Below are 115,343 nucleotides of genomic sequence, written 5' to 3'. Positions count from 1 at the left end.
TTGACCCAGCAGCAAACCCTTATATGGCTTTAGCAGCTATTTTACAAGCTGGTTTAGACGGAATTAAAAACCAATTAGAAGCACCTGAACCAGTAAACCAAAACATATATGAAATGAACCGTGAAGAGCGTGAAGCTGTAGGTATTGAAGATTTACCTTCAACATTATACACAGCATTAAAAGCAATGCGTGAAAACGATACAATAAAAAAAGCATTAGGCGAACACATTTACAACCAGTTTATAAATTCAAAAACAATCGAATGGGATTACTACCGTACGCAAGTGAGCGAATGGGAAGTTGACCAATATATGAAGCAATATTAATTGCGGAACCCCTTGGAGCATTACGCTACAAGGGGTTTTGTATGAATTATATTTGCACTTAGTATTAAAATATTTAGCTATTTGGGACAAAAAGGAGTAAAAAGTAAAAATATGTATTTTTACTTTTATAGACAATTCGTTGTAGGTGTTAGCTTTGCTAGATAATAATACATTAATAGAATTCGTGAAAATAGTAATAATAGTTCATTAACAAATAAAAATAGCCCCAAAGTAGGGCTATCTATTATAATTCATGGGCTACTAGCACTTTAACACCGCAATAAAGGTTATAAATGACAAAGAATAAAGCACCCAAGAATATAACGGTAGTTAAAATAAAATATAACGTTGAGGCACCTTGACTTAAGCTAATTAATAAAGTACCTAGTACAAATAATACCCATGGGAGAATATGATACATAAGTGATCTTTTAGCATGTTTAGATACAGGTGGTTTGGCAACTATCCAAACGATAAGTGGAAGTAATATTGGTGCAAAAAACACGCTAAAATAACACAATGAAGCAAGTATTTTATCGGATGTATTTGACACAAATTTCACCTCCTTACTACGTATATTACCCTAAACATATGACTTAAGCATAAATTAGGATTTTAAGGAACAGGATAGAAAATCATTATTTGGGATTTATAGCGAATAAGCCTATGTATATTTGAAAGGGATTTAAGGAGAGAGAATGAAAGTATAAAACACATCTCAACACAGCGTTATATAGTGTGGATATTTATTAAGCATTATTTGAACATAAAATGTCGCAAGTATGTTATAATTAATTTATAATTTCAAATGAAATATCATAAGTGCAATTAGGAGGACTATCCACAGTGGATAGTCCTATTTTTTCAAGTTATTATTGGTGCTTCTTCAGTGATTTATTAGCAATATAGGTCGCTACACTAAACGCTAATTTAAATATAATGAAAAATATTAAGACTTTAAGCATAAATAGAGTTAGCACAATTAAGCCTTCGGAAAATGATTTTACATGCGTAAATGAATGCATTGGCGTTCGGATAGCTGCAAACATTAGTGCGCAAAATTGAATGAGCTTATGAAATAATTGAAAGTTTTACTAATTAAATGGTACAGATCTATGTGATTTTGTCATCCTAATGACAAATGTAAATTTCTTTAACACGTTGTTTTAGGTACGCATATAAGTATTAACAATAGTAACTTCTATGTTTATTATTAGCTGTGATATTGATAATAATAAATTCATTTTTTCTCATTATAATATTGTTGTGTTTTTCAATAAAATATCATTTAAGAATTAATTAACCTAAATTAATCTTTATTTAATGGTATTACAATGTAAATGAGTATAATATGAATATATGTTTTAAACATGAATTCATTTTAAAGCTATTAAACGTTTATTGAATGGCATAATAATTTTTAAAGGGTAAGTTTCGAAATGAATAGGGATAGTATATATTAAAAAATATGATATGAGGAGAAAATAATATGAACTCTAATATACTTAAAAAAGTGTCATGATTTTAACTCTTGCTACTGTAGCCCCTATGTCTTTACAAGCTTTTGATACACCAATTAAACAGAATGTTTTTGCTAGTGAACTTTCTAAAGAAGAACATCAAGAAAAATGGAATAAATATTATAAAAACAACTCATTACTTCTTCCTGAGGGATATTTTAGTAAAGTTCAAGATACTACACAATCACCTTATCAGTCTGTGGGTTCTATTTTTGTTAAAGGTAAAACGCTTGCAACTGCTTCAGTAGTTGGCAAAAATAAAATAATTACTAATTATCATATTGCTAGACAAGCTGAAAATGATCCATCTAAAATTATTTTCAGACCAGGACAAACAAAAGATGATCAAGGAAATGTAAAAAATCCATTTGGAGAATTTGAAGCAAAATCTATTGAGGAAGCTCCTTTTGGCCAAGGTACAGATTTAGCTATAGTTACATTAAAACCAAATAAAGAAGGTAAAGAAGTTGGTGATGTTGTAAAACCTCTTACCTTCGGGAATGGTGATGCAGTTGGTCAAAATCAAGTTCTTCATTTGGTAGGTTTTCCTTATAATACAGTGCAGCATACAATGTATAAACAAAGAATTGAAGTGCATTCCACACAGGGCGCTTTAAAATATTTTGGTTATACTGAAGTAGGTAATTCAGGATCACCTATTTTTGATGACAATAATGAAATAATTGGAATTCACATTGGAAAATCAATGATAGAAGGTAAAGGGAATATTTTAATAGGTAAGTTATTCGATAACGCATTCGCTGAAAAATTAAAAGAAAAATTAGCGCAGTAAAAGATACGTAAACAATAATATATTTACTAAAGGAGACCAACTAAATTTATTTTATTTGGTCTCTTTTTTTAGTGAAGAACAAGTTATATCCTTTCAAACTCTAATGTGCGTATAAACTGCTTATATTAATAGTTTTCTTCTGTGAGTATTCAATGCGATATGTCAAGTCTATGTACAATGGTAAAAATAGAAATTTTCTCATATTAAATTAAATAATACAATAGGATTAGAGTTGTAGTTTCATTCATAACTTCTGACTGATTAAAATTGATAAAATATATTATATGATTAAGTTTCATAGAAAGGAGAGATGAAGATGGGTAAATTGAAATTTATTATCGGCGGTTTTAGCGTTATTGCATTGATTGGAATTGTGTATTTAATAGGTTCAGCAACTAATTTAAATGCGGAGGAAGTTTATTACGGTAAAGTAGATGAAAAACGCAAATTAACAACTATATATTCAGAAGATGATCAACATGATTTTGGAAATACAGATAACAACAAGGAATTTAAAAGTGGAGATTTCGTTAAAGTGGTTTATACAGACAATAAAGGTGTTATTGTAGAGACGAAAAAGGTTCAAGAAAATGATATCCCTAAAGAAATCCGGAATAAAATAAACTAATAACGTATTAACTATAGAAATGAAACCATGCGGTCATACGGTTTATGATGTTTATACATTTTATATAAAATTAGCGGTGAAGAAAGTTTGAATCTTAAGCTTTTTTCACCGCTAATATGCGTAGATATTCTCTAAATCATTTATTTTTTTTGTTAGCGTCACGAGGATGGGACTGTTGTTTCCCTTTTATTAATTGGATAATGAAACCACCTAATACACCTAATAATACACCGATAAATGCACCGGCGATTAAAGGTAAATTAAAAAAGTGTTGCAAAAAGAATCCTAGCGCAATCGCAAAAATAATAATTATTATAGAAAGACTATTTTCACGCAACATATTCATATCATTTCACTCCTATATGAATTGATTATATCATTTTGCCTTATAAATTGAACATGTTTCGGTGTGAAAAATGATTTTTGGAATATTGACCGGAATCATTAAATTCTTTATGATGAATAAGACTATAAGAAAAGGGTGGACATATGAAAAAAGTGACTGCAGGATTGATGGTTGCGGTTGTCGCAATTATCGTCTTATCTATACAATTTATGACGGGAAGCGGTCCATTTAAATCCTCAGGTTTTGGCAATACTGATGCACAGACATACAAAGTCTTAAGAGTGATTGATGGAGATACCATTATCGTTGATAAACAAGGACAGAACATGAGAGTAAGGCTAATTGGGGTGGATACACCTGAAACTGTAAAGCCGAATACACCGGTGCAACCTTACGGGAAAGAAGCTTCCAATTTTACTAAACGCCATTTAACGAATCAAAAAGTTCGATTAGAGTATGATAGAGAAGAAAAGGATCGATATGGACGAACATTGGCCTATGTTTGGCTAGGCGATGAATTGTATAATGAAAAAATTGTTAAAGAAGGGCTTGCACGAGCAAAATTTTATCGTCCAAACGATAAATATCAAATTCGTATAGAACAAGCACAAAAAGAAGCTCAAAAACAACAAAAGAATATTTGGCAAAGATAGATAAAAGCACTAACCCATGTTGTTAAATGGGTTAGTGCTTTTGTGTAAATAAGACTACTAATTGATTCATTGTTGCCTCATCTAAAAGTGAATGAGATGTTCTTGAAAATTGCTTTATAAATGTTGTTAATTCATGTTCATTTTCAATGAAAGCAACATTTGTATGATTGAGTTGTTTGCTACGCTGTATTTCTGAACTCATATTAAAAATAGCAGACTCAATTGTAATTGGAGTTTTAAGCTGCATTTCAATTTGTTGTGAGAGACGTTGTTGCACTTTTTCAACAATCATTAAAGGATCGTATTTGTAAAATTGATAAGTCACCTTATCTGTTTCAATAACTTCGCTAAAAGTGTAAGGAACATTAGGGGATTCATGGAATTGTTGATGATAGTTTGCGCTGATTTGATGTGCAAAGCGTTCTGAGAATGACTTAGAATCCTCTAATTTTCCAGTGTAATGCACAAAAGTTTTAGTATCAAAATGAAGTGATTTAATTAAAATAAGTCCTATATTAGTGATAACTACAAAATCTATAGGTGCTAACATAGAGTAATATTTATTTTTTTTAGCGATTTGATTCACTGATAAAATTTTATAATTTGTGATAAATCGGGCATCTTTTAAACAATTAATCGTTTGGATTATTGACTGTTTGACACGTCGAGCTTCGTTATGAGGCGGGCGTATCGACTTAACAGTAGGGATTTCGTTCATTTTAGATTTTTGTTTTTCGTAGCGCAACTTCATTTCTAAACGTTTATTGGCATAACGTGTATAGTCTAGCTGTCTTCTTAATTGGACGTGATATAGTGCTATCGCGATTAAGGTAATGATGAGGATAGCACAAAGTATATAAATAAATTGCATAGACTGTATCGCCTCCTTTTAACTTTTGATAATAATGAGGTTTTAAGTTAACATGATATAGCTAATGTTATAAGTTATCATACCCTAGATTTAGATAATTTAAAAAATATTTATTAAAAATTAACAACAATTTTCAGTATTAAATGATAAGGTGGAGAGAGTATTTTTAATTTGTAGAATATAGGAGATAAAAAAAGAGCAAGACAATCATCACAAAACACTATTGGGATAGTCTTACTCTGGAGCTGATATTAAATTATAAATTACATTTTTAAGATTGAGTCGTATCTTTAATTAAAATTTCGAAGTTATCGAGCACTTCTGTCATTTTCTTTTCTTGAGCATCATTGATTGTGATGAATACTTTGCGTTCGTCCTCAGTAGAGCGTTCTTTACCAATGATACCGTTTTCAGTTAATGCTGTGAGTGATTTATGTATTTCCATAAGGCTAAAGTCAATTGATTGTTTGACTTTATGTAACGAAATACGACGGCTATCTGTAGATTTCAAGTGATGTAAGAACAAAATGTCGTTTAATTTTAAGTTATGTCGTTTTTTTAGTTCGCTTATTATTTTTTTTCGGTGTGATTCATAGAAAAAAATCTTATTAATATCTAAACCATATTGTTTATTCATTATTTCACTCCTTTTCTAATCTTTTTTGAGAACCTATACTATATTATATTAAAAATTTTATACTTTTCAATGGAATACTCTTGGAAAGAAGCAAAAAAATCGAAAAAAATTATAATATAGCTTAAAAGAATCAATCATCATTTTAACTGTACTAATTTATAATATTATTGACAAGGATAAGGTAAGATAAAAAAGGATGCAATTTGAATGAAATAGTGCTTCGAATTTTACTTTTGAATGTTTCCTTGAGTAATACTTTAAACGCTACATTTGTAATTTCCTAAATTTCTATTTTTTGAATATATTGATGACTAAATATATAGACGTATATAGAATTGAAAAGGCGCTTGAGTTCACCTTGTCGTTACGTATACGTTATAATATTTAAGTTAACTCTTGAGAATGACATATATAAACCCAGAGTTAGCGTTATTTCAAAATATAATTATTGGTGAAAATCCAAGTTAACAAATCATAATACATTGCTTATTATGCATATTTTTAATATAATGACCTATGTGATGTAAGCGGTTTCCAGAAAGGAGGGCATGAAGATGAGCAATACACCTCAACATACGACAAGAGCATTAATGGATATCTTGATGGCGCGCGTTCCGGAATATTTTAAATTTTACGGAGATGTAGCCACTGAATTGTTTTTGAATGATCAGCTTGAAATTTCTAAAAAAATTGCTAGAAGTGTAAAACGTCAACATTTACTAACTGTTCTTGATGCCATTCCTGAGACATACAAAATTGAAGGAATAGATGAAAATGGAAAGCGTATTCCTGAAAAAGACATTGAAATTAAGCAAATTTATTTTATAGCTGTTAAAAATAACGAGGATTGTGTCTTAAAAATTAGAATTTATGATGTTGACGAAGATCAGTGGATTTTTCGTTTAGATGATCAAATTCGTATTCCTGAAAAGCATATTTATTATCATTCCTTAAAATGGAAAGTGGATTTCATTAAGCCTGAAATCATCTTAATGTTTCATTTATACGAGGCAATCAATGAAAAACAAATTAGACATTTTAGACACCTTATCGATCGAATGAGTTATTTTCAGTTTGTAACGTTAAAAACGGTAGTCGGAGAAGAACGCCTGAGAAAAGTCATCCAAGAAAGAAGTTCAAAGTAAATAAAAAACTGTGATTTTCAACTCAAGTAGTATAGACATATGTTGATATATATATAAGCGTAGCGTTTCACTTTTAAAGTTAGTTTCGTAACTCAAAGTAAAAGGAGAACGTTGCGCTTTTTTATAAAAATCAAACGGCGATATGTTCAGGGGGGTTAATTGGCAGATGTAAAAAGAGCTTAAACAATAGGACATTGTTTAGGCTCTTTTTGTTGAACACTATAGCTTTTATAAAGTGTCGATTTATTTGTTGCTATCGATGACTTGCTCATTAATATCATCGTAACCAGACCATTTGTATCCGCTAAAGTCAGTAATAATCCAACCTACGCGACTCGGTTGTTGTTCTTTAATATATTTTGCAATATCAGGATTCATATAAGAAGCATAAGCATATGGACTATTGAATGCTGTGCCTCCTGAAGAAACACTTAAGAAGTTAATATAGATGGATTGTTCAGAAGTATCTTCTTTAGCTTTGTTTATCAAATTTATAACTGCTGTTTTCTTAGCATCATAGTAATCTTTATATTCATCTTGAACGTGGAGATTTAAATTACCTGGTTGGATGGTCGTATCAAAAGTTTTATTATCTGGCCACTGAATGCCACCAGCTTGTGTACCATAGCCTGCACTTGTAGATGTATTGCCCATTCTGTTAAATACAACAATTTTACCTTTTGTATCCGCTAGTGTAGGATTCGCTTTGTCTCCTTTGTAAAAATAATCACCGAATTGTGCACTGTCAAAATAATTTTCTCTAAATATTTGTTCGAATGGATTTGTAGCATCAGGTGCATTTCCATAATCTTTTTTAATCGACATAATGATGGTTTCATTTGGGTGTTCTTGTAAAAATTGATGCGCGTCATTTAAAAATTTACCCATTTGATGGTGTAAATAAATTAAATCGTGATGAATACCAATCGATTGGTTACTTGTGGCACGTCCGCGAATATCAAAGAAGCGAACGCCTTGATTCATTTGATTCGTATAATCTAAATGTTGTGTTTTGCCCCATACTGCCTTAACAGGGTCTTCTAAAGTAAAACTACCACTGTCGTGTGTACCGGGGATGTTAAGTTGCGATAGGTGTTTACTACTATCAACTTTACTCATCCATTCTTGTGGGTGCTCACTCAATTTCTCTTCAGCATGACTTGTGTGAAAAGGGAATGTAAAAGTGCAAAATGCAAGTATAGGTGTAATCAATAATTTTTTGTGTTTAGTCTTCATTGCTTTCTCCTTTTATCCTAAATTTAATTTATATTATAATGCCATCAAATGATTATTACAATAATGAAATTTAATAAAATATGTAATTTTTTTGACAAAACACTTCATAATTTTTTGTTTGAAAATAATGAGCTAGAAAATCTTTGAATTCAGTGTTGTTGTAGGATTTAAAACACGTATGAACGATATAGGTAAAGTTTGTTTGAATTTTCTGTCTATTAAACAGAATATATGCTATAATAAATTTGTAGTGAAATATAAAGTGTGGGAGGTATTATATATATTAAGACTTTTAAATTTACAACGACTTGAACTTAAAAAAGAAAATTTTGAATACTTGGAAGCAAGTTGTACATCATGTGGAGCATCATCATGTAATGGGCCAGATCCATCTAATTAAAAATACAATCTGATTAATGACAAAGAAGTGATAAAAGCGACGAAAACTTTTATCACTTTGTTTTATAGGTGATTAAAATGAAAATTAATTTACTAAATCCTAGTCTATATTTAATTTACATCTTTATGTTTTTGACTGCGTTGGATGGTCTGATAATACCTACCTTAGTCGCCGGTATTATTCATTCCGTTGAGATTAAAAGTTTTTCTTCTCTAATCAATTACTTTATCTTCGGTATTGTTGGTTATTGTATTATTCGAACAGCCTTATATTTATGGAATTTATATCAGCAGAAGTTTATTAAGGATTTTAACAATACATATAAAGGCCAAGTCATCCAAAAATACTTCACTGGTAATAATTCTACAATGCGTGCGGATTTACTAAGCTTTATCGTGAATGATTTCAAATTTCTTGAGACAAACTACATTAAATCTTTATTTTTATTTATTTATTGTGTAACTTTTTCTATTGTTTCCGCGACCTATGTTCTAGTTATAGATTATAAACTTGGCTTATTATTCATAGCATTTTCAATTATTCCTATAATTACACCTAAAATATATAAAAACAAAATAAAACTTACTACAGACCAATGGTCTCATACGTCCTCTCAATTTGTTAATCGCCTCAATGAATATTTTAGCGCGCTTACAACAATAAGAGTGTTCAGCAAACAGCCTTTTTTTCAATCAAGTTTGACTAATGGTTTAAATCGAGTAGAAGATAGTAACTATGAAATGCAGAAAACCCTTTTTCAATCCAATTGGTTAACAAATCTATTATCAGGCATAAGTGCATTTGTACCTTTATTTATTGGTGGTCTTTTTGTAATTGAAGGTAACCTTTCTTTAGCTGCATTGATGGCAGTATATTTAGCCAGTGATAGAATTGTAATACCTGCTGTTAATGCAATAGACCACTACAATAAACTAAGATCTTCCAACACTATCGTTCATAAATACAATAATTTTATTACATCTTTAACTAATGATCAGGATGGAATTAAAAATAGTTCGAATACGGTGAACCATATACTCCCAGTAAAATTTCTTCATGTTTCTCATCGATATGGAGATCGTGTTATCTTTAATGATGTTCATTTAACAATTAATAAGGGTGAACATATCGTATTAAAAGGTTCTTCAGGGAGTGGCAAATCTACTTTTTTCAAATTGCTATTGTTATTGGAAAAACCACATCAAGGCCAACTATTATTCGATAACGCCGATGCGCAACAAATTAGTTTCTTTGATATGATGCAACATATTCATTATTTTGAACAGACTCCTTTTATTTTTAATGACTCCTTATTGTTCAATATTACTTTAGGGGAAGCATTTGATGAAGACAAGCTCAATAAAGTTATCGAACAATGTAAGTTAAACGAACTGGTTCAGACTCAAGGATTGGATTATAACGTCGGTGTTAATGGAGAACATTTATCAGGAGGACAGAAGATGAGAGTAGCACTGGCTCGTATTATGATTAGAAATCCAGAATTCGTTTTGCTAGATGAATTTTCTGCAGGACTTGATATCGAAAATGCTACTTTTATAAGAGAAATGATTCACAAAAATATCGAAACAGTTATTGAAATTACACATGATGAAAACATAGATGATAAATTTTATGATAAAACATTTAGAATAACGGATGGAGAAATAGTAGAGGTGAAATAGAAGCACGTGCGTAAAAGGTTAAATTCTAGCACGACATTTTCGTATTTATTTTGATGTTTTTGGATAAGCATTTCATCAAAATTAAAATCGGACTAGTAGGTTCCAAAACGCCTTTACTAGTCCGATTTCGTATATAAACTTTTTTCTATCGATGCTTTGTCTTATGAATAACACTTTTCGTAACATGCTTTTACGGCTAGCTCGGCATCTTGATTTGAAATGCCGAACATCATCGAGATTTCAGATGAACCTTGGTTAATCATTTTAAGGTTAATATTGGCATCAGATAAAGCTGTCGTAATTTTGTTTGCTGTTCCGACTGTTGCACTCATCCCTTCACCAACAACCATTAAAATGGCAAGATCTTGTTCGATGTTGAGTTCATCAATATCACATTCACGACGAATGGCTTCTAAAATTTTTTGCTCTTTTCCACGAATTTGAGTTGTTCTCATAATGATACTAATGTTATCAATTCCTGATGGCATATGGTCAAAAGAGATATGATTATTAGCGAGGATATTTAAAATTTTAACGGTAAAACCAACTTGTCTGTTCATTAAATACTTTTTAATATTAATGCTCGTAAATCCTTTGTCACAGCTGATGCCTGAAACAACTTTTTTACGATTAAACTCACGATCGTGTACGATATATGTCCCTGGGTCTTCAGGGCGATTCGTATTTTTTATAACGACCGGTATGCGATAGCGATAAAGTGGTTGTAGTGCTTCATCATGGAAAACGCCAAAACCTGCATAAGAGAGTTCTCGCATTTCACGATATGTAATTTCACTTATGATTTCAGGTTGATGAATAACATTAGGATTTGCACGATAAATTCCTGAAACGTCTGTAAAATTTTCATAGAGTGTTGCTTTTATACCTCTTGCAATAATTGCTCCTGTAATATCAGAGCCACCACGAGGGAAAGTGACAATGTTGCCTTTTTTGGAATATCCAAAAAAACCAGGAATAATGATTTTGTGTTTGCGTTGATTGAGTTCATGAATTTTTTCATAGCTTTCTTCAAGTATTTGAGCATTTCCAGGCTCATCCGTAACGATAATGCCCGCATCTTTAGGTGATAAATATTCCGTTGGAACACCTTGTTCTGTATTATAAGCTGCAATAATTTGTGCATTGAAGTTTTCGCCAGATGATTTTAGTGCGTCTAATAAACGTTGAGGCTCATTTTTAAGCTCTTGTATAAGTTGTTCTAATGTTCTGTCAATTTCTTCTAAAATATTGGTTTTTAAATTAAGACCCTTTATAATGTCATTAAAGCGTTCTAAAATTTCTTCTTTTTTATGTGTATAGTCCAGTTGATTGATGACTTTCTCATATAATCTAATCAAAAGATCGGTCGTCTTGGTGTCTGTATCGTGTCGTTTTCCTGGAGCTGACACAATTACAATACGGCGTTCATTATCACTATTGACAATGTTTAATACTTTTTTGATTTGATCAGCAGTCGCTACAGAGCTGCCTCCGAATTTTGATACTTTCATTTCATATGACAACCTTTCTTTTATGATTAAATTACAATTTGTTTTAATGACCTAAAGGTTAACATTAAAACTGTATTTTCTAAATTTTTAGAACTTTACAAACATTGTTAATGCACTTATACTAAACCATATTTACGTATAATTCAACACTATAAATTACTTTTTGAGAGATTAATACGGAGGGATTTTTTATGAAACAACTCAATGTTGCATTGTTAGGATTAGGTACTGTAGGTTCAGGGGTTGTAAAAATCATCGAAGAGAACCATCAACAAATTAAAGACACCATTCAAAAGGATATTCAAATTAAACATATTTTAGTCCGAGACAAAAGTAAAAACCGCCCGATTAACATTCAAAAATATCATTTAACGGAAGATGTAAATGACATTTTGAATGATGATGAAGTAGATATCGTTATCGAAGTCATGGGTGGTATTGAACCAACAGTAGATTGGCTAAAAGCAGCATTGACTCAAAAAAAGCATGTTATTACAGCTAATAAAGATTTACTTGCGGTGCATCTACGCGTACTTGAAGATTTGGCACAAGAAAATGCTGTGGCATTGAAGTATGAAGCGAGTGTGGCAGGAGGAATACCAATAGTCAATGCGATTAATAACGGATTGAATGCGAATAACATTAGTAAATTCATGGGTATTTTTAATGGTACGTCTAACTTTATATTGACTAAAATGGCGACAGAAGGAGCTTCTTATGAAGCAGCACTTCAAGAAGCACAAGACTTAGGTTTTGCAGAAGCGGATCCTACAGATGATGTTGAAGGTATTGATGCTGCGCGTAAAGTTGTCATTACTTCCTATTTATCATTCAATCAAGTCATCACTTTAAACGATGTACAAACAGAAGGCATTTCAGGTGTTACAGTAGCAGATATTGAAGCGGCGGAAGCTTTAGGCTTCAAAATCAAACTGATAGGTAAAGGAAGCTATACAAATGGGCACGTAGAAGCCTCTGTAAAACCAACGTTGCTTCCGCTTACACATCAACTAGCATCTGTTGAAAATGAATATAATGCGATTTATGTTGTAGGGGATGCTGTAGGTGAAACAATGTTTTATGGTAAAGGCGCAGGAAGTCTCGCCACGGGTAGTGCTGTCGTGAGTGATTTACTGAATGTATCTTTACAGTTTGAGTCTGATCTACATACGTTGCCTCCGCATTTTGAGCTTAAAACTGAACAAACTAAAGAAATGATGCATGATGAACCGGTGGTTATTACAGAAAAAGAAAGTTACTACGCCGTTGTAAGCACGCCACCTGTTTCTAAAAAACAAGTAGAATCTGTAATTAAAGGACACTTACCATTCCATAAAACACTAAAAGTTGAAACGATAGATGACAACACGGTAGCAGTAGTTATAGGAGGGATAGATGCTACACCAGAGCGTTACATTGAAGCAGAAGAAGGTTATCAAGTTAAGAAAATTTATCCAGTAGAAGGAGTCTGATGTGTATGCAAATGTGGAAAGGTTTAGTTCAAGAATATCGTTCGTTTTTACCAGTAGATGACAATACGCCGCACGTTTCACTAAATGAAGGGCATACGCCATTAATTTATTGTGATACCATTTCAAAAATGTTGGACATTGAATTGTATGTCAAATATGAAGGTGCTAACCCGACAGGTTCATTTAAAGATCGTGGGATGGTAATGGCGGTGACAAAAGCAAAAGAGCAAGGACGAAAAATTGTGATTTGTGCGTCCACAGGTAACACGTCAGCTTCTGCTGCAGCTTATGCGGCACGTGCAGGTCTTAAATCCATCGTTGTTATTCCAGAAGGTAAAATCGCACTTGGCAAATTATCGCAAGCGGTCATGTATGGTGCAGAAATTGTATCGATTGAAGGGAACTTTGATGAAGCTTTAGAAATTGTTAAAGAAGTAGCGCAAGATGGGGATATTGAATTGGTCAATTCTGTGAATCCATATCGCATTGAAGGACAAAAAACAGGGGCGTTTGAAATTGTGGAACAGTTAGAAGGTCAAGCGCCAGATGTTTTAGCGATACCGGTGGGTAACGCGGGTAATATTACAGCGTATTGGAAAGGCTTTAAAGAATATCATGAACGCGAACAGACAGGACAACCGCGTATGTTTGGTTTCCAAGCTGAAGGGGCGTCTCCGATTGTTCAAAATAAAGTCGTTAAAAATCCGGAAACAGTTGCGACAGCGATTCGTATAGGTAAACCAGCAAGTTGGAGTAAAGCAGTAGAAGCGATTGATGCTTCTCAAGGTCTCATCGATGCAGTGACAGATGACGAAATATTAGAAGCATACCAACTCATGACGTCTAAAGAAGGTATCTTTAGTGAGCCTGCAAGTAATGCTTCTATTGCGGGATTGATTAAATTGCATCGTCAAGGAAAACTTGAAAAAGGTCAAAAGGTTGTAGCAATTTTAACTGGGAACGGACTTAAAGATCCAGATACGGCGATTAATCTATTAGAAAACCCGATTCAAGCTCTGCCTAATGATAAAGAGAGTATCGTTAAGTATATTAAGGATGCGTTACAATGATTAAACAAAAATTAACTTTAAAAATACCTGCGTCAACGGCTAATTTGGGTTGCGGTTTTGATTCTATCGGCATGGCATTGAATAAATTTTTGATTATTGAGGCGCAACCTATTCATAGCACAAGTTGGAAGTTTGTTCATGAGGGGCCATGTCTAGACAACTTACCTCAAGATGAGTCGCATTATATCTATAAAATTGCGCACCAAGTGGCAGAACGATACAATGTGAAATTGCCAGCTTTAGAAGTGAAAATGTATAGTGATATACCATTAGCACGTGGTTTAGGTTCCTCTGCTTCTGCATTAGTAGGTGCTCTTTACATCGCAAATTATTTTGGCGATATCGAGTTATCTAAATATGAGTTGTTACAACTTGCAACTGAAATAGAAGGTCATCCGGATAACGTGGCACCAACGATTTATGGCGGACTTGTAGTGGGATACCATGACTCGGAAACGTCGATTACTGATGTTGCACACATCGACGTGCCCCACGTGGATTTTATCGTAACAATACCATCTTATCCATTAGAAACGGAAACGGCACGCCGTGCACTTCCTCAAACAATCACACATAAAGAGGCTGTGAAGTATAGTGCAATCAGCAATACAATGATTAGTGCACTTATTCAACATAATTATGAATTGGCAGGTAAAATGATGGAACGAGATGGTTTGCATGAACCATACCGCCAACATTTACTTCCTGATTTTAATGCGGTCAAAGTCATTGCTAAACAGTTTGACGCCTATGCGACGGTGATTTCAGGCGCTGGTCCGACAATTTTGACAATGATAAAAAAAGAACAAAGTGGGCCTCTTGTTCGCGCTTTACGTGAGAAGCTTGAAACCTGTCATTCTGAATTGATAACAGTCAATACACAAGGTGTGAAATCTAAAGTGATTCATCGATATTAAATTGGAAAATAATCTTTAGAAATAATATTATAAGAAGAAATAAAATGAGCCGTTCTCTTTTAGGGGAAAGGCTTATTTTATTCGTCTAAATATAAAGCCTAAATGTTTTTTTACAGATAATTAAATATCCTTAAGCGTATATTTTGAATGGATTTTTGAAAGTAGATTGAAATCTGCTTTTTATGTTGTATAATTCAAACATTAGGTTAATGAATTAAAGGGTGAATACAGTATGTGTGATATAGAGAAAATAAAAGCGATACCTAAAGTTGAATTACATTGTCATTTAGATGGTTCTGTAAGTCGCGAATATATTCTACGTCAATCTCAAAAACAAGGCATTAATATTAATTTTGATAAAATCTCTGTTAATCATGAATGTGAAAGTTTAGTAGAATATTTAAAGTCTTTTGACGAAATATTAAAGGTAATGCAAACAGAAGACAGTTTAATAGAAGGCGTTCAAGATGTAGCGCATCAAGCAGAAAATGATGGGGTTAAATACATCGAGATTAGATTTGCGCCACAATTTCATGCACAAGGTAATATGGACATACCGATGGTACTAAACGCAGTTTCTAAAGGAGCTGAGCTTGCAGAGGCATCTTACGATATTACAGTCAGAATTATCGTTTGCGGTATGAAACATCATTCTAATGAAGTAAATATTGAAATATTTAAGCATCTAATAGAAGATGATTTACTTCAAAAATATATCGTTGGCGTTGATTTAGCTGGTGGTGAAGATGAGAATTCAATATACAATCATGAGAAAGCATTAGAATATGCTAGAAACAACAAACTTAACATTACGCTTCATGCTGGTGAATGTGGTTGCATCAAAAATGTTTTTGATTCGGTTAAAATGGGAGCGAAACGAATTGGTCATGGTGTAGCTCTATTTAATGATGATGAAAAATTACTGCTTTTTTCTGAGGAAAATGTTCTATTAGAAATTTGCCCAACAAGTAATATACAGACCAAAGCTATAAAACAGTTACACGAAATAAATTTAAATAAACTTAATGAATTGAATATTCCCTATATCATAAATACAGATAATAGAACAGTCACAAACACGAATTTGATTCAAGAATATAGAAGTTTATTAACACATAATATGATTACAATTGAAAAAATTATAGAAATTAACAAAGAAGCCTTATTTTTTTCCTTTTTAAAAGAGGATGAAAAAATTCGATTGGAAAAGCGCATTTTAAATCTCTTAGAACAACTTGAATTATAGCATTTGCATAAAATGTTAGCTGTTGCGCTTGATGTTTACGGCTTAGAATTACTTCTCTCGTATAATGATAAATAGTGAAGACAAATGATTAAATTAGAAGTATACTTACTAAGATAAATAGACGGGGTTTAACAAATATTTTTAAAGGGAGCCTAATTATGAAACCAGACTTAATTATCATGGATATGGATGATACACTCATGACTTCTGAAAATGTCGTTTCAGAAGCTACACAACAATATTTAATCGACATTCAAGAAGCGGGGTATCAGATCGCTTTGGCATCAGGAAGACCTATAGAAGGAATGGTTCCAGTTGCGCAATCGTTAAAAATGGATCAATTCAATAGTTACATTATGTCGTATAATGGTGCGAAAACGATTGATTTGAGCACGAATAAGGTCGTAGCAAGTGAGTTGATTCAAAAAGAAGCTTTTGATGAAATTATTGATTATTGTCGTCAACATGGCTTATTCGCTTTGACATATAAAGAAGGATATATTATTTACGAAGGTGAACATGAATATATGTCAATAGAATCCGAAATTACAGGTTTACAAATGAAAAAAGTAGACGATTTAAAAGCATATATACAAGAGCCAGTCCCTAAAGCGATGGGAGTAGATTATGAAGCGCATATTGCTAAACTTTCAAATGTACTTAACGGGCATTTTAATGAAGACATCGCATGTACAACGAGCAAACCGTTTTTCTTAGAATTTATGAGCAAAGGGGTCTCTAAAGGAAAAGCAATTCAAGATTTAGCAGATCGCTTAAATTTAGACGTAAATCGTATGATTGCTTTTGGAGATAGCGCAAATGACAAAGAAATGTTTGATGTTGTCGGGACACCTATCGCAATGGGCAATGCGATTGATTTATTAAAAAAACGTGCAACGATGATTACTAAAAGTCATGATGAAGATGGCATTCCTTTTGCGTTAAAACAGTATATTAAATAAACATTCTAAAAGAATGTAACAAAAGAGACTTTAAGATGCTATTCGTGCGTCTTAAAGTCTCTTTTTTAATGAATTCAATCTATTTGGCTGTATGTGTCCATTCGTTTTTACCGCGATGACGCTTAATATGCGCATAAACTTGATCTGCTGCATAATCCAGATTGGTATAAACAGTGATTGAAAAGGCAGTTTGCTGCGGTTCAAAAGTAGTCTCTAAATAGAGGTCTTTTAAGTGCGCGTATAGACTATCCATTTGGTCGTGTGTGAGGCTTGTGTACTCTCTTAATGTTCGTTTCGTTAATTGATTACGATTGTTCTCGAAAGCTTGAACAACAATTACAAAACGTTCGTCCTGTTTCAATACATCATCAAAAAGGTTTGTTTGTCCAACCATATACGTCCACCCTTTACCATTTGTTTACTTAATTATACATGATTTTTCAATTGCTGAAAATGAAATACAAATAAAAAGGTATCGTATAAAGTTGAAGTGTGTAAAAGCAGTACCAAATATTTAAACGAAATTTATTAAAATAAGAGGTGAGAACATTTTAATGTCTCCACCTCTTAATTAGTGTCGTATTTTAGAATTACATGATTTAAACGGATGATTTGTGTTTTTGATACATTTCATGTTCTGATAAATCGATTTGGTCTAACGGTATGATTTTTGTACGATGAATGAACTTATGTGTGAAATAAACCGCAATTAAAATCAGTACCGGTAAGAAACTTTGTGCCAACTTGGAAACGTTAAAAGTGATTATGGCGTCAAATGAGCTTCCTACTATTAAAAATACAATTGTTGCAAGTACGATGATTGGTCCAATAGGGAACAATGGCGACTTATAAGGTAATAATTGATCGATATCTTTATTTTGAGCTTTAATCGCTTTTCTCATGCGGATTTGTGAAATGATACTCGAAGCCCATACAAACGTGATTAGTGCACCGATAATATTCAGTAAAGCCATTACACTTTCAGGTTTGAAATTCGCAAAAATCGTCACAGCTGTAATTAAAATAAAGGTTGATAATAATGCGTTTAACGGTAATTTTGTAGAATGATTAATACGTCCTAAAATCTTAGGTGCCGAGCCTTGCTGACTAAGTGAAAACAACATTCTACTCGTAGTAAACAAACCAGAGTTAGAAGCTGATAATAATGATGTTAAAATAACCGCATTAATAACTGAGGCTGCAAATGCAATCCCTACTTTATCAAAGACAATCGTAAATGGACTTTGAGTAATAGAGCCGCTTTCATTTAAAAGTGTCGGATCTGTATAAGGGATAATGGCTGAAATGACAGCGATAGATAATACGTAAAACAACAATATACGCCAAAAAACTTGTTTAATCGCACGTGGCATAGATTTTTTAGGATTATCAGATTCTCCTGCAGTTACAGCTACTACTTCCGTACCTCCAACAGAGAAACCTGCAATTAATAACACACTCAAAAACCCAGATATACCACCAACAAATGGTGCTTCACCAACAGTAAAGTTTTGTAAGCCATACGTTCTATCGCCTAATATGCCCCAAATCACTAAGAGACCTAAAATAATGAACACAATAATTGTGACAACTTTAATAAGTGATAACCAAAATTCTGCTTCACCAAACGCTTTAACAGAAAAAACATTAAGTAGCAGTAAAATGCTTAAAAATATGACGCTCCAAACCATAGGTGAGAAGAAGCTAAATGTATCCCAATAACTTAAAACATTTGTTGCTATAATAATATCTACACTTGTTACAAGCGCCCAAATGAGCCAATACAACCAACCCATCGTAAATCCAAGTGATGAATCAACGAAGCGCGTCGCATAACTGCTAAACGATCCGGAAACTGGATAAAATGTTGCCATTTCACCTACAGAGGACATGAGAAAATAAAGCATTGTTCCGATAATCAAATAAGCTAGAATTGCGCCCCCTGGACCAGCTTGTGCGATAACGCCACCAGTAGCTACAAATAGACCTGTGCCAATTGCGCCTCCAATAGCAAACATTGTAATATGCCGCAATTGGAGACCTCTATTTAAATTCTTTTCTTCCATACACATCTTCTCCCTATACAATTGTTCTATATATTGTACTTGCAAATCTAAGGCGTTTCAATAGAATTTTATAACTTTAAAGCCCTAAATTAAAAAAAAACACTTTTAGAAAGCGTAAGAGTTCCCTTTTTTCAAATCTTTCAGTATAATTCAAATTAAGAGCTACATTAGAATTATTTTAAACAAGAAAGAGGGTTTTAAATTATGTATCGTAAACAACCATCAAAATTAACAGGCTTATTTGGCCACCCAATTGGAGATCGTGAGAACACTGCAACTGCTGGACCTCGTGGCCCTTTATTAATGCAAGATCCTTATTTCTTAGAGCAAATGTCACATTTCGACCGTGAAGTGATTCCGGAAAGACGTATGCATGCCAAAGGATCAGGGGCTTTTGGTACGTTTACAGTTACGAATGACATTACACAGTTCACTTCGGCGAAGATTTTTTCTGAAATTGGTAAAAAAACGGAAATGTTTGCACGTTTTTCAACGGTTGCCGGTGAGCGTGGCGCCGCTGACGCTGAGCGTGATATTCGTGGTTTTGCCTTGAAATTTTATACAGAAGAAGGGAACTGGGATTTAGTAGGGAATAACACACCAGTGTTTTTCTTTAGAGACCCAAAGCTATTTGTCAGTTTAAATCGAGCGGTTAAACGTGACCCACGTACAAACATGAGAAGTGCGCAAAACAACTGGGATTTCTGGACATCGTTACCAGAAGCACTTCATCAAGTAACAATTTTAATGACTGACCGTGGTATTCCAAAAGGTTTCCGTCATATGCATGGTTTTGGTTCGCATACTTATGGCATGATTAATGCCAATAATGAACGTGTTTGGGTAAAATTCCATTTCCGTACGCAACAAGGTATTGAGAACATTCAACCAGATGAAGCAGCAAAAATTGTAGGAGAAGACCGAGAGTCATCACAACGTGATTTATACAATGCGATTGAAAATGGAGACTTTCCGAAATGGAAAATGTACATTCAAGTGATGACGGAAGAGCAAGCTAAACATCATAAAGATAACCCATTTGATTTAACAAAAGTATGGTATAAAGATGAGTATCCTTTAATTGAAGTAGGAGAGTTTGAGCTTAACCGTAATCCAGACAACTACTTCCAAGATGTTGAGCAAGCTGCGTTTGCACCTACAAATATTATTCCTGGCTTGGATTTCTCTCCAGATAAAATGTTACAAGGGCGTCTATTTTCATATGGAGATGCACAACGTTACCGTTTAGGGGTTAACCATTGGCAAATTCCAGTGAACCAACCTAAAGGCGTAGGTGTTGAAAACCTTTGTCCTTTTAGTAGAGATGGACAAATGAGAATTTTAGACGGCAACCAAGGTAGTCAAACACATTATTATCCAAATAGTTATGGCGCACACGAAAGTCAACCAGAATACAAACGACCACCTTTAGAATTGCATGGTGATGCTTATGAGCATAATTTTAGAGAAGATGATGACAACTATTTCGAACAACCTGGTAAATTATTCCGCTTACAATCACCCGAACAACAACAGCGTTTATTTACTAACACTGCGAACGAAATGGAAGGTACAACAGACGAAGTGAAGCATCGTCACATTCGCCATTGTTATCAAGCTGACCCAGCTTATGGTAGAGGTGTTGCAGAAGCGCTAGGTATGTTAGATCAACTTGATCACATTTTAGAAGGTATTCAATAGTATTAAAATAGCTATTTTTAAAGGAGCGGGACAGAAACTTTAAGATTTCTGTTTCGCTCCCTTTAAATATAAAAACTACAACTCGAAATGTTCGAGTTGTAGTTTACGTCGTATTTTGATGAGTGGGTGTTTCGTAACTGCTTTAATCAATGATTATTTTGTTTCTCTGTGTAACGTATGTTTATTTAATCTTGGGCAATACTTCATCATTTCGATACGCTCAGGATTCGTACGTTTGTTTTTCGTAGTGATGTAGTTACGGTCACCACATTCAGTACATGCTAATGTAACATTAACGCGCATTGGGTCGACCTCCTTTTAAATTGAAACTATTACGATTTGTTATTTTACCACGTTTATAAATGTTTGCCAACTTTTATTTTCTATATTTTAGAAGAACTTAGAAAAACTGACTTGCTTCATTTTAGAAGGATGTGCTATTATTTAAATCGTAATTATTACGATTTTTAAAAAGGAGAGAAAAATATGGCTAAAAAATCAAAAATTGCCAAAGAGCAAAAGCGTGAAGCAATGGTTGCAAAATACGCGGAAATTAGACGTGAGTTGAAAGCAAAAGGAGATTATGAAGGATTAAAAAAATTACCTAGAGATGCTTCACCTACGCGTTTAACACGTAGATGTAAAGTGACAGGGCGTCCGAGAGGCGTAATGCGTAAATTTGAAATGTCTCGTATTGCTTTCAGAGAACATGCACATAAAGGACAAATTCCTGGCGTTAAGAAATCCAGTTGGTAATATCCCCTTTTATTTACAATATTGCAAATAGATAGTATATTATCTTTTGGAATACAATTATAAGGGGTTAAGAAAAATGAAAATTTTCGATTATGAAGACGTCCAACTTATACCAAATAAGAGTATTGTAAAAAGTCGATCAGAAATTGATACTTCCATTCAATTTGGACCAAGACGCTTTAAATTACCTGTCGTTCCTGCCAATATGCAAACGGTAATGAATGAGTCATTAGCAGAATGGTTTGCTGAAAATGATTACTTCTATATTATGCATCGTTTTGATGAAGCAGCACGTCTGCCTTTCGTCAAAAAAATGAAAGACAAAGGTTTATTTTCTTCTATTTCGGTTGGTGTGAAAGCCGGAGAGTTTGAATTTGTTAAATCGTTAAAAGAAGCGGGACTTTCACCAGAATATATTACAATTGATATTGCACACGGTCATTCAGATCAAGTCATTGAAATGATTCAACATATTAAAAAACATCTGCCAGACGTTTTCGTTATCGCTGGTAATGTAGGGACGCCTGAGGGTGTTCGTGAACTTGAAAATGCAGGTGCTGATGCTACTAAAGTAGGTATTGGGCCTGGTCGTGTATGCATTACTAAAATCAAAACGGGTTTTGGTACAGGAGGTTGGCAACTCGCTGCAGTTAATCATTGTAGCAAAGCAGCACGCAAACCGATTATTGCGGATGGTGGTATCCGTACACATGGTGATATAGCGAAATCCGTGAGATTTGGGGCTTCGATGGTTATGATTGGTTCATTGTTTGCAGCACATGATGAATCTCCAGGGGAAACAGTTGAATTAGATGGTAAAAAGTATAAAGAATATTTTGGAAGTGCTTCAGAATATCAAAAAGGTGAACGTAAAAATGTAGAAGGTAAAAAAATGTTTGTAGAACATAAAGGTTCGCTAAAAGATACGCTTGTAGAGATGCAAGAAGACTTACAAAGCTCAATTTCATATGCAGGTGGAAAAGACATTGGTGCACTTCGCAAAGTCGATTACGTTATTGTAAGAAATTCAATTTTTAATGGTGATAGAGACTAATAAAACCAGGAGTTGTTTTATATCAAGTCATTTTTATCTTTTCTAATTGTTGGTTTTGTATTAATTTTAGTCATTCCTATACAACCTACGGATTTTATGCATAAAATTACTCAACCTGTAACTGAAAAAGTGGATCAATTGGTTGAAGGAAAGTCTTTTGACACAGCACTTAAAACGCCTAAGCAACAACAGTTTGCGATTTACAATATTCAAATGAATATGTCACAAAAAGAAGTGGAAGCAGCACTTGGTCCACATTCTAACGTATTGGACAATGAATATGGTACTAAGTGGTACGTCTATCATAACGACTTTAATCATTTCGTTTTAGTGAGTTATATTGATGGAAAAGTACATGGGTTATTTAGTAACCAAAATACGATAACTTCAAAATCAGGGATTAAATATAATACACCTAAAGATGTGGTACGTCATCGTCTTGGCAAACCTTTAGAAGGCATTCAAAAAGGCAATACCCTTTATCGTCAAAACAATGAAGCGTACGATGTGTTTGAAAAAGATAATATTTATACGACTGCATTTTACGATATACATCGTAAAAATCACTTAACGGCCTTGTTACAAGTGAGCAAAACAATGGAAAACAGATTGAACGGACAATATGCAGCGCCATCAAAAAACTTAGCGAATAGTTATGAAAAATTGGACTATTATTTAGTGAATGCGACGCGTGTTCAAAATGGTTTGGAACCGTTAAATTATTCAGAGTCTCTTGCTAATACTGCACGTAAACACAGCAAAGATATGGCTATGCAACAGTATTTCGAACACACTAATTTGAAAGGTGAGTCACCATTTGATCGCATAAAAAAAGATGGCCACCATTATAGCACTGCGGCTGAAAATCTCGCATATGGTCAACAAAGCCCCATTTTTGCACATCAAGGTTTAATGAATTCAGCAGGACACCGTAAAAATATACTTCACCCTAACGTCACCACGTTGGGTGTAGGTGTAGATTTTAATGCTAAAAAGCAACCTTATTGGACGGAAAATTATACGGGATAACGTTTTATAGTTTATAAAAATGGGTATGAATCAATCGGATGAGGTTGATGCTATGAATAACTATAAGAGAAAAATAAAAGAAACACCCAATATTGAACATCGAACAGAAGATATTTTAGAACGGGTTAAAGAAATACTCAATAAAAAGTATTAATGCTATTTTGACACCTTTAAAGTTGGATTGAACATTCAATTTTAAAGGTGTTTTTATTTGTGATATTTAATTACCTAAGCGGTTAACTGATAGTTTTGATTTAAAGTGGAACATTTTGTCAGTATAAAAGGTTAAGATGCCATTATAAAAATGTTATTGATTTTACGTAAGTTAAAATATAGTATGTAAAATATGGATGATTTATATAATAGTTAGCCCCACATCAAATGAGAAGGTGACTTTAAAAAGCACAGTAGCTGTCTGGATTGAATTTTCGCTTAGCAGCTCATTTCAACCCTAGCCAGCCTTGTGGGGGTGGGACGACGAAATCAAATAGATTTCTGTCCCACATCAAATGAGAAGGTGACTTTAAAAAGCACAGTAGCTGTCTGGATTGAATTTTCGCTTAGCAGCTCCTTTCAACCCTAGCCAGCCTTGTGGGGGTGGGACGACGAAATCAAATAGATTTCTGTCCCACATCAAATGAGAAGGTGACTTTAAAAAGCACAGTAGCTGTCTGGATTGAATTTTCGCTTAGCAGCTCCTTTCAACCCTAGCCAGCCTTGTGGGGGTGGGACGACGAAATCAAATAGATTTCTGTCCCACATCTAAAGAGAAGGTAACTTTTAAAAAGCACAGTAGCTGTCTGGATTGAATTTTCGCTTAGAGCTCCTTTCAACCCTAGCCAGCCTTGTGGGGGTGGGACGACGAAATCAAATAGATTTCTGTCCCACTCCCATAACTATGAAGTAGTTCGTAGGTAATAATTCTAAATTAAAAGGGGCGTTTGCCGATGTGTAAAGTTGATGACTTGAATCATTTGATTGAAAAGAAAAAAGAGCAAGAGGAATCTTATTTGTTTGAGAAGAGAAAAGTTAATGATTTATTAAATGAGTATGATGGATTAAGAGAAACCACGAATCAATTTAATCATCATTTACTAGAACGTTATTGTGACAGTCGTATATTAAGCCACCTTGAACAAAATAGTGAGATGTTTCAGTTTGGACACCGTCGTACGATGCGTGCTTTATACGACAAACAAAATGGTATCAATAAAGACATTCGGTGCTTAAATAATGATATTATTGATATTGAAAGAAGAAGGGATAAAGTTTTAGAAGCAGAATATGAGAAAGGCGTGCATCATAAGCAGTGATAGATGGCAAGAGATCTGAAAGACAATCTTATGAACTCGTCGCTTTATTAGTAACATAGGTTGGTAAAGGTAATGTTTTATATAAGTATCATGTCTTTTTCATAGCCATAGCTATTATTAAGTAGGTTATAGGAAGATGCTGCGCGTGATAGAAAATAATAATAGTAAAAGCACGCACGTCTATAAGTAAATCTAAAAGATGAACATGTTAGGGGGATAGCAATGAATATTTCAGATATTGCAAAAATGGCAAAAGTTTCAAAAAGTACGGTATCTCGATATTTAAATGGGGGATCTGTAAGTCAGAAAACTAAAGATAAAATAGATAAAATCGTACAAGCTACCGGATACTCACCAAATCAATTTGCACAATCATTAAAAGCGAAGCGCACTTTCATGATAGGCGCAATTATCCCTAGACTCGACTCTTACGCAACACATCAGATTCTTGAAGGCGCAGAGCATTATTTCCAAGACAATAAATATCAAATTCTAATAGTGAATACGAATCAAAGTATAGAGCAAGAAATAGAAGCGTTATATACATTGAATAAAAATAAAGTAGATGGCATTTTATTAGTTGCTACACAAATTACGGAAAAACATATTGAAGCGATTCAAGATATAAAAGCACCTGTACTACTGATTGGTCAAGCAAATAAGCATGTCCCTTCCGTAATACAAAATGATTTTGAAGCAGGGCGTAGTGTTGGTGAAGTGATCGGTCAACAACATTTTAAGCGCATTGCGTATTTAGGTGTAGGCGAATACGATAAAGCAGTTGGCGTTGATAGGAAAAAAGGTGTGTTAACAGGCCTTAATCATTATCATCAAACTGCAGATGTGTATTATACAACTTTTGATTTGCAACAGGCTACATTAGCTGCGAGCGCTTTAGTCTCTCACTATGATGTCATCATTTGTGGGACAGATAACATTGCGTTAGGTACGTTGAAAGCAGCACATCAACAACATTTACAAGTTCCAAAGCAACTCTCTATAGTCGGTTTTGGTGGTTATGACACGACAACTATTGTTACACCATCTCTTGCGACAATGCGTTTTCCATATAAGCAAACGGGCGAACAGGCTGCGCAAAATTTAATTCGTATTATCAATGGCGAAACAGTAGAACGTCTAAAAGTAATGACTTTTGAATTTATAAAAAATGCGAGTATTGACTTCTCGCAAAGCGATGAGTAAAATGTTTATGAAAGCGTTTTACTTTATACTATTTTGGAACCGGTTCCAAAATGTGAGGTAGAATTCTTAAAGTGAAGCTTCAAGTAATGAAACAATATAGTTAGAGAGAGGATAATTATGAATAAATTATATGCAGTTGGAGAAGCATTGATTGATTTTATCCCTAGCGATCGAGATATTAATTTAAAAGATGTAACGCAATTTTCTCCACAAGTGGGTGGCGCACCTGCTAATGTGGCAAGTTGTGTTGCAAAACTTGGTGGTAACGCTGCAATGATTACACAAGTGGGTAATGATGCATTTGGAGAGAAAATTATAGATAAACTTGGTATTATTGGTGTTGACACGCAGTATTTAAAACAGACCTCTAAAGCTAATACTGCTTTGGCTTTTGTTAGTTTAACAGCAGAGGGTGAACGAGATTTTGCATTTTATCGTAAACCTTCAGCTGATATGTTGTTAGAAGCTTGCGAAATAAGGAATATCGTATTGGATACGACAGACATTTTACATTTTTGTTCAGTTGATTTAGTAGATTATCCCATAAAAGAGGTACATCGAGTGTTAATTGACAAAATGTTAAAAGTGAATGGCACAGTAGTTTTTGATCCGAACTTACGTTTTCCACTTTGGAAAGATTTAGATGCATTACATAATACGGTATTGGAATTTGTTCCCAAAGCGCATATTGTCAAAATTTCAGATGAAGAATTAGCATTTATAACACGTATTAAAAATAAAGAAGCGGCAATAGCATCATTATTTAAAGGAAATGTTGAAGCTGTCATCTATACGGAAGGCAAAGCTGGCGCTTCTTTGTATACTAAAGAGGGATTAATTGCACAAGCATCAGGTTTTGAAGTCGATGCTTTAGATGCAACAGGTGCAGGAGATGCTTTTATAGGAGCCATTAATTATCAATTGTTAAAGTATGGAAAAAACAAGCTTTTTGAAGATAGTTATCAATGCTTAAAATTTGCGAACGCAGTTGGTGCATTAACGACAATGGTTTACGGAGCAATTGACAGCTTGCCAACTGAACAACAAGTGCTAACGTTTATAAGAGGTGAAAATGAGTGAATGATAAAAAAATAGCAGAGTCAGTGATTCAAGCCGTAGGAGGAAAGGAAAACATACAGTCGTTGGCACATTGTGCCACACGATTGAGAATTATGGTCAAAGATAAAGAGAAAGTAGACCAAGCACAAGTCGAAGATATTGAAAAAGTTAAAGGTGCTTTTTACAACTCAGGCCAATTTCAAATTATTTTTGGAACAGGAACGGTAAACAAAATTTACAATGAGATAACGACATTAGGAATAGAAGGTAGTTCAAAATCAGAAGTCAAATCAGTAAGTGCTAAACAAGGAAATGCTTTTCAACGTGCCATTCGTGTGTTTGGCGATGTGTTCGTGCCAATTATTCCGGTATTAGTTGCGACAGGATTATTTATGGGGTTGCGCGGTGTGGTGATGAACGATCAAATTTTAAGTTGGATGGGAATGACGGCTAAAGATATTCCTCAAAACTTCATTTTGTTTACACAAATACTCACAGATACTGCTTTTGCTTTTTTACCAGCATTAGTTGCTTGGAGTGCTTTTAAAGTATTTGGTGGCAGTCCTGTTCTTGGTATCGTATTAGGTTTGATGTTAGTGAACCCAGCATTACCTAATGCGTATCAAGTAGGTGACGGTTCAGTAGAAGCTATCAAGTTCTTTAATTTTATTCCGATTGTAGGTTACCAAGGATCGGTCCTACCAGCATTCTTTGTGGGGCTTATTGGTGCTAAATTTGAACAAGCGCTAAGGAAACGTATTCCTGATGCGATAGATTTAATTGTGACACCTTTCTTAGTATTACTTGTCATGGTTACTTTAGGGTTATTTGTAATTGGACCTGTTTTCCATTCTATTGAGACAATTATTTTATCAGGCACTGAATGGGTACTTGCTTTACCATTTGGTATTGCTGGATTGTTGATTGGATTTTTCCAACAAATTATCGTTGTCACAGGGGTACATCACATTTTCAATTTTATGGAAATTCAATTGCTAGAGAAGTTCCATTATAATGCATTTAATCCGATTATCTCAGCAGCTATGACAGCCCAAGCCGCAGCGGCGGTTGCAGTGGGACTTAAAACAAAGAAAGCGAAATTAAAAGCGCTTGCTATACCTTCTGCTTTTTCAGCATTACTCGGTATTACGGAACCAGCCATTTTTGGTGTGAATTTACGTTACTTTAAACCTTTTATTTGTGGTCTGATCGGTGGTGCAGTAGGTGGCTTCTTTGCGGCTATTTTCCAATTGAAAGCTTCAGGTATGGCTATTACTGTTTTACCTGGTATTTTACTATTTTTGAAAGATATCGGACAGTTACCATTTTATATTTTAGTATTGGTTATTTCATTTGTAACGGCTTTTGTATTGACGTGGTTTTTTGGTTACAGTGATAAATTGGCAGAAGAAATTAAGGAAGCGTAGTTATTAACTTAAATATTATCAATCATAGCGGTGAAGAAATCTACTATCTTAGTATTTCTTTATCGCTTCTTTCTTGTTTTACAAAGGAACATATGGATTGAAATTTAATAAATAAAGCTCTGACAACTGTATGATACAAAATAAACCACCCGTTTGTATGTACGGATGGTCATGATTTTTATTAACAAAGGAGATGCACGCAATATTAAAATTCTCTAAATAAACCTACTACTTTACCTAATACAGTAACGTGCTCCAAATAAATAGGTTCTAAGCTACTATTTTCGGGTTGTAAGCGATAGCGATTTTTCTCTTTATAAAATCGCTTAACTGTAGCTTCATCATCTTCAGTCATCGCAACAATAATATCGCCATTTTCAGCAATAGATTGGCTTCGTACGATTACTTTGTCGCCATCTAAAATACCAGCTTCAATCATACTGTCGCCTACAACGTTCAAAATGAATATTTGACCATTGTGCGTTGAAGTGAAGTGTTCGGGTAACGGATAATACTCTTCAACATTTTCAACAGCAGTAATCGGTGTCCCAGCAGTTACTTTACCAATAACAGGAACGTAAATCGTTTCTTCCATATTGACCGGTTCGCCCATCAATTCACTTACGATTTCGATAGCTCTCGGCTTTGTAGGATCACGACGTATATATCCTTTCTCTTCTAAGCGTGACAAATGACCATGTACAGTCGAACTTGAAGCAAGACCTACCGCTTCTCCAATTTCACGAACGCTTGGTGGATAACCTTTCGTTTGAACAATTTGTTTTATGAATTCGAATATTTCCTCTTGTCTTTTTGTAAGTTCTCTCATCAAATGTGCACTCCTTTGCCTAATTTAAATACATTATAGCACAGATTTCAGAGAGGAACAAACATTTGTTCGTTTCTATATTGACACAGAACATTCGTTCTGATAAAATTCAGATACAAACAAATGTTCTAGAGGTGTTTACAATGATCAAAGCTAAATTAAATGAAATATATTTGTATGTATCTGTGTTTATCATTTCAATAATCATATTTTTTGTGTTTTTCATAATGGCAAGCCATGATGCGCATACAGAACAAACGTACGAAATGACTGACCATCAAATTAATACAAATCAAACAGAGCACATGCAAAAATACGAACAAAAAGCAAAGGAACAACAAAGTGTGCTTGCCTTTAGTGTTCGCTAATATATTCTGATGAAACATAATGTAACTACTATAACGTCATATTGAATTGAGGCGCTCGTAATGAATGAGAGAGTAAAAAGAGATAATTCAAAGCGAAGGACGATGTGAAAGAAAAGATTCTGATTTCACATCGTCTATTTTATGTTTTAAATTAGCCATCGTGGTTGGTTTTAAGCGGTTTTTCTGTTATATTTTGTAGAGAATATTGACGGAGGTTATCCATTATGCTTAGTCAAGATAAATTAAAACGCATAAATGAACTTGCAAAGAAAAAGAAAAATGAAGGTTTAACAAAAGAGGAAGCGAAAGAGCAATCACAATTGAGAAGTGAGTATCTTGCATCATTTCGCAACAGTTTTAAAGAACAAATCGAACATACAAAAGTCATTGACCCTGAAGGAAATGATGTTACACCTGACAAACTAAAAGATATACAAAAGAAGAATCGAACACGCGACTAGTACAATCCTTATGTAATTTTAGGTGTTATGAATCATAATAAGGTATAATGATTCTAGTAGCGAATAGAAAGGAAGTCATAATATGTTTGGACAAAAAGATACACACGCAGTAAATACTTTACGTGCGCTTAGCATCGATGCAATTGAAAAGGCGAATTCAGGGCATCCTGGGTTGCCAATGGGTGCAGCGCCAATGGCTTACACACTTTGGACACAACATTTAAATTTTAACCCTAATTCTGACACGTATTTTAACCGCGACCGATTTGTACTTTCGGCTGGACACGGTTCAGCACTGTTATACAGCTTACTTCATGTATCTGGTGGATTAGAATTGGAAGAGCTTAAGCAATTTAGACAGTGGGATTCAAAAACACCAGGTCACCCTGAATATCACCACACAAAAGGTGTAGAAATTACTACTGGGCCACTTGGACAAGGTTTTGCGATGTCTGTTGGTATGGCAATGGCGGAAAAACATCTTGCTGCAAAATTCAACCAAGATGACATCGCTCTTGTAGATCACTACACGTACGTGTTAGCTTCAGATGGAGACCTTATGGAAGGTATTTCGCATGAAGCGGCTTCATTAGCAGGACATTTAAAATTAGACAAATTAATTACTTTATATGATTCAAACGATATTTCTTTAGATGGAGAAACGAACAAATCATTTTCTGAAGATATTAAACAACGCTTTGAAGCGTACGGTTGGAACCATATTCTTGTTAAAGATGGCAACGATTTGGAAGCTATCCATAAAGCTATCGAAGAAGCAAAATCTCAAAAAGGACCAACAATTATTGAAGTTAAGACAATTATTGGTTACGGTTCGCCAAATAAATCTAACAGTCATAGCTCACATGGTGCACCTTTAGGTGAAGAAGAGCGTGAACTAACATTTAAAAATTATAAGTTAGATGCATCTAAATCATTCCAAGTGGATGATAGCGTGTATGAAATTTTTAATGAAACAATGATCCAACGTGCAGATGCACATGAGGCACAATGGAAAAAAGATTTAGAAGCTTATACGGAAAAATATCCTGAATTAGCTAAAGAATTCAAAACAGCGATTGCTGGAGAATTGCCAGAAGGTTATGAAAAAGATCTGCCGCGCTTTGAATTAGGGCATAAAGCAGCGTCACGCGCTGATTCTGGTGAAATTATTCAAGCGTTAGGAAAAGCAGTTCCTTCTTTCTTCGGAGGTTCAGCAGACTTAGCTTCATCAAATAAATCAAATGTAAAAGAAGCAGGAGATTTCTCTGCCGAAGATGGTGCGGGTAAAAACGTATGGTTTGGTGTTCGTGAATTTGCAATGGCTGCTGCAGTAAATGGTATGGCAGCGCACGGCGGATTACATCCATATGGCGCAACATTCTTCGTATTTAGTGACTACTTAAAACCAGCATTAAGACTTTCATCTATCATGGGCTTACGTTCGACGTTTATTTTTACGCATGATTCTATTGCGGTCGGGGAAGATGGGCCAACACATGAACCAATTGAGCAATTAGCAGGTTTACGTGCGATTCCTAACCTTAATGTTATTCGACCGGCTGATGGTAATGAAACGCGTGTAGCTTGGAAAGTTGCTTTAGAAGCAAATGGCACACCAACAGCACTTGTTTTAACACGTCAAGGTTTACCGGTATTAGATGTAGAAGAAACACAACTTGAAGAAGGTGTACGTAAAGGGGCTTACGTAGTATATGAAACGGAAGCAGCGCCTGAGTATGTATTACTAGCAACAGGATCTGAAGTGAGTTTAGTCATTGATGTAGCTAAAGACTTAGAACAAAGAGGCAAAGGGGTGCGTGTTGTATCAATGCCGAATTGGAATGCATTCGAACAACAACCAAAAGCATATCAAGACGAGGTGTTATTACCGAGCGTGACAAAACGTGTAGCAGTTGAGATGGGCGCTACGTTAGGTTGGCACAAATATGTAGGTATGAATGGACTTGTTATTGGTATTGATAGATATGGTGCAAGTGCACCAGGTGACTTAGTTGTTGAAAAGTACGGTTTTACAAAAGAAAATATTTTATCACAAATTGAATCACTATAACCCATAAATCGATAAGCGAGTTGACTAATTTGAAATAAGTATTGGCACTAGTCTTTCCTATAGGTTTAAGAATGAAAGTCTATGAACGACCTTGAAAACTTGTCTCAATTTTAGTAAAATGCAAAAGGATAGAGAAAGTGGGTGAAATGATGGCTACATGGTTAGCGATTGTATTAATTGTACTTGCACTTATCATTGGACTTGTAGGTGGCTTTTTCCTCGCACGTAAATACATGATGGATTATTTGAAGAAAAACCCACCAATTAACGAAGAAATGTTACGTATGATGATGATGCAAATGGGACAAAAACCATCACAGAAAAAAATCAATCAAATGATGACAATGATGAACAAAAACATGGATAAAAAAATCTAAAGCCTGAAAACGCAGGCATAGCAAGGGATTCGAGATTTTGAGAAAATTCTGAATTCCTTGCTTTTTTGTTTCAGGTAACATTCAGGTAACATTTTTTTATGGTGAAAGGGTATGAATCATTTTGCGCCTGTATACGATATTTAAAGTTACTAAAGGTTAAAGGCAACAATATTAAAACTAATAAAGTATAAGAAGATATAGACATTATAGAAAAAAGTTCTAACTTCATATTTGGAACACTTTTATTGCTAAACAAATGCTGTTGAAACAGAGGTGCTAAAACATGAAAGCTTCTAAACAAGAACAAGATAATGCAATGAAAAACATTAAGAATAAAAGAAATAAAGGGATTAGTATCCCGATAGAAAAACGTTGGCGTAAGGATGAAGAGATTTATGAGCAATTAAGAAATGAGCATCCAAAATTATTTGCTTTAAGAAACAACGTAGCAATAAAGGTTTCTGACGAACAAATCAAAGCAATTTTAAAACAATAATAAATAGGGTAAGAAAATATAATATTTATTAAATCAGTAATGGCAAGGATTCTGAGTTTTTAAAGCTCATTAATCTTTGTCATTTTCTATATTATAATGAGATATGATTGATTTAAAAAAGTAAATACGAAATAATAAAAACATGTAAACGGTTGCTTAAGAAAAATTATAATCAAACTGTTTAATTTAAAATCATTTTGTTTATAACGAACATCTATTCAACAACGCTAGGGTGGAAAAATTTGTGAGCTAAGGAACCTAAAAATACTTTTTCCTAATCGTTTTATGGAGGAGGTCATGATGAATAAACAAGAACATAACATGCCTAAATCCCAACAGTTATTACTAGCTGCTATCATTATCGTTTTTATTTTAGAAGTTGTACTAACTATTTTTTTCATTACATTCAGTTCTGCGATATTTAAAGGATTAACAATATTTAATAGTATATTGATAGGGATATTTTTAATGCGACAAATTAAAAGAAAGGGCATTTGAGGTATAAAGGCGAACAAAATCGTCTGAAAACATCAAAAATGAGCGGTTTTGACCTTTACGTTATCAAAATTTTAAACGTGGGCTATAGAGGATGGCTAAGGTTGAGAAGCCTATGGCGTGATGCTTCTAATCTTTGTAAATGGTATTTAAAAGTATCACGCGCTTAAGTGAAGGATGGAATGATGGGGCGATTGACGTCTACCTTTAGAAAATCTTTTTATGTATATTTCGAAAATATACAAATAATTAAAAATAATCAAACTATAAAAGCGTGAATGAGCGTTAATACGTATTACTTATGTGTGGGAGTGTGATATAATACGCATATTAATCGCATAGATTTTAAAGGAGACATATTCATGACGTATTTAGTTTTTTCGATTTTAATCGCATTTTTAATGGGTGCTGCTGTCATTTTCATACGTATGAAAGCACAAAACTATCCTGTTAATGCAAAAAAAATTATTTTACCACCCGTTTTTATGGCTACAGGTGCGTTAATGTATGTTGTACCTTATTTTAGATTAACAGGTATGGAGATTTTAGAATCTGTTATAATAGGTTTTATTTTTTCTTCTGTTTTAATTGTTACATCTCATTTTGAAGTGAAAGATAACCAAATTTATTTAAAAAAATCTAAGGCGTTTCCAGTCATTTTAATATCTTTACTTATACTGAGAACGATTTTGAAAGTATATATTGGTAATTCCGTACATCCAGGCGAATTGGCAGGTATGTTTTTCTTACTTGCGTTTAGCATGTTGTTACCTTGGCGTATCGCGATGTTTCTACGATATAACAAAATTAAACGTCGTTTAGCACAAACGTCATAGTTGAATGATTTTTATATTAATAGCGTAAGCCGAGCCTTTTATACATGATTCTTGTTGAATCTAATGTTAAGACGGGCTCGGTTTTTCCTTGCAGTTCAGGCGATGTTTCATTACAATAAAATAGAACAAATGTTCTGGGGTGAGAAGATGAAAATTATACATACTGCAGATTGGCATCTAGGAAAGGTGTTAAATGGACAATCTTTTTTAGAAGATCAAGCATTTATTTTAGAGCAATTGATAGAAACATTGAAGTCAGAAAATCCGGATGTTCTTGTGATTGCTGGCGATGTTTTTGATACGACCTTGCCGAATAAGGGCGCGGTAGCTTTAATGGAGAAAACGATTAGTTACTTAAATATCGAACTTGAAATACCGACAATCATTATCGATGGAAATCATGATGGTAAAGAGCGATTAGGTTATGGCGCAAAATGGTTTAAACACAATCAACTTTATATTCGGACACAACTTAGTGATTTCTTCACGCCGATTCATTTTGGAAACGTCGACTTCTATACATTGCCTTTCTTTACTTTAGCTGAAGCGAGACAATATTTAGAACAAGGTATTAGTAGTTACGAAGAGGCTGTCGAAAAATTGATTGAACGTGTTAAACCACAATTGGATGATAGTAAACAAAATATTTTAATAGGGCATTTTACGGTCTATGGTGCACCAAAAAGTGATTCAGAAAGAGATATTACTGTTGGAACAATAGAGAGCGTCTCGCCACATTGTTTGGATGCATTTGATATTGTGATGTTAGGGCATATTCATCATCCATTTGCGTTGAATCAAAAGCATATTTATTATAGCGGTTCATTGTTGCAATATTCATTTTCAGAAGTAAATCAACCGAAAGGCGTAAGATGTTTTCATCTGACGGATAAAAAGCACGAACAAACATTTTTGCCTCTTTCGCCTCGAAGACGGTTAGTATTTATTGAAACCTCTTTTGATAATGCAATTCATGGATACTTTTCCTACCAAAATTCAGAAGACTATTTTCATTTTAATTTATCAGGACTTGAGATGGTCAAAGATCCGATGCAACAGCTCAAACAGCAGTTTCCGAATACGCTTGCTTTAACACAACAAACAAGTGGATCGACAAGACAAGTTAAAGCAACACAAAATATTAAAAAGATGAAGCCGTTAGAGATTATTGAAACGTTTTATCAAGAATTAACAGAAGATGCATTAAATGAAGTGCAAACAAAACATATTCAAACATTTTTAAATGAATATGGAGAGGAGGAATAAGATGCGCCCTCTATTATTAAAATTAGAAAATTTTGGACCTTTTTTAAATGAAACGATTGATTTTGAACGTATAGAAGCGAATCAACTTTTTTTAATTAGTGGTAAAACTGGTTCTGGTAAAACAATGATTTTTGATGCGATTGTATACGCGTTGTACGGTAGGGCTTCTACGACTGCGAGAGAAGTTACGCAATTGCGGAGTCACTTTGCGCCACCAGAACAACCACTCAAAGTGATATATGAATTTGAAGTTCAACAACAACGATATAAAGTTGTTCGAACGGCTTCATTTACAAAGCCTAATAAAAAAACTGAAACGCCAGGGATTTTAGAAGTGTATAAAGCGCAAGGCAGCACGTATATTTTAGAGGAAAGCAAGATAAACAAAGGCAATCAATATTTAAAAGAATTAATGAAGCTTAAAGTCGAGCAGTTCCGTCAATTGTTTATTTTACCTCAAGGAGAATTTAAGTCTTTTTTAGTCTCTAAAAGCCAAGATAAACAACCGATTTTAAGAACGCTTTTTAATAGTGTGATGTATGAAGATTTAAAAAATGAATTAAAAAATAAAACCAAAAGTATTCAAGATGAAATGGACAAAACGTATGATAGGTTAGCTACGTATTGGCAAGATTTATATGCGATAGATGATGAAACACTTCAAGATTATTTGAAAATAGATATTAACCAACATGAGCGTCTGTATCATACATTGCCCGAATTTGAAAAGATAGGTCAACAGCAATTAAATGTGCTCACGCTTCAGAAAGCTGATATGGAAAAAAAGTGTAGCGATAATAAAGAAAAGATCGATCAAGAACAATCGAGACAACAGTACCAAAAAGAGTTGTTAGAGATTGAAAAAAATCTCGAGTCTCTTGTTGCTCAAAAAGATGAAATCGAACAATTGGAACAACAAATTGATAGGATAAAGCAAAGTCAGCTTGCGATCCATACATTTAATGACATAGAAGTATTAAAAAAAGAATTGGAAAATAGTGAGAAATTAATAGAGGTTTTAAATGCTAAGCGGGATAAGCTTAAAGATGAAATGCATCAAAGTAAACGAAAACGTGAGCGTTTAGAAAAACAAGAGCAAGACGTCGTTGAGAAAGAACAAACAATAAAAGCAACACATCATTACATGCAAAATAAAAGTGATATTTTAAAAGCTTTTGAAGACAAACAAACGTTGCGTGAACAAAATACAAAATTGACAAATGAATTAAAAGACAATCAAAGTCATTTACACGATGTTGAAGATGATTTGGAAATTCAAGCGCAAGACTTTTCATGCATTGATAGCTTGAAAGAGGAGCAATTTACGTTACGTCATCGTCTAGAAAAAATTGAACATATAGAAAAGCAGTATAAGCATAAAATTCAACTAAAACAACAATTCGGAGAGTTAACTCAAACGTTAAAAGACTTAGAAGCACAGAAAATGAAGCTTTCGGCACAGAAATATCATTTTTCGGAAGCAGATCAAACTGTATTGTCACATGAAGAGATGATACATACTTTACGTTCGAAATTGACTGAAGATGTGCCTTGTCCTGTCTGTGGTCAACAAGTTCATGATGTTCCTTCTGAACAAGGCTTAAAGCTATTGAAGGAGCAACAAAAAGAAAACGAAGCTTTAGACAAAGAAATGCGCATGATTGAAGAAAAACTCATTTCTCATAAAACGTCATTAGAACATACTCAAACTCAATTAGCAGAATTAAATGAAATTGAAAATCCAGAAATTCAAAAAAGAGAAGTGTTAGAACAAAAAAGAGAAAATAATACACAAATCACAAAGCTCATAGAAGCAAAACTTGAATTTGAAAAATTGCAATCTAAGCAACAACGTTATTTAGATAAAGTACAAACACTAGTACAGCAAATGGAGAAGAATCAATATCAACGTGAAATTGCTGAGCAAAAGGTATCGCAATTCCAACAAGCAACCCGTTTTGATCATTACGCCGAATTTGAAACATTTTTTAGAGCGTCTGAACAAGAAGTGAATGAATTTCGTAAAGCATATCAAAATATTAAAGAAACGATACAGAAAGAAAATGAAACGCTTTTGGTCGTGCAAAATGATTTGAAACATCAGAAAGTCCGTCAAGAAAGTGATCAAGCGCGTTTAAAGAAATTAGAAATTACATTAAAGCGCGAAATGGATAAACTTCATTTGCGTTCTCTCAACGCATTAAATGAACTTAAGTCTGAGATTAGCGCGCTACAAACTTACGAATCGCGTGTAGAAACGTTTCATCAAACACGTCAACAATTAACAACACAACAAAAAACGTTAGTACAAAAATTAGATGTGTTACCAGAGCACGATCTCAACGCATTACAAGTAAAATATGATTCCTTGAAAAAAGAACAAGATGATATTATTCAGCGTTTGAATGAAATACATTTTCAAGTTGAAGAAAATGAGAAAAAATCACAAAAAATTCGAGAAATTCTTGATTACATTCAACATGCTTTATCAGAACATAAAGCTATTTTCAACTTGTCAGAAGTGATTTATGGAAAAAATAATCAAAATCTCACGTTGGAAAATTATGTTTTGATTCATTATTTGGAAAATATATTAACCTCAGCGAATAAACGTTTGCTTAATATGACTGGACAACGTTATGAGTTAGTGCGTAAAGAAGAAAAAGGGCGTGGATTGAGTGGGTTAGAAATAGAAGTTTTTGATTACTATTCCAACCAATCACGTCATATTACATCGCTTTCAGGTGGAGAAACATTTCAAGCTTCACTTGCATTAGCGTTAGGGTTGAATGAAGTTGTCCAAAATGAACAAGGCGGTATTTCGCTAGATACGATGTTTATAGATGAAGGATTCGGAACACTTGACCAAGAAACATTAGAAACAGCTATGGATACGTTAATTCAGTTACAATCTAGTGGACGTCTTGTTGGCATCATTTCTCATGTCACAGAATTAAAAAGTAGAATTCCGTTAATTTTAGAAGTGAATTCGAGTAATTATCAAAGTTCAACTTCTTTAAAATATAATGACTAACAGTAAAAAGCAGAAGATACGACACCATCACTTAGATTTAATCAAAATCTTGAATCCGATGTCGAAACTTCTGCCTTTTATAAGAAAGGCTAGGACGTAACGCACGTGTAGCTTTGGGAAACCGATAGATGCTTTTGTCCTAACCTTTTTTGCATAATTATTAAATTTAAAAAGTGTAGCAATTATGACTGTTTATTTTGTTCGCGAAGTAAATCTCTAATCTCCGTTAAGAGTACCGTGTTTTCTTCGATTGTTGGTTCAACTTCTTTAGGTTTTACAATTGTATTTGCGATTTTAATGAAAATAAATAGTGCAAATGCAATGATAATGAAGTCGATGATAGATTGGATAAATACACCATATTTAATGCCGTAGAGTGTCCAATTTTTAGCAAAATCTACTTCTCCGAACAATAAACCGATAATAGGCATAATTACATTTTCAACGAGCGAGGTAACAATTTTATTAAAAGCAGCCCCCATTACAACGGCAACAGCAAGTTCAAGTACGTTACCTTTTAAAGCAAATTCCTTAAATTCTTTTAACATGATTGGTCCACTCCTAGAATGTGATTTTTAAATACTTTAGAAATTATACCCCAAACACATAGTATTGCAAGAGGTCATTTTCTTATAATTACATAATCAATGGGGGTGCGTTGATTATGTTAACGCCTTTTGTTATTGTATATATGACGATTGCATTTTTAATTTGTGGAATATTTATTGTGGAATTGTAATTAAAAGTGCTTTACAGTTTAAAAATTTAATATAGAGAAAGGGAGTAGGTATTGCTATGAATACTTCAAATCCACAGGGAAATGGTAAGAAGTTTTCACCAGTATTTATTTTTAGTTCAATCATCATTTTTGCCATTGTATTAATAGGGGTATTTATACCAAAACAATTTGGTGCATTTACAGCCGATATTACAGCTTGGATTACAAATACATTAGGTTGGTATTATCTCATTTTAACTACCATTATCGTTTTCTTCTGTGTCTTTTTAATCTTTAGTCCAATTGGTAAATTAAAATTAGGGAGACCCAATGATAAACCAGAATTTAACACAATTTCATGGTTTGCGATGCTTTTTAGTGCAGGTATGGGAATTGGTTTAGTATTCTATGGTGCAGCAGAACCGATTGCACATTTCGCATCACCACCTAACGCAGAACCGCAATCGACTCAAGCATTTACGGAGTCATTACGTTCGACTTTCTTCCATTGGGGTTTTCATGCATGGGCAGTTTATGGTGTCGTGGCATTAGCACTTGCTTATGCTCAATTTAGAAAAGGAGAACCAGGTTTACTTTCTAAAACATTAAGACCGATTTTAGGAGATCGTGTTGACGGCCCAATCGGTACATTGATTGATGTTTTAGCAGTTTTTGCAACAGTTGTTGGTGTAGCCGTATCTCTAGGTATGGGCGCACTTCAAATTGCTGGTGGTTTACATTACTTATTTGGCGTGCCAAACAACATTTTGACACAGTCCATTATTATTGTAGTTGTAACGATTCTATTTATTATGAGTGCTTGGTCTGGCTTGAGTAAAGGTATCCAATATTTAAGTAATTTAAATATTGGCTTAGGTACGGTATTGTTACTAGCTGCACTATTTATTGGTCCAACTATTTTAATTTTAGATATGCTTACAAGCTCAACAGGTAGTTTGTTAAATTCATTTTTATTTAACAGTTTCGATGCAGCCGCAACGAATCCTCAAAAGAAAGCATGGATGTCCAGTTGGACGCTTTATTATTGGGGCTGGTGGTTAAGTTGGAGCCCATTCGTAGGTGTATTTATTGCACGTGTTTCTAAAGGACGTTCTATCCGAGAATTTATTTCAGGTGTGCTATTAGTTCCAGTTATCGTAAGTTTTATTTGGTTTAGTGTTTTTGGTGTTTTAGGTATCGAAACAGCTAAGAAACATAAAGAAATTTATGATATGTCTGTTGAAACACAATTATTTGGTGTCTTCCACCATCTGCCTATTGGTATGGTGCTCTCGATTATTGCACTATTACTTATTGCGTCATTCTTTATTACATCTGCTGACTCTGCAACATTTGTGCTTGGTATGCAAACAACATTTGGTTCGCAAAATCCAAGTTCTTTTGTAAAAGTGACTTGGGGTGTCGCACAATCACTTATCGCTTTCGTGTTATTGTTATCAGGTGCTGGCGATGGTGGTTCAGGACTGCAAGCATTACAAAACGCAGCCATTATTAGTGCATTACCATTTTCATTCGTTGTCATATTAATGATGATCAGTTTTTACAAAGATGCAAATAAAGAGCGTAAATTCTTAGGATTAACTTTGACACCAAATAAACATCGTTTAAAAGAATACGTTGAAAATTCACGTAATGATTATGAAGATGAATTGATTTCAAAACGTAAGTCATTACGAGATGCTGAAAGATAAATAAAAAGATTAAACTGCTAACAAATCATTCAATTTGTTAGCAGTTTTTTGTATAATCCAATATCATAAATATTTCTATCACAATGGATTCGAGTGCGTTTATACAGAGTGGAATAACTTAGAAAAATAAAAGTCAAAGTGAGATTTGAGATATAACGTACAGTAAGTGGTCAAAATATATAAGTTTATGCCTTTGAGTATCGTAATTAAAGAAATCTTGATTAAATAAAATATACTTATTACACTAACTTTCTTTGATAAATTATTCTTATGACATCTGATTAGAAAGACGAAATATTGAATATAGAGGTTTTAGGGCGTAGAGTGTTGTTTTCGTAGTAGGATAATTATACAATTAATATGACGGCATATAAAAATATCAGGGGGGATATTCTATGGCTTCAAAATTAAAAGAACAAGCTAAAAAGTCGTTTCAAGTCAATGGTAAAACGTTAACGTATTACGACCTTAAATCATTAGAAGAACAAGGTTTAACAGAAATTAGTCGTTTACCATATTCTATTCGAGTACTTTTAGAGTCTGTATTACGACAAGAAGATGGTTTTGTGATTACAGATGAACATATTAAAGCTTTATCAACATTTGGTAAAGAAAATGAAAAAGGCGAAGTGCCTTTCAAACCATCTCGTGTTATTTTACAAGACTTTACAGGTGTACCAGCAGTTGTAGACTTAGCATCTTTACGTAAAGCAATGGATGACGTAGGTGGAGATTTATCTAAAATCAACCCAGAAGTCCCTGTAGATTTAGTTATCGACCACTCAGTTCAAGTTGATAGCTATGCTAGCCCAGAAGCACTTGAGCGCAATATGAAATTAGAATTTGAACGCAACTACGAACGTTATCAATTTTTAAACTGGGCAACAAAAGCATTCCAAAATTATAATGCGGTACCGCCTGCAACAGGTATCGTGCACCAAGTTAACCTTGAATATTTAGCGAATGTAGTACATGTACGTGAAAATGAAGGCGAGCAAGTGGCTTTCCCAGATACATTAGTAGGTACAGATTCGCATACAACGATGATTAATGGTCTTGGTGTATTAGGTTGGGGTGTTGGTGGTATCGAAGCTGAAGCAGGTATGCTTGGACAGCCTTCATACTTCCCAATTCCTGAAGTTATTGGTGTACGCTTATCGAACGAGCTGCCACAAGGTGCAACTGCGACTGACCTTGCTTTACGTGTAACAGAATTGTTACGTAAAAAAGGTGTGGTAGGTAAATTTGTTGAATTCTTTGGCCCGGGTGTAGAAAAGTTACCATTAGCTGACCGTGCAACGATTGCGAATATGGCACCTGAATACGGTGCAACATGTGGTTTCTTCCCAGTAGATGATGAAACACTTAAATATTTACGTTTAACAGGTCGTTCTGATGAACAAATCGAAACAGTAGATAAGTATTTAAAAGAAAATCATATGTTCTTCGATGCTTCAGCAGAACCAAGCTATACTGACGTTGTGGATTTAGATTTATCAACTGTCGAAGCGTCATTATCAGGTCCTAAACGTCCGCAAGATTTGATTTTCTTAAGCGATATGAAAAAAGCTTTCCAAAAATCTGTAACTGCACCTGCGGGTAACCAAGGTCATGGATTAGATCAAAATGAATTTGATAAAAAAGCGACAATCGAATTTAAAGATGGTCACACTACGGAAATGAAAACAGGTGATATCGCCATTGCTGCGATTACATCTTGTACAAACACATCGAACCCATACGTAATGTTAGGTGCGGGCTTACTAGCTAAAAAAGCGGTTGAAAAAGGCTTAAAAGTACCTGACTTTGTTAAAACATCATTAGCGCCAGGTTCGAAGGTAGTTACAGGCTATTTACGTGATGCAGGTTTACAAGAATATTTAGATCAATTAGGCTTTAACCTTGTTGGTTATGGATGTACAACTTGTATCGGTAACTCAGGTCCATTACTTGAAGAAATTGAGCGCGCAATTGCTCAAGAAGATTTACTCGTAACATCTGTTTTATCTGGTAACCGTAACTTTGAAGGACGTATTCATCCATTAGTTAAAGCCAACTACTTAGCATCACCACCGCTTGTTGTAGCATATGCATTAGCTGGAACAGTAGATATCGACCTTCAAAATGAAGCGCTTGGCCAAGATGAACAAGGTAATGATGTTTATCTTAAAGATATTTGGCCTTCTATTCAAGAAGTTTCAGATACAGTGGATAGCGTAGTAACGCCAGAATTGTTCAAAGAAGAATATAAAGATGTTTATGAAAACAATGAATTATGGAACAAAATTGACACAACAGATCAACCTTTATATGATTTTGAAGCATCATCGACTTACATTCAAAATCCAACATTCTTCCAAGGTTTATCTAAAGAGCCAGGTGAAATTGAACCATTAAATAACTTACGTGTAATGGGTAAATTTGGTGACTCTGTAACGACTGACCACATTTCACCAGCAGGCGCGATTGGTAAAGACACGCCAGCAGGCAAATATTTACTTGATAATGGTGTATCACCAAGAGACTTTAACTCATACGGTTCTCGTCGTGGTAACCACGAAGTAATGGTTCGAGGTACTTTTGCGAATATTCGTATTAAAAACCAACTTGCGCCAGGTACTGAAGGTGGTTATACAACATATTGGCCAACAAAAGAAGTGATGTCTATCTATGACGCTGCTATGAAATACAAAAAAGACGGTACAGGTCTTGTTGTATTAGCAGGAAATGATTATGGTATGGGCTCTTCACGTGACTGGGCTGCCAAAGGAACAAATCTTCTTGGTGTGAAAACGGTAATTGCGCAAAGCTATGAGCGTATTCACCGTTCAAACCTTGTAATGATGGGTGTTCTACCATTACAATTTAAAGAAGGTGACTCCGCAGATGCATTAGGTCTTGATGGCACTGAACATATTTCTGTGGACATTACTGAAGATGTACAGCCAGGACAAGAAGTTAAAGTAACAGCTAAAAAAGAAGATGGACAAGTTGTTGAATTTAATGCGATTGCACGATTCGATTCTAAAGTTGAAATTGAATATTATCGTCATGGTGGTATTTTACAGCTTGTATTGCGTAAAAAATTAGCATAATTATAAGTAGAAATAAATCCTAAAGGGGCGTGTGACATTCAAAGTGTCCACGCCTCTTATTTAATTAAGAATAGACTAGTAGCTTAGAGGTGACTAAATTGAATTGTATTGAAACAATGGCGAGGTCTCTTTTCTGGTTGGGTAGATAATTATGTTAAACTAAAAAGTAACGAACTAAAGAAAGAGGGACAGCGCATGCTTTATGCTTTAACCGAAATTGAATCTAGATATCAAGAAACAGATCAAATGGGTGTCATATATCATGGAAATTATGCAACTTGGTTTGAAGTAGCCCGTACGGACTATATTCGTAAATTAGGGTTAGACTACAGTGAAATGGAAAAGGCAGGTGTAGTGTCTCCTGTTACTGAGTTGAACATCAACTATAAAAAAAGTGTGACATATCCTGAAAAAGTAACGGTTAAAACGTGGGTTTCAAAATTTTCTCGATTACGTTCAAGATATCAATATGAAATATATAATCAACAAGGCGAGATTGTTACGATCGGTTACACAGACAATGTCATTATTACTAAAAACGATCGCAAACCATTGCGACTCGATAAAACTTTTCCAAATTGGTTTAAAGTATATCGTTCTGTAGACGAACAAAATCAAGCTGGGGTTGATCAAGAAGTCACGTTATAAAGACAACAAAGAGATAAACATGGGCAGATTTTGATGAGTGCACGCTTAAGTAACATTCAAGTTCATGGACGAAGATCAAAGCGTTTCCTACAAAATAAACATACAAAAAGAGCTGAGACACAAATACTGTCTTCAGCTCTAAATAGTATATACGTTTAAGTAGGAATAAGCGTTTCTATTTGAAAAAACGCTTGATTAAAGCAATTTATCTTAGATTCGCGTTCCTAAACTTTATTTTATGATTGCGCTTCATACGTAATTTCATCATTTTTAACGTCGATTTTGAGATGGTCATCTTCAAAATACCAAACATCTTTTTCTGCGACAATGACATTTAAACCATCCATTGTCTTTTCATATCCTATTTCGTCAATGTCTTTAATATTTTCAATATTAAAGGCAGGACTAAAGCCTTGTTTTAATTGGAATTCGCCGCCATAACGCACAAAAAAATGGAGCGCTTTCCCTTCTTGAGGTAATTCTAATTCTTTTTTTAACCATTGAATTGCATCGTTTGTTAATTCTAATTGCATTGTTATAACTCCTCTCGTATTTAAGGCTACTTACTTATGGTTATATTTTAAATGGAATATCTTTAAAAATAAATTGATATGGATTACATCCATTTAATTTTAGGTTCTGTTCCTTTTATAATACGTTTAATATTGCTCACATGTCTAAACACAAGAAGTGATGCCACGGCAAAACTAATAAACAACAATATATAGTCATTGATGATGAATGACCCTATCACACAACAAATACCAGCAATGATACTTGAAAGAGATACATATTTTGTTAAATAGAGAATTGTAAAAAATATTGCAATTAAAATTAAACAAAGTATCGGATTAACACCTAGTAAAACTCCTGCACTTGTAGCAACAGCTTTACCGCCACGGAATTTTAAATAAACAGGAAAAACATGACCTAAAATCGCAAAAATACCAATTAAAATTCCATGTATTTCCACATTAAATAGCGGTGGTAGAAATACGACAATAAATCCTTTAAAAATATCAAAAAAAGTAACAGCGAATCCAGCAGGTTTCCCTAATACTCTAAAACTGTTGGTTGCACCTGTGTTTCCGCTTCCGTATTGACGAATATCTTTTTTGAAGAAAATTTTACCAATTAAATAACCGCTTGGAATCGCTCCGATAAGATAACTCACAAGGATTACTAGGAAAATTGACATGCATACTCACATCCTTTTAGTACCTACTACCATTTTACCACATTTTTTAGGAACGTCATGTTTTTTTGTGTTACTAAAAAAGTAATATATCATTTTGAAGGGCTTAAATTGTAGTAGTATTCCAATTGTGACTTGCATTTTAATGCGATTTATATAAGAATAACTATTGTATAGTTCGGTGAACGAACGTATGTTTGTAGGAGGGGAATTGAGTGTCAGCAAAAACGAATCACAATTATTCTGATGATGCAATACAAGTACTCGAAGGTCTTGAAGCTGTACGTAAAAGACCAGGGATGTATATCGGTTCGACAGATAAGCGTGGACTACACCATTTAGTATATGAAGTTGTAGACAATTCTGTCGACGAAATTTTAAATGGTTATGGCGATGAAATTAATGTGACAATCAATCCAGATGAAAGCATTACAGTGTCAGATAATGGGCGCGGTATGCCGACAGGAATGCATCAATCAGGTAAACCTACTGTGGAAGTTATTTTTACTGTGCTTCATGCTGGAGGTAAATTTGGACAAGGTGGTTATAAGACATCTGGAGGATTGCATGGTGTAGGTGCCTCTGTAGTAAACGCTTTGAGTGAGTGGCTTACTGTTCAAATTCATCGTGATGGTAAAATCGTCGAGCAACAATTTAAGCACGGTGGCGTTCCACAAACAAAACTTCTTTCAAAAGGAAAAACGAAACGGACAGGAACGACAGTAACATTTAAACCTGATCCTGAAATATTCAAAAATGCAACATCATTTAACTTTGATACGTTAAGTGAGCGCTTACAAGAATCTGCTTTTCTCCTTCAAGGATTAAAAATAACGTTAGAAGATCGACGTTCGGATAAAGCGCGTAGTGAAGTATATCATTACGAAGAAGGTATTAAAGAGTTTGTAAAGTATGTCAACGAAGGCAAAGAAACGCTTCATGATGTTGCTTTATTCCAAGGACAAGCAAACGAAATCGAAGTAGACGTCTCTTTCCAATACAATGATCAATATTCAGAAAGTATTATGAGCTTTGTTAATAATGTACGTACAAAAGACGGTGGAACACATGAAGTAGGCTTTAAAACGGCTATGACACGCGTGTTTAATGATTATGCACGTCGCATAGGTGATTTAAAAGCTAAAGATAAAAACCTCGAAGGTAATGATATTCGTGAAGGTTTAACAGCGATTATTTCTGTGCGCATTCCTGAACATTTACTTCAATTTGAAGGCCAAACGAAATCTAAATTAGGGACACCTGAAGCTAGAAGTGCAGTTGATGCAGTCGTTTCAGAAAAACTACCGTACTATTTAGAAGAAAAAGGACAACTGTCGAAAACGTTAGTTAAAAAAGCAATAAAAGCGCAACAAGCGAGAGAAGCAGCACGAAAAGCACGTGAAGATGCGCGTTCAGGTAAAAAAAATAAGCGTAAAGACACACTTTTATCTGGTAAATTAACGCCAGCACAAAGTAAAAATACAGATAAAAATGAACTCTATCTGGTCGAAGGAGATTCTGCAGGTGGTTCTGCGAAACTCGGGCGTGATCGTAAATTCCAAGCGATTTTACCTTTACGAGGCAAAGTGATTAACACCGAAAAAGCCAAACTTGAAGATATTTTCAAAAATGAAGAAATTAATACCATTATTCATACGATTGGTGCAGGTGTCGGCAATGATTTTAATTTAGAAGATAGTAATTATAATCGTGTCATTATTATGACTGATGCAGATACAGATGGCGCACATATCCAAGTGCTCTTGTTAACATTCTTCTTTAAATATATGCGTCCATTAGTGGCAGCAGGCCGTGTTTTCATTGCGTTACCACCATTATATAAATTGGAAAAAGGTAAAAATAAAAACAAAAAAATTGCATATGCTTGGACAGACGAAGAACTTGAAAGCTTGCAAAAAGAATTCGGCAAAGGATTTATTTTGCAGCGTTACAAAGGTTTAGGTGAAATGAACCCTGATCAACTTTGGGAAACGACGATGAATCCTGAAACACGAACGTTAATTCGTGTTCAAATTGAAGATGAAGTACGATCATCTAAACGTGTTTCTACATTGATGGGAGATAAAGTTGCACCACGTCGAGAGTGGATTGAACGCCACGTTCAATTTGGTATGCAAGAAGACCAAAGTATATTAGAAAATGACGAAGTACAAATTTTAAATGACGAAGCGGAAGAGGGGAATGCATAATGGCTGAAATTATCCAAAGTTTGCCACTAGAAGATGTCATTGGTGACCGATTTGGGCGTTACAGTAAATACATTATACAAGAACGTGCATTACCTGATGTACGTGATGGTTTGAAACCTGTTCAACGCCGTATTTTGTACGCGATGTATTCCAGTGGTAATACGTATGAGAAAAATTTCCGTAAGAGTGCGAAAACTGTCGGTGACGTGATTGGACAGTTTCATCCTCACGGTGATACATCCGTTTATGATGCGATGGTACGTTTGAGTCAAGATTGGAAATTAAGACATGTATTAGTTGAAATGCACGGTAATAACGGGAGTATCGACAATGATCCACCCGCTGCAATGCGTTATACAGAAGCTAAGTTAAGCTTACTTTCGGATCAATTATTACGTGATATTAATAAAGAAACTGTAGATTTTGTACCAAACTATGACGATACAGAAATGGAACCTATGGTCCTTCCTGCCCGTTTTCCAAACTTACTCGTCAATGGCTCTACGGGGATTTCAGCGGGTTATGCGACCGATATTCCACCACATAATTTAGCGGAAGTCATTTCTGCGACTTTAAAATACATTGATAACCCTGATATCACGGTCAATCAATTAATGAAAAATATAAAAGGACCTGATTTTCCTACGGGCGGTATTATTCAAGGTATTGAGGGAATTAAAAAAGCATACGAAACAGGTAAAGGCAAAATTATTATTCGTTCAAAAACAGAAATGGAAACTTTGCGTAACGGACGTTCTCAAATTATAGTGACTGAAATTCCTTACGAGGTAAATAAAAGTAATCTCGTTAAAAAGATTGATGAGTTACGTGCGGACAAAAAAGTAGAAGGTATCGTTGAAGTTCGTGATGAAACAGACCGAAGTGGCTTGCGCATGGCAATTGAACTTAAAAAAGATGTCAATGCGAATGCGATATTAAATTTCTTATATAAAAATACGGATTTACAAGTTGCATATAATTTCAATATGGTCGCAATCAGTGATGGACGACCAAAATTGATGGGCATTAAGCCGATGATTGATAGCTATTTAAATCATCAAATTGAAGTTGTTACACGACGTACGCAGCATGATTTAAGTCATGCTGAAGCGAGAATGCATATTGTAGAAGGTTTGATTAAAACGCTTTCGATACTTGATGAAGTTATTGCAATCATTCGTAATTCTAAAAATAAGAGTGATGCTAAAAATAATCTTGTATCAGAGTTTGATTTTACAAAAGAACAAGCTGAAGCTATTGTGATGCTCCAATTGTATCGTCTTACTAATACGGATATTGTGGCGTTACAAGATGAACATAAAGACCTAGAAACACTTATTGCAAAATTAAAGCATATTCTTGATGACCATGAAGCGTTACTTGATGTCATTAAAAATGAACTAAATGACATCAAAGCACAATTTAAATCGCCACGTCGCTCTGTCATTGAAGCTGAGATAGCTGAAATTAAAATTGATAAAGAAGTTATCGTGCCAAGTGAAACGGTAATGATGAGTGTGACACATGAAGGTTATATTAAAAGAACATCTTTACGTAGCTTTAATGCCAGTGGTAAAGAAGAAATTGGTATTAAAGACAAAGATACTGTTTTAACAGTGCAAGAAGTGAATACTCAAGATACTGCTCTAGTATTTACTAATAAAGGACGCTATTTGCTTATTGCAGTGCATAAATTACCAGATATTAAATGGAAAGATTTAGGTAAACATGTTTCGCAAATTGTTCCAATAGATGAAGATGAAGCGATTGTTCAAGCATTTGTCGTTTCAAACTTTACTGACGATGAAGCGATTGTAACAGCGACGCGACAAGGTATGATTAAGAAAAGTTTACTTTCTGGATTTAAATCATCTCGTACATCAAAACCACTTGTTGCGGCTAAAGTGAAAGCGGGAGACGAAATTATCTCTGTTATGAAAGTGAACGCGAAAAATGATTTGCAACTTATAACACTTTTGACACATAAAGGTATGTCGCTTACATATCCATTGTCAGAATTGCCAGAGACAGGATTACGTGCAGCAGGCGTAAAGGCGATTAATCTTAAAGAAGCTGACACAGTAGTGTTAGCAGATACCGTTGACGATGAAGATACCATTTTAATTGCCACGCAACGCGGTGCCTTGAAACGTGTTCGAGCGACGTTACTTCAGTCTGCTAAACGTGCGCAACGTGGTATGACATTACTTAAAGAATTAAAGAAAAATCCACACCGGGTCGTAGCAGCAAAAGTGTGTCGACCAGAACATCAAACGTTTATATTACGCTCAAACAATGAACAATATGAAGGAAGCATTGAAGACATCCACTTATCAGAACAATATACAAATGGCAGTTTTATAGTTGATATTACAACTTTTGGCGAGATTAAACATCTTGAAATCAATATGCTTTTTAAAAATTGATAGTCACTCGTCGTTAACAATGGTAGAATGAAACTAGTTGTTTTTAAAATTGAGTATATTTGAAAATTTGATAAGTAAAGAGGGATTAAAGTGAAAGATTTTGATAATTTAATTCCGGGTTGGTTCAAAACAATAGTGACTGAAGGTAATGACTTAATTTGGTCCCAATATTTAATTGGGCTATTGCTTACTGCTGGTCTATTTTTCTCGATTAGCTCTAAGTTTGTACAAATTAGGTGGATGCCTGAGATGTTCAGAGCCTTAACGGAGAAACCAGAAACTTTAGATTCTGGTGAAAAGGGGATTTCTCCTTTCCAAGCTTTTGCGATTAGCGCGGGTTCACGTGTTGGTACAGGTAACATCGCAGGAGTTGCAACTGCCATCGTTTTAGGTGGCCCTGGTGCGGTATTTTGGATGTGGATTATTGCAATTATTGGTGCAGCAAGTGCATTTATAGAAGCGACATTAGCACAAGTATATAAAGTTCCAGATAAAGAAGGCGGCTTTAGAGGAGGCCCGGCGTATTATATCACGAAAGGTTTAAATCAAAAATGGTTAGGAATTGTTTTTGCTGTTTTAATTACGATTACCTTTGCGTTTGTTTTTAATACAGTTCAATCAAACACAATTGCTGAATCACTTAACACACAGTATAATATCAATCCAGTTATTACTGGGATTGTGTTAGCTGTTATTACAGCAATCATTATTTTTGGTGGTGTACGTAGCATTGCGACTTTATCATCATTTATTGTTCCTATAATGGCGATCATTTATATATTAATAGTGTTGTTTATTTTAGTCACACATATCGATCAAATCGTCCCAATGATTTTAACAATCATTAAAAGTGCTTTTGGCTTTGAACAAGCTACAGGTGGTGCTGTTGGTTTTGCTATTTTACAAGGTGTGAAACGTGGTTTGTTCTCAAACGAAGCTGGTATGGGTTCTGCACCTAATGCTGCTGCGACAGCGGCTGTAACGCACCCAGTAAAGCAAGGATTGATTCAATCTTTAGGTGTATTCTTTGATACGTTATTAGTGTGTACAGCAACGGCGATTATGATTTTATTATATTCAGGCTTAGAATTTGGTGAAGGTGCTGCACAAGGTGTAGCTGTAACGCAATCAGCACTTAATGAACATTTAGGATTTGCTGGTGGACTTTTCCTTTCTATTGCAATTACACTATTTGCATTTTCGTCAGTAGTAGGAAACTATTACTATGGTCAATCAAATATTGAGTTTCTATCTAAAAATAAAATCGTATTATTTATTTTCCGTTGTTTAGTTGTTTTATTAGTGTTCCTTGGTGCTGTTGTTAAAACCGAAACCGTCTGGAGCACAGCTGACTTATTTATGGGCTTAATGGCTATTGTAAACTTAGTAGCAATTATCGGCTTATCTAATGTAGCCTTTGCTGTGGCGAAAGATTACCAACGTCAACGTAAAGAAGGAAAACGACCGATTTTCAGACCAGAAGAATTAGAAATTAATTTGTTTGGTATTGAATGTTGGGGCGATCCACAAAAACGTTTAAAACAATATGATAAATTTTAACATTTCAAGAGAGATTTGCTGATTGACTTTATCAGTAAATCTCTTTTTTAACGTTTAGAACAATTGTAATGCCGCCATCGATGAGAATATGATATATACGTGATGCATTTTTAGGTTAAAAATGAAGCTTTATTTATCTTTGAATTCCATATATAATCGTTATTAAGTAGTAGAGGAGATAAAATTATGCCGTCATATTTAATAAAAAAAGTCCTCAACAATAACGTCCTGATTTGTGAACATCATAATGAAGAAATGATTATAATTGGCAAAGGGCTCGGTTTTAACCAAAAAGCGGGTACATACATCCAACCTGATAATGTTATTGAAAAGGTCTTTACTTTACAAAACAAACAAGAGCAAGCACATTACAAAAAAGTCATTGAGCATACGGACGAAAATGTTTTAAAAGTGGTCATCGAATCTGTACAACTTATCATGTCTCATTTTGATTTGAGTCAAAATGAATCTTTTATCGTATCAATTACAGATCACATTGTGTATGCGTTAAAACGTCATCAACAAGAGCAACATATTCATAATCCGTTTTTAAGTGAGACGAAGTATAGTTATCCCGAAGCCTATCATATTGCTAAGCGCGTTGTCGCACGAATTAATTTACAGTTGAATGTTGATTTTCCGGAAGATGAAGTTGGCTTTATTGCGCTTCATATTGCTTCTCAAACGAACCAAATTGATATCGAGCAAACGCAACAAGTGCCTAGATTGATTAATAAAGTAGTACGCATTATCGAACATGATTTACAAATCAAAATACCTGAGCAATCCATACAATACCAACGATTTGTAAGGCACATTCACTTTTTATTGCAACGGGTGCGTAAAGGAGAACGTGCAGAAGTTGAATTAGATTTCGAAACGTTATTGAAATCACAATATCCTTTATGCTACAATGTAGCTGTTAAAATAGTAAAAATGATTCAGACACAAAGTAGTGTGGAAGTGTACCAGGCTGAAATTGCATATTTAACGATGCATATTCAGCAACTTTCGACTATTTCCCAATCTAATATATAACGTGTTACTAAGTGGGATTAGGCATGAGTTGAAATCTATGGATGATATCCGTAGGTTCTTACTCATGCCTTTTTGTGTGTGATTCATAAAAATTGGAGGTATTACAGTGGGAAAAAAACTATTTGGACAGTTGCAACGTATAGGTAAAGCGTTAATGTTACCTGTTGCGATTTTACCAGCTGCAGGTTTGCTTCTAGCGTTCGGTGCGGCTTTACAAGGGGAGGCGTTACAACAGTATCTTCCGTTTATTCAAAATCCAGGTATACAGAGTGTTGCAGAGATGATGACAGGGGCAGGTAGTGTTATTTTTGATAACTTGCCGATTATTTTTGCAATGGGGGTTGCAATTGGACTGGCAAGCGGGGATGGTGTAGCTGCCATAGCGGCTTTTGTAGGTTTTGTCATTATGAATAAAACGATGGGTGCCTTTTTACATGTTACACCTGAAATGGCGAGTCATGCAGAAAAAGGTTATGCTAGCGTACTTGGAATTCCAACATTACAAACAGGTGTGTTTGGCGGTATTATTATCGGTGCATTAGCAGCATGGTGTTATAACAAATTCTATAATATTTCATTACCAACTTACTTAGGGTTCTTTGCAGGTAAACGATTTGTTCCTATTATGATGGCGACATTATCATTTCTTCTTGCTTTTCCTATGGCTTTAATTTGGCCAACAATTCAAACTGCTTTGAACGCTTTTAGTGAAGGATTATTAGACTCTAACGCAGGGTTAGCTGTATTTTTATTTGGTTTTATTAAACGTTTATTAATTCCTTTTGGTTTACATCATATTTTCCATGCACCATTTTGGTTTGAATTTGGTTCATATACGAATGCAGCAGGTGAGATTTTTAAAGGGGACCAACGTATTTTCCTAGAGCAAATTCGTGAAGGTTCAAATTTAACAGCAGGTAAATTCATGCAAGGGGAATTCCCAGTGATGATGTTTGGTTTGCCAGCAGCAGCATTAGCGATTTATCATACTGCGAAACCAGAAAACAAAAAAGTAGTTGCGGGGTTAATGGGTTCAGCAGCGTTAACGTCTTTCTTGACAGGTATTACTGAACCGTTAGAATTCTCATTCTTATTCGTAGCACCATTATTATTCTTTATTCATGCGATTCTTGATGGTTTATCATTCTTAATTTTATACTTACTTGATGTACATTTAGGTTATACCTTCTCTGGAGGCTTTATAGATTACGTACTACTCGGTATTTTACCTAACCAAACTGCTTGGTGGATCGTTATTCCAGTAGGTTTAGTATATGGTGTAATCTACTATACAATTTTCCGCTTCTTAATTACAAAATTGAATTATAAAACGCCAGGTCGTGAAGATAAGAAAACAGATGCGGCGTCTGTTGAAGCGAGTGAATTACCATACGCCGTTCTAGAATCTATGGGTGGTAAAGAAAATATTGTGCATTTAGATGCTTGTATTACACGTTTACGTGTTGAAGTTGTAGATAAAGGCAAAGTTGATGTTGCGCGTTTGAAAGATTTAGGAGCTTCAGGTGTATTAGAAGTGGGTAACAATATGCAAGCGATTTTCGGACCAAAATCTGATCAAATCAAGCATGAAATGCAGCATGTTATGGACGGTAAAGCAGTTCAACCGGTGTCGCTTAATGATCACGATGATGAACCTGTTGTAGTAGAAACAAACAATGAGGCAACAAAGGCTGAAAATACGTTAGTCGCTGCACCACTTGAAGGATCATTCGTTCCACTATCTGAAGTGCCTGACCAAGTGTTTAGTGAAAAAATGATGGGTGATGGTATTGCAATTAAGCCGTCTAAAGGCGAAGTACGTGCACCATTTAATGGTAAAGTACAAATGTTCTTCCCAACTAAACATGCGATTGGTTTAGTTTCTGATGAGGGTGTTGAATTATTAATTCACGTTGGTTTAGATACAGTAAAATTAAATGGTGAAGGTTTTACAATGCAAGTTGAAGAAGGTCAAACGATTCAAACAGGTGATGTATTACTCACATTTGATTTAGAATATATTCGTGAAAATGCGAAAAGTGATATTACACCAATCATTTTAACGCAAGGTGAGATTAAAGAAATCGTTGCTGAAGAAGCACAAACTTTACAATTTGGTGATACGTTATTTAAAGTTTAATTAGCGATGAAAGTGTCTATGTACATGGATAAACCATGTGCTTAGGCGCTTTTTTGTTGGGTGAATTGAATCATACAAATGGGGTCGTTATAAAATGAGATCCATATAAGATAGCGGACATCTTTAGATTATGGGTTATTTAGAGAGCTTTATTGGATTGAACGATGAAATTAATTTTATTTCTATCTCGTTTACAATTCTAAGATAAAATTAAAGTTCCATGAGAGCGTTATACGTTTTAATTTATTCAAAAAAACGATACACTATAATTAATTTAAGTAAAGTAAGGTGAGAGATATATGTCTGAACAAAAGCAAACTCAAGGCATTGAACGTAAAAACCTTGATTTTCGTGAAAGTCGATTTATGAAATTTTTTGGCGGTAAAGATTTACTCTTCGCTTTAATGATATTCATACTGTTAGGTATTGTAATATTCATTTTTGATAAAGTTTCTTATGTGTTTCAACCGTTTATCATTGTATTTAATACGGTTGCTGCCCCAATTATTATTGGACTAATTTTATTTTATTTGTTTAATCCAATCATTAATTTGATGGAACGGTATAATATTAAACGTATTTGGGGGATTACGATTTTATTTGTAGGTATTGCAGGGATTATAACATTAATTGTTAATTTATTAATTCCTCTTGTATCCATCCAACTGGATCGTTTAATTACAAATGCGCCGGTGTATATTCAAAAAGTAACTGATTTTGCAAACCGTATCATACATTTTCCGTTTTTAGAAAAGTATTCTACACAAATTGAAAGTACGTTAACAACGTTGCAAGAACGCCTTCCAAAAATATCCGATAATATTGCGCCTAGAATTCGCACATTTGCTGAAACGCTCGTTAATGCAACAGTTGTATTGATTACAGTGCCATTTGTATTATTCTTTATGCTTAAAGATGGGCATAGATTTAAAGGATTTATTAATAAAGTTACGCCTCCTAAATTTCGCAAAGATGTTCACGATTTGCTAGATAAAATGAGTCATCAAGTTGGTTCCTATATTCAAGGACAAATTATCGTTTCTTTCTGTATAGGAGTATTGCTATTTATTGGCTATTCCATCATCGGTTTAGATTACGCACTAGTACTTGCTAGTATTGCAGCAGTGACAAGTGTAGTGCCTTATTTAGGACCTACTATAGCGATTTCACCAGCTATCATAATTTCTATTATTACTTCGCCATTTATGTTAATCAAATTGATTATCGTTTGGACAGCAGTACAATTTATAGAAGGACATTTTATATCTCCCAATGTAATGGGTAAAACATTAAAAATTCATCCACTCACTATCATTTTCGTATTATTAAGTGCTGGTAATTTACTTGGGGTTGTTGGTGTTATATTAGGTATTCCAGCTTATGCAATATTGAAAGTACTTGTGTCGCACCTCTTCCTACTTTTTAAACGTCGTTACAATAAATATTATGCAGAAGATGCTGGTAAATATGAAATGCCTGAAGAAACGTATACGATTTCTAAATCAGAGAAACAATCTTCTTAAAATGTGACTTGACTTTAAAAATTTTGTAGAAGGCAATGAATATCATATGATGTTTTGTACGAGACTTGCAATTTCATATGATATTCATGTAGCATTATATGCTCAATCATACGTTTATGACGATAGGAACACAATGATGGATAACATTTCAACCCTTGAGCATATCATCATTCAGAAAGGTAGTGTCGTATGTCTTTAAATAAAAATATAGTAAGATATTTAAAAGTTGCTTTTGTCGTGATATTAATGATTATCGTGACGAAAGTTTTGATTAATGAACTCTCAAATGTGGACTTTAAAAAAACATTTGTTCTTCTTAATCATATCAATCGAATTGAATTATTAGGATTATTCGCGCTTGGTGCATTTGCGTTACTCCTACTTTCACTTTTTGATTGGATATTAGTAGCGCGTTTTAAACTACCTGTATCTAAATTCAAAGCGTTACGCGTTGGGTATATTGTCAATGCTTTTAACAACATTATTGGTTTTGGTGGTTTTATTGGTGCTGGAGTGAGACTTTGGTTTTACAGCAATTATTCAAGTGAAAAAAAGAAACTCATTAAGTTTATTTCATACATGTTAACGTCTATGCTCACAGGGTTAAGCTTTTTATCCTTATTAATCGTTACGCACGTATTAGATGCGAGCTTTTTAGAAAATGCAAGTGTTTGGGTAAAAACGTTGCTATATATTGTAGCATTACTTCTACCTGCTTTTATTATCGTTTCTTTAATATCGCCAATTGATCAAAAAGCGCGTTGGCTAGGTTCTGTTTTTACTGTAATTTCAAGTGTAGAATGGATTTGTGCCAGTGTCGTACTTTATTTTTCTTTACATATGGTAGGTGCTAACACACCCTTCCCTGTAGTGTTGAGTATCTTTATCGTCGCTGCGATTTCAGGTTTAGCTTCTTTTATCCCTGGTGGTCTGGGTGCATTCGATGTCATAGTGATTTTAGGCCTCAAATATATCGGTATTCCTGAAGAAAAAATTATTTTAGCGTTATTAGTATATCGTTTTGCTTATTATTTCTTCCCATTATTTATCGCACTTATTATGACGATATTTGAATTTGGTCCACTTGCTAAAAGCTACATTTCAGATTCGCGTTTTTTTGTACCAGCAAAAGATGTTACAGGATTCCTATTATCGTTTCAAAAAGACTTTATCAATACGTTTCCATCTTTCATATTAAGTGTGTTGGTGGGTGTCACAAGTATTGTATTCTTGTTAGCTAACTTCTTTATTATTTTTGATATATCTCACCTTAAGCATCATACATTAATTGCTATTTTATATGTTTTTAATGTAAGTGCGAGTTTAATTTTAATTTTAAACTTACGTGGAATTGTCGATCGAAGTAAGCGAGCAATACTTTTCGTTATTGTCGCATTATGTATCCTCATTATTTCTAATTTTTACGTTTATGGTCTGTCAATAGGGCTTATAATAGCGATTTTGATTTTAGTCCCTTTAGTTTTCGCGTATCTCAAATCACATGTATTAAAACGTGCGATACGGCTCAAGTCTATCATTTACATTGTAGTCATCAGTGCAACCATTTTATATATAAATCAAAGTCTTGTGAAGGAATTTTTAATAGCTATTGAAGCGCCTCCGCAAAAAGTAGATGATTTTATTTTGCGCTCTACGTTCTGGTTATCAATTATTGGAATGTCAATGATAGTAGGCGGTATCATTTATATATTTGAACGTCGTTATCGTATGCCTCGAGAAAGTGTAGACTTAGAGGTAGGTCAAAAAATATTGGCGCAATACGGTGGGCATTATTTAAGTCATTTGTTATTTAGCGGTGACAAAAATACGTTTGTAAATGAACAACAAGATGCTTTTATTATGTATCGTTACTACCGTAATTCTTATATTGTGTTAGGTGATCCAATTGGTAATGAAGAGCACTTTGCAGAACTTTTAGAAAAATTTTATAATCACACGACTTATTTAGGAGGAGAAGTGATTTTTTACCAAGTTTCAGAGAAGTATCTTTCTTTATACCATGCTTTCGGAAACCAATTCTTTAAATTAGGTGAAGAAGCACTTATTGATGGTCAAGCTTTTACAACTGCGGGTAAAAAACGTCGCGGTTTCCGTGCAACTCTCAATAAAGTAGAATCGATGGGTTATACGTTTGAAATGTTGGAGTCACCAGTTGATGAAACCACTTTTAAACGCTTGAAAGAAGTGAGTGAGGGTTGGCTTGGCGAAGAGAAAGAGTTTTATTTTTCAATTGGACATTTTTCTCGTGCTTATCTTGATGCAGCGCCTATCGCGGTCTTGAAGAATGAAGAAGGGCGTATAGATGCATTTTGTACACTAATGCCGATAGATGGAGAAAAAGCAATCTCTGTTGATTTAATTCGTTGGGATAAATCCATTGACATTCCATTTATGGACGCTTTATATTTACACATGCTTCAATGGTCAAAAGATGCAGGCTATGCGTACTTTAATATGGGGATGGCAACATTATCTAATGTTGGTCAAATGCCACATGGTCATATGCGAGAAAAATTTGCAGGACGCTTATATGAGCATTTTAATGGGCTCTACAGTTTCCAAGGATTACGCAAATATAAGAGTAAATTCAATCCTGATTGGGAATCACGCTTCTTAGTTTATCATCGCCGCCAAAACGTCTGGCAAAGCCTAATTAAGGTGACACGTGTTATTCGAAAAAACATATAAATAAAGTAGTAATACGTACAAACGGGGTAAGCACTGGAAAAGGTGCTTACCCCGTATTTTGTATGCTGATTTTAGAAAGTTGTAAAACACTGTTAGGAGATAAGTTATAAAAAAAGCCTACTCAAGGAGACCGATAAACATTGGCTCAAAAGCAGGCGTTTTAATAGGAGGAGTGTGATGATATGCGAAATGTGTGTGATTTAAATTTTTATAGCTATTGTCACGTCCGATGTTTAATGATGAGAACGATTGGCTTGATAGTTTGCGCGATCGATCTTTTCTTGTTGGTAGCGTTCAGGATTTTTTTTGTAAAAGTCTTGATGATACGCTTCAGCTTCGTAAAATTCAGAAGCTGGTAAAATTTTAGTTGCGATGGCTTTATCATGGTTGAGCGTATGTTTAAGTGACTCAATATATGCTTCTGCGAGCGTCTTTTGATCTTCATTTGTATAAAAAATAGCCGTTTGATATTGTGAACCTCTATCTTGAAATTGGCCGCCGGCATCAGTTGGATCAATGACTGAAAAGAAAATTTCTAACAATTTATTATATGAAAAAAGCGCTACATCATATTCAATACGGACGACTTCATAATGTCCAGTGTCTCCGGTTTTAACTTCTTCATATGTGGGATGCTTTGTATGGCCTCCCATATACCCTGAAATAACTTTTTCAATCCCTTCGTTTTCGTCAAAAGGTTGAACCATACACCAAAAGCAACCCCCAGCAAAATAAGCAGTATTGATATTCATGTTGTCACCCTTCCCCCAATTATTTTAGACCTTAGTAGGATTTTTAAAGTTTTTACTTGATTTTTAAAATAATTTTATATAACGTTAATATGTATTAATTATAGTACAGACTATCCCAATTTTGAAGGTATAAGGTTGATAAGATGAGTGAAAATAAATTTGAAAATAGAAATCCCAAACAGCCCCAAAAACGTGTCAAACGCCGTAAAAAACGACGTATTCGTAAGCTTCCGTTTATCATTTTAGCAGTCATCCTGTTGTTAATTGTAGCGATTGCATTCACTATTTCGAGTTATCGTTCGGGTCTTGATGTTGCAAAACAACATAAGCAAGCACCCAAATTACATAAATTTAATGGGGTCTCGAAAAACGATGGTAAAGCCACAGTTTTGATTTTAGGTTCTGACCGTGAAGATGGTGGTGTATCTCGTACAGACTCTATTATGGTGGCACAGTATGATTTTCTGCATAAAGATATGAAAATTGTATCTGTAATGCGTGATATTTATGCAGATATCCCTGGATACAATCGTTATAAAATCAATACGGCATATTCACTCGGAGGGCCTGAACTTTTACGTAAAACCCTTAAAGAGAATTTAGGTATCGAACCGGAATATTATGCAACATTAGATTTTAAAGGTTTTGAAGCGATGATAGATGAATTGAGTCCTGAAGGTGTTTCGATTGATGTTGAAAAAGATATGTCAGCCAAAATTGGTGTTTCATTGAAAAAAGGACAGCATCGTTTAAACGGCAAAGAGTTATTAGGTTACGCGCGTTTTCGTCATGATGAAGAAGGTGATTTTGGACGCGTAAGACGTCAGCAACAAGTAATGAGTGCATTAAAACAAGAATTGGTGCAACCTTCCACAATTTTCAAACTGCCGAAACTTGCAGGTATTATGCGTGGTTATGTCGCAACAGATATGCCTGATTCTGCAATTTATCAAACAGGTATCAGTTTTATTGTACGTGGGGATAAAGATATTAAAACATTAAGTGTGCCGGTCAAAGGAACGTATGAAGACGTGACAACCAATGACGGCGGTAGCGCACTTGGTATTGATAAAGAAGCAAATAAAAAACAAATCGAACGTTTTTTAAATGATTAATTTGAAAAAGGTCAAGAGGGCTTTAAAATAGCCGTCTTGACCTTTTTGTTTAATTATACTAAGTATTAAGATTGATCGGATTTGCGCACTCCACCGACACCGAAGTGTTGCGGTTTCATTTCTTCAATGATTACCGAAATGGCTTCACGATTGGCATGCGTTGTCTTTTCAACAGCATCTGTCACTTCAGCTACTAATGCTTTTAATTGTGCATCAGAACGACCTTCTATTAGTTGAACTGTAACGATTGGCATGTTATCGCCTCCTTTTAAATTATTATAGCACTTTCTCTGTAACTTACTTGAATCAGCTGTTGTGATTTTTATTTTTTATGTATGAGTTGCAAAATGAAAAGTATTAAATATATGATAGAGAAAACTTAAAAAATGACGGAGGTACAATATGGGCTTTGAAAATATTTTAGCATCACTAGGTATTAATGGTATGCAGGTTTATATTCGACTAGATCAACAAGCATATCATATTTCTGACACAATTACAGGAGTCATTCACTTCAAAGCTGGAGATAGTGCACAGACGGTAACGCATACAGCAGTGAAGTTGATCGAAAGATACGACAATAAAGACGAAACAAGTGAATTTACACAACTTGAGAATGAATTAGATAGCTTTATGCTTGATGAAAGATTCACTGTCGCGAAAGGTGATACTCAAAAAGTAAAGTTCGATTTCAAACCTGAAAATCTTAATTTTCAATGCAAAGATAGTAAAATTTACTTGAAGGCACATGTATACATTGATTTAGGTATTGATGAGGAAGTTGAAGCGCATATACCCTACGTGACACAACAATAATAAAATCATAGGACTAGAGGACAATGCTTGATTTTATTCTACTATTGCTAGTGTAGAATAAAAGGTTTGGAAGCAAGCGTCTCTAGTTCTATTTTTTATGCTGAAAGAGAACTAACGTTCCTTAATTATTGAAATAAGAACAAACGTTCGTATATAATAAAATCATCCGCTATTTGTTATAGAAATTGGGGGGATTAGGTTGTATGATTACAGTTTATTAGAGCAAAAAGACATATTATGTATTAATCAAAAAAGTTTCTTCGCAAGTGTTTCGTGTATTGAAAAAGGGCTTAATCCATTAACTGCAAAGTTGGCAGTTGTTACAGATACAAAGCGTAAGAATGCTATAGTACTTTCAGCTACGCCAGAACTCACAAAGTTAGGGATTAAAGTAGGCTCACGATTGTTTGAAATCCCTCATCGAAAAGATATTTATATTATTAATCCCAATATGGGAAAATATATTGAACGGTCCTTAAAGATTTTTCAAATTGTATTACGCTATATCCCTGCAGAAAATTTGCATCAATGTGGTATTGATGAATTTTTTATGGATGTGACCGATAGTTATTCGCGTTTTAATTTAACACTTATGTCTTTTTGTGAAAGGTTGATTGAGGAAATTTTAGAAGAGACAAACATTCAATGTGCAATTGGCATTGGGCCTAATATGTTGTTAAGTAAAATCGCCGCAGAGCATGAAGCGAGAGATAGTGAAACCCATATTGCCGAATGGCGCTACGCAGATGTTCCAAGCAAGCTATGGAAAATTGAGCCTTTGCGCGATTTTTGGGGAATTAATCAACGAACAGAAAAGCAATTAAATCAAAGAGGGATTTTTAATGTAGGACAACTCGCACAATATCCATACGCTTATTTAAAGCGCGATTTTGGTGTGACTGGTGTGGATTTGCATCTACATGCCAATGGGATTGACCAAAACCAAATTAGCCATATGTATCAAATCATCGAACCATCAATTTGTAATCAGCAGAATTTAATGAGAATGCATACATATGAAGAAGCCAAAGTGGTAATGCGTAAATTAATTGAGTAGCTAGCCAGTCGTTTAAAGGCACGAAAACAATTGGCGAAAACAATTCATTTTTCATTTGTTGATAATGATGGAGAAAACACTTCTAAGCAATACACACTTTCGTACGCGACGCATTCAACGCGAGATTTCACTCGAACGGTAATGCGTTTAGCGGATGAAAATTGTGACAAATCGAAATTATACTGTAAACTTTGCGTGTCATTGTCACAATTTGCAGCAGACAATGAAAGCCAACTTCATTTGTTTGTAGATGAATATCAGCGTCGACGGGAGGAGGCTTTAGAGAAAGCTATGGCATATTCTTATCAATAATAAAGTTTAAAATGCAACTTGAATATAATTATATTATGTAAACTTAGAAAATGAGTTTGAAAGAGATAAATTAGCGTTTAAGGGGAGCAGTAGCTTTACGAAGCGAAAAACCCATGAAATGTTGCACTCAGCGTGAAGATACTGCTCGAAACCCATTAATACATGAGTTAATTAATATATGTGTCAAATCGTGGTGCAAGTGCGCGTCTGCCAGCATCGCGATCTGATGCTGTTTTAAAACTTATGCGTAAAGCACCATAAATATCTTCGCGAACTTCTAAAATTCTTAAATTACGAATAGAAATATGATGCGCATGTATGAGGTCTAAAACTTGGGATATTGCACCTGATTGGTCTGGTATATCAACGTATAAATCAAAGTTACTATTCATTGCCCCTAAACTACGGTTTGGAAGTTGATCTCGATATTGTTTGGCATTATCAAAAAACTGGTGCAATCCTTTTTCGTCTTGTTGCTCAAGAAGGGCGATGACTTCTTTAAATTGCGTTAGGAATGTTTTCATTATCGTTAAAATATGCTGGCGGTTTTCTAGCGATATATCACGCCACATTTCAGGATTACTACTAGCGATACGTGTCATATCACGAAAACCACCTGCCGCAAGTTGTTGAACCCAATCTGAGTTTGAGGCATAATGGGCATTTAAATTGACTAAACTAGACGCGATAAAGTGGGGGACATGGCTAACAATGCCTGTAATATAGTCGTGCTCATCAGCAGTCATAGAAATAATTTTAGCTCGTGTATGTCCTAGTAGGGTAGTTATCGTCTCACAAGCTGCATCATTTTCAGGCAAATCATAAACTAAAATATAATAGGCATTTTCAAAAAGGTGTTTTTTAGCGTTCAGTACACCACTTTTATGACTTCCGGCCATAGGGTGACCACCAACAAGATGTATATTTTTTTCGAGTAATTTTGCTTCGAAAGCTTGGATTGTAGATTTGGTGCTTCCTGTATCTGTAACGATTAAACCGGGGCGCGTTGGGTAAGCTGTCATTGTTTTAAGGTAACGTGTAGTTGTTTGAACTGGCGTCGCAAATATGACGATATCCGCTTGAGCTAAGCCGTACGCATAGTCCGTTGTCATCGCATCTATAATTCCCATTGAGTGTGCGCGTTGTAGTTGGTCGGGGTTAGTATCATAAGCTATAATATGAATATCTTCATAAAAATACTTTAAATTACGCGCTAAACTCCCACCGATTAAACCTAAGCCGACAAAAAATAGATTAATCATCATCACCGCCTGTTGTAATAATTTTCTGACATTTTAACATTTTAAAGCGTTTTATTGCAATAGTACATCGTAAAAATACTGCAGATAAAGAAGTCATCATAAATCCTTACGTCATATTGGCTAATTAATACGGAATGCGTTAAAATATAGTGAGATAAAATCCAAAAACAATGATGAAAACGTATTGTTTTAAAATAATACGTGCTATTTATTAGGTTAAGAAAAGCACGGACGAATATCATATCATAGCTGATAACGTAATGTGTTATTAAATGGAATAGTAACCATTTCAAATAAACGCGCAAAAACGTTGAGTACCCTTATAAATAACAAAAATGATAGAAAAATAGGAGTCATAAAATGAAATTTACAAATTTAACAACGGCAGAATTTGAAGCATTTTCAGATGCTATGCCGTATAGCCATTTCACGCAAATGGTGGGGAATTATGAATTAAAAGTAGCAGAAGGGGTTGAGACACATCTTGTAGGTGTCAAAGACAACCAAAACAATGTGCTTGCGGCATGCTTACTTACAGCTACACCTGTGATGAAATTTTTCAAGTATTTCTATAGTAATCGTGGGCCCATCATTGATTATGAAAATAAAGAATTAGTTCATTATTTTTATAACGAACTTGCAGCTTATGTTAAAAAATATAGTGCGCTTTATTTAAGAGTTGATCCATATTTACCGATGTTAAAACGCAATCATGACGGAGAGGTTCTAGAACGATTTAACAATGATTGGATCTTTGATAAAATGGCTAACTTAGGCTATGAACATGAAGGTTTCACTGTCGGATTTGACCCTATAAAACAAATTCGATTTCATTCTGTATTAGATTTACAGGGCAAAACTGCTAAAGATGTACTTAATAATATGGACAGTTTAAGAAAACGTAATACGAAAAAAGTTCAAAAAAATGGTGTGAAAGTAAGATTCTTAAAAGAAGACGAACTACACATTTTCAGAAGTTTTATGGAGGATACTTCTGAAACGAAAGACTTTTTGGATCGTGACGATGATTTCTATTATGATCGTTATAAGTATTATAAAGAACGTGTATTAGTGCCTCTTGCCTATATCGATTTCAATGAATATATTGAAGAATTAAAAGAGGAAGAATCCATTTTAAGAAAAGAAATTGGAAAAGCTGAAAAAGACATAGAAAAGCGTCCTGAAAATAAGAAAGCATATAATAAAAAGCAGAACCTTGAACAACAACTTGAGGCACTTCTCTCGAAAGTAGAAGAGGCGCAACATCTTCAAGCTGAACATGGTAACGAATTACCAATATCTGCAGCGTATTTTATAATTAATCCATTTGAAGTTGTATACTATGCTGGTGGGACATCAAATGAATTTCGTCATTTTGCTGGTAGTTACGCGATTCAATGGAAAATGATTAATTATGCGATTGAGCATGGCATACCGCGTTATAACTTTTACGGCGTAAGTGGTGATTTTTCAGAGGAGGCTGAAGATGCCGGTGTTGTAAAATTTAAAAAAGGCTTTAACGCAGATGTCATCGAATACGTAGGCGATTTCGTTAAACCGATTAATAAACTTGCGTATCAAGTTTATACACAACTCAAAAAAATAAAAAATAGAAAGTAATGTAAAAGAAGGGGATTCATTGGTATGAAATTTACAGAGCTAACAGTTGAAGAATATGACCAATTTGTACAAAATCCTGCTTTAGAAAGCCACTATTTCCAAGTTAAAGAAAATATTGGAACACGTGAAGCAGACGGGTTTCAAGTTGTATTACTAGGTATTAAAGGTGAAAATAATCAAATTCTAGCAGCGAGTCTATTTTCAAAAATTCCTACGATGGGAAGTTATGTCTATTATTCAAATCGAGGTCCAGTGATGGATTATTCAGATCTTGGGCTTGTCGATTTTTATCTTAAAGAGCTTGAGACTTATTTACAAAAAAATAAATGTTTGTATGTCAAAATGGACCCTTACTGGTTGTATCGTGCGTATGATAAAGATATTAAACCTTTACCTGAAAATGAACCTAATGAAAAATTAGTACAATTATTTAAATCACATGGCTATAAACACCACGGTTTTACAACATCTTATGACACATCCAGTCAAGTGCGTTGGATGGGCGTTTTAAATCTTAAAGCTCAAACACCACAAACGATTAAAAAGCAATTTGATAGTCAGCGTAAACGTAATGTTAATAAAGCGATTAATTATGGTATTCGTGTGAAATTTTTACGTGAAGATGAATTTGATCAATTTTTGGAATTATATCGTGAAACGGAAGCGCGTACAGGTTTTGTTTCAAAAACAGATGAATATTTCAAAAACTTCATTAAAAATTATGGCAAGAAAGCGTTAGTGCCGCTAGCATATATAGATTTAGATGAATATATTACATCATTGCAAGATAGTTTAAATGATAAAGAAACATGTCGTGACCAAATGATGGCTAAAGAAAATAAATCTGACAAGCAGTTAAAGAAAATTGCAGAATTAGACAAACAAATCGACCATGATAAAAATGAGATGTTAAAAGTAAGTGAATTACGTAAAACGGATGGCCAGATTTTAAATCTTGCATCAGGTGTCTACTTCGCTAATGCGTATGAAATTAACTATTTCTCAGGCGGTTCAAGTGAAAAATATAATCATTTTATGGGCCCTTATGCTATGCATTGGTATATGATTAACTACTGCTTTGAGCATGGATATGAGCGTTACAATTTTTACGGTTTATCTGGTGATTTCACAGAAAACAGTGAAGATTATGGTGTATATCGTTTCAAAAGAGGATTTAATGTTCAAATCGAAGAACTGATAGGAGATTTTTATAAGCCAATTAATAAGCCTAAATATTGCCTGTTTAATACGTTGAATAAGTTACGTTCAAAAATTAAAAGGTAAGTGTATGAATACGTAGCCCGCACAAAGTTATTCTGGTGACTTTGTGCGGGCTACACAATTAGGAGATGGGCGCTATGATTAAAATGTTGCAAGTCGTATTTCTTTGAATACGCTTACACATGAAGCATAACACAGTGTAGTCTATTTGTATATAATGCGATAAAATTTCAAAAATAACCTTTTCAAAATGAATGTAAAAGAATAATTCACAAAAAGAAAGTAAAAGAGAATGAATTTATCATATATATGTTATGTAAACTAATATAGAATTTTATAAAAGTAAAGTGCGTTATATAAATCATATAAAGTGATCATTAGCATGACTTAAGATTGAATTTAACAGTTACAGTGATATAAATGCGCGATCGTAAATCATAGGAATTGTTTACATGATAAAATGAAGATTTTGTAAGTAAAATAATCCTGTATGTATGTTGATGTGTCACATTCAAAACGACAACTCAAGTTTTAAAATTAGCATTTATTATAAGATGTTAACGGAATGTCATTACAATAGTTATATTTGCTTGACTTAGTAACTTTTTAAAACAGCATAACACTTTGTATATGATATTTATTACTTATTCCTGAACATATTTGTTGGTAAAATACATGTGTGATTCAAAAAACCATTTTTAGTTTACATAATATATATTATAGGAAGTTGTGTATAGAGCACATCTTTTTACCTTTCCTCTATGTAACGTAGCGTTTTACAGCATAAAAAAACCAAACCTAATGGCCAAGTTTCACGTTGCCAAAAAGTTTGGGTTAATGATTAAGGTTTGTATTTACGGTCAACACGCGATAATTCTTTTTGATACTTTTTCTCTTGACGTTTTTTGCGCCAGTTTCTTGTCACATACCAAAGTATTAAGCTTATAATCAAACTTAATACAGCTACAAATGCTGCAAAGCCTAATAATGGTTCGTATGTGATATTATAAAAATTCGGTAAAATGAATGCTAAACAGCCTAGTATGATAAAGCTTAAAATAGCTGTAAAAAACCATTTGTTTAATATCAATGTGCAAAATATTGTAAGTACAATCATGGTGATGATTGAAATCCACAAATAATTAGGCATATCAAGAATTGACATTATATGGGCCTCCTTCGCGCAATTGATTGATTCTATTATACATGACTTTGATGTGTCTGTGTGCATCCGTAAATTAAAATTTCCTGTATAATAGATTTAACTGTTAATAAAAGGAGGTACTTTTTATGTCACAAAAACTGGTTAATCGTAATGCTGTAAACACTTTAGAAACTTGGGATTTAACAGATATTTTTGAAGATGATGCTGCTTATGAGCAAGCGGTTAAAGCGTTAGTTTCACGTGCTGAACAGTTTCAGAAACGTTATACTTCAACATTAACAACCCCTGATCGTATTGAAACAGCATTAGATGAATATAGCAATTTATTAATAGAAATAGATCGTGTTATAAACTATGCACATTTACAACTGAGTGTTGAAGCAACAAATGTTGAAAAACAACGCTTAAACGCCCTGCTTGCTCAAAATTATGGTAAGATTTCGAGTCAATTAACATTTGTTGAATCTGAATTACTCCAATTAGACGCACAAATTCTTGAAGATGCAATGAAGACATCGAAATATCATTATTACTTGAAGCGCTTATTAAAAAAGCAGCCGTATCAGTTGCATCCAGAAGCTGAAAAAACTTTGGCGCATTTTTCTCAAGCTTTAAATGTACCTTCAGACATTTATGAAGTAACTAAAATGTTAGATATTGATTTTGGTCAGTTCGAAGCCGATGGTCAACAGTTTGATATGGATTATACGACCTTCGAAGGTATTTATGAAGATAGTGCGAACACAGAGGTTAGACGTCAAAGTTTTGCGCATTTCAGCAAAAAATTACGACAATATCAACATACAACAGCTGCCGCTTATAATGCGCATGTACAAAATGAAAAATTGGAAGCAAATTTAAGAGGTTATCCGTCAGTGATTGATTTCTTATTAGAAGAACAAGATGTCACACCTGAAATGTATCATCGTCAAATTGATATAATTATGACGGAATTAGCCCCTATTATGCGTCGTTATGCAAAATTATTAAAAGAAGTTAATGGCTTAAAAGAGTTACGATATGAAGATTTGAAAATTTCGCTTGATGCGAAGTATGAACCAGAAATTTCAATTGCTGAGTCACAACAGTATATTTATAATGCGTTACGTATACTTGGTCAAGATTATTTAAATATGACTCAAAAAGCATATGACGAACGTTGGATTGACTTCCCACAAAATAAAGGAAAAGAAACAGGTGCCTATTGTGCAAGTCCATATTACACGCATAGTTACGTATTTATATCGTGGACTGGTAAAATGAATGAAGTATTTGTGCTTGCGCATGAATTGGGTCATGCAGGACATTTTACTTTAGCGCAACAACATCAAAATATCTTACATTCTGAGTCTTCCATGTATTTTGTAGAAGCCCCTTCCACGATGAATGAAGTGTTAATGGCACATCATTTATTAGAAAAAAATCAAGAAGATAAGCGTTTTAAACGCTGGGTATTAAGTTCACTTGTATCAAGAACATATTATCATAATATGGTAACCCATTTATTAGAAGCAGCTTATCAACGTGATGTATATAAATATGTCGATAAAGGTGAACATTTAACAGCAGAAAAGTTAAGTGCGATTAAACGACAGGTTATTGAAACGTTTTGGGGTGACGACGTCATTTTAACCTCGGGTGCAGAGTTAACTTGGATGCGCCAACCGCACTACTATATGGGCTTATACCCGTACACATATTCAGCCGGATTAACAATAGGAACTTTAATGGCACAACGTATTAAAAAAGAAGGAGCGCCTGCTGTTGAAGATTGGCTTGAAGTTTTAAAAGCAGGTGGTAGCATGTCTCCGCTTGATTTGACGAAACGTGCTGGCATTGATATGTCTACTGAAAAACCGTTACAAGCTACCATTCAATTTATTGGAGAAATCGTGGATGAAATTGAATGGCTTACAAAAGAAATCACGAAATAAAGAATAAGCACGCATGAGTGAAAAGGTCATTCATGCGTGCTTAATTATGTTTGACTTCAGATTTCACAGACGCTATATTTAACATATAAACAACATAAGTAAACAAAATCGAACATTTAGAATTGGTATATAAAGGATGATGAGATGAAAAAAGTATTAACGGTTACATTAAATGCTTCAATTGATATCGCGTACCATATGGATCAACTTCATATTGACGCAACAAATCGTGTTGCTAATGTGTCTAAAACTGCTGGAGGAAAGGGTTTAAATGTGACACGAGTGGGTCGTCAATTGGGGCTTGATATTACGGCAAGTGGTATCGTCGGAGGAACGTCGGGGTTATTTATTAAGCAACAACTCGATCGATTACATATCCCCCATCAGTTTTTAGATAGTGGTGTAGAATCGAGATTTTGTATTGCTATGATTACAAAAAGCGCACAAACAGAAATACTCGAAAGTGGTATTACTTTAGATAGTACTGTTCAATCGGAGTTTATCACCTTTTACAAAACTTTAATTCAAGATTTTGATATTATCGTCATTTCAGGCAGTATACCTCCTGGATTACAAGTGAATATTTATCAAGATTTAATAAGTAGCGCGAAAAAAGATGGTAAATTTGTAATATTAGATGTTAATGGTACAACATTAAACCAAATTTTAAAAATGGAAACTACGGTCAAACCAGATTTGATTAAACCTAACGAAGAAGAAATTGTTGAATTAACACGTCATACATCATCATTGACGATAGAATCATTAAAATTAGCCTTAAATGACCCAATATTTAACCATTTACCTAACATATTGGTCACACTTGGTAAACGCGGTGCATTATTAAAACAAGATCATCGATTTTATCAAATAACGTTGCCTTCCATTAAAGCTATCAATGCAGTTGGCTCTGGCGATAGTTCTATTGCAGGATTTTGTTACGGTTTAATTAAAACGAGCGATATAAAAGAAGCAGCCGAGTATGCGATGGCTGCAGGAATGGCAAATGCATTGCAACATTAAACTGGTCATATCGATTTAGAAGATTTTAAGAGATTACGCCCTCAAATTACAGCATATGAGACATAAAACAATTAAAGGCAAAGTGTTAGGAAAGCCCTGCTTCTAGACCTCATTGTTAATGACTTTCTAGAGCGTGATTTGGTCATTCCTACCTCTTTGCCTCTCTATTTAGACGCTGATTTAATTTATAAAGACAATACACACTAAAGCATGTGTATAGGTTTCAACCTTTTTCAACGCGCGCCCACCCTTTTTTAGTGAGTACAATTTTACCTGTTTCTATATTGATAATGCGTTTTTTATAAAGGTGGCCGATAGCGCGTTTGAAAGCCCCTTTGCTCATATTAAAAACGTCTTTAATCGCCTCTGGACTCGATTTATCCCAAAATGGTAATTCGCCATCATATTCAACTAAAAGATTAAAAATCTTTTCACCGTCATCATCTAAACGTTCGTGTGCCAATGGTAAAAACGAGCCATTGAGTTCTCCTTTTTCATTGAATCCAATAATACGAACTTCCATTGCTTCACCTAATCTTGGTTCTTCACGACGTTCGGACTCATGAACAAAAATTTTATGACCTTGTTCTGAAAGTAAAAACGTACCTACGCGTAGTAGACGATAAGGTCTTGCTTTAATCATTTGATTTTGATATTGATCATCATGAATTGGCGTAAACATTTGTTGGACCGTAGTTTCGGAAGCAAGACGTGCGAACATTTGACGTTCACGATCTACACGTAATGTACAGAGTACTTCGTCTCCTTTTTGAGGCCATAATGTTTTTATTTTTGGTAAATCTTCCCATGGAATCAACACTTCACGTGGTAATCCTACATCTACACGTGCGCCGTCACGGTCTGTACTGATAACTTTGACAAAATCGTAGCGCCCCACTGTAATATCAGGCATATTTTGTGTAGCAAAAAGTTCACCTGAACGATTTGGGAAAATGAAGAAACTATAAGATTCGCCTATTTCTAGATCATCATCGTCGTTGATTTCTGATGGATTCAATTTTACTTTTTCTTTGTTTGGCCCTTCTAAAATATAGGTAGACCCTTCTAGGGCTTTCACTTCTAAAAAGTCGATAGTTCCAACGATTTCATTTTCTTTAAAAGACATAATTTACTCCTCTAGTGTTTATTAGTTTTATTATAGCATGAGTAAGCGTTATAAGCATTAAGTGTTCCGAGATAACTTCTGATGAATCATGTCGAAACACTACAAATAATATGGTATAATGCTCCCGTTAGTATTATTGTAAAAAAGGAGAAAATAGATGTTACAAGTTACCGATGTAAGTTTACGTTTTGGTGATCGTAAATTATTCGAAGATGTAAATATTAAATTCACTCCTGGAAACTGTTATGGCTTAATCGGAGCCAACGGTGCAGGGAAATCAACATTTTTAAAAATTCTTTCAGGGGAAATTGATTCTCAAACTGGCCATGTGTCTTTAGGTAAGGATGAGCGATTAGCCGTATTGAAACAAGATCACTTTGCATACGAAGATGAACGTGTGTTAGATGTTGTGATTAAAGGTCATGAGCGTTTATTTGAAGTGATGCAAGAAAAAGATGCCATTTATATGAAGCCAGACTTTAGCGATGAAGATGGGATTCGTGCTGCAGAACTTGAAGGCGAATTTGCAGAAATGAACGGTTGGAATGCAGAATCTGATGCTGCAACCCTCCTCTCAGGTTTAGGTATTACGACGGATCTTCATGATAAAAAAATGGCTGAGCTTGAAAATAATCAAAAAGTAAAAGTGTTGCTCGCGCAAAGTTTATTTGGTGAGCCTGATGTATTGTTACTCGACGAGCCTACCAATGGGCTTGATATCCAAGCGATTAGTTGGTTGGAAGACTTTTTAATTAATTTTGAAAATACAGTGATAGTAGTGTCTCATGACCGTCATTTTTTAAACAATGTATGTACACACATTGCTGACTTAGATTATGGAAAGATTAAGATTTACGTAGGTAACTATGATTTTTGGTATCAATCCAGTCAATTGGCTCAAAAAATGGCGCAAGAACAAAATAAGAAAAAAGAAGAAAAAATTAAAGAGCTACAAGACTTTATCGCGCGATTTTCTGCGAACGCATCTAAATCTAAACAAGCGACAAGTCGTAAAAAGCAATTAGAAAAAATTGAATTGGACGACATTCAACCTTCTTCACGTCGATATCCTTTTGTAAAATTTACGCCAGAACGTGAAATTGGGAATGACTTATTGTTTGTTGAAAATGTATCAAAAACAATTGAAGGTGAAAAAGTACTTGATAACTTATCCTTTACGATGAATCCAAATGACAAAGCTGTTTTAATGGGACAAAGTGAAATTGCTAAAACGACGCTTCTTAAAATTTTAGCCGGTGAAATGGAACCAGATGAAGGAACGGTGAAATGGGGTGTGACAACTTCTCAAAGTTACTTCCCTAAAGACAATTCAGAGTACTTTGATAACGTGAACATGGATTTAGTTGAATGGTTGCGTCAATATGCGCCTGAAGATGAACAAACTGAAACATTTTTACGGGGTTTCTTAGGTCGTATGTTGTTTAGCGGTGAAGAAGTGAAGAAAAAAGCAAGTGTCCTTTCTGGTGGCGAAAAGGTACGTTGTATGTTAAGTAAAATGATGCTTTCAAGTGCGAATGTTTTATTACTAGATGAGCCAACCAACCACCTAGATTTAGAAAGTATAACTTCAGTCAATGAAGGTTTGAAATCATTTAAAGGTTCTATCATTTTTACATCGCATGACTTTGAATTTATTAACACGATTGCGAACCGTGTCATTGATTTAGATGAACCAGGTGGCTTATCTAAAGAAATTACGTATGAACGTTATTTAGAAGAAAAAGGCTTTTTAAAAACAAAATAATATAGCGATGTGCGCATTGAGCATTTGAAACAGCACGCATCAAGGGTGGGACAACGAAATCAAATAGATTTCTGTCCCCCATTTAATGAGAAAGTAACTATTAAAAATTCACAGTAGCTGTCTGGATTGAAACTTCGCTTACTAACTCCTTTCAACCCTAGTCAGCCTTGTGGGGGTAGGACAACGAAATCAAATAGATTTCTGTCCCACATCAAATGAGAAAGTAACTATTAAAAAGTCACAGTAGCTGTCTGGATTGAAACTTCGCTTACTAGCTCCTTTCAACCCTAGCCAGCCTTGTGGGGGTGGGACAACGAAATCAAATAGATTTCTGTCCCACATCTAAAGAGAAGGTAACTTTTAAAAAGCACAGTAGCTGTCTGGATTGAAACTTCGCTTACTAGCTCCTTTCAATCCTAGTCAGCCTTGTGGGGGTGGGACGACGAAATCAAATAGATTTCTGTCCCACTCCCTTACATTCCTTTTATTGTAAATAATTATGCTTTAAATTGTCAGTAAATTTCAAAAAATCACCCTTTTCTGTTTACATGGAAGTGAGCGCTATGTATAATGAGAAACATAACAATTAAATCATTACTGATGAGGCGCATCAATCATGAGTAGATATATCGATATTGCCTGCAAGCAAAATATATCCAAAGGGTGAGATGCCGAAATAAACAGGAATTGCAGATACTGTTTATTGGATTCTACGGTTAAGAGCTAAGAATCTGTCATTATTTACTAATAATGGAGTGCATCGCTTGTATATAAAAAGTAACAAGTTCGCACCCCGAACTTGTTTTTTTGTATATTCAGAGCCTTCAATTTAGTCCCCTCTTAAAAACAGGGTAGCAAACATAAAAATACAAATGGAGTGAACGAACATGACAAAATTAGCAGTTGTAGGTGCAACAGGATTAGTAGGAACAAAAATATTAGAAACAATTGAACGTAAAGGAATCCCTTTTGATGAGCTCGTCTTATTTTCATCTCCCCGTTCAGCTGGTCAAAAAATTTCATTTAAAGGTAAGACCTACACTGTTCAAGTGTTGACTGAAGCAGCTACTGATGGTCAATTTGATTATGTATTGATGAGCGCGGGAGGACGTACAAGCGAACAATTTGCGCCACTTTTTGAACAGCATGGAGCTATTGTAATTGATAATTCTAGCCAATGGCGTATGACAAACGATATCGATTTAGTTGTACCTGAAGTCAATGAACCTACATTTAAACGTGGTATCATTGCCAATCCTAATTGTTCAACAATTCAATCTGTCGTTCCATTAAAACCATTACACGATCAATTTGGTTTAAAACGGGTCGCTTATACAACGTATCAAGCTGTTTCGGGCTCTGGAATGCAAGGCAAAAAAGATCTTGAAGATGGTGCGAAAGGTGTTGAACCTAAAGCCTATCCCCACCCTATTTATAACAATGTCTTACCTCATATCGATGTGTTTTTAGAAAATGATTACACTAAAGAAGAACAAAAAATGATTGATGAAACACGTAAAATTTTAAACTTACCTGATTTAAAAGTTACAGCAACTTGTGTACGTGTACCTGTACAAGACAGTCATAGTGTTCATATAAACGTGACATTAGATAAAACAGCCACTGTAGAAGAGATTCGCGATTTGTTTAAACGTGATTCTCGCATCGTTTTAGTAGATCAACCTGACAAAAATGAATATCCTTTAGCAATTCATTCAACTGGTAAAGATGATGTATTTGTAGGACGTATCCGAAAAGACGACTCTTTAGACAATACATTTCATATTTGGTGTACGTCTGACAACTTATTGAAAGGTGCAGCATTGAACGCAGTGCAAGTATTAGAGCAAGTTTTAAAACTTAAAGCTTAAATTTCGAAGGGAGTCAGATATTATGACACACATTTTTGAAGGAACAGGCGTGGCACTCATCACCCCTTTTTCAAATAATGAAGTGGACTATCAGGCCATTAGAAATCAAGTGAATTATTTAATTGACAATAACATTCAATCAATTGTAGTGAATGGAACGACTGCAGAAAATCCTACGTTAACAAGTGAGGAAAAAGACAATATTTTAAAAACGGTCATTGAAGAAAATGCTTCACGTGTCCCTATTATTGTAGGAACAGGCACAAACAATACTGAAAATTCAATTCAAGCTTCATTGCGAGCAAAAGCACTTGGAGCAGACGCAATCATGTTGATTACTCCGTATTATCTTAAAACGAGTCAACGTGGTCTCATCGCACATTTTGAAGCGATTGCGAATGCTACGAAGTTACCAGTAGTATTGTATAATGTGCCATCACGTACAAATTCAACTATAGAAGTCGAAACACTCGTACATTTAAGTAAAAATCCGTATATTGTTGCTTTAAAAGACGCAACGAATGATTTTGATTATTTCAGTGAACTTCAAAATAAACTCGATTTAGAAGCATTCGCTTTATATAGTGGGAATGATGACAATATTGTGGATTATTATGAACAAGGCGGACACGGCGTCATTTCAGTTGTAGCGAACGTAATCCCTGCTGCCTTTCAGGATATCTATAAAAATCATGAACAACGCGCCTTACGTTTTCAACCGATTGCTCAACTATTAGAAGCGATGACTGTAGACGTGAATCCGATTCCTATTAAATATTTAGCATCACTAGAAGGATTTGGTCAGTACGAAGTGCGCCTTCCGCTTGTACCTTTAAATGAAGAAGAACAGCAACGTTTAAAAGAAGCGTATCAACAATATAAAGTAGGTGTTCAATCTTGAAAATTTTACTGATCGGTTATGGCGCGATGAACCAAAGAGTTGCACGGTTAGCAGAAGAACAAGGGCATGAAATTGTAGGTGTGATTTTGAAGCGTTCGAAAGATGCCGTCCCCTACCCGACTTATACTAAAATAAGTGATGTGAAAACGGCCGATGTGGCGATTGATTTTTCTCATCCCAATTTATTATTGCCGTTGTTAGATGATAGTTTTAATTTACCTTTAGTCATAGCAACTACTGGCGAAAAAGAGGAAATCACAAAAAAACTTCAACAGCTTGGTCAAACGATGCCTGTCTTTTTCAGTGCGAATATGAGTTATGGTGTACATGTATTAACTAAACTTTTAGAGGTTGCTGTGCCCCTTTTACGAGATTATGATATTGAACTTACAGAAGCACATCACAATCAGAAAGTGGATGCACCAAGTGGTACATTAGTTAAATTGTATGACGTTATCAAATCGTTACGTGAGCAAAGTTACCCTGTTCATAACCGACATGAACAAAATGATAAACGTCATCCTGACGAAATCGGCGTCCATGCTCTTCGTGGGGGTACGATTGTAGGTGAACATGATGTATTATTTGCAGGTATTGATGAGACCATAACTCTGACGCATCGAGCGCAATCTAAAGATATTTTTGCAAATGGCGCACTAGAGGCAGCAAAGCAATTAATATATAAGGAAAATGGGTATTATACTTTTGATAACTTATAAGGGAGAGAGGCAATTTATGGTAAAAAATTTTACAGCAGAAGAAATTATTCAATATATTAGTGATGCGAAAAAATCTACACCGATTAAAGTTTATATCAATGGTGAATTTAGTGAAGTCTCATTTCCAGATCAATTTAACGTATTTGGGTCGGAAAATTCTAAAGTAATCTTTTGTGAAGCGGAAGATTGGAAAATATTTTATGAAGCGCATCAAATGTTGATTCAAGATTTGGAAATTGAAATGGATCGTAGAAATTCAGCGATACCGCTTAAGGACTTAACGAACACCAATGCCCGCATCGAACCAGGTGCTTTCATTCGCGAACATGCAGTGATTGGAGATGGCGCGGTGGTTATGATGGGTGCCACAGTGAATATCGGTGCTATTGTAGGTGAAGGTACAATGATTGATATGAATGCGACGCTCGGTGGACGTGCAACGACAGGAAAGAATGTCCATGTAGGTGCTGGTGCAGTTTTAGCAGGTGTGATTGAGCCTCCTAGTGCAGAACCAGTCGTAATTGAAGATAATGTACTTATTGGAGCTAATGCGGTTATTTTAGAAGGCGTACGTGTCGGCGAAGGCGCTATCGTTGCAGCAGGTGCAATTGTTACACAAGACGTTCCGGCAGGTGCAGTTGTCGCGGGTACACCTGCAAAAGTCATTAAACAAACGCATGAAGTAGAAGATTCTAAACGTGAAATTGTATCTGCTTTACGTAAATTAGACGATTAAGAAATAAAGCACATTTAAATAACGTATTCGTTTTATACAAAGCGACTGATGAGCTAAGTGCTCAATATTTTTCATATCGGGAGAAGAATATTAGAAGGAACGAAAAGCAAATGGCGCTATCGTGTCTTTCTAACTTTTCTCCCCTTTCTTATATCAAAAAAGAAATTAGAGGTGAGTAACATGGATGAACTTCAATTTGTTAAAACACATCGCAGATATTTACACCAACACCCTGAACTAAGTTTAAAAGAATACCGTACTACGGAATATATCGAACAATTTTTAAAATTATTAAATGTCCCGTATAAGCGTCCGCTTGAAACGGGAATTATTGCTTATCTTGAGGGGCAAAGTGATGAAACGTTAGCTTTTCGTGCAGATATCGATGCTTTGCCAATTCATGAACAAAATAACATTGATTATCGAAGTGAATTTGATAATAAAATGCATGCATGCGGGCATGATGGTCACACGACAGCGTTAATGCTTTTTGTAAAACGTTGTAAAGCTCTTTTCGATAAGGGGACATTACCTCATAATGTAGTTTTTATTTTTCAACCTGCTGAAGAATCAGGTGGCGGCGCTAACCTTTTAATTAAGGCAAATGCCTTTGACGATTATGATATTAAAGCAATCTATGGTGTACACGTCATGCCGTTTGTAGAGGAAGGTTCGATTGCTATACGCGACGATGAAATCACAGCAAGTGCGACAGAGTATCGTTTTCATTTGAAAGGTCAATCGAGCCACGTAGCCAATAAAGAACAAGGTCGTTCTGCGGGAGAAGCTTTGCATCATGTCATAACACAATTATCACAAATTCAACATTACCACTTAAATGGACTCCAACGTAATATCGTTCATATTGGTCGTTTTAATGCGGGAGAAGCGACGAATACTGTACCATCTAATGGCTATTTAGAAGGTACAATTCGTACTTATAGCATGGAGGATTTAGACATTATAAAAACACAAATGCAAAAAATAGCAGAAAGTGTTCATAGTTTATTTGAAGTAGATTGTACTGTAACGTTTGCTGAAGGTTATCCCCCTACGCTAAATAATCCAAATTTAAAGAAATATGTGGTTGAAAGTATTGAATACAATGGCAATAAAGTCATAGAAAATGATACGCCATACTTATTTGGTGAAGACTTTAGCTTCTATAGTCAAATTGCTCCTAGTTATTTTGTATTTTTTGGGACTAGGAATGAACAGAAACAGTTTGTAAGCGGGTTACATACCCCCCATTTAAATTTTGATGAACATATTTTAATACGCATTGCAGATTATTATGAACGACTGTTATTCAATTACAATGAGGTGTAAATATGACGGCGATTTGGCAAGTAGATGAACATATCTTTCAAAAAAATGTAAGGAGTGTAAAGGGAAATGATGCAATGATGGCTGTTGTTAAAAATAATGCTTATAATTACGGATTAGACTTTGCTGTTAAAGCCTTTTTAGAGGAAGGCATCAATACATTCAGTACGACTTCCCTTTCTGAAGCAATCCGTATTAGAGCATTAGCGCCCCATGCAACCATTTTTTTAATGAATATAAGCTATGATTTTGATTCAATACGAAAATATCAAATTCATATGACATTACCGTCGGCGGCATTTTATTTTGAATATAAATCACAACTTTATGACATTCACGTTCATTTAGAATATGAAAATTTATTGCATCGATCTGGTTTGAAAAACTTAGAAGAAATACAAAGTGTACTTAAAGACCATACAAAAAACCAGAAAAATAAAATGAATATTTCTGGTTTGTGGACGCATTTTGGTTATGCTGATGAGTTCGATGTGAACGATTATGAAATTGAAAAGAAATTGTGGTTAGAACTTGTAACGGCGTTGCTAAATGAAGGATACACATTCGATTTTATTCATGCACAAAATAGTGCGAGTTATATGAGAGAGGAAGGCATTTTTCCTTATCATACACATGCGCGTATAGGTATCGCGTTGTACGGCTCTCGCCCCTATGCTGCGTTACCTCGCCAAGCGATACAACAAGCCCTCACCTTGCGTGCAAATGTCATCCAAATTCGAACAATCCATAAAGATGAACATTGTGGTTATAGTTTTGCATTTACAGCATCAAAAAACAATACAAAACTTGCTGTCGTTGACATCGGTTACGGCGACGGTGTTTTACGGACACGTGCGCAACATGAAGTGTTAATTAATGGAAAAAGTTATCCTATCCGTGCCCTCATGATGAGCCATATGTTTGTAGAAGTCGACGATTCAGTCAAAGCACAAGATGATGTCATCTTATATAACGAAATATTACGTATTGATGATTATACATTTAAAGGTGTAGGCGCAAATTCTGAACAATTAAGCGCGTTAAATTTAGATTCTTTAATAAAGGAGTATCGATAATGACAGTGTTATATAATCACAATGGAGAACTCACAATAGGAAATACAAACTTAAAAACACTTGCACAAAGTTTTGGAACCCCTACGATTGTGTATGACGAAATGTATATACGCCAACAAATGCGGCGTTATCATGACGCTTTTCAAAAAACGGGGATCGCGTATGTATTGTCTTATGCTTCAAAAGCTTTTACGTGTATTCAAATGGTAAAATTAGCAGCAGAAGAAAATTTTGATTTGGATGTTGTTTCGATTGGAGAATTGTATACTGCTTTAGAAGCGGGATATGATGCGAGTCGAATCCACTTTCACGGCAATAACAAAACAAAAGAAGAAATTCAATATGCTTTAAATAGTGGAATTGGCTATTTTGTTGTTGATGCACTTGATGAAATTGCGTTAATTGATCAATATGCCTCAAATGCAGTAGATGTACTTTTACGTGTGAATCCAGGAGTAGAAGCGCACACACATGAGTTTATACAAACGGGGCAAGAGAAAAGCAAATTTGGGCTTTCGATTAAATATGGGCTTGCAGATCAAGCAGTTCAACAAATTAAAGAGAGTCAACATTTGAACCTTAAAGGAATTCATTTTCATATTGGGTCACAAATTGAAGAAACAACAGCTATGAAAGAAACGGCAAAGATGGTATTAAAATGGCTTAAAGAAAGCGCATTAGAAATAGAACTGTTAAATATTGGTGGTGGGTTTAGCGTTCGATATATTGAAGGAGATCATGCTTTCAATATTGAAAAAGGCATTCCTGAAATTGTGGAGAATATTAAATCAACATGTCATGATTTAAATTACCCTTTACCTATGATCAGCATCGAACCAGGACGTTCTATAGTAGCAGAGGCAGGTGTGACATTATATGAAGTTGGATCGATTAAAGAAATTCCTAATGTAAATAAGTATGTCTCTGTCGACGGTGGTATGAGTGATCATATACGAACAGCTTTATATGATGCGAAATACCAAGTGAAGCTCGTCAATCGAGATGAGATAGCGGATGAAACCGTTACAATTTCTGGAAAATTATGTGAATCGGGAGACATTTTAATTCACGAGGCACAATTACCTAAAAGTGTGAAACGTGGAGATTATTTAGCGATATTGTCCACGGGTGCATATCATTACAGTATGGCTTCAAACTATAATCAAATTCAAAAGCCAGCTGTCTATTTTGTCAAAAATGGGAAAGCTAGAGAAGTTATCAAACGCCAATCTTTACGCCAATTAATTATTAATGACGTAAAATAACACTTCAATATCGTGAACAGGATTTGGAGAGCGCGAGCGGATATGTGTTATGGGAAGCGGTTGAACGATATCTCATCGTTCCCCTTCCCTTTTTATTTAATAAAATAAAAAAACAGTGAAGCGATCCTCACTGTTTTGTATTAGTCAATATTGCATCTATTTATTATAGTTTAACAACGTTTGCAGCTTGTGGACCGCGGTCGCCTTCAACTACTTCAAATTCAACTGATTGACCTTCTTCTAATGATTTGTAACCTTCTTGGTTGATAGCTGAGAAGTGTACGAATACGTCATTTTCTCCTTCAACTTCGATAAAACCAAAACCTTTTTCAGCGTTAAACCATTTTACTGTACCTTGTTTCATAATCTGTGAAACCTCCAAGACTAAAATTCAATATGCGCTATTCGCATATTACAAAAAATACTATTTTAACATTGTAAAGTACTAAAATATTCTTTGCAATATGGAATAATGCCATTGCTTAAAAACTATTATACGTGAACACTACACGATTTGCAATATCGAAATGAAAATTTTTAGTTTAATCAATTAAAGGGAGATTATAATAAATTTTTTCATCGTTTAATATGATAAAACTATCAAATAGTTGTAAATCTTCATCACAATGTTCACAATAATTCATATCGCAATTATTATAAAAAGTATACATGTTATGTTTGCCTACTACACAATTATCGTAGGTAGATTTAGCTTCTTTAATCAACTGTTCATATGTATTCATAAATGATGAATATGTTTCAAAGTAGTAAGTTTCAATGATATGTTCCATCCAGTCGTCAAACAACCACCAACCTTCATAATCAGTGCGTATTTTCGTCACTTCCCACATTGTAAGTCCCCCCGTTCTAAATGTAACAATTCTCAAAGTAATATTTTTTGAGTTGAAATGCAAGTAAAAGCATATATTTACCTTTGCTAATTAATAATTATATTATTACGTTAAAGTTAAAGAAGCGCCATCAAAATGCATTGAGTTACTTACAACGCGCTTCCCATATTTCTAAAAGGTCTAGAATGCTGTGGAGTCATTATAGATAGGACGAATATATAAGTATGAACACCTAAGCTAATCTATATGCGAACTAGCCGGCTAATTATTAGTTTTTTACGACAAAAATACGTATAATTGTAGTAAGAGGTGGTTGGAATGAAACATAATTTTATAAGTGTTTATGGACGTGTTCAAGGCGTCGGTTTTCGTTATTTTACGCAAAGATTAGCACAAAAATATAATATAAAAGGTTATGTGAAAAATGTTCAAGACTTTGTTGAAATCGATGCTCAAGGAGAAGATGAAGCATTGCGACAATTTACAGATGCTGTTATTAAAGGGGCCTCCCCTGCTTCGGAAGTTCGAGAGTATACTATAGAAGAACGTGAAATCGACCAGCACTTAACAACTTTTAAAACGGAATGAGGATAAATAAAGGAAGATGAGTATGAGATATCAAATTTCAAGGGTTTTTGGAGTATTTGCAGGCGTTCCAGTTGCGGTAATTGCTTTTTTCACTAGTATTTTAACTTTAGATATTTCGTTTATATTGGATATGCTCATTGGGTCAGTCGGCTTTGTTTTAGGATATATCCCTACTCAAAGATTGACATCAAGAAGTTACTTAAAAGAAATCAATTTGACCCGAAAAGATTATCGCTATATTATGCATCAAATTAATACCGCACAAAGTAAGATAAAGCGTATTTTTAAAACCTTTATAAATGTTCGTTCTATTAATGATTTTAAGCTTGTCAATGATATTTATCGCATTTCAAGAACGGTGAATGCAACAGTACGTCAACGACCAGATCAGTTTTTTAATATTGAGAGTTTTTATTACACACATATAGATAATGCACTTAATTTAATTGAAAGTTATACAAGACTTGCCAAAATGCCGATGAAATCAAATGGAGAGCGTCAGATGTTACAACAAACACGTATCACTTTAGAAGAAGTAAGACGTACACTAGTGGCAGATTTGAAGCAAGTCAATGCGCAAGATTTTGAACAACTTGATACTGAGATGAGACTCAATAAAATTTATCAAAAACGTAAAGAAATGGAGCATGAAAAATGAGAGATAATGATTTTTCAAATTTAGAGCAAGGTCATCCTCTTGATCAATATTTCAATTCATTTGAAAAAAGTGAGTTAGAAGTGAATCAAGGGAATGCACTTCAGCACCAAACGACCCAAACTGAAAAACCAAATTTTTCAAAACAAGATGAAGAGAAGATTAAAACTTTGTCGGAACAAATAAAGCCACTTGATCATGACAGTTTGTTACACTTTGGCGCTAATGCACAATCACATCTTTCACAATTCTCTCATCAAATGTTAAATGAAATTCAATCGAAAGATGTTGGTCCCATTGGTGAAACGTTAGAAAACTTAATGAAAAAGTTAAAAGAAGTAAATCCTGAAGATTTATCACAAAAAAATCAAGGTGTTTTAAAAAGAATTTTCAAGCGCTCGAAACATTCGATGCAACAACTCTTCTCTCGCATGCAATCAGTAAGTTCTCAAGTTGATAGAATTTCAGTTGATCTTGATAAAAATAAATCATTACTCGTAAAAGATATCAAGTTACTTGATCAGTTATATACACAAAATAAAGATTACTATGATGTGTTAAATTTATATATTGCTGCAGCTGAACAAAAAAAGCATGAGATTCAAACGAATGTTTTACCTGAAATGCGTAAGAAAGTGAATCAAAGTGATAATCAAATGGTAGTTCAAGACGTTGCAGATATGGAACAATTTGTAGACCGATTAGAAAAACGAATTTATGATTTACAATTATCGAGACAAATTACTTTGCAATCTGCTCCTCAAATACGCATGATCCAAAATATTAATCAAGCCTTAGCGGAAAAGATTCAAAGTTCTATTTTAACAAGTATTCCTTTATGGAAAAATCAAATGGCGATTGCCTTAACTTTGCAACGTCAAAATAAAGCAGCTATTGCGCAAAAACAAGTTACAGATACAACGAATGAAATTCTAATTCGCAATTCTGAAATGCTACGCCAAAATGCGCGTATGACAGCCGAAGAAAACGAACGTGGCATAGTAGATATTGAAACGTTAAAAACGACGCAAGATAATATTATCCAAACAATTGAAGAAACGTTACAAATTCAAGCGGAAGGTCGTCAAAAACGCCAGCAAGCAGAGAAAGATTTGCAACAGTTAGAAGCACGTTTACGTGAACGATTAGGTGATGCAAAATCCCAAAAGAACCAAACGGATTTGTATCATTAAATATGAATGTATTGAGATGAGCGGCGAAGCACCATTGCTTCGTCGCTTTTTATCGTATAAAGATACTGCCTACAAAGTGGATAACTTTGTAGGCAGTATGAGTAATAAGCTTACTTATTATTCTTTTTCATAAACAATGAGTTTTGAACTTTTAACAAAAGCACCAATAATATACGCGATAATTAGAGTGACTACCATAATCGGGAACCATTCTAGTGCGAATTGATGTAATGGTAATTTACCAATAAAACCGATTGTTATCCATCCTTTAGTATGAATTACACTTAAAATAGATTCGATTGCAATAACGATAATTGTAATCTGCTGTGTAATACGGCGAGTTGGGATGAAACGTGCAATTAAAATTAATAACACTGTAGTAATCGCAACTGGATAAATAATAGATAATACAGGGATAGATAATTGAATCACTGCATTTAATCCTAAATTTGATAAGAATAAACTAATCAATGTAAAGACTATAACAAACACTTTATAAGAGACTTTAGGGAATAATTTGTGGAAATATTCACTAACTGCTACTACAAGTCCACAAGCCGTTGTTAAACAAGCTAATGCAACAATAATACCAAGTAAATATTTACCAAATGCCCCGTATCCAGTATTGGCCATTGTGACAAGTAAATGTGCACCAATATTTTGTTTGTTTGCAATAAGTTGATTCATTGTTGATTCAGATAACACGATATGATTACCGATAAAACCTAATGAAATGTATATAACAGCTAAAGCAAAAGCAGCAATCAAGCCTGCTAATGCAGTTTGTTTAAAGATTTGATTTGCATGTTTTACACCTGTCGCTTTGATTGCATTAATTACAATCATTGAGAAAGCAATGGCAGCAATTGCATCCATCGTTAAATAGCCTTCAGTGAATCCTTTTGAAAAACCAGCTAGAGTAGATGAATAAACCGTAGGGTCTTCTTGATTATGAGGTCCTCCGCCAAAATCGATAAATCCTTTTACAATCATTGCTAAAATCGTAACGAGTAATAATGGTGTTAAAATAGCGCCAATACGGTCGACGATTTTACCTGGGTTTAAGCAGAGATACAAAACAATAGCAAAGTAAATAAGTGTAAAAATTAATAAAGCAATTGGATTGCTTGTTCCGATAATCGGTGTGATTGTCATCTCAAACGATGTTGACGCTGTTCGTGGGATTGCAAATAGCGGTCCAATCGTTAAATAAATCGCAACCAAGAAAATAATAGAAAACGCAGGATGAATCTTATTTATCGCTCCGACATAGCCTTGTTTATCTAATGCGCCTACTACAATACCTAATAATGGTAACCCAATACCGGTTAAAACAAATGCTAAAATAGATGGCCAAAAGTATTGACCGCTCGCAAGTCCTAAATTTGGTGGGAAAATTAAGTTACCCGCCCCAAAGAAAATGGCAAATAACATAAACCCGATGACAAGTGTATTTTTGTTCATAGTGCTACTCCTTCAATAAAACTTTTAAAATTTCTGCTTCATTCTATCACATAAAAATAGTAGAGTCTATAAGATTTCTGAAAATTTGAAAATATTTTCGCGATTTTTAGCTTTAATGCGCTAAAATGACTGTAATAGCAACTTTTTCAGTAGTGGGGATAATAAACTTGGCAGATTTTCTACCCCTTCTACAAAGATTGCAAAGTCCCCATAAATATTGTGAATCGTTTGTTCTGTGGCTTCAGTGATTGGTGCTTGGCTTAAAAAGACATTGAATACTTCTATGTCTAATTTTCGACTATTTTCAACGGCCTCATATGTGTCTAGTATCCCATCTTGGCTATAATTGAATGCTGAAGGTTCGCCATCAGAAAAAACGATGAGAAACTTTTGCTTTTCAGAACGTGTTAATAGTCTTTCGCTAGCAATACGTATTGCCACCCCATCACGATTATCATCTTGTGGTGTTAAAGACATAATTTTAGGGGCTTCGGTTTGATGAATAGATTGGTGATATTGGATGATTTCATCAATGATATTTGGTTGATGTGTTGCATCGGCGTCAAACGCATCTTCATTAAATGCAAGGATTTCATGACGTACGTTAAGGGATTTTAACGTTTCGTGGAATAAAACTATGCCTTTAATCGTCTCATCCATCTTATCGTGCATGCTAGCAGAAGCATCAATAAGCAATGTAAATGTGGCATCAAAACTTTGACTTAAGTCCGCCTTTTTATAAAATACTTTGTATTGATCATCTACAAACCAATTAATAAGATTCTTTTGTAAACGGCCTTTAGTTAAGTTGTTACGTTTATCTTGATATTCACGCTCAATCGTTTTTTTAATAATTTGAATTAAGTCCCTTATTTCGTATTGTACAGATTGTTCTACTTTCGAATACGCTTCAAAATATTCAGGTTTAATTTGAGGCCTCCGCCACTTAATTTCGACGAATTGATTGATTCCAGATAAGGCTAATAACGGATGGCGACCGTGAAGGGGACCACCTTCTTCGCTATCCATAACATTATTAGTTCCTTGTCCCTTTTTAGATTCCATTTGAGACATATCATCAGAACTATCGCCTTCCCTAGCTGTGTCATTATCACTTAAAACATCACTATTTTGACCTTCGTGAAGTTCCATTTCAAGATAGGCACCACCAGAAGTTTCGCTATCAGCCGGTTTGGATTCAACATTTTCAGTATCGGCCATTTCGGTCTCGCCTGTTTCTCCGTCAACCTGTGCGGCATCTATACGCTTAATGTCTTCTAGAGTTAAGTCACTTAAAGCTGAATAAACTTTTTGCGGAATATGGTAATATTCGTTAAGCATATCTTCGTTTAACCATTCATCGATTTGAAACATGATGCGTTGTGTTAAAAGCAAACTATCTTCACTGTTTTGTAAATTGAAAAAATCTGGCAAGTATTGATACATAAGTTGTAATATATTTGTTAAACTTTCATGAATTAACGGAACATCGTAAAAGTTTTCGGTTAACAATGTATATTCTAAATTTAAAAATAGCAAATCAGCATAGACGGTTTTAGTACGATACACTTTCATTTGTGTTTCACAGTATTGTTTCCGAATTTGACGTCGTAGTTGAATCATTTTAGACGCACGAGGACGTTGGCGTTCAATTAAGTGAAGAATACGCATTTCTTCGATGAGTTTAAACAGCTGGCGATAAAACTTTGGGTGGATAAACCCTTCCTCGTTGTCCAGTACGTCGTTTACAATTTGTGGGGACATATTGAAGTAACTGTAAGTGGCTAACAATACGTCAGTTTTCAAGCCTGTTTTTTCAATAGTTTCAGGTCGATGTGCCCAAAACGAACTACAAATGACTTCGTTTTGTAGTGCATCATAATATGGGAATTTATGGATTTTGACTTGTGTATCTGGGTTTTTTAATAATAAACGAGATAAATCTTGAAGCATCATCACTTTCATTGCATCTAACTGTTCATCATTAAATAAGATAAAACGGTCACTCATATGTTCACCTTCTAAAAGTTGAGTTCAACGGCATTTTGAACTGCATGTTGTTCTCTTTCGTCTTCCAATTTATCGATAATCGTTCTTTGAATGGCGCGTTCAATAGGAATGATTGTTGCTAAATCACTTAAATCAAGTAGCGCACGAATACTAGCAGCTTCTTCTGAAAGTTGGCCTTGTTTTGTCATTGTACGCAAATCTTCATTAAATTTAATGATTTGACGAATCAGATTAGAATCTTGTAAAAGACTCTGTTCTTGAATGACATCATGCAATGTATTGCCATCAATGTATGCAACATTAATTACTACAAAACGGTTTTTTAAAGCTTCGTTCATCGGTAATGTGCCGACATAGCCTTCATTAATGGCTGCGATAACTTTAAATCCTTCTGCTGCTTTAATCACTTCTCCAGTAAAAGGATTTGTAAGCTGACGTCTATAATCTAAGACGCCATTCAATATAGGTAAAGTTTCTGGTTTCGCCATATTGATTTCATCGATATATAAAATATGGCCTTTTTTCATTGCTTGGATAACTGGGCCATCAATAAAGATGATTTCTTGCTGTCCGTGTTCACCTGTTTGGATTGTTTTAAATCCTAGTAAACTCTCAGCATCTAGATCAACGGAGCAGTTAACTTGGTGCATTGGAATATTTAAAGATTGACTTAATGTTTCTGCCAATTTTGTTTTACCTGAACCCGTAGGCCCTTTTAGTAGAATATTTTTATTTAAATTAAATAGCTTGACTGCATCACCGAAGACATTTTCATCCGCATTCATATATCCCTTAGATAATTGTGTCACTTTCATTCACCCTTCTTAACAAGAAAAAAGACGTGAGTGCCAAGGCACCCCCGCTTTTTGATCTTTTTTAAATTTTATACTTCTTCAAAATATGTTTTATAATAACCGCCAACAAGTCCAGAATTATCTATAATTTGATAATATTCTTCAGTCTCATTTACAACATCGTACGTTTTTCCTACAGTTAACATATCGCTCACTGTAAACTTTTTCGCCTCAGTATGGATGACTTTCACTTGTTTTAATGGTGTTTTATCTTTCCATGTTTCGTGTAACATTGTAGGCTCCTTTCAGTTATTGATCTAAAGTTAAAATAAACGACATCCCGCTCGTATCAGTAATACGAAGCGCATGTGTATTTTCTTGTTTATTTTCGAGTTCTTGATACGGCAATTCATTGCGTTCGAGTTGTTTTAACGCATTTTCAAATTGCGTTGCATCTTTAGTTGTAAACTCGATTTGTTCGACGATTCCAATGTTTGGCAATTGAACTGGAGAAGACGGTTCAAAAAGATGAATTTCAGAGCCTAATCCGCCTTCGTCTTTATGTAATACAATCACTTTAGTGTTGTTATCATCTATCATATATTCTCCAAGCGGTGTGAAATCAAAAACTTTAGTTAAAAGTGTGAATGTCACCCTTATCTCATTCGTTTTGATGATAATAGGACCTAAACCTTGAATTTGGTGTAACGGGTTTACGCTGCTATGCTCATAAGGCATCCCCAATCCTATACCTGTATTATGCTCATTAGAAAATATAGAAAACTTTTGATTCATATCATCATAAAAATGAAAATGCGTATGCCCGTTTAATTGCTCTAGTTTTGAAAATGAAATGTCATTTTCTTCTAAAATAGAGGCATAATTTTCAAGTCCTTCATCTGAAGGGATTCTTAGACCGATAGAAGCAAAATGACGATATTGACTTTGAAGTCCGCCTGGCACTTCAACAAATTGAATTCGAGTTCCAGGAGATAGTTCGGCGTCTCCAAATTGAACTGTGCCCTCACGTTTTTTGTAATTAAGGCCTAACGTATGATGAAATAATTGAATGGTTTGGTTTAAACTCTTGGTTGCTAAAGTCACGCTTCGAATGCCAGTCATATTATTACCTCCACTGTCCGCTTATCAAGTTACACATGTATAAATAAGTGTAACATAAAGCATTTCATTTGTTTAGCTTATGATTTTAAATCTTATTGTAGAATGTAAAATGATTTTTCAACTGTGATGAAATGGCCTCAAGGTCTGTTAAATTAAGCTGAAAAATACTAAGAATGCTGAGTATTTTAACAGAAATTTTGAATTTGAACGATTATTATGTGTTCATAATTCACAGATGCTTTAATTTATAGTATAAGTTAAAAGGTTCTTCATTTTTTATGATGGGGCTGGGACAACGAAATCAAATAGATTTCTGTCCCGCATTTAATGAGAGAATAACAGTTAAAAAGTCACAGTAGCTGTCTGGATTGAAACTTCGCTTACTAGCTCCTTTCAATCCTAGTCAGCCTTGTGGGGGTGGGACAACGAAATCAAATAGATTTCTGTCCCACTCCCGCTTTTTTGTCCAAAAATAATGCAAATGTCTCTATAATTTTAAGTGACCAAAGAAAAAATAAAGGTGATATATTGCGCCCATGTGTAATGATCTATTAAATATAGTAATATTAAAATCAATAAAGTTGAAGAAAATGTAGATTTTAGAGAAGTATTGACAGTGTGTAATTAACTTCGTTACATATCATCATTATATTCCGTTCATAAAAACGAAGTTTCTCGTAGCTTATGGAAAGTGTTATGCTTCTACAGAAAGCATGAGGATATCATTGCTTGTATGATTAAACTCCCTCAATTTAACAATGGTGCAATTGAAGGGATTTAAACTGATTAAAAGAATTTCATATGGTTATCGCAACTTTTATAACTTCAAAAATCGTATTTTTAGACTGTATAAAAAACCAAAGAAAAGCAACCCCACTCTTTACTAGTGAAATTGCTTAAATAGATTGCGTACCGAGTCGAGACTCCCGAGGCATAGAGCCGAAACCGAAAATCAGGGAGAGATACAGAAATCACATAACATTGATTTCGTAGTATCTCCCCCGCAACTATGACTAGGTTTCTAATAACAGTTAGAAACCAGTCATAGACTGCGTTGAAAAGGAACACCTGCTCACTTACGTTCACATGTGTACTGAACACGTATATCATTACATTCAAACGTGTTCATGCAGAGGTAAGGCGCCTGGGAAAGCGAGACTCGAAGTAGCAATCGGAAGTTTGCTACTTAATTATTATATATATCTACTATATAAAGTGCACAACTATTTAAATTCAACAATGCACATTGTAATAGACGTATTAAAGAAAAAGAGCAGAACGATGAAATCTTATTGATTTCAGTTCTGCTCTTTTTATCATCAGTGGATATTAAGATTCTAATAGTAAATCTTCAGGATTCTCGATTAATTCTTTAATTGTTTTCAAGAAGCCAACAGCTTCTTTACCATCAATAATTCTATGATCATAACTTAATGCAAGATACATCATAGGTCTATTTTCAATTTTATCGCCATCGACAGCTATAGGACGAGTGATAATTGAATGCATACCTAATATTGCAGCTTGATTACCATTAATAATTGGTGTAGACATCATTGAGCCAAAGATACCACCGTTTGTAATAGTAAATGAACCGTTCATCATATCATCTAAGGAAAGTTTATTATCGCGCGCTTTGGCAGCTAAGTTCGCGATTTCTTCTTCGATTTCAGCAAAGTTTTTCTTGTCGCAGTCCCGTACATTAGGTACTAATAATCCTCCAGGTGTTGAAACCGCTACACCGATATCATAGAACTGCTTAGTAACCATGTAGTCTCCATCGATTTCTGCATTCACTTCAGGATACTTTTTAAGTGCTGCAACTGCTGCTTTTGTGAAGAAAGACATAAATCCTAATTTTGTACCGTTATGATCTTCCATAAACTTATCTTTTTTACGCTTACGTAAATTCATAACGTTTGTCATATCCACTTCGTTAAATGTTGTTAGCATTGCAGTATTATTGCTAACTTCTAACAATTTTTTAGCAGCTGTTTGCTTTCTACGACTCATCTTTTCTCGAACAACTGGTTTATTAGGTGTTGCCGGTTTTTGTGGTTTTGATTCTGCTTTTTCAGATTTTTCACTTGTTGAAGCAGCTTTCGCTTGTTGACCACGCTCAACATCTTCTTTACGTACAATGCTATTCACTTCATTTAAGCTAATACCTTTTTCGCGCGCGGCTCTGCGTGCAGAAGGTGTTGCATTAATACGCTCTTTTGAAGTGTTGTCATTTGTTTGTGCTTCTTTTGAAGAGGCATCATCGTTCGACTTGTCAGATGTAGCGTCTTTTTTATCTTCTTTCGACTCAGATCCTGATTTGTTTTCAGAGTTAGAAGATGTGCTACTTCCCCCTTCACCAACAACGGCAATCGCTTGTCCTACTTCAACCGTGTCACCTTCTTCAGCAAGTAATTCTTGTAAAGTTCCTGCTTCTTCAGAAACTACTTCAACATTTACTTTGTCTGTTTCTAATTCAAGAATGGCTTCACCTTTTTCAACGTTGTCTCCAACTTTTTTTAACCATTCTGCAACAGTACCTTCTGTTATTGATTCTGCTAATTCTGGAACTTTTACCTCTGCCATTTTATATGCCCCCTAGATATTTAAACTTTTTTCAATAATGATATTTTGAACGAGTTTGTGTATTTCTCCATCACCTTCAGACGGTGCTGCGCGGTGTTTACGACCTTCATAATATAGTGGAAGATCTTTACCAAGTATGCGAGTAAGTATAGGATATACAAAATGCCAAGCACCTTGGTTTTGTGGTTCTTCTTGAACCCATGTTACAGACTCTACACCCTTAAGAGATTGCAATAATGTTGCTATTTCTTCTTCAGGGAATGGGTAGAGACGTTCAACTGCAACTAAAAGAATTTTTGGATTAGGCTCTTTTTGAAGTCTTTCTTTTAAATCGATAAACATTTTACCAGTAGCCAAAATTACTTTTTTCACTTTTGAAGCATCATGATTTTCGACTAAAACAGGCTCAAATCCACCTTGTGTAAATTCATTGATAGGTTTCGCTACTGTTTTATTACGTAATAAGCCTTTAGGAGACATAATCACAAGCGGACGCATTGCTTCTGTATTTAAGCTTGCTGCTTGTGCACGTAATAAATGGAAGTAGTTACTTGAGCTTGATAAGTTACACACGGTCATATTATTCTCAGCCGCCAGTTGTAAAAATCGCTCTAAACGTGCAGATGAATGTTCTGGTCCTTGTCCTTCAAAAGCATGTGGTAAGAAGAAAGTTAAACCTGAGCGTTCTCCCCACTTAGCATTTCCAGAGAATATAAAATTATCGAAATACATTTGTGCCATATTTGAAAAGTCACCAAATTGAGCTTCCCAAATATTGAAGGAACTTGGATGTTCAACGTTATAACCATACTCAAAACCAACAACTGCAGCTTCTGATAATGGTGAATTGTGAATGTCGAACGTAGCTTTTTGATTTGGAACGTGTTGTAAAGGTACAAAAACATCACCATTTTCTTGGTCATGGAGGACTGCATGACGATGACTAAATGTACCACGTTCACTATCTTGTCCCGTCATACGAATTGGTGTACCTTCTTGCATCACTGTAGCAAATGCTAATTGTTCTGCATGTGCCCAATCTACTAACCCTTCGTCACTTTCGAAAGGTGCACGACGTTGCTCTAAAATTCGATTTAATTTTTTAAATACATTAAATCCTTCTGGGTATGTGAGCATCGCATCATTAATTTCTTTTAAACGTTCAAGAGACAATTCGCTTTCATTACTTTGTAAAGGTTTTGAAATACCTTCCGGAATGTCCATATCTGTATTATCGTTTTTATCATTTTTATCGATGGCGTCATGCGCTTGACGCATTTCTTTTTGAACGTTTGAAATGACTTCGTCCATTTCATCTTTGTTAATGATACCCTCTTCAATTAAGCGATTACCGTATATGATTTCAGCTGTATCATGGTGTTTAATATCTTTATATGGTAATGGGTTAGTAAGCGTAGGTTCGTCCATTTCGTTATGACCGTAGCGACGGTAACCGACTAAGTCAATGACAACGTCTTTATTAAAAGCTTTTCTGAATTCCATAGCGATATCGATGACTTCGATCGTCGCTTCAACGTCATCAGCATTAACATGCATAATTGGAACATCGTAACCTTTAGCAACATCCGTCGCATATGTTGTGGAACGTCCATCGATAGGATCAGTAGTGAATCCAATACGGTTGTTTGTAATAATGTGTAAAGTACCACCTGTTGAGTAACCTTGTAAGCTACCTAGGTTCATTGTTTCGAAGTTGACCCCTTGACCAGGATATGCAGCATCGCCATGGATGATGATTGGCATACCTTTACAAAAGTCAGTTTCGACTTGGCCTGGACGATTCGTATTATCTTGGGTTGCACGCGTACGTCCAGTAACAACTGGTGCTACAACTTCTAAATGACTCGGGTTATTAGCTAATACAATGCGTTGTTCTTGACCGTGGTCATTAATAATTCTTACGCCACCGAGATGGTATTTCACATCACTTGTCCATCCAGATGTTAATTTTAAACTACCGTCTTCAGGTAAAAATTTCATAGGGTCGGTATGCATAAATTCAGAAAGCATCATTGCATATGGCTTTTTAAGAATGTGCGTCAATACATTGAGACGGCCGCGATGCGCCATACCGATTTGAATATTAGAGATGTTTTCTTCACAAGCACGTTTAATTGTGCGTGATAACATTGGCACTAGGGCATCTACACCTTCGATAGAGAAACGCTTTGCCCCTACGAAGTTTTTGTGTAAATATTTTTCAAAACCTTCAACACTTGCTAATTGCTTAAATAGAGCTTTTTTCTCTTCTGTATTGAGCTCTGCTTTATATGGTGTTTCTATACGACGTTTTAGCCATGTGCGTTCTTTGCTATTATTGATATGTGTATATTCAAAGGCAATAGGCCCTTTGTATCGTTTTTCCATTCTCAAAATAGCTTCATATGCATTGTCATAAATGTCTTTGAAATGTTCTGAAACGATGTCGGAAGAGATACCTTCGAGCGTTTGTTGATCTAAATCAAAATCTTCAATGGTTAATTTAGGTAAATGCTTACGTTCAGGCTTATTCACAGGATAGATATCTGCTTGTAAATGCCCGTATTGTCTAATATTGTCAATTAACCTCATCACTCGTTTAATTGTGCTATCTCCTGAGCTTGATTGATGAGATGAATGTGATACTGTTGCTTTGCCATCTTTGATTGTGCTAAAGAGCACTTGTAAATCTTCAGTGACGGAACTTGGATCTTCTAAAAACTGGTCATAGAGTTCTAACATTAATCCTAAATTCGCTCCGAAGTTTACAGGTGCCTCAGTCACCTGTTTATCGTTCTTCATAATCCACCCTCCACAGAATAAATAAAAACGCTTACAGGACAATCATAGCATTAATTTGTGAACATTTAAAGGCAAAAAACTGGGTAAATTCTAGTTCTGACCGGCGTTAAAGCTAATGGTAAAAGTTGTAAAATTACCCACTTCGCTTTCAACTGAAATGCGACCTTGATATAATTTAACGATTTTCTCGGCAATGGATAATCCTAGACCATTGCCGCCTTGATGACGTGATCTGGATTTATCGACACGATAAAATCTATCGAATATATAGTGAATGTCTTCTTTAGGAATACCTATGCCGTGATCTGTAATATCAATAATGACTTGGTTATTGATGAATTTTGTAGCGATATTAATTCGTTTGTTTCTAGTGTCATATTTTATAGCATTGTCAAAAAAGATAAGTAAAATTTGTTCGAAATGGAAGGCGTTAATATTTAAGTAAATAGATGCTTGTGTCGTATTAAATGTGAATGTGTAGGCTTCATGAATTTTCCTTATCGCTTTTATTCGTGTTTTAATTTCTTCATTAATGTCTACTTTTTCAATTTGATTTTCAGTATGTCGCATATCATTTTTAGTCAGTAGTAATAGTTCTTCAACTAATTTTGACATTCGATTCATCTCTTCGATTGAAATAGATAGTGACTCTTCTAAAACAGCAGGGTCCTTTTTCCCCCAACGTTTAATCAGACTTAAATGTCCTTGAATAATTTGTAATGGCGTTCTTAATTCATGGGAAGCGTCTTCTACAAATTGACGCTGTTGATTGAAAGAATCTTCTAATTTAAGCATCATACTATTAAATGTATCGATCAAGGCGTCTGTTTCTTCGTAATTTGTTGGTGCAGATAATTTTTCTTGGAAACCATCACGGCGTATTTGTGTCATTTTTTCAGTAATAATATTGATAGGTCTAGTAATTTGAGAAGAAAAAATATAACTGATCGTCGCTGTAACAAATAAAGCAATAAGTCCAAATATAAGTGCTAAATACGCTATAAAACGTAGTAAATCGTCATAATCATCTAAAGAATGGATGACGGTTAGATAGCCTTTAAAATAAGGTGTATCTACAGGTGTAGACACAATAATAAAGGAGCCTTCATCATTTTTAATGATTTTTACATTTCTAGAATCATAGGCATGAAATTCTGGAGTGTAACGAATGTTGGACATATTGGTGTTCTCAAAGATTTTGCGATGATAGTAATCATGTAAAATTACTTTTTGATAACTGTTTGTTACAGCATTGAATTCTACGGTTGTAATACTTTGGATAGGTTTATTTTCTAATAAGTTGTAGATATCATCAACACTGCGCTCTGCTTTTTCTAATTCATGTTGTTTCAAGAGACTGCTAATTGCGTAGATAATGAGTAAGCAAAAAACAAAAATAATTAAAAAGGTAATAATTGTAGTAACAAAAGTCCATTTCGTTTTTAAAGTGGATTGTTTCATTGTCTAATCACGTATCCTACTCCTCTCACGGTTTCAATAAGTTTTTGCTTACCTACAGGTTTTAATTTATTTCTCAAATAACGAATATAGACATCGACGACATTCGTTTCAACAGCAGATTCATAGCCCCATACATGATCTAAAATTTGTTCTCGATGTAATACGTGATTTTTATTTTCAGCTAATACGAGCAACAAATCGAATTCCGTTTTTGTTAACTCAATATTTTGAGACTCATATGAAACGCTAAAACCGTGTTTGTCTATTATGAGCCCATCGATATTAATGATATCCGGGTTAGGTTGATTTTCTTCAGAATATCGACGTACCAGTGCGCGCATTCTTGCAAGTAATTCTTCAATTTCAAAAGGTTTGACGATATAGTCATCGGCGCCATTATCTAATCCAGTGACTTTATCATAAACTTCTCCTTTAGCAGTAATCATGATAATAGGTGTATCTTTTTGAGCGCGTATCCGTTGACATACTTCGAGCCCATCCATTTCGGGTAACATTAAATCTAATAAAATAATGTCATAGTTTTGTTGTAACGCTTTATTCAAACCGGATAAGCCATCATAAGTAATGTCTACATCATACTGCTCGTATTTTAATTCAAGTTCAATAAAACGTGCTAAATTTTGTTCGTCTTCTATTATTAATACTTTTTTCATTATGTCACCTCTTCTCTATCATATTTCAAAATGCGTCCAGTTAAAAGTTTAAAAAAATTTGGATTTTCAATTGACAATCATTCTCAATAAGGTATAATGTAATTGAAAATGATTCTCAATCACACACAACGACCCCCCACTACAATTCGTTCTTTAGATTGAGGCATTTTCAAAGTACTATCCCCTTTTTATATGCCCGTATAAAAAAATAGTCGTTTTGATTAAACGTTAAATTTAAAGCTGTCACACTTTTGTGCGACAGCTTTTTTGTTTGTATAAAAAAGTAAGACGAAAACGCTATCGTACGTATCACAACCTCACTTTTTATGGTTCATATTAAATTTTGAGCGGTTTTCTTAAAATGAGTTGTGTCAGTATAATGCAGAATAGGCCGCCTATAATCCCCGCGATGATATCAGTAGGATAATGAACACCTAAATAAACGCGAGAAGTTGAAATCAGTAAAATCATTAGTGCACATAGCGCCATGACCACGACTTGTGACTTACCTTTTAGTATACGATGGCTAATGTATATTAGGCTTCCAAAGAAAGCTGTTGAGCCCATTGCATGACCGCTAGGAAAACTGAATCCTGTAATATCAATCAATCTCAAAATTGTTGGCCTTTCTCGGTCGAAAATATTTTTTAAGATTGGATTGGTAGCGCCTGAAATCATCATAGTTAATGCGAAAAATAAAGCTTCAATTTTATACTTGTAAAACATTAAAATTGCAATCATCAACAAAGATAAGCACATCATCGCCCACACTTCGCCTACTTGTGTAGCGCCGAAAAAAATAGAAGTGGAGATAAAGCTTTCGGAAGAATAGATAAATTCGTATACTTCGGTGTCAATCCATTTGCCTAATCTTGATTCATGAAACATCGCAATAACTGCAAAAATTAAAGTAAAAATGATTAATAAAGAAATACGTTTCCAATGATTCAACCTATGCGCCTCCTTTTTTACGATGTTGCGTCATCAATAATTTTATTAAGTAGTGCCTCTTTTGTTAAGCTTTCTTTGAATGATTGCATATTTTGAATGATTTGTTGACGCGTATTTTCAATTTTATTCAATTCAGGACATAATGTTTCAATTGAAAGTTCAGATTCATCTATCATTGATGCATACCCTTGTTTTTCAAAATATTTCGCGTTATCAATTTGATCTCCACGTGATTGGTCTAAACCAAGTGGGATGAGCAACATAGGAATTTTTAAAGTTAAAAACTCATAAATTGCGTTTGAACCTGAACGAGAAATTACCGTATTTGTAATTGCTAAAATATCAGTTAAATCATCTTTTAAAAATTCAAATTGGATGTAGCCAGATTTTTGAATGGTATCGTCTTTAAGATTTTTGCCTGTTAGATGAACGATTTGATAGGTTTCAAGCAATTGATCTAACTGGCGTCGAATCGCTTCGTTAATTTTCAAACTTCCCATACTTCCGCCCATGACGAGTAAGACTTTTTTATCTGGACTAAATCCAGTAAGCTGATAGCCGCGCGATGGATTTCCATTTTTCAAATCTTCTCGAATTGTAGCACCAACAAAATCAGCTTTTCCCTCTGGCACATATTTTAGAGTTTCTTCAAAAGTAACATAAAGTTTTTTAGCAAATTTCATACTGATTTTATTCGCTAAACCGGGCGTTAAATCTGATTCATGAATAATTGTTGGGATATTTAAGCTTTTTGCAGCTAATACAACAGGAACAGAAACGAACCCGCCTTTTGAAAATAAAATATCAGGTTGCTCTTTTTTTAAAATACGACGCGCGTCCAATACCCCTTTCATCACTTTAAAAACGTCTTTCGCATTTTCAACAGAGAGATAACGTCTTAACTTACCGCTTGAAATAGCAAAATAAGGTGTATTTGGAAGTTGTGAAGAAATCATTTCGCGTTCAATACCTGTTTTTGAACCAATGTAAAATGTTTGATGCCCATGTGCTTCTGCTGTCGGAATTAAACTTAAATTGACTGAGACGTGACCGACTGTTCCGCCTCCTGTAAAAGCAATTTTAACCATGCTAACCCTCTATTCATTGAGATTTTTATAATATGCATAAAATGGTTTCCCTTTGTCAAACGGAAACGTATTGCTCGTCATTTCGCCTATTTTGACAAAACCATTTTTTTCAAATAAGCGTTGCGCTCTTTGGTTTAATGAAAATGTGTCTGTTAGAAGTAGACTTACGTCATGTTGTTTTGCGTTTTCTATTGCAAAATCAAACAAGCGTTGCGCACTTCCTTTAAACGTTGTTGAAGCAACGAGGCGATGGATGACATAGGCGTTTGTAACATCTGCGGGCCAATCAATTTCATCATACCAATCTGGCGCGTTTTGATCTATGACAATAAAGCCTTTAATTATGTGATTATCTTCAAGTACAAACATGCTATGTGATGTGATATCACTTTCAAAGTGTGTTTTCAAAGGATAGCGATGGTCCCATTGAGGATTTTCATCTTTAAGCATGAGCGCTTTTGCTTCTTCTGTTAATTTAACAATAACATCAATGTCATCGAAAGTCGCACGTCTAAACATTATCGTTACTCCTTAATGTGTTGGATTGTTTTTTCTAACATGCTATCTTCTTCATGCGCTTTTTCAACTAAGCGTTCGGTAAATTTACGATTCGTTTCTTTGTCAAACGCTCCGGTAACTTTAAGCTTTTCTGCTTTTTGGAATTGCTTGATAGCTGCTTGAAGTGAACTGTCAAATTGTGTATTTTGAGTCTCAGTATGATAGTTTAAAGCATTTAAACCGATTTTGATAGATTTAACATGTTGATCATTATCACCTAATTTAAATGTTTGATTAGACGGAATCACATGTAAATTTTCAAAATCTGAGCTATCGATTTTGACATCAGGCTGAATGCCTTTTCCATGAATATAATGTTTATTAGGTGTTAACCATTTCATCTCTGTAAATTTCAAAATTGAGCCATCTTCAAGTTCACGCGTTGTTTGAACAATCCCTTTACCGAAAGTTTTAGTACCATAAATTTTCGCAACATTATGGTCTTTCATGGCACCAGCAAAAATTTCAGATGCACTTGCTGACCCTTCATTAACTAATAATGAAATATCCAAGTCAGAAATATTAGCTAACGGTTCGTTCGACGTTTTCATTGCTTCTTGTTGTTTCCCTTTTTCTAAATAAAGGACTGTTGTATCTTTTTTAAGAAAAATATTTGACATTTTAACAGCCTCGTCTAAAAGTCCTCCTGGATTGTTTCTTAAATCAATAATAATATTTTTGGCTCCTGATCTTTGCGCTTTTTGAATCGCTGATTTCAATTCTGCAGAAGTACCTTCTTGGAATTTGTTGACTTTAAATACAGTTATTTTGTCTTTTTGCTCAACTTCAACACTTTTGACATGAATAGTGTCGCGTGTTACAGTAAAGTCTTTTGTTTCTGATCCTCTTTCAATGGTTAATGTGACGTTTGTGCCTTTTTCACCACGGATATTAGGAATGATCTCATTCAGAGATTTCCCTTTTACAGATTTGCCATCGATGGCTTTCAAAATATCTTTTGGCTTAAGACCGGCTTTTTCTGCAGGGGAGGCTTTCATTGGACTCGTAATCATGATATGGTCCCCTTTTTGTTGCATCTCTGCGCCAATTCCTACAAAGTCGCCTGTCACATCTTCATTAAATGCTTTTGTCTTATCTTTAGCAATATATTCAGTATATGGGTCATTTAACCCTTTTGTCATGCCCTTAATCGCATTTTCTAATAATTTATCTTTATTTGGTGATTTATAATAATCATTTGCGAGTGTTTCGTATACTTTGCTCAATTTTTCACTGTTTGCGGTTACCTTTTGATCTTGAGTGTGTTGGTGCCAAAAATACATCCCGCCTACAACAGCTATAGTGGTCAAGATGACAGTTAAAATTATCCCAACAATAAACTGGGATAAAGAAAGATACTTTTTGCCTTTTGTTTTTGTGTTTTCTTTGTGAGGCAACATTGTAACACCCCTTCATTTTGTATGTAAATAAAAAGAGTGAGCGTGAAATCAAATTTTTACTGATTTGATTTCGCCGTATCACTCCTCAAATTTAGACTATGCAACGTATCGTTCATACTATGAGATTTATCTGAATTTGACACTATAATAGTGCGTGATAATGAATTCGAATTTCATAGCGCAACATTAAAAGCGGAGCCATTCTTGGTACTCTTCAAATAATGCATCAAAGACAGACATAGATAACGTGTAATTTCCCTCAGTTTCAATATAATCAGATAGAGTATCAAAGTCGGATTCTTGTTTAGGAAAGTCTAAATCTTGGTAGACCATTTCTGCAAAAGTCCCTTCTTCATTGGGACGACCTCTTACAGTGAGGAGGAAGTGGTAGAAAGACGCATCCTTCATTATTTCACCGTGACGTCAATCACTTTAGTTTCACCTTTAGATACATGAGTGCTATCACTAATAGAAAGCGTTTCAGTTTGATCGGTGTTAGTAATAATGATTGGAGAAATTGATGATTTTGCATTTTGATCAATATAATCAATGTCGAATTCAACGAGCTTATCGCCTACTTTGACATGATCACCACTTTCAACAAATGTTTTAAAGCCTTCTCCATTTAATTGAACAGTATCTAATCCAATATGGACCAACACTTCAAGCCCATTATCTGCTTTTAAGCCAATGGCATGTTTCGTTGGAAAAACGTTATCCACTACACCAGAAATCGGAGACACTACAACGCCTTCAGTAGGTTTAACGCCAAAGCCCTCACCCATCATTTTTTGAGCGAATACGGGATCTGGAATGTTTTCAATTTCAACGTATTCTCCTGTGATAGGTGAAAAAACCTCTATATTTTTACTTGCCTCGTTGCCTTTACTAAATAATTTCTTAAACATCACAATCGCTCCTTTATTGTTCGAAATGCTTTATTAAGTCGCCATACCCAAGTGATTCGAGTTTTTCATATGGGATAAATTGAATTGCAGCTGAGTTAATGCAGTATCGTAAACCGCCAAGTTGACGTGGACCATCATTGAAAACATGTCCGAGATGACTGTTGCTGTCTTCAGCGCGCACTTCGGTACGAACCATCCCAAACGATTTGTCTACAAGCTCAATGATTTCTTCGTCATTAATGGCTTTAGAAAAGCTAGGCCAACCACAATTCGATTCAAACTTGTCATTAGAAGTAAATAGCGGCTTCCCAGAAATTTTGTCTACATAAATTCCTTTTTCATAATGGTTCCAATATTCATTTTCAAATGGCGGCTCAGTGCCATCTTGTTGTGTGACTAAGTACTCTAAGTCTGTTAAGTCCTTTTTATCTTTTTTAATCATTTTGATCTCTCCAATGTCGATCTATGAAAGCTTTACGACCTGATCCAAGCTGATATTGTGCATAATGTACAGGATTTTTACGATAGTAATCTTGATGATAAGCTTCAGCTGGATAAAAGTTTTTGTATGGTTCTACAGGTGTAATCACAGGTTTATCGAAAATATGTGCTTCATTCAAAGCTTTTATTTTTGCAATTGCTTGTGTCTTTTGCTCATCATTATGGAAAAAAATGACGGGACGATAATGTTCGCCTCTATCAAAGAATTGCCCACCATTATCAGTCGGATCGAATGTTTTAAAATAAATGTCTAACATTTTTTCATAACTGATACGTTCTGGGTCATATTCAATTTGTACCGCTTCAACATGACCCGTTGTATCAGAACATACTTCTTCGTAAGTAGGATGTTCACGGTGTCCACCGCTATATCCAGCGGTAACAGAAAGGACACCTTCATAAGTGTCAAAAGGTTTTACTAAACACCAAAAACATCCACCGGCAAATGTGGCTAATGCCATGGTATCACTCCTGAATGTTAATTTTGTTCTTTTAAGACAACGACACCTATAGCTCCTGGACCAGTATGTGTTGAAATGATAGGCGTCGTATAATTAGTATCGAAATTTGAAAAGTTGAATGTTTCTCCGATTTTATCTTTGACTTTCTCTAAAAAGTCAGTCGCATTTGCATGAACGATAGCTGCAGATTTAATTTTACTGTCTCCTAAAAATGCGGTTAAATCTTTGGCTAAATATTTTGCACATGCACCTTGCGTTCTTGAACTATGAATGATTTCCAAATTCCCTTCAATTAAAACGCCTACTGGTTTAATTTTCATTAAGTTACCAAGCATTCCTTTTGCTTTACTGATACGCCCACCTTTGATGAGGCGATCTAGTTTACCGATAACAACGTAGAGTTGGATATTCTTTTGTAAATGGTGTACTTTATCAACAATCGTTTCAGTTGGTAGACCTTCATCAATCCATTGGATAATATGCTGAATTTGGTAGCCTAAGCCAAACGTAATAGATTTCGAATCAATTACAGTAACTTTGCCATCGACCATTTCACTAGCTTGAACAGCTGTTTGATACGTACCACTAAGTCCTGAAGATAGGTGGATACTTATGACTTCAGCGCCATCTTTTGTTAATGCCTCATACGTCTCAACAAAACGTCCTAGAGGAGGTTGACTGGTTTTTAAATCGTTGTTGTCATCCTCTAAATAATTAACGTAAGCTTCTGAAGATATCTCTTCTTGGTCGACGTAAGATTTACCATTAATGGTAACGCTTAAAGGAACAACATGTACATTATGGGTCTCTAAATATTTCGGGTCTAAATCTGATGTGGAATCTGTTACTATAATACGTTGCATTTATAAAACCTCCGTGGTGATTACTTTCTAACTAAATGTAAAAAGGTGTGCGGATATTTATTTTTATCGTCGATTTCTCCTTCAACTGCGGATGCTATTTTCCAATCCTCAAAAGTATAGGATGGGAAAAAGGTATCTGCTTGAAATGTATCATCGATAACGGTGATATACATATCATCGACTTTATCTATAAACATTTCAAATAAAGATTGTCCTCCAAAAATAAAAACGTGACCTTCAAGTTTTTCGATTTCTTTTATATCATGAATCACTTCAACGCCTTCTGCTTTGAAATCTTTATTTCGTGTTAAAACTACATTTTTACGATTTGGCAAAGGTTTACCAATGGAATCATAGGTCGCACGTCCCATTACTAAAGTGTTGCCAGTTGATAGTTTTTTAACATGCTTAAGGTCATTGGGTAAGTGCCAAGGCAGTTGGTTATTAAAACCGATACCTCTATTTTTATCATGTGCTACTAAGATAGATAAAGTCATTCTACTCACTCCTATGTACACTTTATTAGGTTATAGATTTTTAAATATTATGCGATGAGCCTATTTATTATACGGCAATAGGCGCTTTAATCATTGGATGACTTTGATAATCAACAATTTCTAAGTCTTCGTATTCTAAATCAAAAATCGATTTGTCTGAATTAATTTTTAGAGTTGGAGGCGCAAAACTCGTACGTGACAATTGTGTTTGTACGGCGTCGACATGATTACTATAAATGTGCGCATCACCAAAAGTATGAATAAATTCTCCAACTTCTAATCCACATTCTTTCGCGATTAAATGTGTCAATAAACTATAGCTCGCGATATTGAAAGGGACACCTAGAAAAATATCTGCACTACGCTGATAAAGTTGGCAACTTAGTTTGTTATCTTGGACGTAAAATTGAAAAAGCGTGTGACAAGGTGGTAATGCCATTGTTTCAATTTCTGCAGGATTCCAAGCGCTAACGATATGTCTTCTTGAATGAGGATTGTTTTTAATCTCTTCGATAAGGTTTGCGAGTTGATCATAATGTTTGCCATCTGGGCCAACCCAATCTCTCCACTGTTTTCCGTATACGTTCCCAAGGTTACCATGTTTTGTCATGAATGCATCATCATTTAAAATGTTTTGTTTGAATTTTGACATTTCTTCTTGGTAAAGCGCATTAAACTCAGGATCTTTAAGAGTACGATGACCAAAGTTAGTCATATCTGGACCAGTGTAATCTTTAGATTGGACATACTTTTCAAACGCCCATTCATTCCAAATGTTGTTGTTGTACTGTAATAAATAGCGCAAGTTTGTATCTCCACGAATAAACCAAATGAGTTCAGTTGCGATTAATTTAAACGAAACCTTTTTAGTCGTTAGTAGTGGGAAACCTTTATTTAAATCAAACCTAAGTTGGTGGCCAAATTTTGAAATTGTTCCAGTTTGGGTTCTATCTTCTCTTGTCTGACCAAGTTCTAAAATTTCTTCACATAATGCGTGGTATGCTTGATCAAATGGATTCACTACAGTCACCTCTTTCTCTTATATACTATAATAAATTATTTGGTACCTATTATAAATTAAAAAGAGAGATATGGCTCGAATTTTGAATACCCTACCTCTCTTTTTCTTTAGATTATATTTATTTGAGTGCTAAGAATTAGTAATTAATAATATTTACTCGCAATGTGTATCAAAGGCATCTTTAATGTCCATTGCAATATCATTAATGTCGCGACCTTCAATATGTTCTCGAGGTATAAAATGAACTAATTGGTCCCCTTTAAATAAAGCATAAGATGGACTTGAAGGGGCTTGTTGAATGTACTCACGCATTTTTGCTGTAGCTTCTTTATCTTGTCCTGCAAAAACAGTGACTTTATGTGTCGGTTTTTTTTCGTTTTGTTCAGCTACTGCGACTGCAGCTGGACGTGCTAATCCTGCAGCACACCCACAAGTGGAATTGATGACAACAAAAGTTGTGTCATTTGCATCGATATGTTTCATATGGTTTTCAACATCTGTGTCAGATTCAAGACTTGTAAAGCCATTTTCAGTTAATTCCCCGCGCATTTGCGCTGCAAGTTCTTTCATATAAGCATCATAAGCATTCATTATTAACATCTCCTATTTATTTCGATTTGCAATTTGTTTCCAAACGGACCCAAGTGCTTCTTCTCCATTTTCAATTCGTGCAATCGCCATTTCAATTTGAAGCTTAACTTCATAAGCTTCATCATTTTGATGTGCTTTTAAAGTAGCGAGCTGCTCTGGGCCGCCTTCATCAAACAGAAACATCGCAGCGCGCCAACGTACAATTTTCTGCGGGTCAGAAAGTGCTTTTTCCATTTCAGGTAACGCCTCTTTAAAACCTAAATCACTTAAGCTATCTCCTGCTGTTCGTCTAACAGCGGGACTTTTGTCGCGAAGTCCTTCGTACAAGTAAGGCAAAGTGGCACGGCTTTCAATCATACTAAGTAATACAATGGCTTCTCTTCTTAAAGGGACTTTCTCTTCTTGAAGCGCCGCTTTTAATAATGGATAGTCCGATTGTTTTGGAGTCGGAAATGATTTTAACATACTTAACCGTTCGGTCCAATCATCAGTTTGCTGATAAGTTTCTAGTGTAACATGTTGATATACTTTTTGTGGTATGTGTGTTTCTGACGTTTGTGCTTTATGGATAAGGTCGGTTAGTACTGTTTTAGGATATAAAGCGTTGATTTCTGTTTCGACATGTGCCATCACTTCATCCATCTCGCCATATCTAATGCCTAAAGTTTCCCATTTACGCATAAAAATGACGTTATCATCTGGTTTTTGAGCGGCTGAAATGGCATCGATAAAAATATCGGACAACTGTTGACGTAATTCTTGGTTTCCGGAAGTCACTTTGATTTGATAAGGAATTTGTTTGAATTTGAGTATTTCGACTTTAATTTCACCAAAATGGATGTCAGGTTGGGATGTACTTGTTTCTTCGATAGCTTCTCCATGTGTTGAAAGTGCTGCAGTAACTTTGGGCAACACTTCTTCCCAATTTGCTTTAGGCATTTTGTCGATAGCGATAAAATCGAGTACGTAAAATATAGATTTAACGTCGTGAATTTTTAATATTTTATTAATAAATTTAGGCTGCCCTGCTTTGGCTTCTGTATACGTATTTGAGCGATTATCCTCTCTTTTGTGAGATAAAATAATCTTCATAGTATTAGGACTAGGTGTAGGTTCAACTTTTACAATTTCCATCATAGGCCTCCTATTGTAGTTCATTTCCCAATTGTTGTATTTGTTTTCCAATAGAGCATTCATTAATACAAAAATGATGCGCTTGTGTTTTATTTTGCGACTTTCGAATATGCGTCTTAATTAAACAATGCTCGCAATATTGGTTCATCAAATTGTCAATTTTGGAAATCGCGCGTTTTTTAGATTCTGTGAACACACGTATCGCTCCTTTAAGAATATAGCACAATACAATAATCATAATCCTAACATGTATTCATATTTCTATGAAGTAATAAATTCTGAGATTGAGAAAGATTTTTATTCTGACGACGACACGATTATAATAAGACGACCTATTGAATTTTTGCCTTATTTCTCTTATTATATATGAGTTGATAAAAGTGAACGATGTGTTAGGAACAAAAGCGTTTAAAATTTGTGTGAAATAGAAAGTATTATAAAGTTTTCTTGAAATCACACTACGAGATCGTATTAATGATTTTTGACGCATTATCCTACCCTTTTAATAAAAAATAGAGAAGCGGTTTCTAAACACCCGCATTATCAAAATTTAGGAGGTAAATAAAATGTTTAATGAATGGTTAGGTCTAATAGCCTTTTTAGCTACATTTTTACTTATGATTGTGATGTTTCGTTTATTTGGACAACAAGGTTTAATGATTTGGGTTGCAATGGGTACAATTATTGCTAATATTCAGGTCCTCAAAACGGTAGACATATTTACTATTTCTGCAACATTAGGTAATGTGATGTTTGCATCTATTTATTTAGCGACAGACATTTTAAACGATATTTACGGGCGTAAAGTTGCTAAAAGAGCAGTTTGGATGGGCTTCTCTTCTGCTTTAATCATGATTATTTTGATGCAAATTTCACTGGCTTTTTATCCGAGTCGTGCTGATGTTTCTCAAGAAGCCTTAAGTGCGATTTTCGATTTAGTACCTAGAATCGCATTTGCATCTGTCGTTGCTTATCTCATCGGACAATATGTGGATGTTATGATCTTTAATTGCATCAAGCGCATGTTTAGTTCAGATAGAACATTTTTTATACGCGCATATGGAAGTACAATGTTAAGCTCAATCATTGATACCGGAATTTTTGTTGTTTTCGCATTTTTGGGTGGTCCTCTTCCAAATGACGTCGTATTTGAAATTTTTGTTACAACATATGTCCTAAAATTAATGACGACGATTTTTAATGTACCGTTTGGTTATTGGGCTAAAAGTTTATACCGTAAAGGTAAAATTCGAGATTCTGTTCAAGACTAATTATATAGCTTCGTTTTAAAAGTAAAAGGAGTTAGGAGCATCATTGCCCTAATTCCTTTTTTAGAATGTAAACGTGTTAAAATAAGGAAGAGGTGTGTGGAATGGCGAAAATATATTTTGATGCAGCATCACAAGGTAATCCTGGTTTAAGCACTTACGGTGTTGTAATTGTTGAAGAAAATAAAAGATATACTTTTTCTAATGTTTTAGGTGAAATGGAAAACCATGAAGCAGAATGGGAAGCATTATTAGTTGCGTTGAAAGAAGCAAAACAGCTTAATATTGAAAATGCTTTAATTCATACCGATTCAAAGCTGATAGAGGATGCTGTAAACTGCGAGTTTGTAAAAAATCGTAAGTATAAACATTATTTAGAAGATTATCTTCATGCTACCGCACATTTTCAACTTTGTTTCGTGAAATGGATTCCAAGAGAACAAAATAAAGAAGCGAATATGCTTGCACAGACGCAATTGTATCGTTATACGAAGCCAAAATCTAAAAAACGCTTAACATGAGAAGCTATACATGTTAAGCGTTTTTTCTTAATTATAGGTAGAGGGTGCGAAGGTATTTGTATGAGACATATAGCTCATGCAAATGGCAAACTTCTAAAGTTTTATCTATGTTGTGTTCGTAAGTAATCTGTTGTTCAAGTTCAGGTACATTTAAAGGAACATGTTCCTCGATTTGAGCTAAACGTTTTGAAAGTTTTAAATCTTCGATATGTGTATTAATTTTCTTTTGTTGACCTGGTGTTAAGGCGTGTATATTTTCAAGTACGCCTTCGACGGAATGGTATTGTTGTATTAATTTAAGTGCTGTTTTTTCTCCGATTCCTTTGACCCCTGGATAACCATCTGCGGTGTCTCCCATAAAAGCTTTAATATCAATAAGTTGTTTAGGATGAAGTTGATAGTGCTCTGTAAAAGCGTTTTGATCATATTTTTGATATTCTGTAAATCCTTTTTTAATCAACCATATTTCAACGTTATGAGTAGCGCATTGAAGTAAATCTCTATCTCCTGTAACGATAATGACTTGTGTATCAGAATTAGCTTCGTATTGTTTAGCTATCGTCCCCATCACGTCATCTGCTTCGAAATTTAAAATACCTAAGTTATGAAATCCAAGGGCTTCGGCTACTTGTTTGACGTGATTAAATTGCGGGATGAGTTCTTCAGGTGGCTCAGGTCGATTTTGCTTATAGCCATCAAAAATGTCATTGCGAAATGTAGCTTTCCCCATATCCCAACACACTGCTACGTGTGTTGGTTGTGCGTTTTTGATAGCGGTAAATATATGGCGTACAAAGCCTTGTGTTCCGTTTGTAGGGATACCATTTGAATTGCGCATAAATTGTTTGTGGACACTTGTTGCATAAAAATGCCTGAACAAAAGTGCCATGCCGTCAATAAGCAATATTTTCTTAGTCATATTAATCCTCAATTTCTAATGTCGTTTTTAAATTTGGAAGCACAGTTTTTAATTGTTTAATTAATGTGTTATCTACTGTATATGAAAGTGCTTCTTTGATTTCTTTTTGAGCTTCGTGTTCAAGGTGTTCGAGTTTGTCTGCACCTTGTTGATTCAATGTTTCATTTAGCTTCAATAATGCAGCTTTGAGTGATTCTAGCGGCTTTTGAAGTTGTATGAGCGTTTGCTGTTTAACGGTTTCTTGGATATCTTTTTGTGCATTAGCTTGAATCATTCTTTTTTTAGTTAATTGTTTTGGTAAATTTTGAACAAATGTTTCCAAATCAATTTTTAAAAATGCAGTTTCTAATTGTTCGAGTTGAACGGGTTCATTTGCTTGTACGAGTACATGAAGTTCTTGTAGTGCTTTTAAAGTTGGAGCTAATTGATGATTCAATTGTGCAGAATAGAATTTTTTGAGTCGTTCTACCATTAGCGTTTGTTCCAAATATAGCTTTTGATGAATTTGATCTAAAAATAATTTGGAAGCGATCTGCTTTTCTTTCTTAAAATCATCTGTGTTCGTCATTTGGCCATTAAAAACGGACTTCACATCATCTAACAATTGAATATTGAGCCGTTCATTAAGATGATAAATTTGATCTTGAATTTCATTTTCTGTTTTTTGTGCGGTCGTTTTTAAAATTTTATTTTCAAAAACTTGGGGTGATGCAATCGATTTAAGTTGTTGTTTTTGATGATTCAGTTGAGAAGTGTTTTGTTCAAAGTCATGAATCATGGTTTTCAATGCATGGTAGATATGCTCTAACTGATGTTGCATGCTAGAAGCTAATACGGATTTAGATTCTATATCTGCAAAATATTGAATGCTAGATTTAAGTGTATCAATACCTCTATCCCCTTCTTTTAAGGCGTTGCGACTAGAGACACCAAATATTTCTGGAGACATCCCTACCTCGTTTAACGCGCTATTAACGTAATCTAACACTGCTTGATGGTCTTCTTCAGTTTCAGCAAGATCAGTAGCGTTAACGACCATTTTAAACGCCTGGTTTTCCATTAGCTGGTTCATATCTTTCATATGTTGAATGAAAGCTTTGTCATTGTCTGTAAATGCGTGATTAAAATAACTGACATATAAAATTAAATCTGATGTCGTTAAGATTTTTTCAGTTTCATTTGTATGACGTTGGTTATTTGAATGCAAGCCTAAAGAATCGATAATAATTTTATCTTTTAACCAATCTAAAGGTAATTGGAGATGAACCGTTTTTACAAATGTCGCAAACTTGTCTTCTGCGCTCCATTTTCTAATCTCATCTTGTTTGATTTCCATCGTGTAATGTTGTGCTGTTAGTCGGTCGTACATAGCATAGTTTTCTTCCACAGCATTAATAAATGCGAGACGATTTTTGTCAATGCGTGCTTTTAAATCGCTTTTATCAGCATTTAAAAATGCTTGGATAGTCTCATATTCGTAGCCTACAATTTCAGTAACATGATTGATTTCTGAAAGCAGTGTTTCTTTGGTTTTAAAAGTTATTGAATTGGTATCGCCATATGAAATTTCAGTCGTAGCAGCCGTAGTTGGATTAGGTGAACTAACTAAATAATGATCTCCAAGCAAAGCGTTGATTAAACTACTTTTACCAGCACTAAATGTACCAAACACACCGATTTTTATGAGTTGATCATACATCCGGTTTAAAGTTTGTTGAATATTTTCTTTTGTGGATTGAAACATCGGTATATCATGAATGGCTTCTAATGCAGCCTCAATTTTTTTGGTTTTTGATGCGGACGTCTCAGAGGCGTTATTAGCTTGACTTTTAATTTTATTCATACCATTTTCGCTTTGTTGTGGTTCGTATTTAATAGGTGTTCTATCAATAAGTTTATCGAGTGAATCATCAATATGAATATAGTAATGACGATAATTTTCAGTATCTAAAGAGTGTTTGAGCTCTCGTAAAGCAATGTATTGTTTGTAAACATCATTTGTGTCTGTTTCAGTTGTTTCTTGTTTCGGAACTTCTACAGATTCTACAATATCTTGATCTAATTGATCTGAAGATTTAAGTACAAATTGACGAATCTGTTTCATTAAATTTTCAGAAAAAGTAAGCACATATTGGTTACTAATATTAATCTGTTCTTGATACAATTCGGTCACTAAATGTGATGGGATTTCAAAGTTTTGATTAATTATACGCGTGTTCAAACTTGAATCATGTATAAAACGGGTTAAATATGTCATATCTTCTTGCATAGGTTTAGCGATTTCTTGCGTTACTTTTGTTTGTAATACTTGCATTAATGCATCTAAACGAGAAGCACGTGCTTCTTCGATTTTTTTGGATTTATTAAACCATCCGCCCACTTTAAAGTCTTTTGTCATACTCTCTAAATAATGTCTAATGTGTTCGCGCGTGTCGTGCGTCATAATATAAGCATTTTTAATAATATTTTTTCGGTTGTCTAAAAGTGTCTCATGCAATGCTGTAGGATTATTTAGAAGTTTAGTCTCTTCATTTACAGACTGATTTTCTAAATGCGTTTGATAAGCGTCATCAAATGATTGTGCCTCTAAGTTCAGACGTGTTAAAATGTCTTGCATTTCTTGCTCTAAATAATCGGACTGGTTTTGCGTAATGAACTGTGTCATGCGACTTACGTACGTTTCGATGGGTTCTCGTTGTTCATCTTGTGCATGGATAAATGCTTTTAGTTCATCAAATTGATTTTCTTTATGTTCGAATTTAGTGACATAAAAGGTTTGTACTAAATCAATGTCCCATTCGTTGATTGAATCTTCAACACGTGTTTTAAATGTTTCAAATGATATTTCGGAATCTTGGTGTTTATCAATTTGATTAATGACAAATACGACTGGAATATGTGCACGATTCAAACGTTTCATAAATTGAAAGTTTAAGGCTGATTGCACATGATTATAATCGACAGTGTAGAAAACCATATTGCTTGTATATAAAAAACTTTCAGTGCTTGTGCTATGCGATTGCACATTAGAATCTACCCCAGGCGTGTCTTGAAATGTAAATCCGTTATGATAATTCTCAGATTTAAAACGAATATCTATAGACTCCACATGATAGTTTTCACGGTTCATTTGTTTTACTTCATCGTAGCTATCAAGATGTGTATATTTT

At 34.6% G+C, this 115,343-nt stretch carries 102 protein-coding genes, 2 pseudogenes and 1 riboswitch (2 of these 105 cut by a window edge); of the genes and pseudogenes, 59 read left to right on the top strand and 45 right to left on the bottom strand.

The window, feature by feature from the left end; translation table 11 throughout:
* A protein-coding gene (gene glnA, locus LN051_RS06690; protein ID WP_229291772.1) for a type I glutamate--ammonia ligase crosses the window boundary here: on the top strand, positions 1-326 show its final stretch. The gene continues 1,015 nt to the left of window position 1, outside the view; only the last 326 of its 1,341 coding nucleotides appear in the window; its start codon lies off the left edge, out of view; it ends in the stop codon at positions 324-326.
* Between the two features lie 244 nt (positions 327-570).
* Here the strand turns inward: glnA and LN051_RS06685 are convergent, their stop codons facing one another.
* Positions 571-879 (bottom strand): magnetosome magnetite crystal formation protein family, encoded by a 309-nt coding sequence (locus tag LN051_RS06685; RefSeq protein WP_229291771.1) that lies wholly within the window; start codon positions 877-879, stop codon positions 571-573.
* Positions 880-1,874: 995 nt separating this feature from the next.
* Here LN051_RS06685 and LN051_RS06680 point away from each other — a divergent pair.
* Positions 1,875-2,639, top strand: coding sequence for a trypsin-like serine peptidase (locus tag LN051_RS06680; RefSeq protein ID WP_229291770.1), 765 nt, complete (start codon positions 1,875-1,877; stop codon positions 2,637-2,639).
* A gap of 316 nt (positions 2,640-2,955) precedes the next feature.
* A complete protein-coding gene (locus LN051_RS06675; protein ID WP_229291769.1) occupies positions 2,956-3,267 on the top strand; it encodes a hypothetical protein in 312 nt (103 codons plus the stop codon).
* Positions 3,268-3,403: 136 nt separating this feature from the next.
* Here LN051_RS06675 and LN051_RS06670 read toward each other — a convergent pair whose 3' ends face one another.
* Positions 3,404-3,613, bottom strand: coding sequence for a hypothetical protein (locus LN051_RS06670; RefSeq protein ID WP_229291768.1), 210 nt, complete (start codon positions 3,611-3,613; stop codon positions 3,404-3,406).
* Positions 3,614-3,756: 143 nt separating this feature from the next.
* Between LN051_RS06670 and nucI the strand changes: the two genes are divergently transcribed.
* Positions 3,757-4,266 carry a thermonuclease NucI gene (gene nucI / locus LN051_RS06665; protein WP_229291767.1) on the top strand — a complete coding sequence of 170 codons (510 nt, stop codon included), beginning with the start codon at positions 3,757-3,759 and terminating at the stop codon, positions 4,264-4,266.
* 31 nt (positions 4,267-4,297) lie between these two features.
* Here nucI and LN051_RS06660 read toward each other — a convergent pair whose 3' ends face one another.
* Both LN051_RS06660 and LN051_RS06655 read right to left on the bottom strand, forming a co-directional pair.
* Positions 4,298-5,137: a hypothetical protein gene (locus tag LN051_RS06660; RefSeq protein WP_229291766.1), complete on the bottom strand. Its 840-nt coding sequence runs from the start codon at positions 5,135-5,137 to the stop codon at positions 4,298-4,300.
* A gap of 271 nt (positions 5,138-5,408) precedes the next feature.
* Complete coding sequence (locus LN051_RS06655) at positions 5,409-5,774, bottom strand: transcriptional regulator, SarA/Rot family (RefSeq protein WP_229291765.1); 366 nt, start codon at positions 5,772-5,774, stop codon at positions 5,409-5,411.
* Between the two features lie 554 nt (positions 5,775-6,328).
* On the opposite strand from LN051_RS06655, the gene LN051_RS06650 reads away from it, so the two are divergent.
* A complete protein-coding gene (locus LN051_RS06650) occupies positions 6,329-6,919 on the top strand; it encodes a hypothetical protein (RefSeq protein ID WP_229291764.1) in 591 nt (196 codons plus the stop codon).
* Between the two features lie 243 nt (positions 6,920-7,162).
* Here the strand turns inward: LN051_RS06650 and LN051_RS06645 are convergent, their stop codons facing one another.
* Positions 7,163-8,155 (bottom strand): phosphatidylinositol-specific phospholipase C, encoded by a 993-nt coding sequence (locus LN051_RS06645; RefSeq protein ID WP_229291763.1) that lies wholly within the window; start codon positions 8,153-8,155, stop codon positions 7,163-7,165.
* Positions 8,156-8,632: 477 nt separating this feature from the next.
* Between LN051_RS06645 and LN051_RS06640 the strand changes: the two genes are divergently transcribed.
* Positions 8,633-10,237, top strand: coding sequence for an ATP-binding cassette domain-containing protein (locus LN051_RS06640; protein ID WP_229291762.1), 1,605 nt, complete (start codon positions 8,633-8,635; stop codon positions 10,235-10,237).
* A 161-nt stretch (positions 10,238-10,398) separates the two neighbouring features.
* On the opposite strand, the gene LN051_RS06635 is transcribed toward LN051_RS06640, so the two are convergent.
* Positions 10,399-11,748: an aspartate kinase gene (locus LN051_RS06635; protein ID WP_229291761.1), complete on the bottom strand. Its 1,350-nt coding sequence runs from the start codon at positions 11,746-11,748 to the stop codon at positions 10,399-10,401.
* 191 nt (positions 11,749-11,939) lie between these two features.
* Here LN051_RS06635 and LN051_RS06630 point away from each other — a divergent pair, with 191 nt between their 5' ends.
* From LN051_RS06630 to LN051_RS06610, 5 genes are all read left to right on the top strand, one after another.
* A complete protein-coding gene (locus tag LN051_RS06630) occupies positions 11,940-13,220 on the top strand; it encodes a homoserine dehydrogenase (protein ID WP_229291760.1) in 1,281 nt (426 codons plus the stop codon).
* A gap of 5 nt (positions 13,221-13,225) precedes the next feature.
* Positions 13,226-14,290 (top strand): threonine synthase, encoded by a 1,065-nt coding sequence (gene thrC / locus LN051_RS06625; protein ID WP_229291759.1) that lies wholly within the window; start codon positions 13,226-13,228, stop codon positions 14,288-14,290.
* Positions 14,287-15,207: a homoserine kinase gene (thrB, locus tag LN051_RS06620; protein ID WP_420853967.1), complete on the top strand. Its 921-nt coding sequence runs from the start codon at positions 14,287-14,289 to the stop codon at positions 15,205-15,207. Before thrC ends, thrB begins: the two co-directional genes overlap by 4 nt.
* 232 nt (positions 15,208-15,439) lie before the next feature.
* The gene (gene add, locus LN051_RS06615; protein WP_229291758.1) at positions 15,440-16,453 is read left to right on the top strand and encodes an adenosine deaminase; all 1,014 of its coding nucleotides are present in this window, start codon (positions 15,440-15,442) and stop codon (positions 16,451-16,453) included.
* 158 nt (positions 16,454-16,611) lie between these two features.
* On the top strand, positions 16,612-17,415 hold the full coding sequence (locus LN051_RS06610) for a Cof-type HAD-IIB family hydrolase (protein WP_229291757.1): 804 nt from the start codon (positions 16,612-16,614) through the stop codon (positions 17,413-17,415).
* Positions 17,416-17,494: 79 nt separating this feature from the next.
* Here LN051_RS06610 and LN051_RS06605 read toward each other — a convergent pair whose 3' ends face one another.
* Complete coding sequence (locus LN051_RS06605) at positions 17,495-17,809, bottom strand: hypothetical protein (protein ID WP_229291756.1); 315 nt, start codon at positions 17,807-17,809, stop codon at positions 17,495-17,497.
* A gap of 205 nt (positions 17,810-18,014) precedes the next feature.
* Positions 18,015-19,481 carry an amino acid permease gene (locus LN051_RS06600; protein ID WP_229291755.1) on the bottom strand — a complete coding sequence of 489 codons (1,467 nt, stop codon included), beginning with the start codon at positions 19,479-19,481 and terminating at the stop codon, positions 18,015-18,017.
* A 204-nt stretch (positions 19,482-19,685) separates the two neighbouring features.
* On the opposite strand from LN051_RS06600, the gene LN051_RS06595 reads away from it, so the two are divergent.
* Positions 19,686-21,182: a catalase gene (locus LN051_RS06595; protein WP_229291754.1), complete on the top strand. Its 1,497-nt coding sequence runs from the start codon at positions 19,686-19,688 to the stop codon at positions 21,180-21,182.
* A gap of 153 nt (positions 21,183-21,335) precedes the next feature.
* On the opposite strand, the gene rpmG is transcribed toward LN051_RS06595, so the two are convergent.
* Positions 21,336-21,485 (bottom strand): 50S ribosomal protein L33, encoded by a 150-nt coding sequence (rpmG, locus tag LN051_RS06590; protein ID WP_014613994.1) that lies wholly within the window; start codon positions 21,483-21,485, stop codon positions 21,336-21,338.
* A gap of 183 nt (positions 21,486-21,668) precedes the next feature.
* On the opposite strand from rpmG, the gene rpsN reads away from it, so the two are divergent.
* From rpsN to LN051_RS06555, 7 genes are all read left to right on the top strand, one after another.
* Positions 21,669-21,938 carry a 30S ribosomal protein S14 gene (gene rpsN, locus LN051_RS06585; protein WP_229291753.1) on the top strand — a complete coding sequence of 90 codons (270 nt, stop codon included), beginning with the start codon at positions 21,669-21,671 and terminating at the stop codon, positions 21,936-21,938.
* A gap of 76 nt (positions 21,939-22,014) precedes the next feature.
* Complete coding sequence (gene guaC / locus LN051_RS06580; protein WP_229291752.1) at positions 22,015-22,992, top strand: GMP reductase; 978 nt, start codon at positions 22,015-22,017, stop codon at positions 22,990-22,992.
* A gap of 12 nt (positions 22,993-23,004) precedes the next feature.
* A complete protein-coding gene (locus tag LN051_RS06575) occupies positions 23,005-24,021 on the top strand; it encodes a CAP domain-containing protein (RefSeq protein WP_229291751.1) in 1,017 nt (338 codons plus the stop codon).
* Positions 24,022-24,968: 947 nt separating this feature from the next.
* On the top strand, positions 24,969-25,334 hold the full coding sequence (locus tag LN051_RS06570; protein WP_229291750.1) for a hypothetical protein: 366 nt from the start codon (positions 24,969-24,971) through the stop codon (positions 25,332-25,334).
* A gap of 222 nt (positions 25,335-25,556) precedes the next feature.
* Complete coding sequence (locus LN051_RS06565) at positions 25,557-26,537, top strand: LacI family DNA-binding transcriptional regulator (RefSeq protein WP_229291749.1); 981 nt, start codon at positions 25,557-25,559, stop codon at positions 26,535-26,537.
* 117 nt (positions 26,538-26,654) lie between these two features.
* Complete coding sequence (locus LN051_RS06560; protein WP_229291748.1) at positions 26,655-27,617, top strand: carbohydrate kinase family protein; 963 nt, start codon at positions 26,655-26,657, stop codon at positions 27,615-27,617.
* Positions 27,614-29,023, top strand: a complete 1,410-nt coding sequence (locus tag LN051_RS06555) for a sucrose-specific PTS transporter subunit IIBC (RefSeq protein ID WP_229291747.1) — start codon at positions 27,614-27,616, stop codon at positions 29,021-29,023. The genes LN051_RS06560 and LN051_RS06555 overlap by 4 nt, the downstream gene beginning before the upstream one ends.
* Before the next feature lie 205 nt (positions 29,024-29,228).
* Here LN051_RS06555 and lexA read toward each other — a convergent pair whose 3' ends face one another.
* Positions 29,229-29,852: a transcriptional repressor LexA gene (lexA, locus tag LN051_RS06550; RefSeq protein ID WP_229291746.1), complete on the bottom strand. Its 624-nt coding sequence runs from the start codon at positions 29,850-29,852 to the stop codon at positions 29,229-29,231.
* Between the two features lie 143 nt (positions 29,853-29,995).
* On the opposite strand from lexA, the gene sosA reads away from it, so the two are divergent.
* The 9 genes from sosA (at position 29,996) to sbcC (ending at position 39,256) form a co-directional block, all read left to right on the top strand.
* On the top strand, positions 29,996-30,220 hold the full coding sequence (gene sosA, locus LN051_RS11435; RefSeq protein ID WP_338061507.1) for a DNA damage-induced cell division inhibitor SosA: 225 nt from the start codon (positions 29,996-29,998) through the stop codon (positions 30,218-30,220).
* A 224-nt stretch (positions 30,221-30,444) separates the two neighbouring features.
* Positions 30,445-30,681: a DUF896 domain-containing protein gene (locus LN051_RS06540; protein WP_229291744.1), complete on the top strand. Its 237-nt coding sequence runs from the start codon at positions 30,445-30,447 to the stop codon at positions 30,679-30,681.
* Positions 30,682-30,763: 82 nt separating this feature from the next.
* Positions 30,764-32,752 carry a transketolase gene (tkt, locus tag LN051_RS06535; protein ID WP_229291743.1) on the top strand — a complete coding sequence of 663 codons (1,989 nt, stop codon included), beginning with the start codon at positions 30,764-30,766 and terminating at the stop codon, positions 32,750-32,752.
* Positions 32,753-32,889: 137 nt separating this feature from the next.
* On the top strand, positions 32,890-33,129 hold the full coding sequence (locus LN051_RS06530) for a YneF family protein (RefSeq protein ID WP_229291742.1): 240 nt from the start codon (positions 32,890-32,892) through the stop codon (positions 33,127-33,129).
* A 283-nt stretch (positions 33,130-33,412) separates the two neighbouring features.
* Positions 33,413-33,625, top strand: coding sequence for a hypothetical protein (locus tag LN051_RS06525; RefSeq protein ID WP_229291741.1), 213 nt, complete (start codon positions 33,413-33,415; stop codon positions 33,623-33,625).
* 297 nt (positions 33,626-33,922) lie between these two features.
* Positions 33,923-34,123: a hypothetical protein gene (locus tag LN051_RS06520; protein WP_229291740.1), complete on the top strand. Its 201-nt coding sequence runs from the start codon at positions 33,923-33,925 to the stop codon at positions 34,121-34,123.
* A 359-nt stretch (positions 34,124-34,482) separates the two neighbouring features.
* Positions 34,483-34,956, top strand: a complete 474-nt coding sequence (locus LN051_RS06515; RefSeq protein WP_229291739.1) for a CcdC family protein — start codon at positions 34,483-34,485, stop codon at positions 34,954-34,956.
* Positions 34,957-35,103: 147 nt separating this feature from the next.
* A complete protein-coding gene (gene sbcD, locus LN051_RS06510) occupies positions 35,104-36,222 on the top strand; it encodes an exonuclease subunit SbcD (protein WP_229291738.1) in 1,119 nt (372 codons plus the stop codon).
* A 1-nt stretch (position 36,223) separates the two neighbouring features.
* Entirely contained in the window at positions 36,224-39,256 is a 3,033-nt protein-coding gene (gene sbcC, locus LN051_RS06505) for an exonuclease subunit SbcC (RefSeq protein WP_229291737.1), read from the top strand.
* A 182-nt stretch (positions 39,257-39,438) separates the two neighbouring features.
* Here the strand turns inward: sbcC and mscL are convergent, their stop codons facing one another.
* On the bottom strand, positions 39,439-39,804 hold the full coding sequence (gene mscL, locus LN051_RS06500; protein ID WP_229291736.1) for a large conductance mechanosensitive channel protein MscL: 366 nt from the start codon (positions 39,802-39,804) through the stop codon (positions 39,439-39,441).
* Between the two features lie 247 nt (positions 39,805-40,051).
* Here mscL and LN051_RS06495 point away from each other — a divergent pair, with 247 nt between their 5' ends.
* From LN051_RS06495 to menI, 3 genes are all read left to right on the top strand, one after another.
* Positions 40,052-41,686 carry a BCCT family transporter gene (locus LN051_RS06495; protein ID WP_229291735.1) on the top strand — a complete coding sequence of 545 codons (1,635 nt, stop codon included), beginning with the start codon at positions 40,052-40,054 and terminating at the stop codon, positions 41,684-41,686.
* Between the two features lie 395 nt (positions 41,687-42,081).
* Positions 42,082-44,781, top strand: coding sequence for an aconitate hydratase AcnA (acnA, locus tag LN051_RS06490; protein WP_229291734.1), 2,700 nt, complete (start codon positions 42,082-42,084; stop codon positions 44,779-44,781).
* Positions 44,782-44,976: 195 nt separating this feature from the next.
* Positions 44,977-45,429 (top strand): 1,4-dihydroxy-2-naphthoyl-CoA hydrolase MenI, encoded by a 453-nt coding sequence (gene menI / locus LN051_RS06485; RefSeq protein ID WP_229293636.1) that lies wholly within the window; start codon positions 44,977-44,979, stop codon positions 45,427-45,429.
* Positions 45,430-45,665: 236 nt separating this feature from the next.
* Here the strand turns inward: menI and LN051_RS06480 are convergent, their stop codons facing one another.
* Positions 45,666-45,962, bottom strand: coding sequence for a HesB/YadR/YfhF family protein (locus tag LN051_RS06480; RefSeq protein WP_229291733.1), 297 nt, complete (start codon positions 45,960-45,962; stop codon positions 45,666-45,668).
* Positions 45,963-46,045: 83 nt separating this feature from the next.
* Positions 46,046-46,627, bottom strand: coding sequence for a glycerol-3-phosphate 1-O-acyltransferase PlsY (plsY, locus tag LN051_RS06475; protein ID WP_229291732.1), 582 nt, complete (start codon positions 46,625-46,627; stop codon positions 46,046-46,048).
* Positions 46,628-46,839: 212 nt separating this feature from the next.
* Between plsY and parE the strand changes: the two genes are divergently transcribed.
* The 7 genes from parE (at position 46,840) to mprF (ending at position 60,230) form a co-directional block, all read left to right on the top strand.
* Positions 46,840-48,834 (top strand): DNA topoisomerase IV subunit B, encoded by a 1,995-nt coding sequence (gene parE / locus LN051_RS06470; protein WP_229291731.1) that lies wholly within the window; start codon positions 46,840-46,842, stop codon positions 48,832-48,834.
* Entirely contained in the window at positions 48,834-51,260 is a 2,427-nt protein-coding gene (gene parC, locus LN051_RS06465) for a DNA topoisomerase IV subunit A (protein ID WP_229291730.1), read from the top strand. Before parE ends, parC begins: the two co-directional genes overlap by 1 nt.
* A gap of 90 nt (positions 51,261-51,350) precedes the next feature.
* A complete protein-coding gene (alsT, locus tag LN051_RS06460) occupies positions 51,351-52,820 on the top strand; it encodes a glutamine transporter AlsT (protein WP_229291729.1) in 1,470 nt (489 codons plus the stop codon).
* 186 nt (positions 52,821-53,006) lie between these two features.
* Entirely contained in the window at positions 53,007-53,858 is an 852-nt protein-coding gene (gene glcT / locus LN051_RS06455; RefSeq protein WP_229291728.1) for a glucose PTS transporter transcription antiterminator GlcT, read from the top strand.
* 106 nt (positions 53,859-53,964) lie between these two features.
* Positions 53,965-55,998 (top strand): glucose-specific PTS transporter subunit IIBC, encoded by a 2,034-nt coding sequence (gene ptsG, locus LN051_RS06450; protein WP_229291727.1) that lies wholly within the window; start codon positions 53,965-53,967, stop codon positions 55,996-55,998.
* A 299-nt stretch (positions 55,999-56,297) separates the two neighbouring features.
* On the top strand, positions 56,298-57,521 hold the full coding sequence (locus LN051_RS06445; protein WP_229291726.1) for an AI-2E family transporter: 1,224 nt from the start codon (positions 56,298-56,300) through the stop codon (positions 57,519-57,521).
* A 189-nt stretch (positions 57,522-57,710) separates the two neighbouring features.
* Entirely contained in the window at positions 57,711-60,230 is a 2,520-nt protein-coding gene (gene mprF, locus LN051_RS06440) for a bifunctional lysylphosphatidylglycerol flippase/synthetase MprF (RefSeq protein ID WP_229291725.1), read from the top strand.
* 233 nt (positions 60,231-60,463) lie between these two features.
* On the opposite strand, the gene msrA (LN051_RS06435) is transcribed toward mprF, so the two are convergent.
* Positions 60,464-60,982 carry a peptide-methionine (S)-S-oxide reductase MsrA gene (gene msrA, locus LN051_RS06435; RefSeq protein ID WP_229291724.1) on the bottom strand — a complete coding sequence of 173 codons (519 nt, stop codon included), beginning with the start codon at positions 60,980-60,982 and terminating at the stop codon, positions 60,464-60,466.
* A 143-nt stretch (positions 60,983-61,125) separates the two neighbouring features.
* Between msrA (LN051_RS06435) and LN051_RS06430 the strand changes: the two genes are divergently transcribed.
* Positions 61,126-62,097, top strand: coding sequence for an LCP family protein (locus tag LN051_RS06430; RefSeq protein WP_229291723.1), 972 nt, complete (start codon positions 61,126-61,128; stop codon positions 62,095-62,097).
* Positions 62,098-62,162: 65 nt separating this feature from the next.
* On the opposite strand, the gene LN051_RS06425 is transcribed toward LN051_RS06430, so the two are convergent.
* Positions 62,163-62,351, bottom strand: a complete 189-nt coding sequence (locus LN051_RS06425) for a 2-hydroxymuconate tautomerase (RefSeq protein WP_229291722.1) — start codon at positions 62,349-62,351, stop codon at positions 62,163-62,165.
* Positions 62,352-62,499: 148 nt separating this feature from the next.
* Here LN051_RS06425 and LN051_RS06420 point away from each other — a divergent pair, with 148 nt between their 5' ends.
* Positions 62,500-62,913: a sporulation protein gene (locus LN051_RS06420; RefSeq protein WP_229291721.1), complete on the top strand. Its 414-nt coding sequence runs from the start codon at positions 62,500-62,502 to the stop codon at positions 62,911-62,913.
* 199 nt (positions 62,914-63,112) lie between these two features.
* A pseudogene (locus LN051_RS06415) lies at positions 63,113-64,264 on the top strand (Y-family DNA polymerase); the annotation flags it as partial.
* A 185-nt stretch (positions 64,265-64,449) separates the two neighbouring features.
* Here LN051_RS06415 and LN051_RS06410 read toward each other — a convergent pair.
* Positions 64,450-65,544, bottom strand: coding sequence for a prephenate dehydrogenase (locus LN051_RS06410; RefSeq protein WP_229293635.1), 1,095 nt, complete (start codon positions 65,542-65,544; stop codon positions 64,450-64,452).
* A gap of 360 nt (positions 65,545-65,904) precedes the next feature.
* Between LN051_RS06410 and LN051_RS06405 the strand changes: the two genes are divergently transcribed.
* Both LN051_RS06405 and LN051_RS06400 read left to right on the top strand, forming a co-directional pair.
* Complete coding sequence (locus LN051_RS06405; RefSeq protein WP_229291720.1) at positions 65,905-67,164, top strand: aminoacyltransferase; 1,260 nt, start codon at positions 65,905-65,907, stop codon at positions 67,162-67,164.
* 24 nt (positions 67,165-67,188) lie between these two features.
* Positions 67,189-68,448: an aminoacyltransferase gene (locus LN051_RS06400; RefSeq protein ID WP_229291719.1), complete on the top strand. Its 1,260-nt coding sequence runs from the start codon at positions 67,189-67,191 to the stop codon at positions 68,446-68,448.
* Positions 68,449-69,226: 778 nt separating this feature from the next.
* Here LN051_RS06400 and LN051_RS06395 read toward each other — a convergent pair.
* The gene (locus LN051_RS06395; RefSeq protein WP_229291718.1) at positions 69,227-69,550 is read right to left on the bottom strand and encodes a hypothetical protein; all 324 of its coding nucleotides are present in this window, start codon (positions 69,548-69,550) and stop codon (positions 69,227-69,229) included.
* Between the two features lie 125 nt (positions 69,551-69,675).
* Between LN051_RS06395 and pepF the strand changes: the two genes are divergently transcribed.
* Both pepF and LN051_RS06385 read left to right on the top strand, forming a co-directional pair.
* Complete coding sequence (gene pepF, locus LN051_RS06390) at positions 69,676-71,484, top strand: oligoendopeptidase F (protein ID WP_229291717.1); 1,809 nt, start codon at positions 69,676-69,678, stop codon at positions 71,482-71,484.
* A gap of 144 nt (positions 71,485-71,628) precedes the next feature.
* Positions 71,629-72,507, top strand: a complete 879-nt coding sequence (locus LN051_RS06385; RefSeq protein WP_229291716.1) for a 1-phosphofructokinase family hexose kinase — start codon at positions 71,629-71,631, stop codon at positions 72,505-72,507.
* A 223-nt stretch (positions 72,508-72,730) separates the two neighbouring features.
* Here the strand turns inward: LN051_RS06385 and LN051_RS06380 are convergent, their stop codons facing one another.
* Positions 72,731-73,633, bottom strand: a complete 903-nt coding sequence (locus tag LN051_RS06380) for a CvfB family protein (RefSeq protein ID WP_229291715.1) — start codon at positions 73,631-73,633, stop codon at positions 72,731-72,733.
* Positions 73,634-73,790: 157 nt separating this feature from the next.
* On the opposite strand from LN051_RS06380, the gene LN051_RS06375 reads away from it, so the two are divergent.
* The 8 genes from LN051_RS06375 to lysA all read left to right on the top strand — a co-directional run bounded on the left by LN051_RS06375 (position 73,791) and on the right by lysA (position 83,292).
* Positions 73,791-75,398: an ABC-F family ATP-binding cassette domain-containing protein gene (locus LN051_RS06375; RefSeq protein ID WP_229291714.1), complete on the top strand. Its 1,608-nt coding sequence runs from the start codon at positions 73,791-73,793 to the stop codon at positions 75,396-75,398.
* 592 nt (positions 75,399-75,990) lie between these two features.
* A riboswitch (Lysine riboswitch) is annotated at positions 75,991-76,167 on the top strand.
* Between the two features lie 118 nt (positions 76,168-76,285).
* A complete protein-coding gene (locus LN051_RS06370; RefSeq protein ID WP_229291713.1) occupies positions 76,286-77,269 on the top strand; it encodes an aspartate-semialdehyde dehydrogenase in 984 nt (327 codons plus the stop codon).
* A gap of 22 nt (positions 77,270-77,291) precedes the next feature.
* Positions 77,292-78,170: a 4-hydroxy-tetrahydrodipicolinate synthase gene (dapA, locus tag LN051_RS06365; RefSeq protein WP_229291712.1), complete on the top strand. Its 879-nt coding sequence runs from the start codon at positions 77,292-77,294 to the stop codon at positions 78,168-78,170.
* Positions 78,167-78,889: a 4-hydroxy-tetrahydrodipicolinate reductase gene (gene dapB / locus LN051_RS06360; RefSeq protein WP_229291711.1), complete on the top strand. Its 723-nt coding sequence runs from the start codon at positions 78,167-78,169 to the stop codon at positions 78,887-78,889. The genes dapA and dapB overlap by 4 nt, the downstream gene beginning before the upstream one ends.
* A 16-nt stretch (positions 78,890-78,905) precedes the next feature.
* The gene (gene dapD, locus LN051_RS06355) at positions 78,906-79,625 is read left to right on the top strand and encodes a 2,3,4,5-tetrahydropyridine-2,6-dicarboxylate N-acetyltransferase (protein ID WP_229291710.1); all 720 of its coding nucleotides are present in this window, start codon (positions 78,906-78,908) and stop codon (positions 79,623-79,625) included.
* 180 nt (positions 79,626-79,805) lie between these two features.
* A complete protein-coding gene (locus LN051_RS06350; protein WP_229291709.1) occupies positions 79,806-80,954 on the top strand; it encodes a M20 metallopeptidase family protein in 1,149 nt (382 codons plus the stop codon).
* Between the two features lie 2 nt (positions 80,955-80,956).
* Complete coding sequence (gene alr / locus LN051_RS06345; protein WP_229291708.1) at positions 80,957-82,027, top strand: alanine racemase; 1,071 nt, start codon at positions 80,957-80,959, stop codon at positions 82,025-82,027.
* On the top strand, positions 82,027-83,292 hold the full coding sequence (lysA, locus tag LN051_RS06340; RefSeq protein ID WP_229291707.1) for a diaminopimelate decarboxylase: 1,266 nt from the start codon (positions 82,027-82,029) through the stop codon (positions 83,290-83,292). The genes alr and lysA overlap by 1 nt, the downstream gene beginning before the upstream one ends.
* A gap of 163 nt (positions 83,293-83,455) precedes the next feature.
* Here the strand turns inward: lysA and cspA are convergent, their stop codons facing one another.
* On the bottom strand, positions 83,456-83,656 hold the full coding sequence (gene cspA / locus LN051_RS06335; RefSeq protein WP_001831260.1) for a cold shock protein CspA: 201 nt from the start codon (positions 83,654-83,656) through the stop codon (positions 83,456-83,458).
* A 178-nt stretch (positions 83,657-83,834) separates the two neighbouring features.
* The gene (locus LN051_RS06330) at positions 83,835-84,143 is read right to left on the bottom strand and encodes a DUF1033 family protein (protein WP_229291706.1); all 309 of its coding nucleotides are present in this window, start codon (positions 84,141-84,143) and stop codon (positions 83,835-83,837) included.
* 318 nt (positions 84,144-84,461) lie between these two features.
* Between LN051_RS06330 and LN051_RS06325 the strand changes: the two genes are divergently transcribed.
* From LN051_RS06325 to LN051_RS06315, 3 genes are read left to right on the top strand one after another with little or no spacing between them, the layout of a single operon-like run.
* Complete coding sequence (locus LN051_RS06325; RefSeq protein WP_229291705.1) at positions 84,462-84,731, top strand: acylphosphatase; 270 nt, start codon at positions 84,462-84,464, stop codon at positions 84,729-84,731.
* Between the two features lie 22 nt (positions 84,732-84,753).
* The gene (locus LN051_RS06320) at positions 84,754-85,389 is read left to right on the top strand and encodes a 5-bromo-4-chloroindolyl phosphate hydrolysis family protein (RefSeq protein WP_229291704.1); all 636 of its coding nucleotides are present in this window, start codon (positions 84,754-84,756) and stop codon (positions 85,387-85,389) included.
* Positions 85,386-86,579 carry a toxic anion resistance protein gene (locus LN051_RS06315; protein WP_229291703.1) on the top strand — a complete coding sequence of 398 codons (1,194 nt, stop codon included), beginning with the start codon at positions 85,386-85,388 and terminating at the stop codon, positions 86,577-86,579. The genes LN051_RS06320 and LN051_RS06315 overlap by 4 nt, the downstream gene beginning before the upstream one ends.
* Before the next feature lie 117 nt (positions 86,580-86,696).
* Here LN051_RS06315 and brnQ3 read toward each other — a convergent pair whose 3' ends face one another.
* From brnQ3 to LN051_RS06290, 5 genes are all read right to left on the bottom strand, one after another.
* Positions 86,697-88,043 carry a branched-chain amino acid-like transporter carrier protein BrnQ3 gene (gene brnQ3, locus LN051_RS06310; protein ID WP_229291702.1) on the bottom strand — a complete coding sequence of 449 codons (1,347 nt, stop codon included), beginning with the start codon at positions 88,041-88,043 and terminating at the stop codon, positions 86,697-86,699.
* A 120-nt stretch (positions 88,044-88,163) separates the two neighbouring features.
* Complete coding sequence (locus tag LN051_RS06305) at positions 88,164-90,053, bottom strand: vWA domain-containing protein (RefSeq protein WP_229291701.1); 1,890 nt, start codon at positions 90,051-90,053, stop codon at positions 88,164-88,166.
* Between the two features lie 11 nt (positions 90,054-90,064).
* Positions 90,065-90,868 (bottom strand): ATP-binding protein, encoded by an 804-nt coding sequence (locus tag LN051_RS06300; RefSeq protein WP_229291700.1) that lies wholly within the window; start codon positions 90,866-90,868, stop codon positions 90,065-90,067.
* A 68-nt stretch (positions 90,869-90,936) separates the two neighbouring features.
* Positions 90,937-91,140 (bottom strand): DUF6501 family protein, encoded by a 204-nt coding sequence (locus LN051_RS06295; protein WP_229291699.1) that lies wholly within the window; start codon positions 91,138-91,140, stop codon positions 90,937-90,939.
* A gap of 16 nt (positions 91,141-91,156) precedes the next feature.
* Positions 91,157-91,969 carry a VOC family protein gene (locus LN051_RS06290; protein WP_229291698.1) on the bottom strand — a complete coding sequence of 271 codons (813 nt, stop codon included), beginning with the start codon at positions 91,967-91,969 and terminating at the stop codon, positions 91,157-91,159.
* A 631-nt stretch (positions 91,970-92,600) separates the two neighbouring features.
* On the opposite strand from LN051_RS06290, the pseudogene LN051_RS11505 reads away from it, so the two are divergent.
* Positions 92,601-92,856 (top strand): annotated as a pseudogene (locus tag LN051_RS11505) (transposase); the annotation flags it as partial.
* 442 nt (positions 92,857-93,298) lie between these two features.
* Here the strand turns inward: LN051_RS11505 and sucB are convergent.
* The 18 genes from sucB to LN051_RS06200 all read right to left on the bottom strand — a co-directional run bounded on the left by sucB (position 93,299) and on the right by LN051_RS06200 (position 109,661).
* The gene (gene sucB / locus LN051_RS06285) at positions 93,299-94,555 is read right to left on the bottom strand and encodes a dihydrolipoyllysine-residue succinyltransferase (protein ID WP_229291697.1); all 1,257 of its coding nucleotides are present in this window, start codon (positions 94,553-94,555) and stop codon (positions 93,299-93,301) included.
* A 12-nt stretch (positions 94,556-94,567) separates the two neighbouring features.
* A complete protein-coding gene (locus LN051_RS06280; RefSeq protein ID WP_229291696.1) occupies positions 94,568-97,357 on the bottom strand; it encodes a 2-oxoglutarate dehydrogenase E1 component in 2,790 nt (929 codons plus the stop codon).
* A 90-nt stretch (positions 97,358-97,447) separates the two neighbouring features.
* Positions 97,448-98,818, bottom strand: a complete 1,371-nt coding sequence (locus LN051_RS06275; RefSeq protein WP_229291695.1) for a HAMP domain-containing sensor histidine kinase — start codon at positions 98,816-98,818, stop codon at positions 97,448-97,450.
* Entirely contained in the window at positions 98,815-99,492 is a 678-nt protein-coding gene (locus LN051_RS06270) for a response regulator transcription factor (RefSeq protein ID WP_229291694.1), read from the bottom strand. Before LN051_RS06270 ends, LN051_RS06275 begins: the two co-directional genes overlap by 4 nt.
* 336 nt (positions 99,493-99,828) lie before the next feature.
* Complete coding sequence (locus tag LN051_RS06265) at positions 99,829-100,443, bottom strand: phosphatase PAP2 family protein (protein WP_229291693.1); 615 nt, start codon at positions 100,441-100,443, stop codon at positions 99,829-99,831.
* Positions 100,444-100,460: 17 nt separating this feature from the next.
* Positions 100,461-101,531, bottom strand: coding sequence for an undecaprenyldiphospho-muramoylpentapeptide beta-N-acetylglucosaminyltransferase (locus LN051_RS06260; protein WP_229291692.1), 1,071 nt, complete (start codon positions 101,529-101,531; stop codon positions 100,461-100,463).
* A gap of 9 nt (positions 101,532-101,540) precedes the next feature.
* The gene (locus LN051_RS06255; protein ID WP_229291691.1) at positions 101,541-102,050 is read right to left on the bottom strand and encodes a GNAT family N-acetyltransferase; all 510 of its coding nucleotides are present in this window, start codon (positions 102,048-102,050) and stop codon (positions 101,541-101,543) included.
* A 5-nt stretch (positions 102,051-102,055) separates the two neighbouring features.
* On the bottom strand, positions 102,056-103,489 hold the full coding sequence (locus LN051_RS06250) for a S41 family peptidase (protein WP_229291690.1): 1,434 nt from the start codon (positions 103,487-103,489) through the stop codon (positions 102,056-102,058).
* Positions 103,490-103,675: 186 nt separating this feature from the next.
* Complete coding sequence (locus tag LN051_RS06245; RefSeq protein WP_229291688.1) at positions 103,676-103,897, bottom strand: YozE family protein; 222 nt, start codon at positions 103,895-103,897, stop codon at positions 103,676-103,678.
* Positions 103,897-104,397, bottom strand: a complete 501-nt coding sequence (locus tag LN051_RS06240; RefSeq protein ID WP_229291687.1) for a PTS sugar transporter subunit IIA — start codon at positions 104,395-104,397, stop codon at positions 103,897-103,899. The genes LN051_RS06245 and LN051_RS06240 overlap by 1 nt, the downstream gene beginning before the upstream one ends.
* A 13-nt stretch (positions 104,398-104,410) precedes the next feature.
* Complete coding sequence (gene msrB / locus LN051_RS06235) at positions 104,411-104,839, bottom strand: peptide-methionine (R)-S-oxide reductase MsrB (protein ID WP_229291686.1); 429 nt, start codon at positions 104,837-104,839, stop codon at positions 104,411-104,413.
* On the bottom strand, positions 104,832-105,359 hold the full coding sequence (gene msrA / locus LN051_RS06230; RefSeq protein ID WP_229291685.1) for a peptide-methionine (S)-S-oxide reductase MsrA: 528 nt from the start codon (positions 105,357-105,359) through the stop codon (positions 104,832-104,834). Before msrA (LN051_RS06230) ends, msrB begins: the two co-directional genes overlap by 8 nt.
* A gap of 17 nt (positions 105,360-105,376) precedes the next feature.
* On the bottom strand, positions 105,377-106,222 hold the full coding sequence (locus tag LN051_RS06225; protein WP_229291684.1) for a DegV family protein: 846 nt from the start codon (positions 106,220-106,222) through the stop codon (positions 105,377-105,379).
* 20 nt (positions 106,223-106,242) lie between these two features.
* Positions 106,243-106,719 (bottom strand): dihydrofolate reductase, encoded by a 477-nt coding sequence (locus tag LN051_RS06220; protein ID WP_229291683.1) that lies wholly within the window; start codon positions 106,717-106,719, stop codon positions 106,243-106,245.
* Positions 106,720-106,786: 67 nt separating this feature from the next.
* Positions 106,787-107,749, bottom strand: coding sequence for a thymidylate synthase (locus LN051_RS06215; protein WP_229291682.1), 963 nt, complete (start codon positions 107,747-107,749; stop codon positions 106,787-106,789).
* 144 nt (positions 107,750-107,893) lie between these two features.
* Positions 107,894-108,331, bottom strand: coding sequence for a bacilliredoxin BrxA (gene brxA / locus LN051_RS06210; RefSeq protein ID WP_229291680.1), 438 nt, complete (start codon positions 108,329-108,331; stop codon positions 107,894-107,896).
* 12 nt (positions 108,332-108,343) lie between these two features.
* Positions 108,344-109,465 carry a conserved virulence factor C family protein gene (locus tag LN051_RS06205; RefSeq protein WP_229291679.1) on the bottom strand — a complete coding sequence of 374 codons (1,122 nt, stop codon included), beginning with the start codon at positions 109,463-109,465 and terminating at the stop codon, positions 108,344-108,346.
* Between the two features lie 10 nt (positions 109,466-109,475).
* Positions 109,476-109,661, bottom strand: coding sequence for a zinc-finger domain-containing protein (locus LN051_RS06200; protein ID WP_420853966.1), 186 nt, complete (start codon positions 109,659-109,661; stop codon positions 109,476-109,478).
* 370 nt (positions 109,662-110,031) lie between these two features.
* Between LN051_RS06200 and LN051_RS06195 the strand changes: the two genes are divergently transcribed.
* Both LN051_RS06195 and LN051_RS06190 read left to right on the top strand, forming a co-directional pair.
* Positions 110,032-110,736, top strand: coding sequence for a queuosine precursor transporter (locus LN051_RS06195; protein ID WP_229291677.1), 705 nt, complete (start codon positions 110,032-110,034; stop codon positions 110,734-110,736).
* Positions 110,737-110,837: 101 nt separating this feature from the next.
* Positions 110,838-111,254 (top strand): ribonuclease HI family protein, encoded by a 417-nt coding sequence (locus LN051_RS06190; protein ID WP_229291676.1) that lies wholly within the window; start codon positions 110,838-110,840, stop codon positions 111,252-111,254.
* Between the two features lie 31 nt (positions 111,255-111,285).
* On the opposite strand, the gene LN051_RS06185 is transcribed toward LN051_RS06190, so the two are convergent.
* Together LN051_RS06185 and LN051_RS06180 are read right to left on the bottom strand one after the other, a co-directional pair.
* On the bottom strand, positions 111,286-112,173 hold the full coding sequence (locus tag LN051_RS06185) for a 5'-3' exonuclease (RefSeq protein ID WP_229291675.1): 888 nt from the start codon (positions 112,171-112,173) through the stop codon (positions 111,286-111,288).
* A 1-nt stretch (position 112,174) separates the two neighbouring features.
* On the bottom strand, positions 112,175-115,343 hold the 3' portion of the coding sequence (locus tag LN051_RS06180) for a dynamin family protein (RefSeq protein WP_229291674.1). 284 nt of this gene lie beyond the right edge of the window; the window shows 3,169 of its 3,453 coding nt (coding positions 285-3,453); its start codon lies off the right edge, out of view; it ends in the stop codon at positions 112,175-112,177.

Origin of the sequence: Staphylococcus ratti, assembly GCF_020883535.1 — a bacterium.
In the GTDB taxonomy this organism is placed as follows: domain Bacteria; phylum Bacillota; class Bacilli; order Staphylococcales; family Staphylococcaceae; genus Staphylococcus; species Staphylococcus ratti.
Note: the sequence above shows the minus strand (reverse complement) of the source record. Positions and strands in the feature narration are given on the sequence as shown.

Coding starts and splice junctions, on each gene's coding strand:
- LN051_RS06680 (WP_229291770.1), top strand. CDS start 1,875: ATGTCTTTACAAGCTTTTGATACACCAATTAAACAGAATGTTTTTGCT.
- LN051_RS06675 (WP_229291769.1), top strand. CDS start 2,956: ATGGGTAAATTGAAATTTATTATCGGCGGTTTTAGCGTTATTGCATTG.
- LN051_RS06670 (WP_229291768.1), bottom strand. CDS start 3,613: ATGAATATGTTGCGTGAAAATAGTCTTTCTATAATAATTATTATTTTT.
- nucI (WP_229291767.1), top strand. CDS start 3,757: ATGAAAAAAGTGACTGCAGGATTGATGGTTGCGGTTGTCGCAATTATC.
- LN051_RS06660 (WP_229291766.1), bottom strand. CDS start 5,137: ATGCAATTTATTTATATACTTTGTGCTATCCTCATCATTACCTTAATC.
- LN051_RS06655 (WP_229291765.1), bottom strand. CDS start 5,774: ATGAATAAACAATATGGTTTAGATATTAATAAGATTTTTTTCTATGAA.
- LN051_RS06650 (WP_229291764.1), top strand. CDS start 6,329: ATGAGCAATACACCTCAACATACGACAAGAGCATTAATGGATATCTTG.
- LN051_RS06645 (WP_229291763.1), bottom strand. CDS start 8,155: ATGAAGACTAAACACAAAAAATTATTGATTACACCTATACTTGCATTT.
- LN051_RS06640 (WP_229291762.1), top strand. CDS start 8,633: ATGAAAATTAATTTACTAAATCCTAGTCTATATTTAATTTACATCTTT.
- LN051_RS06635 (WP_229291761.1), bottom strand. CDS start 11,748: ATGAAAGTATCAAAATTCGGAGGCAGCTCTGTAGCGACTGCTGATCAA.
- LN051_RS06630 (WP_229291760.1), top strand. CDS start 11,940: ATGAAACAACTCAATGTTGCATTGTTAGGATTAGGTACTGTAGGTTCA.
- thrC (WP_229291759.1), top strand. CDS start 13,226: ATGCAAATGTGGAAAGGTTTAGTTCAAGAATATCGTTCGTTTTTACCA.
- thrB (WP_420853967.1), top strand. CDS start 14,287: ATGATTAAACAAAAATTAACTTTAAAAATACCTGCGTCAACGGCTAAT.
- add (WP_229291758.1), top strand. CDS start 15,440: ATGTGTGATATAGAGAAAATAAAAGCGATACCTAAAGTTGAATTACAT.
- LN051_RS06610 (WP_229291757.1), top strand. CDS start 16,612: ATGAAACCAGACTTAATTATCATGGATATGGATGATACACTCATGACT.
- LN051_RS06605 (WP_229291756.1), bottom strand. CDS start 17,809: ATGGTTGGACAAACAAACCTTTTTGATGATGTATTGAAACAGGACGAA.
- LN051_RS06600 (WP_229291755.1), bottom strand. CDS start 19,481: ATGGAAGAAAAGAATTTAAATAGAGGTCTCCAATTGCGGCATATTACA.
- LN051_RS06595 (WP_229291754.1), top strand. CDS start 19,686: ATGTATCGTAAACAACCATCAAAATTAACAGGCTTATTTGGCCACCCA.
- rpmG (WP_014613994.1), bottom strand. CDS start 21,485: ATGCGCGTTAATGTTACATTAGCATGTACTGAATGTGGTGACCGTAAC.
- rpsN (WP_229291753.1), top strand. CDS start 21,669: ATGGCTAAAAAATCAAAAATTGCCAAAGAGCAAAAGCGTGAAGCAATG.
- guaC (WP_229291752.1), top strand. CDS start 22,015: ATGAAAATTTTCGATTATGAAGACGTCCAACTTATACCAAATAAGAGT.
- LN051_RS06570 (WP_229291750.1), top strand. CDS start 24,969: ATGTGTAAAGTTGATGACTTGAATCATTTGATTGAAAAGAAAAAAGAG.
- LN051_RS06565 (WP_229291749.1), top strand. CDS start 25,557: ATGAATATTTCAGATATTGCAAAAATGGCAAAAGTTTCAAAAAGTACG.
- LN051_RS06560 (WP_229291748.1), top strand. CDS start 26,655: ATGAATAAATTATATGCAGTTGGAGAAGCATTGATTGATTTTATCCCT.
- lexA (WP_229291746.1), bottom strand. CDS start 29,852: ATGAGAGAACTTACAAAAAGACAAGAGGAAATATTCGAATTCATAAAA.
- sosA (WP_338061507.1), top strand. CDS start 29,996: ATGATCAAAGCTAAATTAAATGAAATATATTTGTATGTATCTGTGTTT.
- LN051_RS06540 (WP_229291744.1), top strand. CDS start 30,445: ATGCTTAGTCAAGATAAATTAAAACGCATAAATGAACTTGCAAAGAAA.
- tkt (WP_229291743.1), top strand. CDS start 30,764: ATGTTTGGACAAAAAGATACACACGCAGTAAATACTTTACGTGCGCTT.
- LN051_RS06525 (WP_229291741.1), top strand. CDS start 33,413: ATGAAAGCTTCTAAACAAGAACAAGATAATGCAATGAAAAACATTAAG.
- LN051_RS06520 (WP_229291740.1), top strand. CDS start 33,923: ATGATGAATAAACAAGAACATAACATGCCTAAATCCCAACAGTTATTA.
- LN051_RS06515 (WP_229291739.1), top strand. CDS start 34,483: ATGACGTATTTAGTTTTTTCGATTTTAATCGCATTTTTAATGGGTGCT.
- sbcD (WP_229291738.1), top strand. CDS start 35,104: ATGAAAATTATACATACTGCAGATTGGCATCTAGGAAAGGTGTTAAAT.
- sbcC (WP_229291737.1), top strand. CDS start 36,224: ATGCGCCCTCTATTATTAAAATTAGAAAATTTTGGACCTTTTTTAAAT.
- mscL (WP_229291736.1), bottom strand. CDS start 39,804: ATGTTAAAAGAATTTAAGGAATTTGCTTTAAAAGGTAACGTACTTGAA.
- LN051_RS06495 (WP_229291735.1), top strand. CDS start 40,052: ATGAATACTTCAAATCCACAGGGAAATGGTAAGAAGTTTTCACCAGTA.
- acnA (WP_229291734.1), top strand. CDS start 42,082: ATGGCTTCAAAATTAAAAGAACAAGCTAAAAAGTCGTTTCAAGTCAAT.
- menI (WP_229293636.1), top strand. CDS start 44,977: ATGCTTTATGCTTTAACCGAAATTGAATCTAGATATCAAGAAACAGAT.
- LN051_RS06480 (WP_229291733.1), bottom strand. CDS start 45,962: ATGCAATTAGAATTAACAAACGATGCAATTCAATGGTTAAAAAAAGAA.
- plsY (WP_229291732.1), bottom strand. CDS start 46,627: ATGTCAATTTTCCTAGTAATCCTTGTGAGTTATCTTATCGGAGCGATT.
- parC (WP_229291730.1), top strand. CDS start 48,834: ATGGCTGAAATTATCCAAAGTTTGCCACTAGAAGATGTCATTGGTGAC.
- glcT (WP_229291728.1), top strand. CDS start 53,007: ATGCCGTCATATTTAATAAAAAAAGTCCTCAACAATAACGTCCTGATT.
- LN051_RS06445 (WP_229291726.1), top strand. CDS start 56,298: ATGTCTGAACAAAAGCAAACTCAAGGCATTGAACGTAAAAACCTTGAT.
- mprF (WP_229291725.1), top strand. CDS start 57,711: ATGTCTTTAAATAAAAATATAGTAAGATATTTAAAAGTTGCTTTTGTC.
- msrA (WP_229291724.1), bottom strand. CDS start 60,982: ATGAATATCAATACTGCTTATTTTGCTGGGGGTTGCTTTTGGTGTATG.
- LN051_RS06430 (WP_229291723.1), top strand. CDS start 61,126: ATGAGTGAAAATAAATTTGAAAATAGAAATCCCAAACAGCCCCAAAAA.
- LN051_RS06425 (WP_229291722.1), bottom strand. CDS start 62,351: ATGCCAATCGTTACAGTTCAACTAATAGAAGGTCGTTCTGATGCACAA.
- LN051_RS06420 (WP_229291721.1), top strand. CDS start 62,500: ATGGGCTTTGAAAATATTTTAGCATCACTAGGTATTAATGGTATGCAG.
- LN051_RS06410 (WP_229293635.1), bottom strand. CDS start 65,544: ATGATTAATCTATTTTTTGTCGGCTTAGGTTTAATCGGTGGGAGTTTA.
- LN051_RS06405 (WP_229291720.1), top strand. CDS start 65,905: ATGAAATTTACAAATTTAACAACGGCAGAATTTGAAGCATTTTCAGAT.
- LN051_RS06400 (WP_229291719.1), top strand. CDS start 67,189: ATGAAATTTACAGAGCTAACAGTTGAAGAATATGACCAATTTGTACAA.
- LN051_RS06395 (WP_229291718.1), bottom strand. CDS start 69,550: ATGTCAATTCTTGATATGCCTAATTATTTGTGGATTTCAATCATCACC.
- pepF (WP_229291717.1), top strand. CDS start 69,676: ATGTCACAAAAACTGGTTAATCGTAATGCTGTAAACACTTTAGAAACT.
- LN051_RS06385 (WP_229291716.1), top strand. CDS start 71,629: ATGAAAAAAGTATTAACGGTTACATTAAATGCTTCAATTGATATCGCG.
- LN051_RS06380 (WP_229291715.1), bottom strand. CDS start 73,633: ATGTCTTTTAAAGAAAATGAAATCGTTGGAACTATCGACTTTTTAGAA.
- LN051_RS06375 (WP_229291714.1), top strand. CDS start 73,791: ATGTTACAAGTTACCGATGTAAGTTTACGTTTTGGTGATCGTAAATTA.
- LN051_RS06370 (WP_229291713.1), top strand. CDS start 76,286: ATGACAAAATTAGCAGTTGTAGGTGCAACAGGATTAGTAGGAACAAAA.
- dapA (WP_229291712.1), top strand. CDS start 77,292: ATGACACACATTTTTGAAGGAACAGGCGTGGCACTCATCACCCCTTTT.
- dapD (WP_229291710.1), top strand. CDS start 78,906: ATGGTAAAAAATTTTACAGCAGAAGAAATTATTCAATATATTAGTGAT.
- LN051_RS06350 (WP_229291709.1), top strand. CDS start 79,806: ATGGATGAACTTCAATTTGTTAAAACACATCGCAGATATTTACACCAA.
- alr (WP_229291708.1), top strand. CDS start 80,957: ATGACGGCGATTTGGCAAGTAGATGAACATATCTTTCAAAAAAATGTA.
- lysA (WP_229291707.1), top strand. CDS start 82,027: ATGACAGTGTTATATAATCACAATGGAGAACTCACAATAGGAAATACA.
- cspA (WP_001831260.1), bottom strand. CDS start 83,656: ATGAAACAAGGTACAGTAAAATGGTTTAACGCTGAAAAAGGTTTTGGT.
- LN051_RS06330 (WP_229291706.1), bottom strand. CDS start 84,143: ATGTGGGAAGTGACGAAAATACGCACTGATTATGAAGGTTGGTGGTTG.
- LN051_RS06325 (WP_229291705.1), top strand. CDS start 84,462: ATGAAACATAATTTTATAAGTGTTTATGGACGTGTTCAAGGCGTCGGT.
- LN051_RS06320 (WP_229291704.1), top strand. CDS start 84,754: ATGAGATATCAAATTTCAAGGGTTTTTGGAGTATTTGCAGGCGTTCCA.
- LN051_RS06315 (WP_229291703.1), top strand. CDS start 85,386: ATGAGAGATAATGATTTTTCAAATTTAGAGCAAGGTCATCCTCTTGAT.
- brnQ3 (WP_229291702.1), bottom strand. CDS start 88,043: ATGAACAAAAATACACTTGTCATCGGGTTTATGTTATTTGCCATTTTC.
- LN051_RS06305 (WP_229291701.1), bottom strand. CDS start 90,053: ATGAGTGACCGTTTTATCTTATTTAATGATGAACAGTTAGATGCAATG.
- LN051_RS06300 (WP_229291700.1), bottom strand. CDS start 90,868: ATGAAAGTGACACAATTATCTAAGGGATATATGAATGCGGATGAAAAT.
- LN051_RS06295 (WP_229291699.1), bottom strand. CDS start 91,140: ATGTTACACGAAACATGGAAAGATAAAACACCATTAAAACAAGTGAAA.
- LN051_RS06290 (WP_229291698.1), bottom strand. CDS start 91,969: ATGACTGGCATTCGAAGCGTGACTTTAGCAACCAAGAGTTTAAACCAA.
- sucB (WP_229291697.1), bottom strand. CDS start 94,555: ATGGCAGAGGTAAAAGTTCCAGAATTAGCAGAATCAATAACAGAAGGT.
- LN051_RS06280 (WP_229291696.1), bottom strand. CDS start 97,357: ATGAAGAACGATAAACAGGTGACTGAGGCACCTGTAAACTTCGGAGCG.
- LN051_RS06275 (WP_229291695.1), bottom strand. CDS start 98,818: ATGAAACAATCCACTTTAAAAACGAAATGGACTTTTGTTACTACAATT.
- LN051_RS06270 (WP_229291694.1), bottom strand. CDS start 99,492: ATGAAAAAAGTATTAATAATAGAAGACGAACAAAATTTAGCACGTTTT.
- LN051_RS06260 (WP_229291692.1), bottom strand. CDS start 101,531: ATGGTTAAAATTGCTTTTACAGGAGGCGGAACAGTCGGTCACGTCTCA.
- LN051_RS06255 (WP_229291691.1), bottom strand. CDS start 102,050: ATGTTTAGACGTGCGACTTTCGATGACATTGATGTTATTGTTAAATTA.
- LN051_RS06250 (WP_229291690.1), bottom strand. CDS start 103,489: ATGTTGCCTCACAAAGAAAACACAAAAACAAAAGGCAAAAAGTATCTT.
- LN051_RS06245 (WP_229291688.1), bottom strand. CDS start 103,897: ATGAAGGATGCGTCTTTCTACCACTTCCTCCTCACTGTAAGAGGTCGT.
- LN051_RS06240 (WP_229291687.1), bottom strand. CDS start 104,397: ATGTTTAAGAAATTATTTAGTAAAGGCAACGAGGCAAGTAAAAATATA.
- msrB (WP_229291686.1), bottom strand. CDS start 104,839: ATGATTAAAAAAGATAAAAAGGACTTAACAGACTTAGAGTACTTAGTC.
- msrA (WP_229291685.1), bottom strand. CDS start 105,359: ATGGCATTAGCCACATTTGCCGGTGGATGTTTTTGGTGTTTAGTAAAA.
- LN051_RS06225 (WP_229291684.1), bottom strand. CDS start 106,222: ATGCAACGTATTATAGTAACAGATTCCACATCAGATTTAGACCCGAAA.
- LN051_RS06220 (WP_229291683.1), bottom strand. CDS start 106,719: ATGACTTTATCTATCTTAGTAGCACATGATAAAAATAGAGGTATCGGT.
- brxA (WP_229291680.1), bottom strand. CDS start 108,331: ATGAATGCTTATGATGCTTATATGAAAGAACTTGCAGCGCAAATGCGC.
- LN051_RS06205 (WP_229291679.1), bottom strand. CDS start 109,465: ATGGAAATTGTAAAAGTTGAACCTACACCTAGTCCTAATACTATGAAG.
- LN051_RS06195 (WP_229291677.1), top strand. CDS start 110,032: ATGTTTAATGAATGGTTAGGTCTAATAGCCTTTTTAGCTACATTTTTA.
- LN051_RS06190 (WP_229291676.1), top strand. CDS start 110,838: ATGGCGAAAATATATTTTGATGCAGCATCACAAGGTAATCCTGGTTTA.
- LN051_RS06185 (WP_229291675.1), bottom strand. CDS start 112,173: ATGACTAAGAAAATATTGCTTATTGACGGCATGGCACTTTTGTTCAGG.